The organism is Marinomonas sp. KMM3893 (assembly GCF_004352855.1).
In the GTDB taxonomy this organism is placed as follows: domain Bacteria; phylum Pseudomonadota; class Gammaproteobacteria; order Pseudomonadales; family Marinomonadaceae; genus Marinomonas; species Marinomonas arenicola.
Window position 1 is genome coordinate 173,014 of the sequence record NZ_SJSC01000002.1, and the last position, 115,343, is coordinate 288,356.

The following is a 115,343-nucleotide window of genomic DNA, read 5'->3' on the forward strand; positions in this document are numbered from 1 at the left end:
AAGGCGTTACCCGCGCATTTGTCGGACAATGCTCGAACTGTGGCCGCGCTATTAGAGACAGAGTCTCAAGCGATGGATTTTGATGCTCTAGTGCGGCATACGCAGTTAGCGGCTCCCAGCATGATGCAGGTTTTGATGGAGCTGGAGCTTTGTCAGTGCATCGAGAACCGCCACGGTGTGTATGTGCGCTGTTGAGGCGCTTTTATTCGGTGCCGCTAAAAATGTCTTTTTTAAGCTGCTTAATATCGCGACGTTCTTTTTTATTGGGTTTGTGGTCTGACATGATGCGGCCGCCAAACGACTTGTGTTCCAGTGCTCTTTTTTCTCGTTTCTCTACGGATTCAGGTGTTTCCTCGTAGAGCAATTGCGCTTCTGGTGCGCCACGGCGTTGCCCACTAATGGCTTTGATTTCGACGACCTTTTCATCCCAACCAAGGCGTAAACCAATCAGAGCTCCAACTTCGACATTGCGGCTGGCTTTGCCTTTGCTGCCATTGTAAGTGACCTTACCGCCATCAATCGCGTCCTTACAAAGAGAGCGCGTTTTAAAAAATCGTGCGGCCCAAAGCCATTTATCCAAACGTACTGCTTGTGGTGCTGGTTGTTTTTCTGCTTTACTCATAAGTTACGTATTGATCCAATTTTGTTTATTGTCATGTTCGAGGCTGTTATGCGGGATGTAAGTCATCACCCTATTTTCCAAGCGTTACAAAAAATAATACACGATGCCGCCGATGTGATCATGGAAATTTATCAGCGTGCCGATTTGGGTATTGAGCAAAAGTCAGACCATAGTCCCGTGACGGCAGCGGACATTGCAGCCCACAGAACGATTTTGGCGGGCTTGAACGCCATGGCACCGGATGTGCCTGTGTTATCAGAAGAAGGCGTGGTGCCTTTTGAAGAGCGATCTCAGTGGCCTTTATTATGGATTGTCGATCCATTAGATGGCACCAAAGAGTTTATTAAGCGCAATGGAGAGTTCAGTATCAACATTGCGTTGGTAGAGAATGGCGTGCCTATCGTTGGAATGGTGTATTTACCGACGACGTCTGAAGGGTATTTTGGGGTTACAAAAAGCTGGCGCGGATTGCCACTTGGTGCTGTGAAATGGCAAGGTCAAGAAGTGGAAACCATTACCGTACGCAAACCCAATACACCACTGATTGCCATGACCAGTCGCAGTCACGGCCCTTCTCTTCCTGCCGAGCTAAAAGCCGATCTGAAAGACAGTTATGAATCGGTACGAGAAATTCCAAAAGGCAGCTCTATCAAAGCGTGTCGTATTGCCGAAGGCGTGGCAGATTTACATCTACGTCGCGGTCCAACCAGCGAATGGGATACGGCGGCACAGCAAGCCATTATTGAAGCCGCTGGCGGTATGTTGGTCTCTCCGACAGGCGACCCTTTCCGTTATAACCAAAGAGAAACATTATTGAATGGGCATTTCTTTGTGTCTGGTCCAGAAATCGCGCCTAACGTGATGGCTTGGTATCAGCAGAAGGCAGACGAAGAAGAGTAGGTTTTCGCTACTCTTCTTGTTCTTATTGGTTATTGGACACTGTTTGTGGGTTTTTGATCGCGGCATGGATGCGGTTAAAAATACGCGTTTGTGCTCGTTTCAAAAAGTCTGCTTGGAGTGGGTGCGTAATAGAACGTGCAATGGCGACGGTACCAACAAGCGACACAACGGTTTCTTCCGCTAGGTCTTTGACATCCCCAGTCGTGCCTTGTTTTTGCAGAATGACCGTCAAACGCTCGATCAAACTGTCCAGACAAGCTTGGTAGGCTTTACGGACTTTCTCTTCTTTATGCGCCGCGTCTGTGACTAGGAACTCTAATGGTGAAGGCGCTTCATCATCGTTATGAGTCCAGCTAAGGTAGCGCGTGACCAAGGCTTTTATATGGGTTTCTTTGTCTTCTGATTGCTTTTCTCTGCGTGCCCAAAAGGAATTTGAGGCAGCAAATTGCAACGCCGCTTCATAGAGGCTGCTTTTGCCTGAGAAATGACCATAAAAAGCACCACGGGTCATGTTGGCTTTTTTCATGATTTGATCCAATGTGACGCTATCAAACCCATAGGTGCAAAATAGTTTAGCGGCCGTCTGCAGAATCCGCTGACGGGTTTGTTCTTTATGCTGTGGCGTGTAAGGCATATTTAGTCTCCTAAATATTATCTTGATCATATATAGATCTACTTTACCATGTCATGTTTCCTTGAGTCGAAAGTAAAAGAGGTTTTCTTATGTCAATCAAGCAAAGAATTGTTATCACGGGCATGGGCTTGGTATCTCCTTTAGGCTTGGGAGTGAATGCTGTTTGGGACCGTATTACCAAAGGCGAATCCGGCATTCGCCGTTTGGCTTTGGAAGGCTCTGAACCATTAGCAACCCAAATAGCAGGTCAAGTACCTAGTCACACAGAACAAGAAAATGGTCTGAATGAAGCAGACTATATGACGCCAAAAGAGCGTAAGCGCATTGATTTATTTACCTTGTTTGCTTTGGCTGCCGCCGATGAAGCGCTGACCCAAGCAAACTGGTTCCCAACGTCGGATGAAGATAAAGAAGCAACTGCGACTATTATCGGCACCGGAATCGGTGGCTTGCCGGCGTTAACGAATGCCCAAAAAATATTAGACGCACAAGGCCCAAGACGCTTGTCGCCATTCACAGTGCCCTCTTTCCTAGCCAACTTGGCGGCTGGGAATGTCTCAATCAAATACGGTTTTAAAGGCCCACTTGGTACGCCAGTGACTGCTTGTGCAGCCGGTGTGCAAGCGATTGGCGATGCGGTTCGTATGTTGCTCACGGGTGAGGCAAAAGTTGCGCTAGCAGGCGGTACCGAAGCTTGTATCGATCCATTGTCTCTCGCAGGTTTTGGTGCTTTGAAAGCCTTGTCGACTTTGAATGAAGCGCCAGAGCATGCCTCTCGCCCGTTTAGTAAGGACCGTGACGGCTTTGTTATCGGTGAAGGTTCTGGTCTATTGGTTATTGAAACGTTAGAGCACGCCTTAGAACGTGGCGCTACGCCACTTGTTGAGATTGTCGGTTACGGCACCAGTGGCGATGCTTATCATCTAACATCTGGTCCAGAAAGCGGTGAAGGCGCTGCTCGTGCGGTGAAACAAGCGCTGAAAATGGCAGACCTTGACCCTAGTAAAATTGGTTATGTTAATGCACACGCGACTTCAACCCCTGTGGGTGATCGTGGTGAAATTAATGCGCTACGCAGTATTTTTGGCGAAGGGGTTAAAGACGTGGCCATTTCATCGACTAAATCGGCAACAGGTCATTTGTTAGGCGCGGCTGGCGGTATTGAAAGTATCTTTAGCGCACAAGCGATTCTAACCTCAACGCTACCGCCAACCTTGAACTTACATGAACCAGATGAAGGCATGGAAGATTTAGATCTTGTGCCATTAGTCGCGCGTAAGAAAGATGTAGAATATGTGCTTTCAAACGGTTTTGGTTTTGGTGGTGTCAACGCGGCCTTGATCTTAAAGCGTTATACTGCATGAATAAATAAATAAGTGTGTACTCACTTATTTTATTGAAATGGTTAATCTAAGGCGACTCAGTGAGTCGCCTTTTTTATGTAAATATGCAAAAGTAAAACTTAGAAATGACAATTATGGATTAACAAGGGGCTAATCCATAAGCTGATTAGGCAACCAAGTTACTAACTCTGGGAACATCATTACGATGACAAGAACCAAAAGTTTCAGCAATACAAATGGCGTAATGGATTTATAGATATCCAACATGGTGATACCAGGAGGCGCGATGCCTTTTAGGTAAAACAAAGCAAAACCATAAGGTGGTGTTTGTACGGCGATCTCAATGTTTAGAATCATCAAGATACCAAACCAAATTGGATCGTAGCCAAGTGACACGGCAATCGGTGTGAATATAGGTGCACACATTAGGACGATGATAAATTCGTCGATAATGAAGCCTAGCAATAGCATGATCAATTGGAACAACATGATGACAACAATTGGCGGTAATCCCAAATCTTGAGTGAACCCCGCAACCATGTTTTGCACGCCCATCAGCAAATGAAAGTTACTGAATACCGACGCACCAACAATAATCCACATTGCCACACTTACCAGCAGCGCTGCTTGCATGCCAGCCTTTTGTACCATGCGTGGTTTGAAGCGTTTAAAGAAAATCGCAAGAACAATAGCACCGACAACACCTATCGCACCAGATTCTGTTGGTGTCGCGATTCCCATGATAATACTGCCAAGTACGGCCACAATCAGCAGTAGAGACAATAAGCCATCACGAGCCGTTAGGAACTTCTCTTTTGGCGTTGGTTGGACTTCTGGAACAACATCCATAGGAGCGCGTTTAGGATTCAACTTACACGAAATAATCACGTAACCGATCAGCAAAATGATAGTAATAAGTGCTGGAATCAAAGCACCAATAAACATACGGCCAACAGAGTTTTGTGTAGATGACGCAAACATGATCATTGGGATGCTTGGTGGAATCAAGATGCCTAAACCACCACCAGCCATAATAACGCCAAGTGCTAGGCGTTTATCGTAACCTCGTTCTAACATAGGACGCAGTGCGATACTTCCAGACGTCATGATGCCCGCGCCGATAATACCCACCATAGCGCCGATCATAGAGCACACCACAATAACGCTGATGGCTAATGATCCTCGGACACGACCAATCAACATTTGGCTGGCAGCGAACATAGCATCGCCAATACCAGAGCGAGTTAGCAACTGCCCCATGTATATATACAAAGGGATAGCAAGTAAAATAAAACTAAAGTGGGTTGATTCGAGCGTGGTCGGAATGACGTTAAATAAAGCGTCGCCCCACGTCATATAGCCGATGCCCATCGCGATGCCGCCAAGCGCTAAACCAACCGGTGCTCCCAAGGCAAACGCCGCTATGATGCAGGCAAATAAAATGCCCGTTAATAATTCAATACTAATCATTGTACGGATTCCTCTTGTTCGGTCGGTGCTTCTGGTAATAAGGGTTTACCAGTAATTGCTTGGTGTAATGAATCAATCCAGTCACTGGAAAGTTGCAAAATAAGTAGCACGCTAGCGATTGCCATCATTAACCAGTAATGATGCATGTGAGGAGCCCATTCACTTTGGCGTCGATAGTTAAATTCGAGCGCTTCTTCAAACTTACCTATGCTCATTTTGCAGACGATAACCATAAAGAACATGGCGAGAGCGAATGAAAATAGGTTAAATATGCTTTTCGTTCGAGTTGAAACTTTGTTGTAAAGGATATCGACATTGATGTGCGCACGTTGCTGTTGGGCATAAGCACCACCTAATGCGGCAATATAGCCAAAGATAAATAGCGAAGTGTCGTAAGCCCAGATGGTTGGGCTGTCTAAGATGTAACGAGAGAAAACCTCGAAAGCAACGACAAATGCTAATACCGGCATAAGATAGGAAACGGAATTCCCAATGAAAGCCACTAATGCGTGGACTCCAAGACAATAGCGCCTAATCGCAGTCATTATCATTGTTTTGTACCTGTTAGGATGGATCGAAAATTAAAACGGCCTTCTTAATGAAGGCCGTTTTAGTTATTACTGAGTAGATTATTTTTGTTCTAGACGAAGAATATCAATCAACTCTTTACTGTATTTGTCTGCTGAAGCGTACTCATCCCATAGTTTAGAGCCTGCTTCTTTCCATGCTGCTTTATCTGCTGCACTTGGTTCAGGGCTCCACTGTAAACCTTTTGCTTCCATATCGGCAACGGCTTCAGATTCCCATAGTCTAGACTTCGTCATTTGCTCTTGGGCGTGAACTGTAGTCGCTGCTTTAACAATGGCTTTTAAGTCTGTAGGAAGTTTGTTCCAAGCGCTTTGGTTGACAATAATAGGTAGCACTTGTGCACCAGCTAGAGGAAGTGGATACATATATTTTGCTACTTCAACATGGTTACCATCTCGGTGGTCAATCATATTAGAACCGATAGAACCGTCGATAACGCCAGTGGAAAGACTTGTGTAGATCTCAGACCAGGCAAGAGAAACAGGTGATGCGCCTAGGTTACGTAAGAACTTACCGTATGCGCCGGGAGCGCGAATTTTCAACCCTTGGAAGTCTTTAATAGAGTTGATAGGTTTTTTAGTAATAACGTAAACAGCTGGTTGAATGTAAGGGGTAAGCCACACTAGCCCTTGTTCACCGTATGCTTTTTTAAGAATTGGTGCCCAGCCTTTTTCTTGGAATAAGGTAGTCAGCTCGCCAACATCGCTCGTGCCGCCAGGTAGACCAATTTCAACCAAGCCTGCAGGAAGCTCACCTGCGTTCAAAGATTGGAAAGTCGCCCCCATTGTTATTAGGCCTGTTTTCACGGCGCCAAAAATACCAGAAGAACCAACACCTTCACCGTCATAAAGAACCTGCACCTTGATACGGCCATCAGACATAGTTTCAATGTTCTTTGCTAAATCTTCGTATACTGCGCCGAATGCAGAGCCGCGGCTGTATAGGTTAGCGAAGCGCCAGTTATAATCTGCAGCATGTGCAGAAGACGCGACCGCGCTTAATCCAAGAGCTACCGCTAGAGAACTTACAACCAATCGTTTTTTTACTTTTAGTATCGTCTTAATCATTGAGTTACCTCGAGAACAAAAGTGCATAAAAAAGTCACGTTTTTGATGTTGTGACACCTTGTAATTGATACTTTCAAAAAGCCCGAGCGTAATAAAGCTCGCAAAATCTATCTAAAGTTTTGTCGTCATCAAACAATCTAAAAAGCCAAAATCTGTTATAAATCATATAACTAACTGAAAAGTAATGCACAAAAAAGAGGCTTGGTGATCTTTTTTGATGCAAAAAATAGATTAGCTGAATGCATCAATAGCGTGAAGATTATTGATCTATGGTGTTGAAAACGTGCATTTTTTTTGCTTTTTTTAATATTCTTTCGAGTCTTTTATCTGCATTTTATTCTCGCACCAAATTAGGGCTTTATGGGTTTTCATAGAAGCCCTTCTGCAAGATTTTGATCGCTAAGTGATGTCAAAGCCTTGTATTTGGTTGTCTAATCTTTTGGTTTGATGGTGAACATTTTTATTGGCCGTTTGGATGGATTGAGTTGCGACATGGTTGTCTTTAATATCATGAGCAATGATGTCCATGTCTTGTGCCATTTGCGCCGTCGTCAACGCGACCTCTTTTATCGCTTGGGTAATTTCTTGCGTATTGTTCATCGCTTCTAGGGTGTTTTGCTCAACTAGGTGGATAATTTTCACTGCGTTTTCGCCTTGCTCTTTACTGCGCCCAACCTTACTTAGGCTCAGCGTCATGGCATCAATCACCGCTTGAGTTTCTTTCTGAATGTTTTCGACTTTCTCTGTAATACTTCCTGATGCCTTCACTGTTTGCTCAGACAGTGTTTTAACTTCGTCTGCCACGACGGCAAAACCTCGCCCAGCTTCCCCTGCTCGAGCCGCTTCTATTGCGGCATTAAGTGCTAACAAACTCGTTTGCTCTGCGACACCGACTATAAGCTCGATAACCACATCTATTTCTTTAGACAGAGTACCAAGGCGAGCGACTCGCTCATTGGTATCTTGAATTGTGTCTGCTACATCGCTGATGCTGGTCATGGCATCACGCATTGCATTCACACCACTGGTGGCGGACCCATAAGCCAGTTCCGCAGCACTTTGAACGTTCTGCGTCATCGATTGTACGGTATCTGCGGTGGCGGATATTTCTTCAGTCGAGGCGGCCAGTGTGTTACTCCGATCACGAATACGCTCGCTGCCGCTGACAATAATTTGAATACCACTGTCCAGCTCATCGGCCGTTAGTACCAGTTTTTCGTTACTGTTTATTAAATGACTAATCAACAAGCGTAAGCTATCAGACATTTGGTTTGAGGCAATGAACAGCTGCTGGAACTCATCGGGGTTATCTGAGTCTTGGCTTTGTTGACGGGAATGAAGTCTACCTTGCGCGACTTCTTTTAATATCGCTAACACGGCTTTTAGATTGCGGTTTAAAGAGCGGATCACCGTCGATAAAATAAGACCAATAACTAGAGCAAGTAAGACACAAGCGATCACTAAAGAGCTGCGCGCTTGTTTGGCTGTTTCTAATGAACGTATTTGCGCCTGAGCCAGCAGAGTATTTTGTAAATAGTTGGCACTCTTATCCATAGAGTGAGTGTATTGATTACTTAATGATGCGAGTTTGCTTTGTTGTTTCTTTAAGGTAGTAGACAGTCCAATAACAGGCGCCAATGCATCCTCATAGGTTTGAATCTTCGGGCCAAATACATCGCCAAAGCCTACATTATCGACATTATTTTTGAGAGCCTGAATAGCAGATTGTAAAGCGGCTTGGTGTTCAGGATCGCTGTAAGCTAGAAAATCTTTTTCTCTCGCTCTTACCTCTTTAAAGCTAGAAGCAAAACTGGCTAACGATTTGAGTTGCTCTGCCAAATCTTGTGCGGATTGATTTAATCGGCCCAGTGCGCCCGTTTCGCCGCTTAGCCCAAGGGTGATTAAACTTTGCAGGTGACTTTCAAGTGCTAATAAATAATTAGGCTGTAAGGTTTGGCTATTCTCTAATAGCGTCTTGCCTTCGGTATCCAGTAAATCTGCTCTGATGTTCAATCCAGCGGCGGTCTCATTTTTTATCTTTACTAATGTTTGGCTGATAGCATCAACATTATCAGGTGAGATCGTTGCCATTTCTCGTTCAAATTTTAGTAAAGCAATTTCAACGTCTTTAACTTCATTGGTTAACCTGCTCAGCTCGGTGGCCTCATCGGACGCATTCGACATTTGCGACAAGTTATAAATGGAGTAAGCGCCAAACCCCGCGTACCCAATACAGACTAAAACAACAATAGCAATGAGTTTCTGACGAACGGATAACGTAATGGACATATCAACCTCCTTTAGACCCTTTCTGAAAAGAAGGGAAGCAATCAAAATGACAAAAAAAGCCTGTTTATCAAGCAAGACAAACAGGCCAAAATAACGTGCTGGAAGAATGAAATGAAAGGCCAAAATTCGACGCTTTATTTCAGGGGTTAACCAAGCGGATACGAATCATCCTGAATGCATAAAACGTCATTATGAAGACAGTTTTGCTGTGGTAACCGACGCTTCTTACCTTAAAGAAGCAGAAAGAGGGATGAAAGTCGGATAAATCAATGTAAAGTTAGAGAATCAACGAACTAAATTGCGACGATCATTTATTATGTGCGATCTGTGCTCGTCGTATTATAGTCATACTGCATATCGACCAAACTATTGTTTGGTTTGCACAGGCCTAAAATAATAAAATGCATGTGAGTACACATAGGGGGAGGCGATGAGCGCAAAAAATTACTCACTGGGTCAAGTTGGTGATTATGAGATTAAGCAATTAAAAGTGTTTAAAAGCGTGGTGGATTGCGGTGGTTTTTCGGCGGCCGAAACGGCGTTAAACATCGGGCGTTCAACCATCAGTTTGCATATTTCAAACTTAGAATCTCGCTTAAACTTGGTGCTTTGTAAGCGTGGTCGTGGTGGCTTTTCTCTTACCGAAGAAGGCGTTGTCATTTATCAAATGACAGAAAATCTACTGGATTCTTTGGACGCCTTTCGAACCACGGTAAACAATCTAAATGCCAGCCTTACTGGTAAGTTAAGAATCGCCTTGTCTGATAAGGTGAGCTTAGACCCACGCAGTCATTTTCCTGAGCTGATTCAACGTTTTTCTAACGAAGCTCCAGAAGTTTCTATCACCACGAATGTCGCGTCTATGTCGAATATTGAGCGCATGATATTGAACGATGAGGCAGACATAGGTTTTATACCTTACCACCGTAAACTAGAAGGTTTGGAGTATATCCACCTCTATAGTGATGTGTGTTATTTGTATTGTGGCAGCGAGCACCTGTTGGCAGGCATGTCGGAACAAGAGCAAGACAGCACCGCTGACCTCTATCCAGCGACTCATGCTGGCTTGAAACCCCATGAAGCGATCAGCAATCAAATCGCAAGAATGAACATGACCGCGGTGTCTTATTTTTACGACAGCCGTTTGGCACTGATCTTATCTGGTAAATACATTGGATTTTTGCCTGAGTTGTACGGCCAACCTTATGTTGAGCAAGGCAAAATAGTGAAAGTGGCAGAAAAGCATCGCTCTTATACCTTAGGAGTGGCGGTGATTTGTAAGAAGTCTTCTCAACCTAATAAGCCGCAAGAACTGTTTCTTAACCTTCTCACACAAACCTTTCAAGAGCTGAGCGCTGCGCCTTATTAGCTAAGACGCAGCACGGTTTCTTATTAAGCCGCTGCTATTTGTAGAAGCGGCTTAGCTCGTTCATTGCTTCTGCCATATGGTCATAGTTCAATGTGGGCTTTTCAATTTTATTCATATGCATGTCATACACTTGCAGCTTACTGTTGTAGTCCGACAGAATAATTTGCTCGTTATCTATGATGGCGAAATTATGATAACTGCTGACTAAGCGCCACGGTTTGGGCTGCACGTCGATTAAGTCATTGCCCATTGAATAATCTTTCTCGTCATTGGTTACTCCCAGAGCGTGTTTAAGGAGTGTGGGCGCTAATTCAAAATGCGTCGTTGTTTTTTCGACGGTTTTGGCTGGTTTGTTTGGCCAATACATAATGAAAGGAACATGGGTTTGTGCCGCCGTAAAGTTACTAGAATGCCCCCAGAAATTGTGTTTATTGTCGTTAAATTCTTGGCCATGATCGCCAGTGAAAACCACAATGGTATTGTCTAATAGACCGCGCTTTTTAAGGTCGTCCATCACCTTGCCAACTAACATGTCATCCTGGTAAACGGCGTTACGGTAGCGATTGTGGTACGGCGTAGGATCGGTGTTATTGGTGAGTGTCAGGTAGTCCATGTCTTCGTCTGGTTGGAAAGGCATCGGCTGACTTTTATCGACTGAATAGCCATGAGGCGCATCGTAGAAGATAAAGCTGAAGAATGGCGTGTTGGGTTTATTCGTTTGATGCTGCTGCATCCACGCTAGGTAATCTTGGGTTGTTTTCGTGTCTCGAGAAATTGGCGAATTCCCTTCTGAATACAATCGCAAGTTATCTACGTTACGAAACACCGTCTCGTTGAAAGCCGGGCTGGTTAAGCCTGCACTGCCAAAAATACCAAATTCATAACCTTGCTGTTTCATGACTTCCATAAGAGCTGGTGCTTTTTTGTTGCCTAACATGGCATTCCAATACTTGCCTGGTAGTCCATAGAAAAGCGAGAAAATCCCAGTCTGAGTCGCATTCCCACCACTGAAATGATGTTCGTACACGGTAGATTGTTGCGCCATTGCCCACATATTTGGGGTGTTGCGCGCATTCATGTCATCACTGCGCCAACAATCTAAAGCGACGATAAGAATGTTCATCGGCTGTGTCGGCGGAATAATGGTCAAGGGTTTTAGCGGGTAGTTAATCGTAGATTGATTACTTTTTATCTTAATAGCCGCATTGGCTTTTTGAGCTTCACGGTCAATCCAGCCGTGTCGGCTCATAAAGCCATTGGCTGTGGCAGGGTAAAAAATAGGCAGCCCAGCGTCGTATCGAGTGACACCTTGTAGGTTTTGAGCGGCGGCCCAAATATGAATAAAGTTAGCGATCAAATACACAAAGATAATGCCCGCCATGGTTCTTTTGGCTGGCACAGGCTTGCTGTTATAGCGCCACAGGGTGCGATTGATCCAAAACATCACAATTAAAATAATCGCAATGGCGGCCACCGCAATACTTTGCATCATCACGGAGAAGGTAAAAATATCGTTTTTGCCGTTATTGACAACCAGTGCCCAAACGAATGAATTCAAATGGTAATGATATTGCTGGAAAACAAAGGTATCGAGCAAGACTAAAACCACAATGGAAATGGCTGCCAGTGTAATTAAGGCTCGCGCAAGCCATTGATTGGGAATGATTAAGCTAATGGGCAGTGCGATGAATAACCAAGCGAGAATGGCAAGAAAGCCGAAATGCCCAAGATAAGCAGAAATAAAATAACTGTACCCTAAGAAGTCACTTGGTAAGGGGACATTGGTGTAATAACGCGTTCCAATAGCATAAATAATCAGCAGCACCACGCTGCTCATTTTTAGACTCCAGCGTAATGTCTTTTTAGGTTGGTAATTGATAACTGTCATATAAAGATCATTCTTAGGTAAATTTTCGCAAAATCATAACATAGATAAAAGACTTAAACTTCTGAATAAGTGTGCATCTAGAAAGGCTGTCGCCGCGGTTTTTATGTGAAGAAGAAAAGGAATTTAGGCTCAGATTAAGCGTTTTATAGAAGACGTTGACAACATTTAGCCGCAGGATGTGTTTGTGTGTGATTGGTCTTTTAAGCTAAAAAAAACCGCAGTGCTATGGGGCACTGCGGCGAAAGGGAGGTAATCATATTGCTTGAAATACAGGTTGTTAAGGTACCCGTGATTAGGCTTGAGTAAGCTCTGTGAAACAACGTTTAAAGATGGCCATGCCTTCATCGATAATGTCAGTTTCAATGGTCAATGCTGGTAAAAAGCGGATAACGTTGCCGCGAATACCACAAGACAAAAGTACTAAGCCATTTTCAGCGGCTTTTGCAGACAATTTCTTAGCCAGCTCTGGGTAAGGTTTGTTGACGTCACCCTCGTGTACGAACTCGACCGCGATCATGGCACCAGCATTACGGACTTCGCCAATAATGTGTGGGTATTCAGCTTGAAGGCCTTTTAGGTGCTCGACAAAGTGGGCACCGACTTGTGTTGCACGGGCACACAACTGTTCTTCTTCGATCACATCAAACACCGCAAGACCTGCAGCACAACCGACAGGAGAACCGCCGTATGTTCCGCCTAAACCTCCTGGAATTGGCGCATCCATGATGTCTGCTTTACCGACTACAGCAGCAATAGGGAAACCGCCGGCGATGCCTTTGGCTGCGGTCATCAGATCCGCTTCAATGCCAGCTTGTTCGTGGCAAAACATGGTGCCAGTACGGGCAAAACCTGATTGAATTTCATCCATAATCAATAGAATGCCATGCTCGTCACACAGTTTACGAAGCGTTTGCAAGAAGTTGGCCGACGCTTGGTAGAAACCACCCTCGCCTTGTACTGGCTCAATGATGATAGCCGCAACGCGAGATGGCTCAATGTCACAAGTGAAGCGCATTTGGAGGTCAGCAAGTGCTTGCTCTTCAGTAATGCCAAGGTATTCGTTTGGATAAGGAATATGGTAAATATCACTTGGGAAAGGACCAAAGCCAATTTTGTATGGATTGACTTTGCCCGTTAATCCCATGGTCATATTAGTACGTCCGTGGAAACCACCGTTAAAGGCAATAACACCTGGGCGACCCGTGTAAGCGCGGGCGATTTTCACACAGTTTTCAACCGCTTCAGCACCGGTAGTGACAAAGATGGACTTTTTCGGAGTATTACCTGGTGCCGCCGCATTTAGCTTTTCCGCCAAAGCGACAGCAGATTCATATGGGCTGACCATCACGCAAGTGTGAGTGAAGCGCTCAAGCTGAGCCTGTACGGCCGCTTTGACTTTTGGGTGGTTATGACCGGTGTTGACGACGGCAATACCGGCGCCGAAATCAATGTGGCGTTTGCCTTCAACATCCCAGATTTCTGAGTTTAGAGCGCGGTCAACATAAACAGGAGCCATGTTGCCTTGGCCACGAGCGATTGCACTTTCTTTACGTTTTTGTAGGTCAGCGTTGTTCATTTTGTTTTTCACCTTTTAGAGCATGCTCAATGTTGGAAACGCGGTGCCTAAAGCACCGCTTTTGCTAATTTAATGGGTAAACCTGTTGTGCTAAGTCAGTAGTGCCAAGTCTACGACTTAAGCTAAACCGCCCATGCACAAGTATTTGATTTCAACATATTCATCGATGCCATACGACGAGCCTTCACGGCCACTTCCTGACTCTTTTACACCACCGAAAGGGGCGACTTCGCTAGAAATAATACCTTCGTTGATGCCTACCATGCCGTACTCTAAGGCTTCAGAAACACGCCAAATACGAGCAATATTTTGGGAATAGAAATAAGATGCCAAACCAAATGGGGTATTGTTAGCCATAGCAACCGCTTCTTCTTCCGTTTTAAATTTGAACAAGGGCGCGACTGGACCGAAGATTTCATTGGAGAAAATCTCCATGTCGTCGGTGACGCCTGTCAAAATAGTCGGTTCAAAGAAACGCTCGCCAGCGTGTGATTTTGTGCCGCCAATGATGGCTTTAGCGCCTTGTTTGATCGCGCCGCTCACTAGCTGCTCAACTTTGTCTACCGCGGCATTATTAATCAGTGGGCCAATGGTCACGCCGTCTAAGAAGCCATCACCGGTACTAAATTCGGCCACACGTTTTGCAAGTTTTTCCGCAAAGGCATCGTACACACCTTCTTGAATCAACAAACGGTTCGCACAAACACAGGTCTGTCCTGCATTGCGATATTTAGAGGCAATAGCGCCTTCCACTGCCGCGTCTAGATCAGCATCATCAAAGACGATGAAAGGTGCGTTGCCGCCTAACTCCATCGAGGTACGTTTTACGGTTTGCGCACATTGAGAAAGCAATAGCTTGCCCACAGGTGTGGAACCCGTGAAAGACAATTTACGAACCGTAGGATGGCCTGTTAACACACCGCCAATGGCTTTAGCATCACGCCCAACAACGACGTTTAATACGCCAGCAGGAATGCCTGCCTGATGCGCTAATTCAGCGAGTGCAAGAGCGCACAATGGCGTTTCATCAGACGGTTTGATCACAATCGCACAACCGGCCGCCAACGCAGGCCCTGCTTTACGAGTGATCATGGCAATGGGAAAGTTCCAAGGCGTAATAGCCGCAACAACACCAATTGGCTGTTTGATGGTTAACACGCGTTTGTCTTTTGCAAAGGTTGGTATGGTGTCGCCATTTAGACGGCGAGCTTCGTCTGCGAACCAATCAATAAAAGACGCACCGTAAAGTACTTCGCCTTTCGCTTCTGCAAGCGGTTTACCTTGTTCTAAAGTCATGAGAGCCGCAAGGTCATCTTGGTTTTCTAAGATCAGCTGATTCCAGCGACGCATTAATGTCGCTCGCTCTTTAGCAGTACGAGATTGCCACTCTTTTTGAGCAATGGCAGCGGCATCAACCGCTTGCGTTGTCTCTTGCGCACCTAAATCTTGCACATCGATTAGGTGTTCGCCATTCGATGGGTTGATAATCGCAAAGGTTTTTCCTGATGCGGAAGATACCCATTCACCACCAATATAAGAGTGGCTTTTAAGGAGGGCTGGCTGTGTTAACTGTACTGACATAAATAACTCCAAACTCACTTGGGAGAATCGTTGTAAAGTGCCGTTAAGGTAGAAATAACCGCGTTCTTCGATAGTAGATAAAGCATTGGGATAGAAAAATGAAAAGCTATCAATGCAATGTTTGAAGTTTCTCAAACATTCGCGCGAAAGCACAATTTGCTGTTGCCATCTTCTTTGTTCTTGATGGCTTTTTACTAAAAGGTAGCCCTTTTCTTTCAGTCTATCCCTGAATGAGATAAAGGCACGTAAAAGGTGAAGAATACGCTAAGGCCAGAAAAACTTTAGCCCTTCTTTGCACGAACTTTTGCGTATAATAGAGGCGATTGTGTGTGTTTAACGTGCTGCACAGAGATTTTAAAGAGGAAAGAATATTGGCTCAGAATCGAGCGGTTGTCCGTCAAAGCTTACCGGATGTTATTGTTGCAGATCTTCGACAGCGTATTTTATCAGGTGACCTTGCTGAGGGAGAACTGATTCGCCAAGAAGTGCTTGCTGAAGAATACGATGTATCGCGAATGCCTGTTCGTGAGGCGCTGCGCCGCTTGGACGCAGAAGGTCTAGTGGTGTTTATTAACAACCGTGGCGCCACAGTAACGACACATACGTTGGAAGAAATTCGTGAGATCTTTGATGTTCGAACGCTACTCGAAGTGGACCTTTTTAAGCGCGCTATCCCGCTAATGCAAGACGTACATTTTGCCGAATGCGAAGCCATCCTAGAAGAAATGGAAACCTCGTATCGAGACGGTCATGTGGCAGACTGGGGCCCGCTCAATGCTCGATACCACGCTGCATTGTATGAAGCGGCAGGCCGAGAATTAACCACCAATTTATTAGCACGGGTGAGCTTGCAGGCGAATCGCTACGTCAGTATGCACATCGATCAGTTGAAAAAATCAGACAGTGCCCAACAAGATCACCGAGCGTTATTGACGTTTGCGCGCCAGAGAGACATCGACTCTGCTGCGGAAAAACTGCGTTCTCATATAGAAGATACTAAGCGTCAGGTATTGGAGTTAATCGCCGAAACCCGCGCTTAGTCTTCTGTTTTATAAGAGATTATTTACGTAACGCCAATAGGTCGTTGTACAGAGTTTGAGGGATTTCTACGGCGTCACGAGCAAGGTTACGCTCACGAGCCTGATAACGACGCTGGGAAGGCAAGCGAGCACCTTGATCAATAATATCCGCAAATAAGCGCTCTGCTCTATCGTTGTTAGCGGCCGCCTTGCCACCGCTCAATAGGTTAGGATCAAAGGCAATAATAATTTCCCCATGGTAAGGCGCTTCAGGCTGTCCGTTGGCGGCTTCCATACTTTCTTTACTGGTTAAATCATCAATTAAAGGGCCGGCGAGCAACTCGATCATAATCGACAGTGCAGAGCCTTTATAATTTCCAAATGTCAGCATAGCGCCCCCCATAGCGGCTTCGGCATCGGTCGTTGGCTGACCTTCTTTATCAATGGCTACGCCCTCTGGGAGTGGTTTGCCGGCGCGGCGATAAAGCTCTATTTCACCCCGAGCGAATTGGCTAGTGGCAAAGTCAAACGTGAACGGATGTTGCCCTTGGCGTGGCCAGCTAAAGGCCAAAGGGTTGGTGCCAAGCGTGCCTCGTGAACCACCCGCTGGCGCAACCCAAGCGTGGCTCGGCACCATGGCTAAGCCTGCCAAACCTGCGGCAGAGAGCTTCTCAACCTCTGGCCACAACGCAGAAAAATGGAAACAGCGGTTAATGGCCAACGCGGCAATGCCATTCTTTTTGGTCTTCTCAATTAATAAAGGTAAGGCGGCATCCATTGCCAATAATGAGATGCCTCCGTTGGCGTCGGCTTTCACAACAGAAGGCGCCGCATCCACAATAGCGGGCTTGGCTGAGCCGTTAATACGACCAAATTTCATACTTTGCGTGCACATGAGAAGGCGGAACAAACCATGAGAATGGCAGTCGTCTTGCTGACAAGCCAGAATCACATCCGTGATGGACTTGGCGTGATCTTCGCTGAATCCGTTGTCCATTAGAATACTTTCGCTGAGCTCGCGCGCTTGCGCCAAACTCAGGATGATATTGTCACTCATGTTTTTTCCTTCTATTGTGGATTGTCCCGTTGAATCGACATTATAGAGAAGCTTAAAACCATGTTTTAAAGCGTTCTACTGAATAGGGCGCCATGGCAATACTGGGTGTCTCCCCTGAGAGTAATGTCGCCACCAGTTCGGCGGTGCCTGCGGATTGAGTTAGCCCTAAATGACCGTGTCCAAACGCATACACAACGCGCTTAGAATTACTTGAATAATCGATGACTGGCAAGCTGTCAGGCATCGAGGGACGAAAGCCCATCCATTGCTTACCTGCGCTAATGTCTAATGTGGGCAGGAACGCCGCGGCTTTCTTGAGTAGTACATCGGCGCGCTGAAAGTTCGGTTTTAACTGTAGCCCCGCGAGCTCTACAGCACCTCCAACGCGAATTCCCTTACCTATTTTTGTGACCACAAAGCCATGATTACTAAAGGTAAGATGGGTTTTTAGGTCAAATTCACTGCTTGAAAAGGTTGTGTTGTACCCTCGTTCTGTATCAAGCGGTAAATTGTCCCCTATTGATTGCGCTAATGTTTTTGACCAAGCACCGGTTGCGACCACAAGCTGATGACATTGATAGTCGGCCGTGTCGCCCTTTAGCAGCACATGATCCTCTTTGATCTCTATAGCGCGCACTGTGGAAACGGCTATTTTACCGCCCTTTTTATTGAACGCTGTCGCAAGGTGTTGAGTCCATAAGGCTGGGTCCACCACATTCTTCCATTCAGACGTGAAGCCTGCGTGAGTAAATCTAGGGTGAATGCCGGGTTGGATTTTTGCGATGGCTTCAGGGTTGTCTAAAAGCTCGAAGGCGACCCCATGTTCTTTGCGGGTTTGCCAGCTTGCAAGACTGGCGTTGAACTCGGCTTCACCTTCATACAGTTGCAGTTGGCCTTCATGGCGAATCAGCGCGTCGCCATGAGTTGCTTGTATCTGACGCTCAAGAGCGGCTTTTGACAATGTCATTAAGCTGGCTTGAGCGGTCAATGCTGAGTGGTATTTCGTTGCGGAACTGGCGCGCCAAAAACGCCACATCCATGGTAGGATTTTCAGTGCATAAGCAGGACGCAGAGACAGAGGCCCCAATGGGTCCAGTAGCCATTTTGGTGCCTTGCGGATAATACCAGGCGTTGCCAAAGGAATGACATCAGCAAAGGCAAAGGCGCCAGCATTTCCTGCTGAGGTTTCCGCTGCCACGCCGCTACGATCAAGTACCAGCACTTGCCGACCTTCTGATTGCAGTTTTAACGCAATACTGATGCCGATAATACCGGCACCGATCACGATAACATCTTGAACATGTGAATGGCTCAAGAGCACTCCTTAATAATGATGAGCTACTCAGCGAATCTCACCCCATGACGCAATGGGTCATTAGGGTTGCTGACGAGGGTCGCTTCGCGAGTGATAAACGCCTGTCCCGTAATAGAAGGAATCACGGCTCCCATAGGCGCATTGGGACCATGAGAGTGTTGATAGCTTAAGGTGTAAGCACTGCCGATAATGCTCTCCTGATAAATCTCCTCACCCGCTTGCAGCAAACCATCCGCCGCCAAACAGGCCAAACGCGCCGAACTGCCAGTACCGCAAGGTGAGCGGTCGTAGGCATTGTCGGGGCATAGGACGAAATTGCGAGAGTGGTGTGTCGCTGTTTGCGCCGGACCATAGAAAATAATGTGATCGATCACACCAGCATGCGCACCTTCTATTCCAGCCCCATAAATGGCGTCTCGGACACGAATGCCTGCTTCTGTTAACTCCCTGATATTACTAGGAATAACAGGGATTGGGCTGTCATTGATGATAAAAAACCAGTTGCCACCGTAGGCAATATCACCTGTTACCTTTCCAAGGTTAGTTACATCAACTGTTACTGCTTTCTGGGCACGATAGCTGTCGATATTCTTTACCGTGACGGTGTTTTTATCACTTAACGTCACGTTAACAATACCAACGGGGGTTTCAATTTTGTGGGAGCCGATACCGATTTTACCCATGTGCGCTAGGGTCGCGGCTACGCCAATGGTGCCGTGTCCACACATGCCAATGACCGCAGCAGCATCAAAGAAAATGACGCCCGCTACGCAATCTGGGTCAGTCGGTTCAACTAACAGAGCACCGACCATCGCCTCTTGACCATAAGGCTCGGTGACCACGGAGCGGTAGAAGTCGGTGAAGTCGTTTGCTAGTCGTGCAGCACGTTCAGATAAGGGGCCAGAACCAAGGTCTGGGCCGCCTTCTAAAATGACTCGGGTAGGTTCACCTTCTGTATGACTATCGATTACCAACATTCTGTAATGACTCCACCTTGTTTAAACCAATCCGCAAACCAGGCTTTAAACAAAGCATACTGCTGTTCACAATAAGTCCGTTGGGCGGCGTTTAGTTCATCTGTTTCGTTAAAATGTAAGTGATACTCTTGTTCTCCATTTAATACCAAGAGGTATTTGAAGAACAACACCAATTCAGGGCCTTCATCAAAACTGGCTAATACAGACATGCCTTCTTCTAATTCTTGAGCGCGTATTCGAGCTTCTGCGTTGCCAGCAGCGGCGCGTTTGGACAACTCAGCCAGCAACAGCACTTCTTTGGGCAAAGCGGTTCCTATTCCGGTAATGGCACCAACCGCACCGCATTTCACAAAACCATGATAAACAGCGGTATCGACTCCCACCATTAATAAAACGTCATCGTCTTTAGAGGTGATATTTTCGGCTGCATAACGCATGGCTTCTTTGCTGCCAAACTCTTTAAAGCCGATCAGATTCGTGTGTTCAGAGCGCAACTCAAAAAATAGGTCAGCGCGAGTTTCAAAGCCATACACAGGGCTGTTGTAAATGATCGCAGGAATAGAAGGTGCGGCGCTCAGAATGGCTTTAAAATGATGTTTTTGTGCGCTGATGACGGAACCGCGAGACAGCACACGAGGAATGACCATTAACCCGGCGGCGCCTACTTTTTCGGCATGAGCGGCCAGCGCCACAGCAGATTTTGTATTAATGGCCCCCGTCCCAACAACAACCGGAATACCTGCATTCACCAAGCGTTCAACGCCTTCCATGCGCTCAGCGTCTGTTAGCAAGGGCCAATCACCCATAGAGCCGCAATACACCACGGCAGACATCCCTGCCGCGATCATCTCTTTGCCCTTCTTCACCAAGTTGTCGAAGTCTGGTGTGCGATCGGCTTTACATGGTGTCATGAGTGCAGGCATTACGCCGTTAAAAACAGATTTGTTCATTGTCCGCGCCTCTTGTTGTTGGTTTGTGTTTCTTGTTATCTCACAATTGGATATTGGATACAAAATATATTTTGAGTAAAAAACAGTCAACGCTATAAAGTTATAATGAATGGAAAATTTTATAGCCGAATAGAGACAGATTGAATTAGGAGAGAAGGTATTGTCTTATTTAGAGCAGTTTATGCAGCAGTGGAAAATGTATTTAAAACAACATCTTTCCCACTGTGGGCTGAGCTATGTAGAAACAGGTAGTGGCGATAAATTTGATATTAAAGCGAATTCGTTGGCCTATTTTCGCAGCTTGCGGACGGCCTCTACATCCATCGTTGGCATGGATGATTCAAGGGATGAGTTGGCCTGGGCCATGTTAGTAAAGCAGTTATCAGCGCTGGCGAATAAAGCCGAAATAGGCACTTCTAATCTCGTTGCTAAGCTGCATATTGAAGAAACTCAAATTCAGATAACGCTCAATTTTAGCTACGATAACGAGCAACATATTGTTTATGTGAGCTAGTGGCTGAATCAGAGTTGAGGCTGGCGATAAGGCGAGAAGAAGCCCCTAACAGCCGTTGAACATGCAGACGCGATTTCGCCCTGTCTGTTTCGCTTTATAAAGCGCTGTGTCCGCTTCTCGCAGTAATTCATCTGTGTAGCAATGCAGCCCAAAGCTGAAGGTAACTCCGAGCGAAACGGTATAGTAAATCGTTTGTTTATCGTGGCTTGTTAGGCCTTCTGCAGACAGGGATTCACGCAGGGATTCTGCCACTTCTAAGGTGGAAACTCGGTCTGTGTCGGGCAGTAAAATAGCGAACTCTTCACCGCCGATACGGCCCATAATGGCGCCTTCAGGCAGGTTAGCGAGGCTGTTTTTAGCCAGATGTTTTAATACTAGGTCGCCGAGATCGTGGCCATGAATATCGTTAATTTTTTTGAAATGGTCGACGTCCATCATGAGCAGCGCGCAATTTTCCTTTAAGGCGCTTGCTTGTTTGAGCAGGTTACTACTGAGTTCAAAAAAGGAGCGGCGGTTGGCGAGCCCCGTTAGATAATCAAAATAAGCTCGGCGTTCCAGTTCTTGATGAGCGTTGTGGTTTTCAATGGCAATGCTGGCAAGGTTACTGGCGAATTGAATTTGCTCAATGTCTTTTTGTGTTGGTGTGGGCGACGGGCTGTTGTAAATGGCGAAGGTGCCGAGCAGCGTGCCGTCAGCGTCTCTGATGGGGTCTGACCAGCAAGAGGTGAGCCCTGCTTTTTGTGTTAATTCAGTAAACGCTTGCCAGTTAGTGTGAGTGTCTATGTCTTCTACTATGACGCGTTGGTTATGGTAGGCCGCAGCCCCACAAGAGCCGATGTTAGGTCCCACATGGATGCCGTGTATTGCTTGATTGTAAAAGCCTGGAAGGTTTGGTGCCGCTCCCAATAATAAGCGCTGTTCTTGTTTGTCGAACAATAAAACGCTGCACAGCGATGGGGGGCTTTCTCGTTGTACTTGTTGAACAATAACCGTCAGTACGTCTTTCAGAGAGGAGCTTTTGGCGACCATTTCCAGCATATCACTGCGTACTTGCAGGCGTTGCTCAATGATCAAATGATCGGTTATGTCGTTCACGTAAAAAAACTTTTTCCCTTCAAATAGGGTCAAAGATATACAAACTTGTCGAACGCTGCCGTCTTTGCTTCCTAGACTTGTTTCTATGCTGGAAGGCGGCAGATTTGGTGATGCGCCCTCTTCGATCCGTGTTAACCACGGCTCCACGTTTTGTTCATTGGCTTCAGAAAGCGGTAAGGATTTATCGTACCAGGTAGCGAGGTCAGGAATGTCCGTTAGAGTGTAACCAAATAACGTTTGGAAGGTGTTATTAAGCAATAGGGTTTGCGTTGATGCGGTGTCGAATACAGCGACCGCCATAGGCGCAAACTTCAGCAAGTTTTCTAGCTGCGCTACTTGATTCTTCTCTGCTAATGTCATTATGTCATGCTCGCTCGTAAAACCTTTCCAATTGCTGTATCTCGCCGCTTGTTCATTGGACGGAGGGGGGAATTGGAACAACAAATCGCTTAGTAAATATACAGTAAACGATTAGCGAAAGAATGCAGTATGGCGCTTTTTCCGGTATTTAATTGTCATAAATTTGTAAGTGGGTGTGAGGATTTGGAAGTAAAAACAGAGCGAAACTGTGAGAACGCAGCCTTTTGAGCATAGGTTATAAAACCATGATGGATGTTAGTCGTGCGAAATAAGAGAGTGAAAAAGGGTAAATAGTTTGTTTTCACGGGTTATTTTCTGATTTAAATCGTGTGGTTATTTTGAGGCTAATTCGCCTTGATGTACTATGTGGGCTTATTTCATTCAGGCAAGATATTGGTCAAGATGAGCACAACAGACAAACATTTACATAATCCTACGTTCAAGTGGCGCTTTCTTCTTCCTCAACACTGGTTGACTTGGCTCGGTCTTTTTTTTGCAGCCTTGATTGCGTTTGTTCCCTTTCGGATACGAGATAAGGTTGGCGCGAAGATCGCGCACCTCTTGGTGAAGCGGAACAACAGCGCGTTAAAGCGCGCGCGCCTAAACCTACAACACTGCTTTCCAGAAAAGTCACTAGAAGAGCGTGAAGACATTTTGACACGTTGCTTTGAAACCGCCGTGCAGTTTTTTCTTGGCTATGCTGGTTTGCTAGTACGCAGCAAAAAGCACAACCAAGCCAAAGGCGTCATGATAGGCGCAGAGAATTTGTTGCCATTATTAGACCGTGGCGAAAAGATCATTGCCTTGGTTCCTCACTGTTGGGCAATTGATTACGCCGCTGTGATGATTGCGGCTAAGGGCTATCAAGTCTCAACCATGATGAAGCCGCAGAAAAAAGAAATTGTCGATTGGTTGATTCACAAACAGCGCATGCAATTTGGTGGCAAAATTTACCCACGATCAGCCGGTATTAAGCCTTTTCTAAAATCCGTCAAAGAGGGTTATCTAGGCTATTATTTGCCGGATGAAGATCTAGGGCCGCAGCATTCTGTCTTTGTTCCCTTTTTCGGTGAAACCAAAGCCACCATGAAAGGTTTAGGCAAATTTGCCAAGCTGACAAAGGGGGTTGTGGTGCCTATGTTGCCGACCTATAACGCTAAAAACGGTAAGTATGAGTTGTTTATTTTACCGGCGTTAGAAAACTTCCCGACAGGGGATGAAGAGCAAGACGCCATTGCCATGAACCAAGCCATGGAAACGCTGATTGCAGAGCATCCTGAACAATACATGTGGATTTTAAATTTGCTGCGCAGTCGCCCAGACGGCAGCAAGCTTTATTAACGTCAAAGAGACGACACTCAAAAACGAAACGTAAAATATGATGTTGTTGTAGAAGCGGTTTTTCTTTGTTGAAACGCCGCTTCTCCGCTTCATATGCTTTCACTTTCAATGATGAACTGCGGCTCATCGATTGCCTGTTATTGCGTAGTAGGCCGAACCAAACGTGATGGAGTTCCTCATGTCAGACAGTAAACAAACTTCTCTAACCCGTCTTGATATAGACGCGGTTAAAACCTACCTGCTTTCTTTACAAGACCAGATTTGTCATGCCTTAGAAGGCGTTGAGCCAGAGCGTCGTTTTACGGAAGATGCTTGGGATCGTCCAAATGGCGGCGGTGGTCGAACCCGCGTGATTGCAGATGGAAAAGTGATTGAAAAAGGCGGAGTCAATTTTTCCCATGTAATGGGGGATAACCTCCCTCCTTCTGCTACGGCAGACCGTCCGGAATTAGCCGGTGGCAGTTTTGAAGCCATGGGAGTGTCCTTGGTGATTCATCCGAAAAACCCAATGGCGCCAACATCCCATGCTAATGTGCGTTTATTTATCGTGCATAAAGAAGGCATGGAGCCAGTTTGGTGGTTTGGCGGTGGCTTTGATCTGACGCCTTATTATGGTTTTGATGAAGATTGTATTGCTTGGCACCAAGCGGCTTTTGACGCGGTAGAGCCATTTGGCGAAGGCTATTACCAACGCTTCAAATTGTGGTGTGATGAGTACTTTTATCTTAAACACCGAGGCGAGCCGCGCGGCATAGGTGGGCTGTTTTATGACGACTTCAATGAAGGCAGCTTCGAGCACGGTTTTGGTATGATGCGCGCAGTGGGTGACGCTTATAGCAAGGCCTATATGCCAATTTTAGAGCGTCGTAAGGAGCTTCCTTTTACGGAGCAGCAACGCGATTTTCAGCTGCATCGTCGTGGTCGTTACGTGGAATTTAATTTGGTGTTTGACCGAGGTACGCATTTTGGTTTGCAAAGCGGCGCTGGACGCACAGAATCTATTTTAATGTCTTTGCCGCCAGAAGTTCGTTGGACCTATGACTATCAAGTTGAACATGGCAGCGAAGAAGCCAAATTGACCGATTACTATTTGACCTCCAAAGATTGGCTCAACGGCTAAGCGCGAAAAAGTAGCGTTACTAGATGATCTTCTAGTGACTAACAATATTGAGACAAAGAGGCTAGATCGTGGATTTATACGCAGTTGTTGGTAACCCTATAGCACACAGCAAATCGCCGAGTATTCATACCTATTTTGCGCAGAACACTCAGCAAGATTTACACTATTCGACGCTGTTAGGCGACGAAGAGCGCTTTGAAGAGCAAGTAACAGAATTCTTTAAAAATGGTGGCAAAGGGTTAAATGTCACCATGCCTTTTAAAGGTCGTGCTTATGATATGTGTGATGTGCTGAGTAAACGAGCCAAGCTAGCCGGTGCGGTTAATACCCTAATGATGGGAAGAAATGGCGACATCTTTGGTGATACCACAGACGGTGTTGGCATGGTCAACGACATCACCAAAAACCATGGGCAAACCTTACAGGGTAAACGCGTGTTGGTGATTGGAGCGGGCGGTGCAGTACGTGGTGTACTCGAACCTGTTTTGGCCGAAAACCCCGCCTCTGTCACCATAGTGAATCGAACCGTTTCTAAAGCCGAAGCGCTGGCTGAACAATACGGCTGTCTGGCTTCTTCCTTTGAGGCATTAGAGGGGACGTTTGATGTGATTATCAATGGCTCAGCCAGCAGTATTTCAGGCAGCTTACCGCCATTAAAAGACAGCATTATCGACGCCAACACCTGGTGTTACGACATGGCTTACAGTAAAGAGCGCACATTGTTTCTGACGTGGGCTGAGCAGCATGGCGCACAAGGCGTCGATGGTTTAGGAATGTTGGTTTGCCAAGCGGCAGAATCGTTTTATTTATGGCGCCAAGTTCGCCCTGAAACCAGCTCTTTGGTCACCAAAATGCGTCAGGAGATGGAAGCTTAAGGATGAAAGCGCAGTGGTTTAATCGCGTTGATCAGATTGGTGAAGCCAATTGGCAAGCTGCTATTGGAGAGACCCGTTACCCCTTTGCGCAGTATGCGTTCCATCAAGCATTAGAGCAAAGTAATAGCATTGGTGATGGCACTGGTTGGTATCCAGAATACTTACTGGTGTCAGACGACGATGACCAGCCTTTGGCCATCGCGCCCACCTACCTGAAAACCCATTCTCAAGGTGAGTTTGTGTTTGACTGGGCTTGGGCCGATGCGTACCAGCGCTATGGCATGGAATATTACCCTAAGCGCGTTTGGGCGGTTCCCTTTTCGCCGGTTACTGGGGTTCGTCTGTTCTCTCACTTGGACCCAAATGGCGAGGATGCGGAGTTTGCTAATCTGTATCCAGCGCTCGCCAAAGTAATGACAGAAGCCAATCAAGAGCGCCACTTTTCAAGTTGGCATTTGCTGTTTACCAAACCTGAACACGCTGACTTATTTCGTCACGATAAAACTCTATTACAGCGTATTTCCTGTCAATTTCATTGGTTTAATCGTGATTATCGCGACATGGACGACTATTTCTCACACTTCTCGAGTCGTAAACGTAAAGCGGCGCGCAAAGAGCGTAATAAGGTTGTTCAACAAGGTGTGACCTTGACGCGAACACTGGGCAATGAACTGACATCCGCTGAGATCGATTTCTTTTACCTGTGCTACCAATCGACCTATGCAAAGCGCGGTCAGCAAGGTTATCTAACGAGAGAGTTCTTTGACCTGTTGGCAGACACCATGGGTGAACAAATTCTATTAGTGCAGGCGTACCGAGAAGGCGAAGCGATTGCTGCTTCTTGGTGTTTCTTTGACAATCATTCGCTGTATGGTCGCTATTGGGGCTGTATGGAAGAGGTGGATTGTTTGCATTTTGAAGCCTGTTATTACCAAGGCATTGAGTTTTGTCTTGAAAAAGGGTTACAGCATTTCGATCCTGGCACACAAGGGGAACACAAGATTGCCCGTGGTTTTGAACCTGTTTTTAGCCATAGTGTGCATTACATTGCCCACCAAGGATTTCGTGACGCGATTGGCAATTTTTGTGAGGAAGAAGCGCAAGCGGTGCGCGAGTATCATCAAGATACCCACGCATTATTGCCTTTCAAACAAGCGCCTTGCTAATGGCTAAATAGCCATTGCACGGCTCAGGCTGAACCGCTTCTAATGGGCAGAAGCGGTTGCTACCACACTCTTAAACGTCTTGATGTGGGCCGAATAATTCGTAATGAATTCGATCCGCTTCAACGCCCAGTGTGAGCAATTGCTGTTTCACGAACATCATAAAGCCCACTGGACCACAAAGGTAAAAATCCCCTTCGCTTAATGGCAGTTCATCTTGGATGTCTGCAAGTTGCATATTGCCTTCGTACACACCCTCTTCTGTTTCTTTAGCACGCTCATACCAAGTATGAACAGACAGTTGAGGCAGCTGCGCTTTAACGCTGTTTACGTGCGCTTTAAACGAATGCTGACCTTCGTGAGCACAAGCGTGTAAGTAGCTAATTGGTTGGCGGTAACCTTGTTTCGCGAAGGTATCCAACATCGCTTGCATAGGGGTTAAGCCAACGCCTCCAGAAATCAATACCACAGGTTTGGCTTTATCTTCGAAGATAAAATCACCCGCTGGTGGCATGGCTTCGACAATGTCGCCGACATTGATGTGATCGTGTAAGTAGTTAGACATGACGCCTGCCATATCATCGCTGCCTTCACGTTTAACGCTAATGCGGTAGCTTTTGCCGTTGGCAGTAGTAGACAAAGAATACTGACGAATCTCTTCGTACTGGTTGCCTTTAGGGTGAACTTTAATGCCAAGGTACTGACCTGGTGTGTAATCGATCACTGCTTTACCATCGACAGGCTCTAACACAAAGCTAGTTACCAATTCAGACTCTGGGGTTTTAGATGCCACGCGGAACTGACGGAAATCTTTCCAGCCACCGGTTTCTGCGGCATTTTTCTCGTACAAATCGCCTTCCACTTTGATGAAGATTTCAGCCAATTGACCGTAGGCGGCGACCCAAGCTTCTTCTACGTCTTGAGTGAAGGCTTCAGGAGCAAGTTCACGCAAGGTCTCAATCAAGTGATGACCAACAATGTCGTATTGGTCTGGTTGGATGTTGAAACTTGTGTGTTTGTGAGCAATGCGCATAACGGCGCTTGTGAGCACTTCTAAGTTGTCGATATGTGTGGCGTAAGCGGCAATCGCATTGAACAAGGCAGCAGGTTGGCGGCCTGTTTTTTGGTTGGTCATGTTAAACACATCGTTTAGCTCTGGGTTGTGTTTAAACATACGTTTGTAAAAATGCTCAGTAATGGCTGGTCCGGCAGAGGCGAGTAATGGGATAGTCGCTTTTACTGTATCTATGTGTTTCTGCGATAGCATTGTGGTGCTCCTTTCTACTGAAATGTCGTCGTTAAATATCAATTACTCCTTCTATTGCGAAAGGCGTGCCAATAAAATAAATTCATATATTTCAATGCTTTACGATTTTGTATTTTAAAAGTGAGTCATTTAGACCTAAATAAAAATAGGTCATTTAGTTTCTTCTGTGTCAAAATGACTCAAGATTAATGGGTTGATAGGGAAAAAGAATGAATCAGGTGTCCAACAATGCCTTGCTGAGCTTTGCCCTCGATTTGGCGAGTGCAGTCACACAGACTAATCGATTTGAACAGCTAGTGTATGCGGTTCGAGCAACGATTAATTGTGATGCTGTGGTGCTATTGATACATCATCATGGTGTGTTGACACCGATAGCTCAACGGGGGTTGTCGGAAGACCTAATGGGGCGTCGTTTTACCATTGCAGAGCACCCACGCTTGCGTGAAATCTGTGCGGGTCATTATCCGGTTCGATTTCCTGCTGATTCCGCTTTGCCCGATCCTTACGATGGCATGGTGCTTGGTCACGATGAGCATCTGCGGGTGCATTCTTGCATGGGTGTGCCTTTGTACTTGGATGGCACTTTGATTGGCGTGGTGACGTTAGACAGCATTACTCCGAATGTGTTTGATGATATTGATTCGCGAGCGCTTGAAATCATTGGCACCATGGCGGCGATGACGTTGAATACTGCGATTTTAATGGAGCAGCTAGAAGCAAAGTCACAACGAGCAGAGCATGCTTTGCAAGCGATGAACGAGCAGTCAAGAGTCAACGATGGCCATGAAATGATCGGTCAAAGTGATGTTATGAAAACGCTTTATCAAGCGATTAAGTTGGTTGCTCCTTCTGATTTTGCCATTTTGATTGAAGGTGAAACCGGGGTTGGTAAAGAGCTGGTCGCGCGCGCTTTGCATCATGCTTCCAATCGCAGCAATTTGCCCATGGTGTATGTGAATTGTGCCGCTATCCCGCAGAATTTGATTGAAAGTGAGCTGTTCGGACACGTAAAAGGCGCGTTCACCGGCGCCGATCGTGATCGCGAAGGCAAGTTTGTCTTAGCGGATGGAGGCACCCTCTTTCTCGATGAGATTGGAGAGCTGCCACTAGAAGTTCAAGGCAGTTTGTTAAGAGCGATTCAAAACCAAGAGATACAAGCGGTAGGTAAGGACGATATTCGCAAAGTCGACGTTCGTATTATCGCGGCGACCAACCGACGACTAGAGCAAGAAGTGGCAGAGCATCGTTTTCGCTCAGACCTTTTTCATCGACTTAGTGTTTTTCCTATTCAAGTGCCTTCATTAAAAGAACGGCAAGGTGACATTCCTCTATTAGCGGGTTTTTTTGCCGAAAGTTTTCGCCGCAAACTCGGGCTTCAACAGCTGACGTTGTCGGCCGCCGCCATCTCCTTGTTAGAAGCGTACCATTGGCCTGGAAACGTTCGAGAGTTAGAGCATGTTATTTCTCGGGCTGCCCTATTTGCTAAAGCGGATGCGCCCACAGGCATCACTATTATTACGCCGCAGCATCTAACTGGGTTACAGGTTGATAACTCTTATCAAGAAAAGGTACAAAAAACAGAAACCGCGCTTGAATCACCTCAAGAAGCAGGCTTTGAACCTATCGACTTACGACTAGAAACCGAGCGATATCAAAAGGATAGAATTCGCCATGCACTGGAAGCAGCACATGGAAACTGGTCGCAAGCCGCGCGCTCTTTAGCGATGGATCGTGCCAATTTGACACGATTAGCCAAGCGTTTAGGCATCAGTGTAGGAAAGGAAATAAAAAGTTAGTCGCTATGACCATGGCGGGCAGCACTGACTTGACGGACCCGCTCTGCAGGAAACTCAAGCTTAGTAAGCAAATAAGCGCGTAGTTCGTCTTGGTAACCTAGCTCGATTAACGCCGCTTCCATGCAATTGAGCCACATGGCCTTTTCCTTCTCGGTGACGACCAAGTGAGCATGGGCTTGCGGTAGGCTAATGGGGCCAAATTTTTTCGAAAATAAACGTTCTCCTCCCATCCAACCGGATAAGAAAGCCACGAGTTTTTCAATAGTCAGCTCGATGTTATTGGGGTGCATGTCGAATAACGGCCGAAATTCTGGCGTATTTTCCATTAGTCGATAGAAGGTTTCGACCAATGTTTGCAACCCCGATAATCCACCGACGGCTTGCAATGTTCCATCGCCTTCGCCATAAGGTGGACGAAAAGAATCTGTCATTTACTCTGAATCCGATGTGCTGCTATCGGTTTTTTTGTCGTTTTTAGCACGATCCATCTTAATTGAATTGCGGTAACCGCCAAGTGCGGCCAAAGCACCAATAATAAAACTCATATACAGTGGAATTTGAAACAGCATGGTGATGCTGATAAACACACAACCTACGGCCAATCCTTCTAACCAAGGTCTAAGTTGCTTTTTCATAGTGTCTCCGGTGCATAAAAAATAAGCGCGAGTTTAACAAAATTTATCCGCGTTGTAGTCCTAGTTGTGGAAAAAAGCATCACTTATCCCATAAAAAACCGAATATGAGTAAACAAAACTTATTGGGGGGTAAAATAGGCTTATTCCCAAAAATAAGAGAAAAATGCCCCCAAAGACCCCGATCACGGTTAAAATACGGCATTATTTCCCTTATAAAGTGGCTATTTGTGTATAACTAGGCAAATTACCCACATTGAAAATAAAATTCGCTATGCAATGTGGGCAAACTTTTATCCACAATGTCAAAAATATCCACAAGGTTGTGATTCTGGTGCCGTTATTAAGTTTTCAACAGATTATCCACTCTTATAAAAGCGATGCCGCCTTACATCAGAAAATCTGGCGTATGGCTTGGCCTCCTATGATCTCCAATATCACAACGCCATTATTAGGACTTGTGGATACGGCGGTTGTTGGGCATTTAGGCACCGCGACTCACCTAGGGGCGGTGGCGATTGGCGCGAGTATTTTTAGCTTTTTGTTTTGGGCATTTGGCTTTTTGCGCATGGGGTCAACTGGGCTGACGGCGCAAGCGTTAGGCCAAGGCGATGAGCGGCGTGTACGAGAGCTCTTGTTGCAGTCTATTTTGATGGGGGTATTCATTGGCTTAATGCTGATTCTTTTCCGTCACCCTATTATTGACTTGGCCATCACCCTGATGGCACCGAGTGCCGACGTAGAACCTTGGGCTCGTTTATATTGTGAGGCGAGAATTTTTAGCGCCCCGGCGGTACTAGCAGGGTACGCCTTAATGGGGTGGTTCTTTGGGGTGCAGTATTCCAAAGGCCCACTGTGGATGTTATTGATCATTAATCTGGCCAATATGGTGTTGGATTATATTGCCGTCTATGGCTTAGGTATGGCCAGTGATGGCGTCGCTTGGGCAACTGTTTTTGCGCATTATATTGGCGTGACTGTGGCTGGGGTAATTGCGTGGCATAAGCTAAAAGGTTTCAGCGGTCATGTGCCACTTAAAGCGTTGGCAAAATGGCGTGAATACATGGCGTTGATTCGGGTAAACCGCTATCTGTTTGTGCGCACGATTCTGTTGTTGCTGGTGATGCTATTTTTTACCGCGCAAGGCGCTCGCCAAGGGGATTCTGTGTTGGCGGCCAATGCCGTATTACTGACATTTTTAATGATTATTTCCAATGGCTTAGATGGCTTTGCCTTCTCTGTTGAAGCGCTTTGCGGTGAGTACTATGGTCGCAAGGATAAAGTCTCATTTCAAAAAGTATTGCGTCTTTCCACCTATTGGGCGCTTCTTGCTGCGCTAATCCTTGTGGTTATTTTTTGGGTTTTTGGTAATGGAATCATAGGGTTATTAACCAGTGTTCAGTCAGTTAGAGACGATGCTGCTCTGTACCTACCTTGGCTTATTATTTTTCCTCTGTTGGGTATTTGGTCTTTTATGCTGGATGGTGTTTTTGTTGGCACTACCAGTGTAAAGCAGATGCAAAACACCATGATAGTGTGTGTTATCGGCGTCTTTTTCCCTTCTTGGTATTTGACTCAAGGATTGGGGAATCATGGCTTGTGGCTTAGCCAAGCGCTGTTATTTGTTGCCCGTGGACTCACCTTGTATTGGTGCTATCGGCAAAATATGAAAACCGGGGTTTGGTTTAGTAATCAGTCGAAGGCCGTCAGCGACTAGCTTATCTGGCCGTGGCTGGCCTTCGGGCTCAACCCTATTTCTGGATTGAAAGCCTGCTAAATTCAGCGGTTTAGCAGGCGTTGAGCCTAGTATTTGTTGAGCCTAATTTTATTGTGGGCTGAGGCTTTCGTTGCGTCTGAGTGAACGTTGAATACGGGTTTCTTCTTGGCGCATTTTGAGCAAATTTTCTTCCACAAAAACAAGATGTGCATGCGCGGCGTCGCGGGCGCTTTCGGCGTTTCCAGCGATGATGGCCTCATACATGGCTCGGTGTTGATCCATAATCAGCTTGCGCGCAGCCTTCTTTTCAAAGAGGTTTTTTAAGTTAGCCGAAATGCTGCTGGCTAGAATTGAAAACAGACTGCGCAAGGTGTGAAGTAATACGACGTTATGCGCAGATTCGGCGATAATCATATGAAATTCCGCGTCTAGTTTCGCTTCTAAGGCAAAATCTTGCTGCTGATTTGCTTTTTCTAATTGGTGAAAACATTGGCTTAATCGGGCTTTGTCCGCATCGGTACTACGGTGTGCTGCGTAATAGGCAGACAGACTTTCTAGAGCATCTCGAAACTCAAGTTGATCGTATAAAAACTCGTCATGAGCGCTGAGTAAGTCGTGCAGAGGGTCGGCAAACGAGCTGCCTATTTGATCTGATACGTAAGTGCCGCCACCGTGTCGGCTGTAGAGGATGCCGCGCGCAATCAATTTCTGAATCGCTTCTCTTAACGAGGGACGCGACACTTCAAACCGCGTCGCTAACTCTCGCTCTGGGGGCAGTTTTTGACCCGGTGTAAAGCTGCCTTCCAAAATCATGCTTTCTAGCTGCTGCATAATAATGTCTGAGATTTTAGGTTGTTTCACGCGGGCAAAGCGATTGGTTTCCATGAGCTGCCTTTCTTCCATTTAGTAAGTTAAGCCTTGTTTGACAATGCTGAGCGACCGAGAGAATGCGTATCTGTTGATAACATTAAAAGTGGTCAAACCAATATTAAATGACGCTAAAATCCGCTAACTCTCTACTATTGTATAGGTTGACAAATGCTAGCAGGGTTTTTATTGTAGCTCAGTTTTACAAGGTAAATTGGTATTACCAATTTATTATTTTGTACGATCTCTGTCTAGTTGTTTATTCGTTTAAATGACCAAAATAATAACAGTAAGTTGGCCTCATACGCCTTGGGATGCATTGTTATGACTTCTCCATTATTAACCTCACAAAATACCCACCCTCTCTATTTAGACTTGTATCGAGAGTTAACAAAGACCATTGATGACGACCGTTTGATCCGTGATCCGCTGCGTACCTTGGCGTACGGCACAGACGCCAGCTTCTATCGCTTGATTCCGCAATTAGTGGTCCGTGTTAATGACGAAGCAGAAGTTCGTTTGGTATTAAAAGAGGCGAAGCGGAGAAGTCTTCCTGTTACCTTTCGCGCGGCGGGCACTAGCCTGTCTGGTCAAGCGGTAACAGAATCCATCTTGATTCAACTCTCGGATAATTGGAAAGGTCATAGAATCCATCAACACGGGCAGATTATTTCGTTGCAACCAGGGGTTATCGGTGCTCGTGCGAATCAATTATTGGCGCCTTTTCAGCGTAAAATAGGCCCTGATCCAGCGTCTATTAATGCGTGTATGATTGGTGGGATAGCGGCGAATAATGCCAGTGGCATGTGTTGCGGTACCGCGCAAAACAGCTATAACACCATCCAAAGCGCTCGCATCTTATTGGCCGACGGCACGCTTCTCGACACCGCCGATGAGGCAAGTAAAGCAAGCTTTGCCCAAACCCATGCCCATTTACTCGAAACCTTAGCGGAATTGGGTGAGAAAACCCGCAGTAATACGGCGCTTGCGGATAAAATAAGACACAAATACCGTCTTAAGAATACAACGGGATACAGTCTAAACAGCTTGGTGGATTATCAAGATCCATTCGATATTTTGCTGCATCTAATGATTGGTTCTGAGGGCACATTAGGCTTCTTAAGTGAAGTGACCTATCAAACGGTCGTGGATCACCCCGTCAAAGCCGCCACCATGTTGTTTTTTGAAGACATGGGAGTCACATGCCGTGCAGTAACCGCATTAAAAAGTGCTCCAGTGGCCGCTGTTGAGCTGATTGACCGAGCGGGATTACGAGCGGTCGAAGGCAAACCCGGTATGCCAGACATGCTTTCTTCGCTGGGCGATAAAGCGGCAGGCTTATTGATTGATGTACGAGCCTCAGATCAACAGGAGTTGTTACGTCATCTTGAACAAGTTTCTGCGTCGCTTCGCCACTCTGAACCAATCAACCCAATTGAATTCACACAAGAAAAAGCGATTTACGATTCTTATTGGAAAATTCGCAAAGGGCTATTTCCCGCTGTAGGCGCGGTTCGTCCTGTTGGCACCACAGTGATCATTGAAGACGTGGCCTTCCCTGTTGAGCAATTAGCAGAAGGCGTTTTGGAACTGCAGGGCGTCTTCCATAAACATGGTTATGACGAGGCGATCTTGTTTGGTCATGCTTTAGAAGGCAACTTGCACTTTGTGTTTACGCAAGGCTTTGATGCACCAGCCGAAGTGATTCGTTATGAAAAACTCATGGATGAAGTTGCCCAGTTGGTGGCCGTAAAATATCAAGGTTCATTAAAAGCCGAACATGGGACTGGCCGAAACATGGCGCCTTATGTGTCCCTAGAGTGGGGTCAAGAAGCGTATGACATCATGTGGGAAATCAAGCGAGCTTTCGATCCCGATAGCCTGCTGAATCCAGATGTTATTTTGACCCACAATGCGAACTTGCACGTACAAAATCTTAAGCCGTTGCCCAAAGCCAATGACAAGGTGGATACTTGCATTGAGTGTGGTTTTTGTGAATCCTCTTGCCCTTCTAAATCCCTGACCTTGACCCCTCGTCAACGCATCGTGATATGGCGTGAAATTCAACGGCTCAGCGCGGCAGGCGACCAAGCGGAACGCTTAGCTCTATTGAAAAAAGACTATGATTATCAAGGTGTTGATACTTGTGCTGGCTGTGGGCTGTGTTCTATGCAGTGCCCAGTTGGTATTAATACCGGCGATTTAACGCGAGAATTACGACACGATCGTCATCCAGATAATAAAGTCGGCTATTGGATCGGTGATCATTTTGAAGGGGTGACTAAAACCGCGCGCTTTGGACTGGCTTCTGCTGCGACTATGAAACGAGTCGTTGGTGACGGTGGTATGAAAGCCATCACAGGGGTTGCGAATGCCGTCTCGGGCGGCGTGGTCCCAAAATGGCGGTCGACGATGCCGAAGGCGTCAATCCCACTGAAAACCTTGCTTGAAAACAATGATTGTAGCGTGACTCAGAGTGACCAACTTACGGTTGTGTATTTACCCAGCTGTGCGACTCGAGTAATGGGCAGTGGCCCTGAGTCTAAAGATCAGCGCCCTGTTATGGAAGTGATGTTGAGTGTGCTGAAAAAGTCAGGATATCGCGTGATTATTCCCGACGGCGTAGAAAGTAGCTGCTGTGGTTTGGCTTTTCAGAGCAAAGGGCAGTTCGCTGTCGCGGAGCAGAAAGCGAACGATCTCAATACATCGTTATTAGCCGCCAGTGAGAATGGTCGCTACCCAATTGTCTGCGATACCAGCCCTTGTTTGCTGCGTATGAAAGAAACCTTGGACGAGAAACTGAAGCTGTACGAGCAGGTGTCATTTATCAATGAGTTTGCTTTGCCACATTTGCAGATCAGCAAAAAGTCAGCGCGTATTGCGGTGCACGTTACCTGCAGTACTACTCGTATGGGCTTAGCGGATAGTTTTGTCGCGTTAGCGCATCAACTTGCGGACGAAGTGGTGATTCCTGCTGATATTACGTGTTGTGGTTTCGCTGGTGACAAGGGATTCTCAACCCCTGAACTGAATGCAAGTGCCTTAAAAACGTTATCTAAAGCGGTCGCAGGGTGTGACGCTGGTTACTCGAATAGCCGGACGTGTGAAATTGGTTTAAGTGAGCACAGCGGGTTGGATTATCAGTCGATTGTCTATCTAGTTGATGAGTTGAGTCAGCCTTGCCAGTAACGGATTGCTCGCGATATCGAGCGTAGCTGCCCATGGGTGTCTGCAGCGGATACTTTTTATAAAGATAAGTGGCTATATCAATAACCACTTATCTTTATGCGGGTTTATTTAGAATGCGTTCGGGTTCGTGGGCAGCGCAAATGACGCTTGTTGTATCGGGTCTTGCTCTGCTGGCCCCCATTGCTGATGCAGTGGAATAACGCCAGCCCAAACAGGCCAATCCTTGTCTTCGGGATCATCGACGGGCGGCTCCGCTCTCATCTTGATCGATGCTTCTTCTATTTTGATTCTTAATAAGCCTGTCGCTTTGATTTCAATGTCATTGATCGGTCTTAATGTCTCCCAACGACCAGGGCTGACTTTATCGACAAAGATCTTAAACTGACGGACCTTTTCATCCGTGTTTTCAATTAATTCAGGAACGCCAAACAAGGTTACTGAACGGTAATTGACGGAATGGTGCATGGCTGAGCGCGCCATCACTAAGCCATCTAGCTGGCAAATATTAATGCAGACTTTCTCTGCATCATCGATCGGCGCCTTGATGTTTCTTGCCTTGGCATGACCATGCCAATAAAAATACTCCCCTTCACGCCAATGGCAGGTTGGCGTGACAAAGACTTGTCCATTTTTACTCTGTCCCACATGGCACATTAGTGTGTCATCAATGATGCGAAAGGCGGTCTCTGGGTCGTACTGTGCTCTGTTCGGGCCGCGTTTTACTTTGCTAAGTGGCGTTTCTAAAGTCTGGGGCATGATTTCTCTTCTTGTGTCTTGTTAAGTGACTGGCTATAACAAGACTCTAGAGTGATCTGGTATTTATAAAAATAGCCAGAATATAGATAAATAAGCAGGCCAGATATGAAGCACGCCATTGCCAGTTTGCGCTTTTCTTTGGATGAAGGCGGCGCCGCCTATTATCAGCAACTGATGACCCAGATCCAGCAAGGCATTGTCTCGGGTGAGTTATCGGTTGGTGATAAATTGCCATCGTCACGGGCGCTCGCCATTACCTTAGGTGTTTCTCGAAGTACCACCTCCAAAGCGTACGAACATTTGGTCGCGGAAGGCATTTTGTTAAGCGAGGAAAAACGCGGTGTCTTTGTGGCTGCCCAGCCTATTGTCAGGCAGGCGAAGCGAGAAGAGGACAAGATTGTGGTACCGCCAGCAGAGCCTGCGCCGCAATGGACGTTTGATTCTGGGGTGGATGTGGATGTCTTCCCGAATAAAGAGTGGGCGGCCAGCATGCGTCGTAGTTGGTTGGCGCCAGACCCTGCGGTGCTGCAAGGACAGTATCATACTGGGTTACCCGAGCTGAAAGTCGCCATTGTTGATTACCTTTACCGCGTTCGCGGATTAAGCTGTGTACCCGAGCAAATTATCGTGACAGCAGGAAGCCGAGACAGCTTGATGTTGTTGCATCATGCCCTGTCTTGTTTGGCGCTCCCCCCCGACTCTCTTGACTCTTCCGTCGGTGAGTCTGCTCTAGGAAAGATAGCTTGGTGGGCCGAAGATCCTACTTATCCGCCGATACGAGAAGTTCTGTCGCAGCAAGGGCCGCTTTCTTTTATTCCAGTCGATGACGAAGGCGCCTTGTTGGTGCCGACAAAAGACGTGACGCAGCAGGTCACGAATGTGGCGCTGTTGACCCCGAATAGGCAGTATCCGCTAGGGATAAGCATGAGCTCCTTACGTCGCCAACAATGGTTACAGCGCCTGCAATCCAGAACGCAGAATTGGTGGTTGATTGAAGACGATTATGACAACGAGTTTGTCTACCAAGGTCGAGTCGATGTGCCTTTTATGCAAACGGCCTCTTTGCATAAAGACGCCATTGATCGCACCTTCTTTATTGGCAGTTTTTCTAAGGTGCTTTTCCGTGGCCTACGATTAGGCTTTATCGTGTCGCCACAGGTTCATATAGCACAGCTTAATGAAAGTCAGCGCACGATAGGCTTTTCTGCCTCTTTGCCGATCCAGCCAGCGGTTGCGGACTTCATGCACCGCGGAGGGTTTGATCGACATATTAATCGGATGCGTCGGCATTACCGACTAAAGCGCGACGCATTGCTGACAATATTAACTGAGCAACTGGCTTTGTGGTGTGAGTGGCAAAAGCCGCAAGGAGGGATGCACATTTTGTTGGAAATAAAACCAGACTGGTTACAGGCAAGAGAAGATATTAAATGGGACAGAGAAATTGCGCAGGATTTAGTAAAGGAAGGGGTTGTTTTATCACCACTAACGCGACATTTTTCAATTAGTTATCAACGCCAAGGCTTTGTTCTAGGTTTTAGTGGATCATCAATTGCAACAATGCGCCAGTCCATTAATGTGCTAAAAAAATGGTTTTTAGACCACAATGAATGACGCTTGGTCTTACAATCGTCAGGAATCTTCTTTATAACGTAAGTTGAATGGTCAGCATAAGCCTTCGTTATGATCAATAAGGTGCTTTTTTATAAAAAGGCCGTGAAGCGAATGCCGACAAAGGCTAAACTAGACTTTGTGCGATTGTATAATTTTTGATATATTCCGCGCACTAGAATGAGTGTAATACAGAAAACACGGTTATTACGCGGTTATTACTTGATAATTTTGGACGAGAAATTGAACTCACTACAAAATAGTTTGCATAAGAAAGCCCTACTTTCTCAGCAAATGTCACCTAAATGGTTGACAGTTTTGTTGTGCCTGTCGTTTTTCGTTAGCGCGCTGTCTGTTTTGACTTTTCTTATGCCTCCAACGCAAGCGCACCTTCTCAACTCCCCTATTCTTACGTCGGTGCTGTTAATCAGCACAAACGTTACCTATTTATTGGTTAGATATTGGCGCATAAACGCAAATATCAACCTAGCTCGCCAAAAATTGGCCTCCTTGATTAATCGTGATGACTCTTTAATAGAGCAGTTGGTTCGTGTTGAGGCACGGCCCACGACAGGATGAAATAGAGCACCCTTTTTCAGATTTAGGTGATCCAACAAGACACTTGCCTCGTTAATATACATTAATGAAGTAGGGGTCTTTGTAATACTGATTTCAGTGTGCGGAGCATCTTTGCTGAAATGCCCGGTCTAGGCCGGATTTTTCGTTCTGCATTTTTAATGGTAAAGATGCAGTGTTGTGAACCTCAGGGTTAGAGGATGATTCTTTTGTTAACTCGTATCCTAAGTAAAATCGCGTTGGCTATCACAGTAGGCTTGCTTGCTGGTTGTCAAGGTGGCGTGCTTGATCCAAAAGGGCAAGTTGGCGTTGACGAGAAACAGTTGATTATTTTATCAACCGTTTTAATGCTACTTGTTGTGGTCCCAGTGATCTTCATGACGCTTTATTTCGCTTGGAAATATCGCGAAGGTCGTGATGAGATCTACGAACCTAAATGGTCCCACTCCACTAAAATCGAAGTCGTATGTTGGACTGTTCCAATCATTATCGTCCTAATCTTGGGCGTAATTACTTGGAAATCTACACACGCACTAGATCCTTATAAGCCGTTAAAGTCTGATAAAGACCATATTACGGTAGAAGTCGTTTCTATGAACTGGAAGTGGTTATTCATCTATCCAGAACAGGGAATTGCGACAGTGAACCAGTTGGTTTTCCCAACCGATGTTCCAGTGTCGTTTAAGATTTCGTCTGAAGGAACTATGAACTCGTTCTTCATTCCTCAATTGGGTAGTCAAATTTACTCAATGGCAGGCATGGTGACTAAGCTGCACCTGATTGCAAATGAGCCTGGTACTTATAAAGGCATCTCTGCAAACTACAGTGGCCCGGGTTTCACTGGTATGAAGTTTAATGCGATCGCAACACCAACTGAAGCAGACTTTGATGCTTGGGTTGCAGGTGTGAAAGCGGGTACCCATGATGATGTGATTAATCACGCCATCTTGGATCAAGCATCTTATGACAAACTTGCTGAATATAACACCGACCCACATCATGTACATGTAGCGACTCCTGTTCAGTACTATAACTCAATCAAACCTGGCATCTTCCATGACAATGTAATGAAATTCATGAAAGATCACGGCAAAGTTGAGCTTTTAAAAGGCACATCTTTTGATTCTAAAATGATTAAAGGCAGCATGGATCATAGCGATATGGACCATAGCAGCATGAATCATAGTGAAATGAGCCATGAATCGCCTGAACACATGGAGGAAGACAAGTAATGTCTATTCTAGGTAAATTATCGTTAGACGCGATTCCATACCATGAGCCAATTCTAGTCGGAACATTCAGTGCCGTTGTTGTTGGTGCATTGGCTCTTGCTTACTTGCTGATCAAGTACAACTTGCTTGGTGTGCTATGGCGCGACTGGATCACGTCTATTGACCACAAACGTCTTGGTGTAATGTACATCGTACTTGCGCTTGTCATGCTGCTACGAGGTTTCTCGGACGCCATCATGATGCGTTTGCAGTTAGCATTGGCGACCAATGGTGACCCAGGTTACCTGCCGCCACATCACTACGACCAAGTCTTTACGGCGCATGGTGTTATCATGATCATCTTTATGGCAATGCCATTTATGATCGGTCTGATGAACATTGTTGTACCGCTACAGATTGGTGCTCGTGACGTAGCCTTCCCGTTCCTAAACAACCTTAGCTTCTGGCTAACGGCTGGTGGTGCGATTCTAATCAACATCTCTCTTTTCGTCGGTGAGTTTGCAAAAACAGGTTGGGTGGCGTATCCGCCATTGGCCGGGTTGCAGTTCAGTCCGGACGTCGGGGTTGATTATTATATATGGGCGCTGCAGATATCCGGGATAGGAACGACCTTAACGGCCGTTAACTTCTTGGCAACTGTGTTCAAAATGCGTGCTCCAGGCATGAAATTGATGGATATGCCGATCTTCACTTGGACCTGTACTTGGGCCAACATCTTGATCGCTGCTTCTTTCCCAATTTTGACTGCTGTATTGGCAATGCTAACGCTTGACCGTTACCTAGACTTCCACTTCTTCACGAATGATGGCGGCGGTAACTCAATGATGTATATCAACTTGTTCTGGGCATGGGGTCACCCTGAGGTGTACATCCTTGTACTTCCAGCATTTGGTATCTTCTCTGAAATCGTCTCTACCTTTACTGGTAAGCGTTTGTTCGGTTACAAATCTATGGTTTGGGCGACTGCATCGATTTCCATTCTTGGTTTTATCGTATGGTTGCACCACTTCTTTACCATGGGTTCCAGTGCCAACGTTAACGCCTTCTTCGGTGTAATGACTATGGTCATTGCGGTACCGACGGGTGTGAAACTGTTTAACTGGTTGTTCACTATGTACCGCGGTCGCCTTCGCGTTACCGTTCCGGTTCTTTGGACGCTTGGTTTCATGGTGACATTCACCATCGGTGGTATGACAGGTGTACTTCTTGCGGTACCTGGCGCTGACTATGTATTGCACAACAGCTTGTTCTTGATTGCCCATTTCCATAACACCATCATTGGTGGTGCGGTATTTGGTTATCTTGCAGGTTTTGCTTTCTGGTTCCCTAAAGCAATGGGCTTCCACCTTAACGTTAAGTTGGGTAAAGCGGCATTCTGGTGCTGGTTAGTCGGTTTCTTCATGGCCTTCATGCCTTTGTATGTTCTAGGTTTCTTAGGAATGACTCGTCGTTTGAATCATACTAATAACCCTGATTGGAACATCTGGTTGTACATTGCTTTGGTGGGTGCGTTTATCATCATGGCCGGCATTATTTGCCAATTGCTACAATTGTATGTTGGTTTCCGTGACCGTAAGGACAACTTGGACACGACTGGTGATCCATGGAATGGTCATACTCTTGAGTGGTCTACATCCTCTCCACCGCAGTACTACAACTTCGCTAAGATCCCAACGGTCTCTGATATCGATGCATTCACCGATATGAAAGAGAAAGGTGAAGCTTATGTTCGTCACGAAAGCTATGAAGCGATTCATATGCCGAAGAACACAGCAGCAGGTATCTTAATCTCTGGTTGTATTACAGTGATGGGCTTTGCCTTAATCTGGCACATTTGGTGGTTGGCTGCGCTTGGCTTGTTCAGTGCGTTTGTATCTCTTGTCGTTCGTGCTTACACCAAAGACGTTGATTACTACGTTCAACCAGATGAAGTAGCTCGTATTGAGAAAGCGCATCTAGATAGCGTGGCTAAGGGGTAATCATGAGCACTACACATTTGAATACGCATGACGCTCACGATGAGCATCACGATCACGATCCAGCACCACATAATGTGTTTGGTTTTTGGTTATACCTAATGACGGACTGTTTGTTATTCGCATCCGTCTTCGCTACCTACGCTGTGCTCTTCATGAACACAGCCGGTGGTGTATCAGGTAAAGATATTTTCGAATTAGACTTCGTTGCCTACGAAACTGCAGCGCTACTTGTTTCAAGTATCACTTACGGTTTCGCAATGATTTGCGCACACAATAAAAACAAATCAGGAACCCTTAGCTGGTTGTTGGTTACGTTTATTTTGGGTGGCATCTTCATCGCAATGGAAATCTATGAATTCCATCACTTAATCGTCAATGGCAATGGTCCTCAAACCAGCGCTTTCTTGTCAGCCTTCTTTGCCCTTGTTGGCACGCACGGCTTGCACGTAACAGCAGGTTTGATCTGGATGGCAATTCTAATGATTGAATTGGTGGTTTCTGGATTTGGTAGTCGCACAGTAACGCGCTTAAGCTGCTTAAGCTTGTTCTGGCACTTCCTAGACGTTGTCTGGATTTGTGTTTTCACCGTTGTTTATCTGATGGGAGCGATCTAATGAGCGGTCATTCTTCTGAAGCAAATACACACGGTAGCGTTAAGTCTTACCTAACAGGTTTTGTGCTGTCAGTTATTCTGACAGCCATTCCATTCTGGATGGTAATGACGGAAACGTTTGATAAAGGTCCTACTTACATAACAATTATATTGTTAGCCATTGTTCAAATTTTTGTTCACTTGAAGTACTTCCTTCACTTGAACTTCTCTGACCAAGGCAAGTTGGACACTTATTCTTTCATATTCGCTGCTGTAATTATTGTAATGGTTGTCGCGTTATCCGTATGGATTATCTACGCATCCAATGCAATGATGATGTAAGCAGAATAATTTGATGAATATGCGGAGTAAAAGCCGCGTCGATGGGAGTCTATAAAGATGTTTAAGCGTTACCTACAGGTGACTAAACCGGGCATCATTATGGGCAACCTCATCTCAGTTGCGGGAGGCTTCTTATTAGCCTCTCGCGGCGAGATCGACTGGATTCTTATGCTAGCGACAGTCATTGGCTTGTCGTTAGTTGTTGCTTCTGGCTGTGCCATTAACAACTATGTAGACAGAGACATAGATGCAAAAATGCAACGCACACGTAACCGAGTAACGGTCACGGGTGAAATGTCTGGTAAAGCCGCTTTTTTCCATGGTGTTGTGTTAGGTCTAGTGGGTATGGCCTTATTGGTTTACTTCACTAACTGGGTTGCTGTTTCCTTCGCAGGATTTGGCTACTTTGTATATGTTGGCCTATACACCATGTACTTTAAGCGCAAATCCGTATACGGAACGGCGATTGGTAGCTTATCTGGCGCGGTACCACCTGTTGTTGGGTACTGTGCTGCTGCAGGTCAATTTGATGCCGGCGCTGCGATTCTTCTTTTGATGTTTTGTATTTGGCAAATGCCGCATTCTTATGCCATTGCCATTTTTCGTTACAAAGATTACGCCGCTGCCAACATCCCAGTGCTTCCTGTTGCTGAAGGTATTACCAAAGCGAAACGCCATATCGTGTTACACATAGCCGCGTTTGCGATTGTGACTGCACTGCTGCCGTTAACCGGTTATGTGGGTGTTGGTTTTATGGTCGTAGCATTGGCAACCAGCCTTTGGTGGCTAGCGATGGCGCTACGAGGTTACCGTAAGGACATTGATGTGAACGGTTGGGCTCGCCAAGTGTTTTTCTTTTCTATCATCACAGTGACTGCGTTAAGCGTCACCATGGCGATAGACTTTAAAACGCCTGCGGATCTTTTGGTCTTCGCCTCAGCGCACTAATCTTTGTTCTTATTGCGGATGTTTCTATCAGCAATGTCTTTATAAAAACGGGCTTCTAGCCCGTTTTTTATTGCCTAGTGTTTTCATGCCCCACCTTGTCCAGAAGTAGGACTCTGCGCCCTGTTATGATAAACAATAGCGCTGTATCTCTGACCGCTTCAGTTTGCTACTTTGTGCTATCGGGACCAAGGACAATGTGATGAAACGACTTCTTCTGCTGCCACTGTGTTTTTCTTTATTGATGGGAAGTGCCCTTGCGCATGCGATCGCATGTGATCGACTCGCGACAATAGCGCCACAAGGCATCCAGATCAGTTCTCAGCGTTATTTGCCTGATGGTCAATCACTGACACCATTTTGTCTTGTGAAAGGGCAGATGAACGATCGTATCGGCGCAGATGGCAAACCGTATGCCTTGCAGTTTGAATTGCGGTTGCCGGACTATTGGCAAGGGCGTTTTGCCTATCAGTTTAATGAAGGCAACGATGGTTATGTAAAGCCTGCGGTAGGAAAAGTCGCGGGTCTAGCGCCCAATCAATATGCCATCAATCGGGGTTTTGCGGTCATTTCCAGCAACGGTGGACACGATGCAGAACCCATTTCCACCGCAGGGCTAGTGGGGTCAGCATTGTTCGCCCGTGATCCACAAGCGCGTCGTGATTATGGCTATGATGCGGTGCGCAAGCTGTACCCTGTGGCGCGAACACTCATCCAGCATTATTACAGCGCCCCGATTCGTTACAGCTATGGCATTGGTGAGGGCAACGGTGGACGACTTGCCATGGTGGTGGCGTCTCGTTTTCCGCAGATGTTCAATGGCTTACTGGTTGGCTCCCCTGGTATCAGGCTGCCTCAGGCGGCGCTGCAATACGCATGGGATGCACAAATACTTCATCGTCTCAGCCCGCAGACATTAACCACACGAGACATGGCGGTTTTTGCGCAAGGCGTGCTTAAACAGTGCGATGGCTTAGATGGTATTCAAGACGATTTGATCTTCGCCTCAGAAGCCTGTCAGCGGCATTTCCAACCGACATTATTGGCCTGCAAAGGCGAGTTTGATCGTTACTGTTTGGCGCCAGAAAAAGTGGCGGCGATTGTGCGCATGCAACAAGGCCCTAAAAATTCGTACGGGCAAGCCCTGTATTCCGACTGGGTGTATGACTCTGGCATTGGCTCAGCCAATTGGCGCCGCTGGAAAATTCAAAGTGGGGTCCGCGTTTGGCAAGATAAACCGGCTTCGAGTGTCTTGGGTGCGGCGGCATTAGCGAATATTTTCATGACGCCTCCGGTCCATACTGGTACGAGTCCCAGCGCGCTAGAGGCGTATTTACTCGGCTTTGATTTTGATAAAGACGCCCCTCAAATTTACGCCAATGACTCTCGTTTTCCAGACTCAGCAATGACCTTTATGGCCTCACCTGAGGTAAACAACCCTACCTTGTCTGCGTTTCAGCATAATGATGGGAAAATGATTGTTTTCCATGGCAATAGTGACCCAGTTTTTTCCATCAAAAGCACCCTTCGCTGGTACCAGGACCTGGATTTCAATCTGCACGGCAAAGCGAATCAGTTTGTTCGCTTATACCGTATTCCGGGCATGCCTCATGGTGAAGGTGGCCTCTCGTTGGGCCGCTTCGACACGCTGTTAGCGCTGATGAACTGGGTGGAAAAACAGCAAACAGCAAACCGTATCATAGCAACCGCGAGCACCGCTAACCCAGAAATAACCCCACGTATAGTCGACTTAGAACGCCCTCTTTGCCCGTACCCAACGACGGCCATTTATCGTCAAGGTGATGTACGTCTCGCCAGTTCGTTTGCCTGCCTGAAAAAGCCATAGCAGCAAATAAGGCGGTTAGCGTTAGCGGCCACCACCAACATCAATAAAACCGGCTGTGGTATAGCTGGATTTTTCACTCACTAGCCACATAATGGCTTCGGCGACTTCTTCTGGTTGGCCGCCACGCTTTAGCGGCAGAGTTGGACCAAGACGGTCGACACGTCCAGCTTCGCCACCTTCGGCGTGCATTTGGGTATAAATGAGCCCTGGGCGGACTGCATTGACACGAATTCCCTCATTAGCCACTTCAAGGGCAAAGCCTTTGGTAAAGGTGTCGATGGCGCCCTTGCTGGCGGCATAATCCACGTACTCATTGGGCGAACCATATACCGCAGCAATAGACGACAGATTCACAATGGCTCCGCCCTGACCGCCAGTACTCTTTGCCATATGGGCAAAGGCTTGCTGGCAGCAGCTCATGGTGCCAAAGACATTGGTCTGAAAAATTTGCTGCCAGCGCTCAGGCGCGGTGTCTACGAAACGAGCTTGAGTATCTAAAATACCAGCACTGTTCACCAAGGCACTAACGGCGCCCCAGTTCTGACGGATGTGCTCAAACATCGCGGCCACTTGATCTGGCTGACTGACATCTGCTTGCAGACAATGCGCAAGCCCGCCACCTTGTTTGATGTCGTTGGCAAGCGCTTCTGCGGCGTTAGCATCATTACGGTAATTGATAATGACTCTATAACCTTGTTTCGCCGCTAATTTAGCGGTGGCAGCACCAATCCCACGGCTGGCTCCAGTGATCAAAATAATGGCTTGTTGCATGGCAACCTCGACTCAAATTAAACAAAGTATTGCGCGTGAATAATCATGCGAAATAAACACAATGATGCAAACACCATACAGATAATAATCTACTTTTGTATAGTGGCTTTTAGCGACAGCCAGCGCTGTTATTGAGTTAAGAATAGGCTTGTTAAGTCGTGGCTTAGCATGGAAGATTTTCGTTCAAACCTAGCGATGTGATAGACCGCACGTTATGATGCTCTTCATAGTAACGTCTGCGCGTTAAAATCATGTATAGGAGGCTGAGATGAGTTCACAAGACCGACACTTTATTCTAGGTTACGGTAGTCTGATCAATGGTGAAAGCCGTGCTAAAACAGGCGAAACAGGTGACGTTTGGCCAGTCAAATTACATGGTTTTGAGCGTCATTGGTCGGTAATGTCTGCTGACTATGGCATGAGTTCAGTCGCTGTCGTTGAAGCCGCAGAGCGAGCTTGTAATGGTGTGTTGGTGGAGGTATTTCATGACCAACTTCCACTCTTCGATGAGCGAGAACAAGGCTATCAGCGTTCTCAGATTCGTCCTGATCAGCTAACCACCTACCTAGACCACAAACTGCCAGCGGGAACCTATTGGGTTTATCATGCCCATGATGTGGTTGAACCAAACCAAGATTGCCCGATCGCGCTAAGCTATGTCGATGTCATCTTATCTGGCTGCTTAGAGCACGGCGACGACTTTGCGCAAGATTTCTTGGCGCTAACCAAAGGTTGGCAAGCGCCGTTGTTAAATGACAGACAACAACCTCGCTATCCGCGAGTGCAACCTGACTTATCCACAGAGCGTTTAAACATCTTGCTTGCGCCTGTATCTACCCTTTCTATTAAAGAGCTATCCGTCACTTATGAATCTTAATACCACGAGCCAGTTACTGGCGCGCAATGAAGAGTCTCTAACCGGCAAAATATTGTTTGCTAACCCAGAAGACACTTACCCTCTGGATCTGAGCAGAAAGGCTGATGTGTACGCGTGGAGCCAATCCAAAACCTTATTCGATGCGCTAAAGCAGGTTGGGTTTGCAGAAGAAAAATTGGTATTTGCAGAGCAATGGCCTGAGTCGACGGCCACTGATTTTGACCATGTTGTTATCTATCAGCCAAAAGCCAAAGAACTGTTGGATTATCTTATTGCGGCTGTGTTGCCTCTGGTCAAAATGGGCGGCAAAGTCTGGCTAGTGGGCGATAATAAAAGTGGCGTAAAGTCTTCCATGAAACGCCTAGAAAATGGCTTAGAAGACGTAGGCAAGGTAGAAGGCGCTAAACATTGCCTACTTTATCAAGGCTACAAACGTGAAGCATCTAACCCCTTCGTGTTTGAAAAATGGATTACCACTTGGCAACAAGAAGTGGCTGGCCAAACGCTTAATCTATGCAGCATTCCAGGTGTTTTTGGTCATGGTAAATTGGACAAGGGCACAGAATTGCTGCTTAACCAATTAGAGCAACATCGCTTTATGAGTGATATAGCACACGCTCGTTTGCTCGACTTTGGCTGTGGCGATGGCATTATCGCTTTGTGGTTGTTTAACAAGACCGGCGTGAACATCACGGCGTTAGACGACAGTGCTTTTGCACTAAAAGCCACGGAACTGACCTTTGCGGCGAACCAAGCTTCCCATGCCCTCACCTTGATCGCCTCTAACGGCTTAAAAGAAGTGAAAGGCCGCTTTAATTACGTGGTGACTAACCCACCGTTTCACTCTGGAATTAACACTGATTACAGCATTGCTGAGCAGTTTTTTATGACGGTAAAACAACACCTTACTTTGAATGGTGAGTTGTTTGTTGTGGCCAACGACTTCTTGCGCTACCCACCGATATTGGATGCGGCACTCGGTTCTCATACCCGTTTACAAAGAGACAAGGGCTACGCCATATATCATGGGCGACAGCCGAAGAAACGATAATAAAAAGGCGACTTAGGTCGCCTTTTTATGCGGTTTTTTTTGCATTCTTTTTTGCATTCTTTTTTGCATTCTTTTTGAAAGGCAGTAGTCTACACTTTAGGTATTTACATCATGCATTCCAACATAATATGAATAAATAACGGGAGCAGATTATGACTAAACAATTAGTATTAAGCTTTATTGGCGAAGACAAACCCGGTTTAGTAGAGCGTCTTTCAGAAACCGTGCGCGAGCATCATGGTAACTGGCTAGAGAGCCGCATGGCGCATTTGGCGGATAAATTCGCAGGCATTTTAACCCTGTCTGTGCCCGCCGAGCACGAAACCGACTTGGTGAATGCGCTACAGGCGTTTGACCGGTTGGGTCTAAAAGTCATGATAGAAACCGCCAATGTGTTGGCCACTCAAGGCGAGAACATCCACCTGTCTGTGGTGGGCAACGACAAGCCCGGCATAGTCAAAGAAGTTTCTCAGGTGCTCCATTCTTTAATGATCAATGTGAAAGAGCTTGAAACCTCTTGCGAACCCGCTCCAATGAGCTCAGAAATGCTCTTCAAAGCCGAAATGGTCTTGCGCATTCCTGAAGGGTTAGCACTGTCTGATCTTGAAGGGGCGCTGGAAAGCATAGGCAGTGATTTAATGATCGAGCTAGAAAGCGGCAATTAGCCAAGTAGTAAGCGCGCGCTGGATGGCCTCGCTGAGCGAGCCATTCCCCGAGCAAGGACAAAGGCCGTTATGCCTTTATCCCATCGTTGTAAGGAAAGAGTTTGAATTTACCACTCTGACCCTTTAATTAAGAAGTTAAACTTGGTAGTTTACCTTCTTAATTTTTAGAGTCCTTGCCCCATGCCCCAAGAAACGCATTCTCCTCTCGCCATGGATTTACACCAAACCTTGGTGCTGATTCATCGCAAGCTCAAAGAAAAATCTCAAGACACCAATTTAAGTTGGTCACAAAAGCACGTGTTGCGTTATTTATACCGTCATTCGGTATCCACTATTTCTGAATTGGCGGCGCTGGAAGGCGTTCGCACTCAGTCCATGGGCGCCACCGTACAATCATTAAAAGACGCGGGTTATGTCGTGGGCCAACCAGATCCTAAAGATGGCCGCAGAACATTGTTGTCGTTAACGGACGACTTTTTAAAAAAAGTCGAAGCAACGCTGCTGATAAAAGAAGAATGGCTACAAGAACGCATAACCGAGCGTCTCACGGAAGAAGAGATTCAGGCATTACAACAGGCGCTCCCAGCCTTGAACAAATTAGCCGCAGACGCCTAGGAGGCAATGATTGAGTAACACTTTTCGTTCATTAGCGAACCCCAATTATCGCCTTTGGTTTAGTGGTGCCGTGCCGTCAAACATCGGGACTTGGTTACAGCGCACCGCCCAAGATTGGATCGTGATTTCTGAGCTTTCTGATAAGAATGCCTCGGCCGTTGGCTTAGTGGTGTTTTTGCAGTTTGCACCACAAATCCTCTTATTGCCGATCACCGGCTTGACTGTCGATCGAGTCGATCGCCGTAAACTCTTATTCGTCACCCAATTTTTGATGTCTATGTTGGCGTTAATTCTGGGCTTTCTGGTGCTTAGCAATAACGTGGCGCTGTGGCAGGTGTGTGTCTGTGCCTTTGGTTTAGGCTGTGTGGCGGCATTTGACGCGCCAGCTCGCCACGCTTTTGTGGCCGATGTGGTCAGCGAATCAGAGCTTACCAATGCGGTGTCCTTGAATTCCTTGTCCTTTAATACCGCGCGCTTGGTTGGCCCTGCCATTGCCGGTTTGTTGCTGGCTTGGGTGGGGGCTGGTTGGGTATTTTTAATCAATGCGGTGTCGTTTATTCCGCTACTGACCGCGCTGCATGTGTTAAAAACTCGGATGCCAGTGCGCGAAGTCGACAATTCAGTGGAAAATAAAAAATCCACCGCCAATTTCTTAGACGGCTTTCGCTATATTGCCGATCATCCCGCGATGCGAATTCAGATCATCATGACCTTTTTAGTGTGCAGTCTGGGGATGAACTTTGCGGTGTATTTGTCTTCTATGACGGTGCATGTTTTCGAAGGCCATGCGGCTCAATACGGCATGCTTATTTCAATCATGGCGATTGGTTCCATTATGGGCGCCATGGTAACCGCGAACCGAAGTAAGCCGACTATGCTGTTTCTGACCTTGGCCGCCAGTGGGTTTGCCATCAGTAGTATGGCGGCGGCGTTGAGCCCGAACTTTATCAGTTTTGCGGTTGCTCTGGTGGCGCTGGGTTTGTGCTTACAAATGTTTATGACCTCCAGCAATACCTTGATTCAGCTGTCGACGGATCGCCGCTATCGAGGTCGAGTAATGGCGGTTGTCTTGGCAACGGCCATGGGCAGTACCGCGCTAGGTGGCCCTGTCGTTGGGGCCGTATCTGATTTACTCGGTGCACGTTGGGGGGTTGGTATTGGCGGTGTGCTTGGTTTTGCGGCCGCGGCATTGGGCTTTTGGTTTATGCGTAAACAAGGTCGAGAAAAAGCGAATACCAGCGTTTAACGGGCCTAACGAATAAGCTAGGTGCCATAGCGAAAAACGAAAAGCCGAGTAAGTGACTGAATGTGATCTTACTCGGCTTTTTAATGGCGTTTTAACTATCAGAAAGTGCTAACTTCCAGAAAGTGTTAACTCCCAGACAAGCGCGGGGTTTTATAGCGCTGTCATGAAGGTCCCTTCTGGTGTTACCGGAAGGTATTTTTTGTAGAAGTCTTTATAAGCGGCTTCCGGATTTAAGTCGCTGAACAGTTCTGGATAAAGCGCTTTGGCGTAGAATTGCACCATGGCGCCATCTAAGATGGTTCGGCATGCGCCATGATAAGCGGCAAACATGCGGTTGTTTTGCACGGCCGACAAACTCGACCAACCAACACGTTGTTTGAAGCCTGCTAGGCGAGCTTGAGCGACGCTTTCTTCAACGCCTTGCCCCATCAACATAGCATCATCACCGTTGCCTGTTTCATACCCTGTGATTACGATAACTTGAGGGTCAGAGGCAAGAATTTGCTCAGGGTTGAGTTTTCCCCACCATTCAACATAAGGGGCTGAGATATTGTCTCCGCCTGCCATAGTGGCAATCGCGCCCCACATATTTTTACCAAAGGTGTAGCCGATTTCATTCACGCCCGCCGCGCCAAATTCGGTATAGATTCTTGGTTTAGGCAAGTTGGCTTTGGCCAAACGCTCAGTAATCATGGTCATGTTTTTGGTGTAGTCATCGGCGATTTTAGCGGCGCGCTCTTGCTGCCCAGTAATCACCCCAATGATGTGTGTGCTTTTGACGTGGCGAGCCAAAGTCTGTGCGTTGTAATCCACCACTATGACTGGAATTCCCGCTTGTTCAAGACGATTCACATCCGCGCCTAGCCCTTTGAATTGCCAGTCTGCCAGCATAATAAGGTCTGGGTTCAGGCTGATGACTTTTTCAACCGAAAAGGTTTTAGTGTCAACTCGTCCAATGCCTGGAATGTCTGCCAAAGAAGGGCGATGTTTGGTGTACATTTCCCAGTTGGCAGAGCGTGCTTGCCAAATGTACTTCGACATACCAACCACCTTGTCATACGCCGCTTCTGTGCCTATGGCCATGTAATCTTCAGGGTAGAAGCCCACAATGACGCGTTGTGCTGGAGCGTTAAAGGTGACTTCGCGATCAAGAATATCGGTCACAGTCGTGGTTTGCGCAAAGCTAAATGACGCAAACATCAGTGCGACCAAGCTAACAATTTTGTGGATCATAAGAAGAGTTCCTGGTTAATTCGCGCCTGTAGTCGACACGATGAGTAGAAATCGTAATGAAAAGCTTGTGTGAATTTTACGTTCAACTACAATGCGCATGCAAATCATTATCATTATTTTTTGATTTATTTTTATATTCATCTGACAAAAGGCTTCGTTATGAAAAAGAAACTGTTCGCTGCGCTTGTGGGTGCTCTGTGTTACGCCATGAATGCCGTGGCCGCACCACAGGTCATCGAAGATGTACTTGGCCGTCAGGTGACTGTGGATGTGCCTGCAAAGCGCGTGGTGTTGGGATTTTATGCCGAGGACTACATGGCCATTGGTTCTGAAAAAGCCTTCGACCAGGTAGTAGGCTTGTCTCTGGATACTTGGAAAGGTTGGCGTCCAGCAAGCTGGTCTTTGTACACCCAGCATCGCCCCTCGTTGAAACAGATTCCGGATGTTGGCGAAGTCGAAGCACAGACCTTCTCCATCGAAAAAGTGCTAAGCCTAAACCCAAGTGTGGTGGTGTTAGCGGATTGGCAGTTTAAAGGCCTAGGTGCCGATGTAGACGTGCTAGAGAGCGCAGGAATTCCGGTTGTGGTCGTCGATTACAACGCACAGACCCTTGCTCGACATGTCAATAGTACTCTGATTATAGGCACATTAACTGGCGAAGACGCGCGCGCCCAAAAGATGGCCAAAGACTATGAAAATAGCATTACTTATTTGCAAAACACCATTGCGAAGGCTGGTTTGCCTAAGCCTCGTACCTATGTCGAATTCGGTAACAAAGGTCCTAACGAATATTCCTTTACCTACGGTAAGAACATGTGGGGCGCAATGATTTCTGCTGCAGGGGGTGATAATATTGCCGCGCCTTTTGTCGAGTGGTGGGGGCCAATAAATCCTGAGCAAGTACTGGCCTCTCGTCCTGAAGTCATCTTTATTGCGGGCACCGAATCCAGTAAGCAGCCGGACGCCATGTTGATTGGCCAAGGCATTGATCGCAAAGAGTCAGTGGAGCGCCTAACGGGCTTTACAACGCGCTCAGGTTGGGACTCTTTACCGGCAGTAGAAAACAAACGTGTCTTTGGTATTTATCAGGGCGCTTCACGAACGATTATGGACGGCAGTATGATGCAATACCTCGCGAAAGCCTTGTATCCTCAACTGTTTGCCGATCTGAAGCCTGAGCAAAATTACCTGAACTTTTATAAACAATATTTGCCTGTGATTCCACAAGGCACATTCGCTGTACAGATGACCGATTAATGATTAATTCCACCCTTGTCACCGACGCTGTTAATGCCCAGCGTCGTTCTGAAAAACGCCGTTGGTTTGTGATTAGTTGCCTCATGCTGGTGCTTCTACTTTCCTTTGTATTCGACATTGCCACCGGCCCTTCTATGTTGGGCATTGCGGACGTTGCCAATGCGCTCGCCAATATGTTGGGGCTGCCAGTAGAAGTGTCGCGCACCACCCAAGTTATTGTGACCAACCTGCGTTTGCCGATTGCCTTAATGGCAGTGATTGTTGGCGGCTCTTTAGGGGTTGGCGGGGCAGAAATGCAGACCTTATTGAACAACCCCATGGCAAGCCCATACACATTAGGCATGGCGGCTGCCGCGGGCTTTGGTGCGGCTTTGATGCTGTACTTAGGTTCCCTTGGTATGAACGCGCAAATCGCAGTGCCAATTGGCGCTTTTGTGTGTTGTATGTTGTCGGCCAGCTTACTATTTGGCCTCGCTATGATGCGCCATATTACCTCAGGCCAGCTGATTCTCGCGGGCATCGCCCTGCTCTTTTTGTTTCAATCCTTGTTGTCTCTTGTGCAGTTTGTGTCGTCGCCGGAGTTGAGCCAACAGATTCTATTTTGGTTGTTTGGTAGCTTAACCAAGGCAACCTGGTCGAACGTGGCGATCACCGCCGGAGTCACTCTGGTGTGTGTGCTGGTGTTGATGAAAGACGCATGGAAACTCACCGCGTTACGTTTAGGTGAAGAGCGCGCGAAAAGCTTGGGTGTAAACGTCACTCGGCTGCGTCTGAAAACCTTGATTATTGTGGCGATTATGACGGCAACGGCGACCAGTTTTGTGGGCATTATTGGCTTTATCGGTATCGTTGCCCCCAATATTGCTCGAATGTTAGTGGGCGAAGATCAACGCTATTTTTTACCCTTGTCCTTTCTTGTGGGGGCGTTTTTATTGTCCAGTGCGTCTGTGTTATCTAAAGCGATTGTGCCCGGTTCTTTGTTTCCCATCGGCATTGTGACAGCGATCATTGGCGTGCCGTTTTTCTTTTGGTTAATTATCGGGAAGAAACGCTAATTATGTTAGAAGTGAATAACTTACGCCTAGCGTTTGATGATCTTGTGCTCGCGGACGACATCAGCTTTCGCCTCGATTCAGGGCAAACACACGTTATTATTGGCCCCAATGGCACGGGCAAAAGTACCCTATTAAAAACCTTGTTTGGTGATTTGCAGCCACAACAAGGAGAGGTTCGTTTTGAGGGGGAATTATTAAATCGTAAACACCTAGGGGAATGGCGTCAGCGCTTTGGTTACATGCCCCAAGACATTCGTTTAGACGTTGGCTTGAGTGTGTTGGAAGTGGTCTTGCTCGGGCAGCTCGATGCCTTGTCTCTCAAATTGGGTAATCGTTTATTAGAGGCTGCTCTGGAGGCGTTAGATCAAATCGGTTTGTTGCATTTAGCGAATCGAGACGTGAGAACGCTCAGTGGCGGCCAGTGCCAAATGGTGTTGTTTGCTCAAGCCTTGATGCGTCAGCCTAAAATCTTGATGCTGGATGAACCGGTCAGTGCGCTAGACCTGCACTTTCAGCAAGTGTTGTTGGATCATTTAGACAAAAACACCAAGCAGCATGGTTGGGTGTCGATTATGATTTTGCACGATTTGAACTTAGCCGCTCAATACGCCGATAACTTATTGGTATTAAAAGAGGGGAAATTAGTGGCTCAAGGTGCGCCCAAAGACATTCTCACGCCAGAACTTGTGCATGAGGTTTACGGTGTGACAGCCGAAGTCATGATGGACAGTGCCGGTGTGCCATTTGTTCGCACTCAACGCCGAGGGCCTCACGCGCCACTCACATGATGATTAACAGGCTCGAACCGTTAGACCCGCTATTATGAAGCTACATCACTTTCTGACCGATTGGCGTCAGTTATCCGCCGCAAGCCGTGTCTTAGTCATTAATGGCTTCAGCTTTAATCTTGGCTTTTATATGCTGCTGCCGTATCTCGCGGATCACCTGCAGCGCGTGTTGGGATTAACCCCATGGTACGTTGGCTTGGTGATTGGTCTGCGCGTCTTAAGTCAGCAAGGGTTGTTTCTGATCGGCGGTACGCTTGGGGATTACCTTGGTTATAAACGGTTGATTCTGCTCGGGTGCTTGGTGCGAGTCGTTGGCTTTGTGTTATTAGGGGTCGCGCAAAGCTTGCCTTTGCTCTTGCTCGGGGCTTTTTTTACTGGGTTTGCTGGGGCCTTATTTACGCCTTCTAGTAATGCTTATTTAGCGTACGAAGCACCGGATCAGGTGCGCCGTGATCGTATTTTTGCGATGCAAAACTGGACCAGTGAAGCTGGCATGTTGCTCGGTCCGTTAGTGGGTATTTCGCTGGTGGCGGTGAGCTTTATGTGGGTTGGCTTAACCGCCGCTTTGCTGTTCTTCGGCTTGTTTCTGATTCAATGGCGTTTCCTACCTGTGCTGGCCGATCAGTCTAGGCCTTCACCTGCTCAGCCAGGCGTTTGGCGACAATGGAAAAGCATGTTTCGGAACCGTCCTTTCATGCAATTTATTCTCTTTGCTTGTGCCTTTCATTTGTTTTTTCATCAGTTGTATTTGTCGTTGCCGAGCGAAGTCGAAGCACGCGGGCTTGGCTCCTATGTGATCACCTGGGTGTTTATGACCACGTCTATTCTTGGTATTACGCTGCAAATGCCGATTAGTCGGTGGGTAGCGCAATCGATCGGCAGTGCTAAGGCGATGGGCTTAGGGTTGGCCTTAATGGGCGCTTCTTTCTTATGTTTTCTGGTCTCGTTCGATGAACTCCCTTGGTTAAACTTCATCGTTTATGGCGTGATGTTTAGTTTGGGCTCCATGCTGGTGCTGCCATTGCTTGGCTCCTTTGTGCCGCGCTTTTGTGATAAATCCGAGTTAGGTCGTTATTACGGCTTATATTCCTGTATCGGTGGCATTGCCGCGTTCGGAGGCAACTTTGGCATTGGTTGGCTGCTGTCGATCGAGACTATAGAACGTCAGTGGATCTGGGCCTGTTTGGCGATGATTGGAGTGTGTGCTGGGCTGGGGTTGTATCGCCAAGTACATCGACTGATAACCTCCTCTTAGTGGCATTTTTAGCGTTCTAATCCCTTTCTTTTCTGCCTTATTTTGTCAAAAAATCGCTTCTCAGATGGAAACTTGATGGAAAATGTATTTCTTTGGCGCAAATGATTCTTCAATAGTGCATAAAAGTACAGTTTTGTATTTTTAAATAAATTTTCAATCATAAAAGTATCAGTTTTTATGTAAAAGTGTATTTTTTGTCAAAATAGTATCGTAATTTTCGGTTTATTGTATTTGTTTACCGAAAGACTAATTTTTAAACTCCCTACCCTCAGAACGGTTGGTTTAGAAATGGTTTTCTCTGATGGACGCTTGCGAACTCGTTGTAAGCGCAAAAGGACGGTAGCAATAAGCTTATTTGACTATAGATAGGCCGCAACTTTTATCTAAGTTGTTGTAAAACATAGTCATTTTTTATTTTTGTTTCCCTCAAAATAATTCAACCTACGTTTTTCGAACGCTTGTCTGACTGATACATAGATAAGTCTGCTTTGTTTTGCCATTCACAGCGTAAGTGCCAAATCAGATCGAGGGCGATGTAGCACTATTTATCAATGAAAGACATGAAGTGAAAGCTTGTTCATTCCGGCTGCTGACTTCATGTCTTTTGCTAATCCATATTAAAAAAATAATGAGATAAGAGATGAATTTTGAAAAATTAGACAATGTCAGTGAAGAGCAGCTGCCGATCGCTAAGCACAAACAGCATGGTTGGAAGCACTTCTTAGGTCTGTATGCCGGAGAGCATGTAGCGGCAACGGAATTTGTTATCGGCGCGACCTTTGTTGCGTTGGGTGCAAAGACCATGGACATCCTTCTAGGTCTCTTGATCGGTAATATTCTTGCCATTTTAAGCTGGACGTTAATCACAGCGCCGATCGCCACTCAAACCCGTTTAAGTCTTTATACCTACCTAGAAAAAGTCGCTGGTAAGTCCATGACCAAGCTCTATAACTGGGCAAACGTCATTATATTTACCGTCATATCCGCGGCGATGATTACCGTGTCGAGTACCGCCGTCAGGTATTTGTTTAACATTCCTGCTCAGCTGAACTGGTACCCAACCAACTCTTGGTTTGTGCTGGTGGTGTTGGCCGTGGGCGCTGTCGTGGTGTTTGTTGCCATGTACGGTTTTAAAGCGGTGTCAGAGTTTTCTGGTATCTGTGGGCCTTGGTTATTTGTGATGTTTGGTTCTGGCGCCTTGGTGATCATGCCTGCGTTATCTGAATCGGTATTAGGCACCACGACACTGCACAGCTTTAAAGACTTTATTACCATTGGCGATCAGTCTATCTGGACGGGTGTAAACGCGTACGGAAAACCGGGCATTGGTCTTCTTGAGGTGATTGGCTTTGCATGGGCTGCGAACACAATTACGCACTTTGGTTTGATCGATATGGCCTTGTTCCGCTATGCGAAAAAGCCAATTTACGGTCTAGCAACCAGCTCAGGTATGCTGTTTGGTCACTTTATCGCTTGGGTCTCTGCCGGCATCATGGGAGCGGGTACTGCGGTACTGGTTAAGAAAAGCATCATTGCTTTAGATCCAGGTGATGTGGCGTTTCAAGCGTTGGGCCTTTCTGGTTTTGTGATTGTTATCGTCGCAGGTTGGACCACAGCAAACGCCAACTTATACCGTGCCGGTCTTGCTGCTCAGGCGATCTTTACGCGTTATTCCAGACGTCAAACCACGCTTGCTGTTGGCTTGATCACCATGGTTGTGGCCTGTTTCCCATTTGTGTTCAGTAAAATGCTGCCGTTGCTTACCTACGCAGGTTTGTTGGTGGTGCCGGTCGGTGCAATCGTTTTCTCTGAGCACGTTTTGTTCCCGAAAATCGGCTTTAGCCGTTACTGGGTAAGCTACCAAAAATTAACCCATAGCACCCCAGCGGTTGCGTCATGGGGTATTGGTCTGGCGTTTGGTTTTGGCTTAAACGCGCTGAACATCATGTCTTTCTACTACTTATTCTTACCGACTTGGGTGGTGACCATCATTGTCTACACCCTACTCGCTCAGCGTTATGGCGCGAGTAAAGAGTACCCAGAAGAAATGGCAGAAATGGCGTCCCACGACAAGCTGGTTGAGGCGTATCACGAAGAACAAGCTCGTGTGGCAATGCCTATTGTTGAAGACACCTCTTTGCTTTCTAAAGCGCTGAAAAGCATCGCGTGGATTAGCTTGATTGTGACACTGGCCTTGGCCTCTATCACCATGTTCGCGAGTGAAAATATGGCGCACTACTTAGAGAATCGTGAGACGTTTTATACCTATGGTTTTGTCTGCACCATTCTTTATTTTACGGCTGCTTATTGGGCGCTAAAACGCCGAAAAGCGCTTCAAGCATAACTAATACTGCGAGATTCACTAATGAAAACAATACAATTGAACCAAGGCAACCTACAACATTTGCCTGAATCGTTTGCGTTACCTACCTACGACCGTAGCAAGGTAAAAGCGGGAATCGTGCATATTGGTATCGGTGGTTTCCACCGCTCGCATGAAGCCTTTTACACAGATGAATTATTAGCATCAACTGGCTCAACTGAATGGGGCATTTGCGGTGTTGGCTTGCGCGAAGCCGACCGTAAAATTGGCGATATTCTTAAGCAGCAAGACTATCTTTACACGCTGATCGTGAAGCACCCAGACGGCAAAGTAGAGAATCGTGTTATTGGTTCGATTGTGGATTTCATGCTGGGCTGTGATGATGCGGTCGCGGTAACAGATAAAATGGCCAGCGCAGAGACCAAAATTGTCTCTTTGACCATTACCGAAGGGGGTTATAACTTTAACCCAGCGACCAATGAGTTCGATTTTAGCAACCCAGATGTGCAGCACGATTTAGCCAACCCACAAAACCCTAAAATGGTGTTTGGCTTTCTGACTGAAGCCTTGAGAAAGCGCTGTGAAGCGGGCTTGCCTGCCTTCACTATTCAGTCTTGTGACAACATCCAGCACAACGGCAACATGACTCGTAAAATGCTATTGGCCTTTGCTGAACAGCAAGATGCTGAGTTAGCCGCTTGGATTGCAGAAGAAGTACGCTTCCCAAATGCGATGGTAGACCGTATCACGCCAGTGACAACGCCTGCCGATATTGCCAACCTACAAGCATCCGGTGTGGACGACGCCTGGCCTGTCGTCTGTGAGCCGTTCTCACAGTGGGTAATCGAAGACACTTTCTCTAATGGTCGCCCTGCATGGGAAAACGTCGGCGCTCAGTTTGTGCCAGATGTAACGCCTTACGAAACCATGAAGATTCGCCTGCTTAACGCTGGTCATTCTGTCTTGGGCTTGTTGGGCTCTATCCACGGTCATCAAACGATTGATGGTTGTGTGGCAGATCCATTGTTTGCGACTTACCTACGCCGTTTTATGGACGTAGAAGCGACGCCAGTATTAGCACCGGTTGAAGGCATTAATCTGGAAGATTACAAAAGTTCTTTGATTGAGCGTTTCGGTAACCCGAACGTGAAAGACAACTTGGCGCGTATCTGTCTAGAAAGCTCTTCTAAACTGCCTAAATTCTTGATCCCTACGATCACAGAAAACATGGCGAAAGGTGGCAGCATTCAATTCGCTGCGCTTGTGATCGCCGCGTGGTGTTACTACTCAGACAAAGGCGTTAACAAAGAAGGCGTTGCGCTGGACATTGTTGATGACATGAAAGCTGAGTTACACACTGCAGCAGCAGGCTCTCAGGACGATAAATTGTCCTTCCTTAAGCTGACCGCTGTGTTTGGTGATCTTGCTCAAAATGCCGTCTTTACGGATGTCTATGTGGCCATGTTAGACGCGCTTTACGCGAACCCTAATATTGCTGAGCAAATGCAAAACATGCTTGAAAAAGAAGCTCTAGTCGCTTAATAGCGCCATTCTTAGCGGGTGAATAACCTGCGATAAAACCGATCTCCGGCTTAGCCAGAGATCGGTTTTTTTGTTCTATTTGTTCATAAATATCAATGGATTAGGGTTTTTCTTCGATGAATTTAAAACAACGAGAAAAGTGGTGTAAACGGGAGCGCTAATAAATTTTTTCGTGAAGGTGAAAAACCACAGTGAAAATAAGGGTATAATGCGCGAAATTTTACAGCCAACGTCCGAGGTAGTGACAACAATGAGTCTTCCTAATTGCCCTAAATGTAACTCAACTTATGTGTACGAAGATCAAGCTATGCTGATCTGCCCTGAGTGTGCGCACGAGTGGAACCCGAACGAAGTGGAAGTAGACGAAGATGCATTGATCATCAAAGACATGAGTGGCAAATTGTTGCAAGAAGGCGACAAGGTGACCTTGGCGAAAGACCTAAAAGTAAAAGGTTCTTCACAAGTTCTTAAAATCGGCACCAAAGCGACCATCAAACGTCTAGTAGACGGCGACCACGACATCGACTGTAAAGTAGATGGCGCAGGCGACATGATGCTGAAATCTCAATTCGTCAAAAAAGTCTCAGCTTAAATTCGTACATCTGACTTGCTCAGATAACGAACCAAAAAAAGGGCGTTTGCCGCTGACCTCATCAGCGCAAATGCTCTTTTTTCTGCCCGCAGACAGCTCGAACGGTCCCTTCCTTTTCTTCAAGAGAAAAACTAGGATGGGGTTGTTGGTTTGGTCTGATGGATTCCATTCTAATGCTTTGTTTTCCCGACTTTTATTCCGCTCTGCTGAGCGTGTAACTTTTTTCAATTGATGCAAAACTTTACTTTAAAAGAAAAGCAAAAAATCTCTTTAAGACCTTTAGCGTATGATTTGCGTGGCATATTAAAACGCCTGTACGTCGATCATTTAAGGAAGGTGTTTAGAAGCTTAATTAGCTTGGAAGTAAAGCGTCAAACATTGCCTCGGAAACCTCATCAAGTCGCGCAACTTCGTTGCATCGAATGGCTTTAATATCTCATTGATTCGTAAGGCATTACGACAAAATGGATCTGACCCCTTTTAGGCTTTTTCTCACGATGAACCTTGCCTCAAGAACGACATACCCATGTAGCGTTTGATGTCACCCAACACATTATCCCCAGCACATTTGAATACGCGCTTTTTAACTATCTGCGATAGTTTTTCGTTTTGCCGTACTCCGCTGCTTTTTGTGCCTGTTTTTCTCGCATGCGTTCAGCGTCTTCTAGGCTCAATTCAGCGGGTTCGCGAGGAGTCTGGCCTTCAGGGATAACTCGGTATCTAGGAGAGATGGCAAACTGCTCAGATGACACACGAGGCAGGTTTTTAAACTGATACAGGTAGAAGTTTTCAACTTTCTCTCGCGCCCAGTCGCTCTTCTTGAGAAATTTCACACTGGATTCGATACTCGGGTTCGTTTTGAAGCAATTGATGTTCAGGTAGGCGTAGAGAAGATCAAAGCCATAATGATCGACTATTTGAGTCAACAAGTCTTGTAAACCCAGACCGTGTAGTGGGTTGCTTTCGTAATTTATCTCATCATTCATAGTCGCGTCCGGAAAAAGTATAAAAATCTAATGGGGGTTATTATGGCAGGAAGCACCCAAAACAGGCATCTATATAAGCTGATAAAGACAATATTTTCGTTTTTTGGGTGTTACACAGTTGGCTCCAATATCCCTACCTCTGCCGTTCGCTTCTTTTCTGTGACTGTCTCTTAATACGATGATGTCTTGATCACTATTCACTTATTATCTGTCTACAAGCGACATAAATCCGTATCGAAAATACATTTGAGCTGTAATTAAATTGGCGTTTAATAAAAAACTGTGTCATCTTCTCGCCACACATGTAACGGAGAAAGGATTTCATGAAAAAAGTAACAGCCTCTTTATTACTCGCTTTACCATTGATGAGCTCGGTAACCTTAGCCGCGCCTGATGATGGCTTCTGTCAGCCAAAAGAATACCAAATGGCGCTGCGTTACCAGCAACAGTCGGCTGAAGTAATGGCGTTGCAATTGCAAGCGTATCAGTTTGCGACACAGCGTATCGTTCAGATTCTTGCTAATCACCAATCTGATAAAAAACCTGCTGTGGTATTGGACCTTGATGAAACGGTAATAGATAACAGCCCATTATTGGTTCGTGATGTAAGTAATTGCCACGATTACACCTCGTGGGATACATGGAGTGATTGGGAGAAAAAAGGGCACCCAACTTTGATTCCTGGTGCGAAAGATTTTGTCGATTTTGTTGATCAGCGTGGCGTTAAAATCTTTTATATTTCCGACCGTTTCCAAGAGAATAAAGCGGCAACCCTTAAGACACTGAAGCAGTTAGATTTACCACAAGTCAGTGCGGATAACGTTTTGCTTTACACAGAAGCAAAAGAAGCGCGCCGTGAATCGGTTCGTCAACAAAACTACGATATTGTGATGTTGGTGGGCGACAGTTTGGCGGATTTTGCGTCTGAGTTTAAAAACAAAAAATCCACCGATTACCAGCGCGATCTTGTTAAACAGCAAGCGCCGCATTTTGGTAATGACTGGATTGTGTTGCCAAACGCATCGTATGGCTCTTGGTCTAAAGCCAAGCTAAAAACATGGAATGAAAAAGCGTCTAAATAACGCCGCGTCATATCTTGGTATTGCTGCTAAGGTGACACAAAAAAGCCGATCTTGTTTTCACAAGATCGGCTTTTTATGGGCTGGGGTTTGATTAGTTACGAATCAAGTAATCAAACGCGCCAAGCGCTGCGGTTGCACCGCCACCCATTGAGATGATGATTTGCTTGTACGGTGTCGTTGTTACGTCACCGGCAGCAAACACACCAGGGATGGACGTTTGACCGTGCTGATCGATGATGATCTCGCCGCGGTTGCTTAGCTCTAGCGTGTCTTTTAAGAACTCGCTGTTTGGTACTAGACCAATTTGAACGAAGATGCCCGCTACTTCGACAAGGTGTGACTCATCGGTGGTACGGTCTGTGTATTTCAGGCCGATAACGCGTTGTCCGTCGCCAAGTACTTCAGTGGTCATGGCATTTTTAATGATGGTGACGTTCGGTAATGAGTTGGCTTTTTTCACCAAAACATCGTCGGCACGAAGCGTGTCGCCAAACTCAAGAACAGTAACGTGTTCGACTAAGCCTGCAAGGTCAATCGCTGCTTCAATACCTGAGTTACCACCACCGATAACCGCTGTTTTCTTACCTTTGAACAATGGGCCGTCACAGTGTGGGCAGTAGGCGACGCCTTTACCACGGTACTCTTGTTCGCCCGGTACGTTCATTTCTCTCCAGCGTGCGCCGGTTGCCAAGATAAGGGTTTTACTTTTTAGCAATGCGCCGTTTTCGAGTTCGATTTCAACGAATTCTTTTTTCTCTAGACGAACCGCTTTTTGCGTTTTCATCAGGTCAACATCGTAATCAAGAACGTGTTGCTCAAGGCCTGCGACCAATTTAGGGCCGTCTGTGGCTTTTACAGAGATGAAGTTCTCAATCGCCATGGTGTCAGCAACTTGGCCACCAAAACGCTCTGCAACAACACCAGTACGTATGCCTTTACGTGCTGCGTAGATCGCTGCGGCTGCGCCTGCAGGACCACCACCAACAACAAGTACGTCGTATGGGTCTTTTTCAGATAACGCTGCCGCTTGTTTTTTCGCTGCGCCGGTGTCTACTTTGTTTAGAATCTCGTCCAATGTCATACGACCTTGTTCGAATAATTCACCGTTTAGGTAAACGGATGGTACAGCCATGATTTCGCGTTTTTCCACTTCGTCTTGGAATAACGCACCGTCGATCATGGTTGCGGTAATATTTGGGTTTAGAACCGCCATTAAGTTAACGGCTTGCACAACGTCTGGACAGTTGTGGCAAGAGAGGGAGATGTACACCTCAAAGTTCAATTCTGTGTCCAAGGACTTAATTTGTTCTAGGGTCGCTGGCGCCGCTTTAGATGGGTGGCCGCCGGCTTGCAATAGAGCCAATACCAATGAGGTAAATTCGTGGCCCATTGGGATACCTGCAAAACGCACGCGAGGTGCTTGCCCTTGAGGTGCAATCGCCATTTGAGGCGCACGACCTGTTGGGTTTTCGTCTACAGATAAAGTAATTTTGTCGCTTTTAAGCGCCGTGATTTCACGTGCTAAGCCTAGTAGTTCTTCTGCTTTTTCAGTTCCATTCGTAGACACAGTAATTTCAATCGGATTAACGATATTTTGTAGGTATGTGCCCAACTGTTGTTTGATGTTTGCTTCTAACATAATGTTTAACCCGTTAAGACTGAGGGATTACTGTAAATTTCGGGTGCAAGAATCCATACCAAGCCAATAAACGACTTGAAATCTGCATTCCGAAAATAATGTATATAAAAGAATAAAAGGGGTCAGATCCCTTAAGGAGATCTGGTGTATATAGATCCCTTAAGGTTCGTTTAAGGGATCTGACCCCTTTTAGGGTCTGACTAGCAAGTCTTAGATTTTGCCAACTAGGTCTAGAGAAGGAGCAAGAGTTGCTTCGCCTTCTTTCCATTTAGCTGGGCAAACTTCACCTGGGTGAGCGGCAACGTATTGTGCTGCTTTCACTTTGCGAAGTAGGTCTTCAGCGTCACGGCCGATACCTTCAGCAGTGATTTCCATTGCTTGGATAGTACCTTCTGGATCAACCAAGAAAGTCGCACGGTCTGCAAGGCCTTCGCCTTCACGCATTACGCCGAAGTTGTTTGTGATCTTGCCAGACTGGTCGCCTACCATGTAGTAGTTGATTTTGCCGATTGTTTCAGAGCTGTCGTGCCACGCTTTGTGAGTGAAGTGAGTGTCTGTAGAGACAGAGAATACTTCTACGCCGCGAGCTTGAAGCTCTTCGTAATGGTCAGCAACGTCGCCTAGCTCTGTAGGACAAACGAATGTGAAATCAGCTGGGTAGAAAAAGAAGATAGACCATTTGCCTAGTACGTCTTTTTCAGAAATTTCTACGAACTCGCCAGATTTAAAAGCTGAGGCGTTAAATGGTTTGATTTGTGTATTGATCATTATGTATCTCCTAAGTGATTTAGAGTAAGTGCGTTACCAACAGGAGCTATATTAGAAGATATTTAAAAATTATAAAAATTGTAATTTTATTAAATCATGATAAAGAAAAGCTATTGGTTGATTCAGCAGTGAAGACTGAGACGATGGCGCCCAAAAAAGACAGGAAGATAGGGTAAGAAATAGAGGGCAAAGCGGAGAAGAATACAGGCCAACCAGCGCGTACTGAAAACGCGATGATTGGCCTGTGTGTTAGCGTAATTGGCTAAGTAACGACATTTTTCTCTGGCGCTCTTGTTCCGCCTGGCCGATAGAAAGACATTGAAAATGAATGCTATCCCCAGGTTTTTTCTGGGCTAAGAGGCCGCCGCCGATGGACGTAACACAGCCCATTTTTGGATAACCGCCAATGGTTTGTCGGTCGCGCAGTAGTACAATCGGTTGTCCGTCATTGGGCATCTGGATTGAACCGTAGGCAATGCCTTCAGAAATAATGCCTTTTTTGTCGCCATTGATGGCCTCTCCTGAGAGGCGGTAACCCATGCGGTCGCTGGCGGCGGTTACCGAATACTCATTACGGAAGAGGCGCGCTCTATCAAGACCTGAGAGCGTGTTGAACTGGTAGCTCATCACCATAGGAATGTTTTGCTGCTCGTAATTGGGTATGGCAAGGCGCGGCGTAATGCGTTGCTGATGCTCAGTGGTAGAGAGAAAGGGAATGACATCGCCTTTTTGAATTTTCTCTCCTTTCCCTGTTAAGCCGCCTAACGCTTCACGCATCACGGTAGAAACACTGCCGAGCACAGGCGCAATTTGCAAACCGCCTTTAACGGCTAAATAGGCACGTAAACCAAGGTTAGGCTGATTGAATGTCAGCACGTCGCCTGTTTTAAGCGCGTAAGTTTGCCAAGGCAGAATGGCTTTGTTGTTCAGTGTTGCGGCAAGGTCTGCGCCTGTGATCGCGATGCTGGTTGGCGCTTGGGCTTCCAGCGTCAGCATACCAAAGGTGATTTCTAGCTGGGCGGCATTGGCGTGATTGTCGAGTAAGGCGTTGCCCCAGCGAAAGGCAAATTCATCCATTGGCCCACCCGTGGTGACGCCAAGATGTTGATAGCCATATCGGCCAAGGTCCTGCACCAGCGTCAATATGCCTGGTTTGATTACATTAAAAGCCATCTAGTTGACCTCCTTGAGCAAGAAATTCCGCCCGTGAGATAGGCTCGAAACGCACGCTGTCTCCGACTTCAATGAGAGCAAGGCTGTCGCTTTGCCAATCCACTAAAGGCGTTGGTGTGCGGCCAAGTATCTGCCAGCCACCGGGGGACACACTTGGGTAGACGGCCGTTTGTTGTTCGGCAATGGCAACGCTGCCAATGGGCACTTTTAGGCGAGGCGTATTCTTTCTAGGGATATGCAGCGCTTTAGGGGTGTTCCCGAGGAAGGCGAAGCCAGGTGTAAAGCCAATCGCATAGGCTCGATAAGTGGTTTGCGAATGCAGTTGAATGACTTCTTCTACCGTCATGTCGCAATGCTTTGCCACTTCTTGTAAATCTGGACCGACTTCTTCTGCATAATACACTGGAATGACGACTTCTCGACTGGCGCGGCTTGTCACCTCGGTCATGTCTAGGTTATCCAGCAGCGTTTGAATCTGTTGGCAAATGGCAAAGCGATCGTGATGCTCCACATCGAAAGTCACCAATAAGCTGGTGTAGGACGGTATGGTATCAATGATGCCCGCGAGATCACGCAATTGACGGGTCACCAAGCCAATGGCATCGGCAACCGTGTCATCAATGTGATCAGCAAAGCGCAGTAAACAGGCTTGCTCATTGACCATGTCCATCTTGATGTGACTCAATTCAAAAGGGATGTGATCTGAGTGGCTCATGAGGGCACTCCATCCACAACGGAGCGAATGCGTTTTACCGCTTCAACAGCGTGTGAGCCATCGCCATGAACGCAAATAGTATTGGCGTGGACAGCCAACGATTGCCCAGATTCTGTGGTCAGCGTGCCTTGTTGGCTAAGCTGTAATACTTGCTCTTCGATCAGCTCAAAAGTCTGATGGACGGCGTTGGCTTGTTTGCGCGGGGTAAGGCGACCTTGGTCGGAATACAGGCGATCAGAAAACGCTTCAAAATAGAGTGTAAGTTGGTACTTTTCAGCCAGTGCTTTTACCTGCTCCACTTCGGGAATCGCCATTACCATCAACGCCAAAGAAGGGTCCATTTCGCTGACCGCTTGCATTACGGTTTCGAGCTTGGTGAAGTCAGACATCATCTGGTTGTACATAGCACCGTGCGGTTTTACGTAATCAATGCGTGTGTTTTGACTCTCACAGATGCCTTTTAAGGCGCCTACTTGGTATTGGATAATCGCTTTCAGCTCAGCGGGCGCAATGTCCATATTTCGGCGTCCAAAACCAACCAAATCTGGGTAGCCTGGGTGCGCGCCAATGCTCACATTGTACTGTTTGGCCAACGCCACGGTTTTGGCCATGGTAAGCGGGTCTGAGGCATGAAAACCACACGCAATATTGGCTTGATCCACATACGGCATGATTTGATCGTCTAGCCCCATTTTCCATGCGCCAAACGCTTCGCCCATATCACAATTTAATTTCATCTTAGAATCCTTAAAGGGCGCTTAGCCCTTTGACATGGTGGTTGGTAAATAGGTCACAATTTCTGGGAACCAAGTAATCAGAATAATGGCCACGGCGATGAGCAAGAAGAAAGGCAGCGCCGCTTTAGCAACATACAGAATGTTTTTTCCAGTCAGCGACTGAATCACAAAGAGGTTGAACCCGACCGGTGGTGTGATTTGTGACATTTCAACCACCAATACGATAAAGATACCAAACCATAGAAGATCAATGCCGGCGGATTTGACCATAGGAAGCACGACCGCCACGGTCAGAACAACCACGGAAATACCGTCTAAAAAACAGCCCAATACGACAAAAAAGACAGTCAAATATAGAATCAATACTATTGGGGATAAGCCAAGAGAGGCGATCCATTGTGCGAGTGCGCTCGGAATGCCTAAGAAGCCCATTGCCAATGTAAGAAAGTGCGCGCCAATCAAGATAAAGCCAATCATACATGCGCTTTTCACCGCGCCTAACAGGCTGTCTATAAAGCTTTGACGGGTTAATGAGCCTGTGCAAGCTGCGAGAATCAACGAGCCGGTTACTCCGATGGCCGCCGCTTCTGTTGGTGTCGTAAGGCCGCCGTAAATGGAACCTAAAACAAAGCCAATTAAGCCTGTGACAGGCAAGAGCTTGCCCAAGCTTTTAAAGCGCGCTGACCAACTGGTGTCTTGGCTGGTAGTGCTTGGTAGTTCGTCTTTATGCAGATGCCCCCAGATCATGGTGAACCCCATGAAGAGGCAGATCAGTAAGAGCCCTGGGAGGGCGCCAGCAATAAACAAACGGGCAATGGAAACTTCCGCCGCCACGCCATAAACAATTAAAATAATGGAAGGGGGAATAAGCAAACCTAATGTTCCAGAACCGGCTAAGGTTCCGATCGCCATACGTTCGCTATAGCCTTGTTTGCGCAATTCAGGCAGCGTCATGCGGCCAATGGTAGCGGCGGTTGCCGCAGAAGACCCTGAGACCGCAGCAAAAATGCCACAACTTAAAATATTAACGTGTAATAACTTGCCAGGCACTTTACCTAACCAAGGTGCAAGCCCTTCAAATAGGTCTTCTGATAGTCTGGTTCTAAACAGTACTTCCCCCATCCAGATAAACAGAGGCAGGGCGGTGAGAGACCAAGACGTGGCCGCTCCCCAGCTACCAGTCGCGAATAACATACCGACTTGGTAGTTTTCCGACAAAATCAAACCAAGGCCACCGATGGCGATGAGAGTAAAAGACACCCACACACCGAACGTGAGCATGACCAGCATACCAACCGCTAATAAGATAGAAATCCAAGCCATATCCATTAGATTTCCTCCAAGGCTAATGCGTCTTCATGCTGGCTGTAAGTAGGAGCTTTGCCTCTTAACGCCATGATCCAAGCATCCAGCACGGCTAAGTTAAGCGCGATAATGCCGACGGCCATAGGCAATTGCGGTATCCATAGGGGCACAGGAATATAGCCGTAAGACACATTGTCATAAATATAAGACTCATACACCATGGAGCTGCAGGCATAGGATAGGAAGCAGAGTAGAGCGAGTGACAACGTTAGAATGACCGCTTCTTGGATTTTACGAGGAACGGGAGAGAAGCGTTGAATGACGAGCGTAACGCGAATGTGGCCACCTTCTCTGAAGGTATAAGCTAACCCTAAAAAGGTTGAAGCGGCCAAGGCGTAGCCAGCAAAATCCCCGGCCGATGGCACAATAAAGCCAAATAGGCGGCCAATAATTTGGGCTAATAACAACAAGGTGATGATCACAATGCCCAAGCCAGACAGCAGCCCAGAGCACTGATAGCACTTTTCTTTGAATGAGTTCATATGGTTTACTTCTTTGGCAGTAGAATGAATCGAACAAGACGCGTTACCACAGGTAAGCATCTTGCTCGGCACAAAGAGGGTAATAGTGTTTTATTGGCCTAGTTCTTGATGGTAACGCGTTAGGATACGGCCAATCTCTTTTGGTGCTTCTGCTGTCCATTCTGTTTCCATTGTTTTACCAATGGCTTCAAGCTGTGCTGTTAGCTCTGCGGATGGCTCAGAAATCGTCATGCCATTTTCTGCCAGCGTGGCTTTGTCTTTTGCTGCACGCTCGACGATGCGCTTCCAGCCTTCTGTTTCCGCATTTTTTGCTGCCGCTAATACGATGTCTTGAATGTTTTTATCTAGGCGTCGAAAGGCTCTTTTGTTAACAATAACAATGTCTTTCGGAATCCATGCTTTGATGTCTGTGTAGTTGTTGACGTAGTCCCATGCTTGAGAGTCCACCCCTGTTGACGGTGATGTCACCATCGCTTGGATAATGCCTGTGCTAAAAGCCTGTGGGATATCAGGTACTTGAATGGTGGTTGGAATGGTGCCCATTAAATCAGCAAGGCGGGAAGTCGAAGGGCTGTAAGCGCGCATTTTTTCGCCTTCCAGATCCGCCAATGAGTTGACTGGGTTTCTCGTGTAAAGGCTTTGCGCAGGCCATGGCACGGCGTAGAGCAGTTTCATCCCATCTTTATCGAGGGCTTTTTCGATTTCTGGCTTGGCGGCTGCCCAGAGTGCTTGTGCTTGGTCAAAAGAGGTTGCAAGGAACGGAATATTGTCATGTTTAAAGACAGGATTCTGATTGCCCAAAATGCCCATGAAAATATCGCCAATTTGTACTTGGCCGGTTTTGACTGAGCGAGGAATTTCAGTGTGTTTGACGAGAGAGCCACCAGAGTGAACCACGATTTCTAGTTCACCGTTGGTTTTGGCTTTGATTTCTTTTGCAAACGCATAATCAATTTGTGTGGTCAGATTACCGTCACCGTAAGGTGTTGGCATGTGCCATTTTTCGGCTAAACAAGCGGTAGAGACTAATCCACCAATGAGCAACGCGCTGGTTAATTTCAACATAGTTCCGTCCTGCAATTTTTTTAATTATGTTTTATCGTTAGGTTTTTTTATGATGAGGTTTGGCTTCATCATGGGGTTCTCGTCTCTTTTACCGCTACAACACCGCGAGATCTGTGTCGAGCACATCGGTTACTAACATTTTTCCTGGTGCATGAGTAATGCAAATCGGTGGTTTGGCATTACGAATAGCGACTTGAGGCGTAACACCACAAGCCCAGAATATGGGCACTTCTTTTTCTTTTACCTGCACGGCTTCGCCAAAATCCGGTTGTGAAAGGTCTTCGATACCAATGTCTTTAGGGTTGCCGAAATGCAAAGGGGCACCATGTGCTTTGGGGAAACGAGTGGTGATTTGGATCGCTCGAATAGCGTCTTTTGGCTGGTAAGGGCGCATCGTTACCACGGTATTGCCAAAGAATCGGCCTGCCGGTACGGTGGGAATACTGGTTTCGTACATAGAAACATTGACGTTTTGTTCTATGTTTCTAGGTGTTAATCCTGCTTGAGACAGGGCGTTTTCAAATGAGAAAGAACACCCTAAAATGAAAGTCACAAAATCGTCTTGCCATAAATCGGCAATATCAACACAGCTGCTGACTTTCTCACCATCTCGATAAACAAAGTATTCAGGGACGTCATAACGCATATCTATGTCATCACCGAGCTCAGGCAGTGTGAAATTGCCAACTTCAGAGACACCTATCAAAGGGCAGGAAACAGGGTTTTTTTGACAAAAAAGTAAAAACTCATTCGCCCATTCTGCCGGTAGTATCACCACATTACCCTGCATTGCACCAGTGGCTAAGCCGCTGGTTGGTCCAGTGTGCTGAGCACTGCGAATGGCGCTACGAAGCGCTTTTGTTTGTTGCTGTAAGCTGGACACATTTTGTTCTTGCTTCATTTTAGGTACTCCTCAAATCGTAATATACGATTTTTCTAGAGTAGATCCTTGATAACCAAAAAGTCTAATCGTGTTTTTTTGGCACATATGATCAATTTTTTTTATCAAGGGGTCGGTTTTTACGCTTCACCTTTTTTGTTTTGGTTCTTTTATCGTAGTTTTTTGCGACCTGAAGCGCCAATTGAGCCACCTGCTGAACAATGTGGTCCTTTGGGTCGTTCAGATATGAAGCGGTGAAGACAAGATCGTCAGGTACCCAGCCTGGATCAAAAGAAATAAGGCGTTGGGCTTCTATCAAGCGTTGTGCTAATTGAATGGGGAGTACACCAACGCCAATCCCAGAGGCAATCATTTCGAAGCTGGTTGAGAGAGAAGTTGAAGGAAAAACCTGCCCGATTTCTGGGTAGCGCAACATGAGTTCTGACATGAGTTCTTGATAAGGTCTTGATAGCCGAGAGAAAGAAATGATAGGGGTGCTACCAAGATTTTGAGTTTTTGCTTCTGGATGACAAAACCACCCAAGTTTAAAGGAAGGAAGGGTTATATTTTCGACATTTCCCTCTGACAAAGGGCCCATGAGAAACACTAAGTCCATGTTTCGACTTAGTAACTGGTCGCGTAAGTTCATTGTGATGTCCACAGAAAGCTCAATGACCAGTTTTGGATAATGGGTTCTCAAGGAGGATAGAAACTCTGATAACCAGGATTGCGCAATGGTCTCGGCCACACCTATTCGCAAGGTGCCTTTTACTTCTTCAGATGGCGTTAGCTCTGCTCTAATTTGTGATACATAGCTTTCGATACGCTCAGCATGAGAGCGTAAAAGTAGGCCTTCTTTTGTCAAGACAACGCCACTTTTCTGGCGATCAAAAAGTTTAATTCCGAGTTCTTCCTCTAGCATCGAAATCCTTGCCGAAACGGCGGGTTGAGATAAATTCATCTCATGCGCGGCTTTGCGAACCCCTCCTAATTTAGCAACCCAAAGAAAGGTTTTTAATTGATCTAAGTTCATAATATAGGCTCTATACTTTGTCTTATCTAAAATGTGATCGTTTTTTTTTATCACTTTAGAAAGAAAATAGCGAATTGACTTTATCACTTCCTCGTTCAACACTGATCTTAGCCTAAGCGAAAATCAGCGTTATGGTTTTTTCAAAGGCACATAAGAAAGTTTGTAAGAACAAATGCACAAAATATAGGAATGACCATGACTATGACTAAACAAAATATATTTAAGACCAGTATCCCATATGCCTTAGTGGGAGCGTTCTTTGCAGGGAATGCTATTGCTGATGAGTCGCTTTCTGTTGTCGGTAGTTGGAGCAGCTTGCCTCTTTATAAACAGTACGAGCAAACGTTTTGGACAAAAACATTACCGGCTGATAGTAAGAATGAGTTCAGTGTGTCTATGACGACGCATGATCAAATGGGCATCAGTGGCGGTGACGTATTTCGAATGTTGGGTGATGGAGTATTCGATGTAGGTATGACCGTCGGTGATTACGCCGTGGCGGATGCGCCTGCTTTGGAAGGGCTGGATGTCCCTCTATTGGCGAATAACGCTGAACAAGCTCATAAAATGGTAAATGCAGCTCGGCCAATGGTCGAAAAGATTTACGAGACGGCTTTTAATTCAAAAGTCTTAGCGATCGTACCTTACCCGCCTCAAGTGGTGTTTTGTAAAGCACCAGTATCATCATTAGCGGATTTAGCAGGCTTAAAAATCCGAGCTTCTGGCCGTATGACGGCGAAATTTCTGGATGCCCTAGGCGCGCAAAGTGTCAATATCGGCTTTGGTGAAGTTCCAGGTGCGTTACAGCGAGGCGTGATTGACTGTGCAGTGACTGGTGCGGGTTCTGGCTATAGCGCTGGCTGGTGGGAAGTGACTACGTCACTGATGACCATACCTCTAGGCGGTTGGGATCCTGTTATCACGGCTATCAATTTAGACAAATGGGATGACCTTTCTACTGAGCAGCAGAATTTTATTCAAGAAGAAGTGACTACCAAATTTGAAAAACCTGTATGGGCTGCGGCTCAAGGTGATCTGGATCAAGATGTGGCGTGCTTAACTGGTAATGGCGAATGCAGTAGAGGAGCCAGTCATAACATGACATTAGTTGAGCCAAGCGAAGCTGATCTTGCCTACGCTAAGACCATTTTGACAGAAAAAGTATTGCCTGATTGGGCTGATCGTGCCGGAAGTCATTGGGTGAAACGATGGAATGACAGTGTTGGGAAAGTTGTCGGCATACAAGTAGCTGTGAAAGGAGAATAGTGGTCATGTTGTGCATTATTGATTGGTTGAAACGTATCAATAATGGGGTGGCAATTGCTGCAGGTCTACTTCTATTGGCCTGCATTCTTCTCATTCTAATTGATATTCTGTTGCGAGAATTTGGTATTAGCTTTGGTGGCTCCGAAGAAATTTCTGGTTATGTCATGGCGTCTATTTCTAGTTGGGGGATCTGCTATGCCTTAACGGAAAAAGCGCATGTTCGTATTGATGTTATAAGGAATAAGTCCAAAGCAGCTGGTCGTTCTTTATCTGATCTTGTTGCTTTGTGTGCAACGTCATTTGTAGCTATTTATGCCGCTTATTATGTAATTCCTGTTGTTGAAAAAACGCTTAAGAGACAGTCCCTTGCAAATACATCTTTAGAGACCCCTTTAATCATTCCTCAATTCTTTTGGATGGCTGGTTGGATTTGGTTTGCGATTACTTCATGTGTTTTGCTGCTTTGTGCCGTGTATTTGGCTGTTCAGCATAAGCACGACCAGATAGATGACATTATTGGCACGGGGACAGAATAATGCTTCCTTTTACATTTTTTGGCCTTTTGGGGCTGCTTGCATTATCGATACCTGTCGGCATTGTGCTGTTTCTTTTGGCGTTTGGTATAGATACCTTTTTTAGCCCTTTCCCATTAATGAGAGGCTTGGGGCAAGTCTTATGGTCCTCTTCTAATCATGCCACTTTGATTGCGGTGCCTCTATTTGTCTTGATTGGTGAGATTTTATTGCGTAGCGGTGTCGCCCAAAGGACTTATGGTGCACTCAATGCGTGGGTTTCTTGGTTACCTGGCGGTTTGATTCACGCCAATATAGCGACTGCAACCATGTTTTCGGCGACGTCTGGATCGTCTGTAGCAACCGCCGCGACAGTAGCCACTGTTGCGACACCTCAAGCTGAAAAATTAGGCTACGACCAACGCCTGTTTACTGGGTCAATTGCTGCTGGTGGTACTTTGGGTATTTTAATTCCGCCATCAATCAATTTGATTGTGTACGGTTTTTTAACCGAGAGCTCGATTCCGAAGTTGTTTTTAGCTGGCATTGTTCCAGGTATCAGTATGGCGCTGATGTTTATGATAGTGACCGTGATTATCTGTTCTATCTGGCCACGTCTAGGAGGGCCAAAACAGCATAGTAGTTGGAAAGAAAAAATTGTTGCTCTGAAGTCTCTTTTACCAGTGTTGGTTTTGCTATTTAGTATCGTGGGTTCCATCTATTTAGGTTGGGCGACGCCGACTGAGGCTGCAGCCATAGGTGTGTTGATTTCGATTCTGTTGGCGGTGGCTTACAAAGCATTTTCAAAGAAAATGCTGCTCGATAGTTTATCGGGCACGATCCGAATTACTGCGATGATCATGTTGGTGGTATTAGGTGCCTATGTTCTCAATTTCGCTTTGACGGCAGCGGGCGTGGGACGCACCTTACAAGACCTATTAACTGGCCTTGGGCTCAGCGCCTTGATGACCTTGTTGATCATAGTGGTGATGTACATCGTATTAGGCTTTTTTATTGAAACACTTTCCTTGATGGTCGCGACTATTCCGATCGTTGTTCCCATTATTGTGGAGCTAGGCTATGACAAAATTTGGTTTGGTATTTTAATGATCATTTTGGTCGAGATGGCGCTTATTACACCACCTGTAGGTCTCAATTTATACGTTGTTAACTCCGCTCGGAAAAATGGCAAGATCACAGATGTGGTTATGGGGAGCTTGCCTTATGTTGGAGTAATGATTTTGATGATAATTCTGTTGATCATCTACCCAAGTATCTCTCTTTATTTACCTGATAATTTTTAAGGATCACCATGCTATTTACTGTGAATGAAAGCACAAAACAAATTGATATCAAGCATCTTGTTGTTGCAGGTTGGACCGCAAGAGATATGAAGTTTGTCCAAGAACATATCGATGAATTGGTGGAAATCGGTGTCGCGCCACCTTCGACCGTGCCGCTGTTTTACCGTGCATCTAACTTACTTGTAACACAAGACCCCGTTGTCGAGGTGTTGAGTGGCGACACTTCCGGCGAAGTTGAGCCATTAATTATCAAGGCAGAAGGAAAATTATGGTTAGGTGTTGGCTCGGATCACACTGATAGAAAGTTAGAGGCCTTTTCTGTCGCTCACTCAAAGCAAGTATCGGTTAAGCCTGTGTCGTCTACGTTATGGGATTTTGATGAAGTTGCTGATCACCTGGATGCGTTGCTCATTGAATCCTGGGTTGATGAAGGAGAAGGTTGGACACAATATCAAAAGGGATCTTTAGCCAATATTCGTCCTTTAATGGAATTGGTAGAGCAAAGTAATTTGTCAGAAGGTAGTGCTATGTTATGCGGAACTTGCCCAGCGATTGGCGGTGTTCGTCGTACGGAAAAATTTCGCATGAGTATTCATGATCCTATTTTGAATCGTACGATTGAATGCGAGTACACCACCAAAGAATTGCCAATAGTGAGTTAATTCATGACACAAATAAAATCATCTGGCTTTGCTTGGCAGGGCCGCAAGTTGAATGCCAAGTGGAAAAGCGCTTTAGATATTCTTGATACAAAAGGCCAAGCCGTTTTCACTGAGCTTTTTGATTATGTTGAGCCTCAGCAAGGGCCTTTGAACGGGGCGATTATCTCAATCAAAGACCTATTCCAAGTGCAAGGCTATAAAACCCAAGCGGGTTCAGTGTTTATTGATCCCCAACTTGCTGGGGAAGATGCTGCCGCCGTTGCTTTATTAAGAAAAGCAGGTGCGAGTTTCTTAGGCCACACAAATATGACGGAATTGGCCTATTCGGGGTTGGGGCTTAATCCCCATTATGGCACGCCAGATAACCCTATTAAGCCAGGACGCATTACGGGTGGTTCGACCAGCGGTGGCGCCGCGTCGGTAGCGTTGGGCGTTGTCGATGCTGCGTTAGGAACGGATACCGGTGGCTCCTTACGTATACCAGCAGCTTTCTGTGGCTTAACAGGTTTTAAACCCTCAGAACAGACCGTATCGAGACAAGGTTGCCTACCATTGTCTGATTCTCTGGATTCAGTTGGCCCATTAGCCAATACAGTGGAAGAATGTGAATTGTTGTGGTATCTGCTATCAGAAGCGTCTGAATCAACGGCAACCCCAACTCATACAGATCTCTCGCAGTTGACTCTTGTTATACCAAGTAATTTTGGTATGGATGGCTTGGATGTTGTGGTTGAACAAGGTTTCGAACATGCAATAGCGCGTCTTGAAGCCTCAGGGGTGAAGGTTGAGCGGCGTGCTGTTGAGGCTTTCGAAGACTATAAAAAATTGCCTGTATGGCAATTCTCAGCGTTTGAATGCCAAGCTTATTATGGTTCGCGTTATGCTTTGGCAGAAGCTGAAATTGATCCTCGTGTGGCGTCTCGTATTGCCCGCGCGGCAACGATTAGCGAGAAAGAGTTTCAACAAACTCAAATGGCTCGACAAGCGTTTATTCAGCGGATGGCAATTGAGGAGCCTAATACAGTATTTTTACTGCCTACTGTGGCCATTGTTGCGCCCAAGTTATCTGATTTTTCACAAGATGCAGAATACGACCGTTTAAACTTATTGTGCTTGCGTAACACATCGTTGGCGAATGTGCTGAATGGTTGCAGTATCTCTTTGCCATTATGCTATCAGAATGAACCTATGGGGTTTATGCTGACGGCAGGTAATGGAATGGATCAGCAGATTCTTGACTTAGCAAAAGCGTTGAAGCCCATTGTCACTATGTCGTAGTTGATTCTACGAGTGTCCCATTGACTCTAAAAAGCTTGGTATTCGCCAAGCTTTTTTATTTCTAGAAACCGCTATTTGTTGTAGTTCTGTGCGGAGATAACCGCAATATTAGTGACCACCTCTGCAATGGGATTAAATGGCGTATTGGAATAAGATGCCGTAAATGCTAAGTCGCTAGGCGTCCAAATGGCCCTCAATCTGCGCAGTTTTCCGTCGGCTAGTTCTTTTTCTATCATGACGTTGGGTATGGTAGAAATACCGACGGCGTTAACCGCCAAACTGAGGCAAGCGGCTAGCGAAGTGGACGCGAAAAAGTTGACGGGAGCCCCTTCTAATTCACGAAATTTCTGTGCGATTTCAATGTAAGGTTTGGTGGAGCGTGCATAAGTCACAATCGGCCATGGTGCAAGCTCTTCTAGGTAAAGCAAACGATCTGGCAGCTCAAGAGTGGGGCTGGCAACCCAGGATAAAGAGAAAGTACAGAGCGCTCGATTTACAATATAGGGTTCTGAAATAGGCCCCATCAAGAAGGCCAGATCGAGCGTTCGGTCTTTAATGCCCTCAGCCAAAGAGCTGGTCACATCAACGGTTAGTTCCACATTAAGTTTCGGCATTTCTTGGTGGAGTTGTGCCAAAAAATCTGGCAACCAAGTGTTCACTATGGTTTCTGATACCCCTAGTCGCAAGACCCCAGAATAGGTGCTAGAAACATCCGCCTGTTTTCTAAGTTGCTCAGATTGATAGAGAATTTTTTCCGCATAAGGGAGTAATTCTTTTCCTTTTGGTGTCAATATGATGGGACTTGAACCGCCTTCTCTTTCAAAGAGCTTCACCCCCAATTCTTGCTCAAGACCGGCAATGCGAGCTGAAATAGCGGGCTGGGTAGTATGAAGGCGCTCAGCGGCTTTACGGAAATTGCCTAAAGAGGCTACCCAAACAAAGGTTTCTAGTCGCTTATAATTCACGTTGTTATTCCAGTGAGTAATGAAGTGGAGATAATAAATAAGAAGGTATTGAGCAAAAGAGTATAAGCCCCATGATGTTTCGGCAATCTTTTCGTTAAGTATTGCGAGAGTCATAGGTCTGGCATAAAGCTTGCGTTATGCTGTTGTAAACTTAAGAGACGATGTAAAAATGAACAAACTAATTACCTTATTATTAAAGGGTTTGGTGGCGGTGTTACCGATCAGCCTGACCGTCTATTTGATTTATTGGTTATTGGCGACGGGCGAGAAAATAGCCAAGCCAGTGATCACTTGGATTCTTCCTGACGCCTTGTACTTTCCAGGTTTTGGCTTATTGGCTACGCTGGGCGCTTTGATTTTGATTGGCTTCTTGGTCAATCTGTATGGCATTCGCTATCTAGTGAAGTTAAGCCAGAATATTTTCGAGCGTATCCCGTTAGTAAAATCCATTTATGGGGCGTTTAAAGACATGATGACGGTCTTTAATTTGTCCGAAAAGAAAGAAATGAAAAGCGTTGTTTCGTTAGAGTGGAATGGCGCTCAGGTCATTGGCTTTATCACAGGTGAAAAAACCGGAGAGAGACTGTTCGGTGATCAAAACCTTGTGGGCGTGTATGTGCCATTGAGCTATCAAATTGGTGGTATCACCTTGTACATTTCTCGCGATCGCTTAACCGAACTGGAGATTGGCGTGGAAGAAGCCATGCGCCTAGCATTGACCGCTGGCATCCAATCGTCAAAAGAAGGCCCTAAGGCCTAACAACAAGGCAAGCGGCCCTCGTTTCTTACCGCTTGCCTTGTGTCCGCTTACCAGACTCCAGCGTGAAGGGCTGCGGCATCGTCTTCTAAGACGGGGCCGATTACTTCTGTGTCTCTTTGGCCAGATGCAAAGACGGTACGGCAAGGCAGTGCGAGTGTTGGGTTCTCTGGGTGATTGCCAGTAATCGCTTTTAAGCGCTCTTCACTTAAGCCATAAACCACGCGTCCGACGCCCGCCCAGTAAATTGCGCCAGCACACATAGCACAAGGTTCTGCTGAAACAAACAAGGTGCATTGGTTCAAGAAATCTGGACGGTACGCTTTGCTAGCACGAGTCATAATAATGCGCTCAGCGTGACCGGTCATGTCCAGATCGGGCAAATAACCATTTACCTGATCCATCAACACCTTTCCTGTGGCATCCACCAATACGGCGGAAAAAGGATGGATACCTTGTTGTTTCGCCTCATTGGCTAACTGAAAGCTGTATCGTAAATGTTGTTCATCTTGCGAGGTTAATAACATGTCTTCTCCTGGTTATTTTTTCTTCGGCAAACTCCACGGAAACAGCCAAAGCTGTAGCCATTGCACGGATTTAAACAGTAATAAACTGATGGCTGATAGAAAGATTAAGCCAGCGAATGCTTGAGGGATTTTAAAGAAGGAGGTAGAAAATTGAATGAAATACCCCAGACCTTGTTCTGCTGCAACAAACTCCGCCACGACGGCACCAATGATCGCCAGCGTAATCGATACCCGTAAGCCACTGAAAATATGAGGAATCGCATAGGGAATACGAATTTGCCAGGTTTCACGATAACGAGGTGCCCGCAGAGATTGGCTTAACTCGATTAATTCTGGTGGTGTTTCCAACATGCCAGTGGTGGTTGAGACCACCAAAGGAAAGAAGGTGATTAAACAGGTAATGAGCACCCGTGAAGGGTCATCGGTGCCCATCAATACAATGATCAAGGGCGCAACCGCGACCACGGGAGTGGATTGAATAACGATGAGGGCCGGATACAAGGTGCGGTTTAATAGCTCAGAGCGAATCATCCCTATCGACAGTGGCAAGCTAATGAGAATAGACAAGCCAAAGCCCATTAAAGCGACCCGTAAGGTTGCCCATAAGTGAGTCATCCAGCGGGAGAATTCGACGTTAAAAAAGGCTTCTACAATCGCAGACGGGGAAGGCAAAATATATTGTGGTACTTGCCCTAGGCGACAAATTAGCTCCCACAGGATAATTAAGCTAATGAAAAACAGAGCCGGTGCGAAACGGTAACCTTGTTTGCTTAGCCACTGGAGAGCCGTTCGTTTAGGCACGGGTGATTGGTTCATAAATATGCCCTCGAATGATGTTAGTAAGTTCAGAAAAGCGTGGGGAGTTAATGGTGTCAGAGCTTCGCGGTCTGGGCAGGTCGACGTCGATTAAATCCAGCACAGTACCAGGGCGCTTGCTCATGACCAGAATACGGTCAGCCAACAGCACGGCCTCGCTAATAGAGTGAGTGATAAACAGCACGGTTTTGGGGTGGTCGCGCCAAATATCTAACAGATCGAAACCTATTTGTTCTCGTGTGAGAGCATCGAGTGCGGAAAAAGGCTCGTCCATCAGCAGAATGTCAGGGTTTAACAACAAGGCGCGCACTATGCCAACCCGTTGCTGCATGCCCCCTGAAAGTTCTTCTGGCATTTTGTCGGCAAAGGCACCCAGCCCAGTCATTTGCAACAGCTCATCGGCGCGCTTTTTATCTTCTTCTCTGACTCGGCCATATTTGTGTTTTAAGGGAAACAGAACATTCTTTTTTACCGTTAGCCAAGGCAACAAATTCGGCTTTTGAAACACTATCCCTACGTCATCACGAGGCTCTGTTACTGGTCGATTAAACACAGAAACCTCCCCGTGGCTTGGTATTAACAGGCCCGATACCATGCGTAATAGGGTGGATTTGCCACAGCCAGAAGGCCCGACAACCGCCACAAATTCATGGCGATGGATATCCAGATCGATGGCTTGTACTGCCATGGGAGCTTGCGGGTCTGGGTCATAGCGATGGCCTACGTTTTTCATGCTAACGTAAGCTTGCAGGCTGTTTTTTTCGTTTGATTCAGTCATTTATTCTCTTCCCTTCAATTCGTCGTGGCTTAGTCGTGGCTTGGTATGAAAGCTCGGTTGACGACTGTCTCAGGATCGAGTGAATCCAGGCTGAGGTTATTTGCCTCAGCAACATACTTCCATGTGGCTGCGATGCGCTTTGGTGTCAGCATGCCAAAGCCATCGTGTTGACTGATCTTGTTAAACACTAAGTTGTGAATACTGGTGATTTGCGCTGCGACAATGTCGGCATCGACTTCGGGCACCATTTTGTGAAGGTCCTGTCCTGCCTTATCTGGATGTTGGTAGGTGAATTGGATCGATTTTGCATAGGCTTTTATGAAGCGTTTGGCCACGTCTGGGCGTGAGGCTAAGAATTTATCAGACGCTAATAACGCAGAGCTATAGAGGGATAACCCCCCTTCAGACCAAGGTAATACCTTGATTTCTTTACCTGTTTGCGCGGCTTGTTGTTCGAATAATGCGGTGTTTGTTACCCAAGCAATAATGGCTTGGGTATTGCCTACCATCAGCATAGGGCCAAGAGCGCCGGGGTCGACTTTGCTTAATTTAATGGAGTCGACTGGCACGTTATTTTGTTTGAGCACTAGTGGTAAAAAGGCATTTGAGGAAGTAAAAGGCGAGGTGGCAATTTTCTTGCCCTGTAAGTCTTTAATGCTGTTTATGCCGCTGTCAGCGAGTACATAAAATGCATGAGGCGCTTCAGTAAAATAAGACATTACGGCACTGACTGGAACATTATCTTGGGCTCTTGCGGCCATCAAGGCACCAATATCTGAGCTACCAACGTCTGACTGTCCTGTCGCGAGTTTGGTCACCGCGTCGGTGGAGCCACGGCCGCTGGCTATTTTTACCTCTAAATCGAGTGCGGCGAAGAAGCCTTCTTGAATACCAACATACACGGGCGCTTTGTCTCCGCCTGGTAACCAATCAAGCTGAAACGTCACCTTGTCAGCAGCGAAAGCACTGCCAGTCATGGCGAGGGCCATGATGATCATCGATAAGCGGTTCAATTTTTTCATGGGCTGTTCTCCTTAATATGACGAGTCATAAAGATATCGTTGCAACGTTTGTTTCAGTCTGCAAAAAATGAGCCTGTTCTTTTCGCTATTAATGTAAAGGCGCTAACGCAATGAAATATCTATCATTTTTTATAGGGAAGAAGGCCATGTCTGAGAGACAAAGTGATTTTCTGTGTTTGCGTATCGTCTTTGCACGTAAATAGCGCCACTTAAGACGTCGGTTGCTGGTTACTGGTGCATGAGGTTTGCGAAGCGCTTTTGTGAAAACTTTTCTTATGAAACATTGGTGCAGTGCGTGTTTTTCTTTATCATGCGCTCTTTTGGTTTAGGGTGATCTTGGTGCAACAACAGAAATCTGTCATGGTAATTGGCGCAGGCCCAGCTGGCTTGATGGCGGCAGAGCGTCTTTGTGCGGCGGGATTTAAAGTCGATGTTTACGATGCTAAGCCAAGTGCGTGCCGCAAATTCTTACTGGCGGGCGTGGGTGGCATGAACATTACACACTCAGAACCTTACGATGATTTTATCCAGCGCTATTACGACAAAGCCCAATGGCTCGATACCTCGATTCGTGACTTTGATGCGAATGCGTTACGCCAATGGATTCATGATTTGGGTATCGACACCTTTATCGGCACGTCTGGACGAGTATTTCCAAGTGATATGAAAGCCGCGCCGTTACTGCGTCATTGGCTCAAGCGGCTGCGAGATGCTGGCGTGCATTTTCATATGCGCCATAAAATGATCGAGCTTAAAGCCAATCACGCCACGTTCGATCATGATGGTGAACAGGTGTCTGTTAATGCCGCTGCGATTATCTTGGCAATGGGCGGCGCTAGCTGGCCTAAGCTTGGATCTGATGGTGCTTGGCACAAAGTGTTGGCCGAGCAAGGCGTGAACCTGGCGCCACTAGAAAGCGCGAACTGCGGCTTTTATAGTGATTGGAGTGACCATTTACAGAGCAAGTTTGCTGGCAGCCCATTGAAAGACATGGCGTTCACTTTTATCCCATTGGAAGGCCAGCCAATCGTTCGTAAAGGTGAGTGTATTGTGACTAAAGATGGGTTGGAAGGCAGCCTTGTGTACGCTTTTTCAAAACACCTTAGAGACACCATTAAGCAGGCAGGAGAAGCCAATTTGCTGATTGACCTGCTACCGGCTTTTAGCGAAGAGCAGCTCATCAGCAAACTGAAAAAGACAAAGCCGAAAGAATCCTTCAGTAAGTATTTAAAGCGTACTGTTGGCATTAGTGGTATCAAATCGGCGTTGCTTTATGAGACTCATGAAAAAACCACGTGGCAGACCCCTGAAGGATTGGCGCGTTGTTTAAAAGCCATTCCGGTGCGACTCAATCAGGTCAAACCAATAGAGGAAGCGATTTCCAGTGCGGGTGGCGTGTGCGAAAGCAGTGTGGATGAGTATTTGATGTTGAAGCATCTGCCTGGTGTATTTTGTGCTGGCGAAATGTTGGATTGGGAAGCGCCAACCGGAGGTTATTTGTTAACCGCGTGTTTTGCGACCGGCCATCGTGCAGCACAAGGTGTGCGTCGGTATTTAATCGGCTGATCGTTAGCCCATCTTTTTGCTTTTATTCTGCTCCAATAAAAAATGCCCAATGATATTCATTGGGCATTTTTGTTGGTGGGCTTGCCGCTAAGTTATAGGGCCGCTGGCTTGCCGAAATTGTATTGCACACCGACGGAAGTGATGTTGTCGAACTTAGTATTGGTCAAATCTTTGGTAAGGCGAAAATCTGCACGCAATGAAACGTCTTGATTGATTGCGTATTTTACGCCACCGCCAGCATTCAAAAAGGTGTTGTTGTCGGTCGCTGAAGCATTGTTGGTGTAGTAGTTGTTACCGATACCCGCCGCGACATAAGGTGTGAATTTAGCGTTGGTAAATTCAGGCAAGGAATAGAGCCCATCTAGGCGATATTGATCAAGATCGACACTGCTGCCGCGGTGTTTTAAGTCGGAATGCAAATACGTTAACTCTGCAGCCCACGGTGTTTTGGTTTGATAACCCACGCTGATGGCATACGTCGCATCATTAGAAAGATGGCGGTCCGAATCGGTATGAATGTAACCAAGGCTAGGCGTTATGGTAAAGCCTTCTTTTGGTTGTTCTGCATACGCCATGGTGGACAGGGAGGTTGCCAATATTACACCGCTAAAAAGAGTTCGTTTTTTCAATGAAATAGACATCTTTTGTATCTCCTAATGAATCCGTTGTTTGTTGTTCTGTCGTCCAGAATACGTGCTTTTCAGAGACTTAAAAGCCCCTAGAAAAGTGGTGAAAGAAGAGGGCTTTACGGCTATTTCGTAATCATTACATAGGATTGACTAACTAGACTGAAAACTAGGGTTGGATAGTTTTTGAACGGTGTTTTTTCATCGAAAGCGTGGAATAAAAGGGGGGAATATTACAGACTATTTTCACTTCATATTGATGTCTCGTGACCTTTTTCAGGCAATTAACGCTGGCAGGCAGGGCTAATGGAGAGCGGCGGCCTGAAGTGGCCATAAAAAAAGCCTCTGATGATATTCATCAGAGGCTTTAGAGACGAATCGTCTAAGGTTACCTTGGTAACAAGATACCCCTGTAAACGTTAGGCTTCGTTAGTAGAAACGACAGCAACAACGCGACGGTTAGCTTCTCGGTTTGCGGCCGTATCATTATCCATTAATGGTTTTTCTTCACCGTAACCAATGGAAGAAACACGATCGGCAGAGACGTTGAAGGTGTTGATCAATACATCTGAAATCGCAGCAGCACGTTTTTCAGAAAGTGCTTTGTTGTAACTAGCAGCACCACGGTCATCGGTATAACCTTCAATGACTACCGTTGCACTAGGCATTGCTTCTAGGTAATCCGCTAGTTTTTGGATTTCTGGGTAGTATTTTTGTTGAACGTCAGCAGAGTTAGTGGCGAACGGAACCACAAGATCTACTTTATGAACCGGTACAACAACAGGCTCTGGCTCAGCAACAGGTTCTGGTGCTACGACAGGCTCTGGTTGCGCAACGACTGGTGCAGGTTCTGCTTCAGCTTCTTGTGGTTGAGCATAAGCCTCTGAATCAGAGTCATCACTAGTAGAAGACTGATGAGACGTACCAAAGGTGTATGTCACACCAACAGTGGTCAGGTTATCTAGGTGATTGTCTTCTACGTCTTTAATTAGACGGAAGTCAGCACGCAATGCTAAGGCATCATTGATGGCGTATTTTAGACCACCACCGGCATTAACGAAGGCGTTAGTGCTGTCTGACGCGTCACTGAAATCTGCAATACCAGCACCGGCCGCTACATAAGGCGTAATGCGAGTGTTTGAGAACTCAGCGAAATGGTATAAACCATCAAGACGATACTCGTCGACACCAACGTCCTGGCCGTTTTTCTCGCTGTCTGCATTTAGGTAAGTAAATTCAACGGCCCATGGGTTATCGAATTGGTAACCTAAACCGAGTGAATAAGCGGCATCGTTATCCGTGTCACGGTCGCTATCAAAATTGTAGTAACCGATACTAGGAGATATTGTAAAACCTTCTGTTGGAGCAGCGAGTGCTACAGTAGAAATAGACGACGCGGCGATAATTCCGCTAACAATAGTTCGTTTAGTCAATGTTAAAGACATTTCCTTTCTCCTTAAATGAGCTTTTAAATATGTTTGTTTACGCATGTTTGTTGTGTGTTCTGCTTCATACCATAAGCCTGTTTTAACTATAGGAAAAGCCTCCCCCGATTGCCTATAAAATGCCTTTAAAAAATTCTATTTCACATTCATGACGAGGGGTTTACGTATATGGCAACTTTACCACAGAGCCACCTCGGTAATAGGTGGAGATATGTTTAGAAATGTCTGGAAATGTAGTTAATCATTACAGGACTTTTTCGAAATATATTTTTGTATCATTGAATTGTGGCGATATTAAGTAGGTGTCATGATGAAAAAGCACGATAGTATCCGATTTATTTTTAGCCATTATAGTGTTAATAGATAAATCGACACTTAGCGACTAGGCTTATCGACACTGTGAATGCGCTTTGTCTTATTAGGCTACTATTTTCCATTCACAGGACTTTTACAAAAATTTAACCCTAATTTTGCAGTAGCTGATATGAAAATCAGGTAGCGTAGATGCATCTGTTTTCAAGGAGAGAAGCATGGAACATCTATCACGACTGCTTTTGGAGTTAGAGCGCATTACCCTTCAAGACATTGCCCAAATCCCCAAACCTCAACAACATATCTTGGTTGAGCACATAGAAGAGCTGCAAGACGAATTGCGTGAGTTAATAGAAGAGGAAGTATGACCTTCCTCTTTATCATTTAAAAAGAATAAAGCATTGATACGGTTGTTTCTGTGTCTGTTTTTTCTGTATCAGCAGGCACATCTGAAGAATACTTCACCCGATAGGACACCTTCATCGCTAGGTTATCAACCACATTGGCTTGCAATGACGAAACCGATTCTGTGATAGAGCTGCCGTTTTCTGTGCCTATCTCTGTGTTTAACTCTTGTTTAAATAGCGAGGTCGTTGAGAGGTGCTTTTCATAGGTTCCGCTAAAACGAACGATGGGAGTGCGCTCAGAATCGTCTGTTGTATTGTCTTCATCAATTTTATTGTTCCGATAACCGCCACCGACAGAACCCTCTAAATAAGAGCCGTCTTCTTCTTGCCAAAACCGATTACCGTAACCTGTTGATGCCGAGCTTTGATAATCGTAACCAGAAAATAGGTTTTTATCGTAGGCGCCACGGATATACCAAAACTGATGGTCATTAAAAATGTAGTCCGATTGAATAGCACCACGGTATTGTTCTTCGGTCTTGGTGTCATCGGAGTTGGCATAAAGCGAAGTGAAGGTGTAGGTGTTACGCCATGTTTCCAGCTGTTGAACAACATTAAACTTACTGTTTATGTTGGTGGTATCGCTGTTGCCTGTGGTGAGTATCACGCCTAATTCCACAGACCCTTGCCAAGGCTTCTGAGTTTTATTTTGTGGGTTTGTCTTTTTGGCTGGTGTTGTTTCATTCTCCGCCGCGTGTACCGCTTGCGTGGCAAGCAGAGCGATAAAGGGTAAATGATATCTGGCTTTCATTGAGTCTTCTCCATGTCTAATAAGCTAGCTGGCAGTTAACAACCGCTTTTGCATTCACCGCTGTCACATAACAAAGGAGCAGAAGTAGCGCTTTGTTTTTGACCTAGTGTGGGGATGTTTTGTGGCTAGAAAATTAACATGTCTAATAATAATATTCGGTTAAATCACCAAGGTTACACCTTTGCTTCACGATATTTAGACACTGTAATCGCTTGTGACAAAATCTATATTAAAGCCGAGAGTAGATTAAAAAGAATAAAGTAAAGTGATTGATGTTTCGGTGTCTGTTTTCTCGGTATCGAGGGGAACTTTGGATGAATGCTGGACGCGATACGAGAGTTTCATGGCAAAATTTTCTACAATATTTGCCTGCAGAGATGAAACGGATTCTGTGACCGTGCCTAAATGTTCTAAATTAACTTGAGTGGTTAAAGACTGCCGAAAGGTGGAGGATGCGGAAAGCTTCTTCATATACTTTAATGCGAAGCGAGTGATAACACCACGATCAAAAATAGCCTCTTCGGTGCCTGTTTCAAGCTGATTTCTGCGATAACCGACACCGACCGACGTTTCTAGGAATGAGCCATCTTCTTGTTGCCAAATTCGATTCCCATAACCTGTGGACATATTCGTTTTGTATTTATAGCCAGAGAAACGGTCTTTTTCGGCTTCCTCACGGACATACCAAAACTCTTTACTGTTGTATTTATAATCGCTTTGCAAGGAGCCTCGATAAGTTTCGGTGGTCGCAACATGATCTGAATCCGAGTAAAAGGATTCAAAGGCATAATGGTTACGCCAGTTTTTTAAGTTCTGGTTAATATGTAGGCCACTACTAAGATTGTTGGTATTACTGTTGCCAGAGGTCATTTGCAGACCAAATTCAGCGGAGCCTGTGACGCCTAATTTGTCGATGGCCTTGCCTGCTGCAAACGCCGTTTGTGTAGCAAGCATCACCAATATCGCGAGGCTGTACTTTAAAATCATGAAAACCCTTTCCATTGGGGAAACGGTAAAAAAACCGGATCGTTCAAGGTGAAATGTGACGTTAAGTGTTCGTGTTAAGCGGTAAAGAGCATGAGAATAGAGAAAAATTTAACATAAACCTTGAGGTGCTTTTAGCGTTCTGAGCAGAAACTTTCTTCTACCTTCGTTATTTTCATATTCATGCTTTTATACATGGAAAAAACTGACATAGCGGGCGTGAGTACTCGAATAAAAGCCTGGTTTAGATTCCTTTTTACCAGCGACGCAGCGTGATATTTAGTAAACTGATGCCTTAAATTTAGCGGTCATACTGAAGAGAAATAGTGATGAGTCAGAGCCATCAAAAAACACCTAACTTACGTTACCTTAATGGCTATAGTCCGCAACTTCAGCAGCAAGCTCAGGCGCTGTTAGAGGCAGAAAAAACGGCGGGTTTTTTCTTAAAAAAATACCCTGAAGCACACAACTTGAATGGCACTCGTCCGTTGTATGACTATGCGATGGCGCTGAAAAATCAATTTATGCGCAGTTCTGCCCCCATTAGTAAAGTCATCTACGACGACAAAATCCATGTGATTAACAACGCATTGGGGCTGCACACTTATGTGTCTCGAGTGCAGGGCAATAAACTGAAATCAAAGAATGAAATTCGAATCGCGTCCTTGTTTCGACGTATTCCAGAGCCATTGCTAAAAATGATTGTGGTGCATGAATTGGCGCATTTGCGGGAGAAGGAACATGACAAGGCGTTTTATAAGCTGTGTTGCTATATGGAGCCAGATTACCATCAACTAGAGTTCGATTTGCGCCTCTATTTATGCCATCGAGATCGTTTTGGCGACCTTTGGTAAGTGCGGACCGGTGAGGTTTTACGAAACACGAGAAGTGGAGAATCTTAGGCGTGCGCTGGGAACCGACGGGTTCCCAGCGCGGATCAGGCTAGGCTTTGACGCTTTCCAATTTGAAATCGGGTTTCACGGCGGTGATTTTTTTCACGAGATACGCCAACAAAACACCGTACATTGGGATGAACAATCCAATGCTAATAAACAGTTTGAAGCTGTAGTCAGCCAAGGCAATTTCTTGCCAGTGCTGTGCCATAAAGGCATCAGGACTTTGGTAGAAAGCAATGCCGAAAAAAGCCAAGGTATCTAAACCATTGCCAAAAATAGTGGAAGCGGCTGGAGCGATCCACCACTGCTTCATTTGGCGTAAGCGGTTGAAAACCTGTACGTCCAGAATCTGTCCGAGCAAGTAGGCCATTAAACTGGCGATCGCGATACGCGCCACAAACCAATTCAATGATGTCAGTGCTTCAGCCCCTTGAAATTGTCCCTGCGCGAAGATAACAGACAACACGTAAGACACAATCAGCGAAGGAATCATGACTAGGAAAATAATTCGACGAGCCAGTCGAGCGCCTAGCACGCGTACGGTGAGATCCGTCGCGAGAAAGATAAAGGGGAAAGTAAATGCCCCCCATGTAGTATGGAAACCCAATACCGTAAAGGGAATTTGGACTAGGTAGTTGCTGGACGCAATAACCAATAAGTGGAACGCAGCAAGATACCAGAGCGCCTTGCGCTGCTGTTCTGGGGTAAAACTATTCATGGTGACACCTTTTTTTTAATTTCGGCTGTAATGCTGTTTGGGGTGAGGGAACCCAAATAAAAACATCAAGGATTTCAGTATTAACATTGGCTTTGTTTTCTTCGCCAAAGTTGGGGCGTGATTATACATTAACCGACTGTTTAGGAAAGCGTCTTGGTGAGTGTTTTTTATACAAAATACGCTTTCTCTCTTTGTAGTAATGACCTAATACCTGCTCACTTTTAACTGTTGTTACCATCGGTGCTCGATAAAAAAACAGTTTAGGAGCCAGTGATGACAACAAGAAAAATTCTACTGATTACCGGAGACTTCACCGAAGATTATGAAACCATGGTGCCATTCCAAACCTTAATGGCGGTCGGACATACGGTTCATGCGGTTTGTCCTGACAAAGTCAGCGGAGACACAGTTAAAACTGCGATCCATGATTTCGAAGGGGATCAAACTTACACCGAAAAGCCGGGTCATAATTTTGCGCTGAACGCCGATTTTGACAAGATTAATGTTGAAGACTACGACGCCTTGGTTATTCCTGGTGGTCGTGCTCCTGAGTATTTGCGTTTAAATCCTGCGGTATTGGAGATGGTTCGTCACTTCTTTACGACAAATAAGCCGGTTGCTGCTGTGTGCCATGGCGCGCAAATCTTATCCGCTGCGGGTGTGTTGAATGGTAAAAAATGCTCAGCTTACCCTGCGTGCCGTCCAGAAGTAGAGCAAGCTGGGGGAGAATACGCGGACATTCCTGTGGATCAAGCCGTGACCAGTGGCAATCTTGTGACTGCGCCTGCATGGCCTGCTCACCCCGCTTGGTTAGCGCAATTCATCGCCTTGCTATAACGCACAAAGAAAGAAGAAAACCGCGTATTTGGTTTTCTTCTTTCTCTTTTACTCTCTTCCTCTCTTTGTCTTTCCCTTTTAACTGTCTTAGTCATCGGCCGATTGTGTGTTTTTTTGTCTTATTGCCCTTTCGGATTTCTGTCGCTACACTTTTTGCTCAGCCCATAACGAGGTAAGCACCATGTGTAAGCTCTTTATTAATGCCGATGCAGATCTCTGGTCATCAACCACGCATTCCTTGCGGATCGATGGCATGGTAACCAGTGTGCGTCTTGAGAATGCGTATTGGGGACTATTAACAGAAATTGGTGCGCGAGATGGTTTAACGGTGACCCAGTTAATTACGCGGCTTTATCAAGAGTCGATTAACGTCGGCCACGATGTTGCCAACTTCACGTCTTTCTTGCGTGTTTGTGCCTTGCGTTATCAAGCATTGCAGTTAAATGGCGATATTCCGGCTCAAGCGGAAGTGTCGATCGCATCGCTAGATTCAGACCGCATTTTGCAAAATGAGTCCAAACTAGCGAATCGAGGAGTGCACTGACACCGATATGTGTATCCTGTGCCAGTGAGTGATTAGTTCTCTTCGTCGTCTGCGCTCATTCTGGCGAGACGGGCTTCTTCTTCGGCTTGCGCTTCTTGGATTTCAAGCAAGACTGCATCCACATCCGCTTCTTCGGTAGGCTCCTCAAATAAACCGGTCAGTTCGGTATCTGGTGTGAGTTTACCGGCTTCGTAAATAGACCAGATTTCTTTCGCGTATTGGGTTTCTAGAATCTCCGGTGCAAACATGCCGTAATAGTCACGCATGTTGTTTACATCACGTTCTAGCATCCACTCAGCATGGTTGTTGGCAACGGCGTCAACGGCTTGCGGCAAGTCGATGATCACAGGGCCATTCGAGTCAACCAACACGTTAAACTCTGATAGATCGCCATGCACCAAGCCTGCGCATAACATACGCACTATGTCATGGATGATGACATCGAAATCTTCGCGAGCTTGCTCAGCAGACATGGTAACGTCATTGAGACGAGGTGCGACATCGCCATCGTCATCTGTGATGAGTTCCATCAACAAGACGCCGTCAAAGCAACCGTATGGTTTTGGTACTCGTACACCGGCGTTGGCGAGTTTGTACAAGGCGTCTACTTCGGCGTTGTGCCATAAGTTCTCTTGTTCTTCGCGGCCAAATTTTGAGCCTTTTTCCATCGCCCGAGCGCGACGGCTGTTTTTTACTTTGCGGCCTTCACGGTATTGAACCGCTTGTTTAAAGCTACGTTTACTGGCTTCTTTATACACTTTGGCACAGCGAATATCTGAGCCACAGCGAACAACATACACAGTGGCTTCTTTGCCACTCATTAATTGTCGAAGTACTTCGTCGACCAAACCGTCTTCAAGAAGCGGTTGAATTCTCTTAGGGATTTTCATGCTGCTCCTTGTACAGGCATTAGATAACAGATGTCACTAACAGAAATAAAAAACAAAAACATATTCCTTATCTTGGTCAAATTAGACTTAATTAGGTCACTATATATAGTAGCTCAGAGCCGATCTGGCCGTTATCCCTTCTTTTCCTTTTTCAAGGCTAACGAATATCAGCTCGAAACGATAAATCGTTCCAGTTATTTGGTCAATTTATCACTTTTTAGAGTGAAAACGCTTATATCTTACAGCAATAACCTTGGATAGCCGACTTTCTCTACGTGGATTTTAACCGTATCGTAAATGAAAATGCGCAATAATGGCTCTCTTTCATGACGCTTCTTTTTTGAATGAATCGTTATCGTGGCGAATGTAAATAGAACCGCGGGATCGGGGTGGATAAAAAAACCAGAAGAGAAGGCATTGACCTTTCGCGAGTAAGCCTTTTTACTAGCCTGATTCTTTTCGTACTTCATTTTGTTTTAAGGCAAATATAACGTGGCTATTTCTTCTAAACTTCCTGCCGTGGGCACCAATATTTTCAGTAAAATGTCTGCTCTAGCGGCGGAAAAAGGCGCGATCAATTTATCTCAGGGTTTTCCCGACTTTAAGCCGGATGAGCGTCTTTTAACACGAGCATCCAATGCCTTGCTAGAGGGTAATAATCAATATTCTCCGATGACAGGATTGCCTGTATTGCGTGATGCGATCGCCAGTTTGATTGCTCGCCACTATGGTCGACAGGTCGATTCAGCAGAAGAAGTGACTGTGACCAGTGGTGCTTCAGAAGCCATTTTCGATGCCATTACCGCGCTTATCCAGCCAGGCGACGAAGTGGTGCTTTTTGATCCCGCTTATGACCTGTATGAGCCTGCGATCACCCTAGCCGGTGGTGTGTGCCAACGGATGACGCTCACCGCGCCAGATTTTCGCCCCGATTGGCAAGCGTTTGCGTCTTTGCTAACAGAGAAAACGCGCTTGGTGATCATTAATACGCCTCATAATCCTACTGGCAGTTGTTGGACCGAGGACGATTTGGCGTCTTTATGGCAAGCCATTAAAAGCCAGGATATTTATGTTTTATCGGATGAAGTGTATGAGTTTATTCATTTTGGCGAGCAAGCCGTCAGTGTGCACAAACACCCAGAATTAAGGGCTCGCAGTTTTGTTGTGTCGTCGTTTGGGAAAAGCTTCCACCTGACAGGCTGGAAAGTCGGTTACGTGGTGGCGCCAACAGAGCTGACGGCCGAGCTGCGCAAGCTTCATCAATATGTGACCTTCTGCACGGCGACGCCATTGCAACAAGCCTTGGCTGAGCACCTACAGGAAATACCGGAAAGCAGCGCCGAATTGGCGATGTTTTATCAGCGAAAGCGCGATGTGTTAAGAAACGCGCTAGCCAACAGCCGTTTTACTTTATTGCCTTGTGATGGCACCTATTTCCAATTGTTAGATTACAGTGCGATCAGTGATCTGGATGACGTGGCATTTTGTGAGTGGTTAATCGATGAAGTGGGTGTGGCAGCAATACCCGTTAGTGTTTTCTATCAGCAAGCACCACAAGATCAACGGCTGATTCGTTTGTGCTTTGCCAAAGAAGAGCACACCTTGCTGGAAGCGGCGCAGAAATTAAGCCGCTTATAGTAAGAAACTCAGGCGTTGACCGTGGCTAAGTCACGGACAACGCCGCGTTACGCGCATGCTATAACGTGCGCTTAACGTCTGTTTTGTCTTGGTTTCTTCATTGGTTTTTTATCGTTTCGCGGGCCTTTTCCTAACGCTTTGGCACGTAAGGTTTTTTTCGATGGCGGGCGTTTTGTGCTGCTTTCTTGCTTGTCTAAGTCTGGTTCAAAGCCTGGAAACCATTGTGGATTGAAGTGTTCACCAACCAGTTTTTCGATATCGGCCAATAAGTAGCTCTCTTTTGCAGACACGAGCGAAATGGCTAACCCTTCTAAACCGGCACGACCTGTGCGGCCAATACGGTGGATATAATCTTCAGCGTTGTAAGGCAATTCATGGTTTACCACGTATTGCAGTTGCTGGATATCCAAGCCCCGCGCCGCGACATCGGTTGCCACTAAGGCTCTCACATTGCCTGCTTTGAAGTCGGCCAGAACGCGATCTCGCGCTCCTTGAGATTTATCCCCATGGAAGGCTTGCGTGGCAATACCATCTTTCTGCATTTCTTTAGCAAGCTCGTCTGCGCCTTGTTTGGTGCGGGTGAAGATCAAGACTTGTTTCCAGTTCTTTGAGCCAATCAAGTAAGACAGCAAACCGCTTTTCTTGTCGTTATCGACTTGGTATACCAGCTGTTTAACCTTGCTCGCGGTGGCATTACGCTGATCTACCTCGATCAGTTTAGGGTCTTTTAATAGCGTTTTACTGAGTGCGAAAATTTCATTATTGAAGGTCGCAGAGAAAAACAGCGTCTGGCGATTGCTTGGGATTTTGGTCAGGATGCGTTGGATATCAACAATGAAGCCCATGTCTAGCATGCGGTCCGATTCGTCTAAGACCAGCGTTTTTAAGTCATGCAACTTGACCAAGTTTTTCATCAAGAGTTCGAGCAAACGGCCAGGGGTGGCGATCAACACATCACAGCCTTTGTCGAGTGCATTGATCTGAGTGTTGATACTCGCACCACCGTAAACCACCACAGATTGCACCGAAGAGTTCTGGCTATAGGTGACAAAACTATTGTAAACCTGCTGGGCTAATTCCCGTGTTGGGGTGAGCACCAGCACGCTGATTTTTTTGTACTTTTGATTGGTTAAGCCTGCTTCACTGGTTTGGTCGAGATCGAATTGTTCTAATAAACGATGCAGCAAAGGCAGAGCAAAGGCCGCTGTTTTGCCCGTCCCTGTTTGTGCGCCAGCCATGACATCTCTTTGTTTCAGTATCGCTGGTATGGCCGCTTTCTGAATAGGGGTAGGAATACTGTAACCACGCTCAGAAACCGTGTTGACCAGTGTTTTATGAAGGCCTAATGACGCAAAACTCATGAACTTGCTCGCTTAAATAGTAGACGGAGAACGAAAGTCGCTAGTGTAGCATTTTGAGAAAACCGACGGCTTTTTTTCTACTGCATTATACCGGCCATTGATCTGTGCTTTTGAGAACACTTTTAAGACGTTGTTTTACTTGCTCAAACTCATTAGGCAAATGACCCCGATGGGAAACAAGATATATGGGGTAGCTAAATTCAGGCGCATTTGGTACTCGCTCCAAGCGGCCTTCTTGTAGGTATTGATCAACGACGCGGGTGCGAAAATAGCCGTTTCCACCTTGTTTAAGCATGACTTTGAGCGCCATAGGGCCGAGTGAGAACTGCATGGCTGTCTGTCGATTAAAGGGCAAACAGCGATCAAATTGCTGGGTAAACTCTTCCCCCCAATCGATAAACAAATTCGGTTTAGGCGTGTGTGTGCAGGCGACATGTATGAGCTTCTCTTCGGCAATTTGCTCAATGTTTAAATCTGGGTAATAACGTGCGCTGTGCACCACCACCGCATCCAGCTGGAATTCACGGATGGCGCTATAAAGCGCATCCGTAGAATCTACTCGGCTATGCAGACGCAAATGATCAAACTCTGCCAGCTGCACAAGCCATTCCACCATAATCGGGTTCCATAAGCTGTTTTCCGCGCCTAGCGACAGTGTTATTTTTTCGTCGGGCAGTGGATTGCGACAGACTTCTTGCGCGGCATGCCACGAGGCGATCATTTCTTTGGCATATCGAACAAAACGCTCACCCTCTGGCGTGAGTCGCGCCCCGCCACGATTACGAATAAAAAGCGAGCAATTCATGCTGGCTTCTAAGGCGTGAATGCGAGCTGTGACGGTGGTTTGGGTGACATGGAGCCGCTCGGCCGCTTTGGCGAAGGTGCCTGATTGCATGATCTCGATAAAGGTTTTTGCTAGCTCAATGTCCATACGTACTCAATTTGAATGCAATTTAATTGAATTTATAATCACTTAATATTCATTATACTGATCTTAAGAGTTTCCGTACCATACCTGCTCTTTATTCTGCTGTGTCGTACTCGTTGTTCCTATTATGGTGATTTCTGCTTTTAAAACGTTTTGCCAATTTATTGGCATAGAAACCAATCGTACGTCACATATAGAGCGTTTGATTTCGGGGCTGACGACCTGCTTAGCGATAGCCGTTGTCGTATTGGTGACGAAATGGAGCTTATCTACTGACGTCCATATCCTATTTTTCGCATCCACGGCGGCGACCGCTTTTCTTGTGTTTACCTTGCCTCATGGCGCCTTATCACAGCCTTGGCCAGTGTTGGCTGGGCAAATCATTTCCATTGTAGTGGGCGTGAGCTTTGCGAGTGTGCTGGATTCTAGCTTGATGACAGCCGCATTGGCGGTAGGGCTAACGGTTATCTTGATGCATTATCTGGGGTGTCTGCACCCACCAGGCGGCGCGACGGCCTTTTACTTTGTGGTTAACTTTGAACACATTAACGTGTCTGAATCTGTGGTCGTTTTTATTGTGAATATTTTGATTATCTTAGCGTTGGCGATGATCATTAATAATTTGTTTCATTGGCGACGTTATCCACTTTTTTGGTTGAACAGAAAAGCCACCGCGCAGCACGCTCATAAAGACGCTTCTAGTGTTGAGCATTTCAATGTGGAAGACCTGCATCAAGTACTGCAACAGCAAGATGTGTTTGTGGACGTTAGCCTAGATGAATTGCAAAGTATTTATGATGCGGCGCACACCATTGCTAAGCAAAGGCGCACCGTCAGCGCGCCGATTAGAGCCAAGCGTAAGCGTCCTAAAGCGGCATAAGTCTCTTGCTATTTGACCGCTCGTTTCATGAGGGTAAGGCAAGAAAGCCCGTATAAAACAAGAATCAAAGCAGAGAAGAACGTAGGGTCTATGCCCCAGTGTAGACTGATAGGGCGAATCATGATCAGACTAAAAGCGACGGGTATCAAGAGTAAAAACATGCGCCCAATACTGATAGTGAGTGCGTAGCCTTCTTTGCAGCTTTGGCATGCTTGAGGGCGTAGTAGGCTTTTTCTTAGTATCGAGAATGGCAGTTTTTCTTGGCAGTGTGGGCACTTCATCTGGTCAATCTAACTCTTTTTTATTATGAATGCCTGCTAGTTTGCATCAGTCTTGAAGGTCATACAAGTTGTGCTGTTCTCCTGCTAAAGAGTGGCCGATTTTCGACCACTCTTTAGCCGCTGTGTGTGCTTGTTTTATTTGTTCATTTCACCTTTCCATGGCACCACTTTCACTGTGTCTCCGATTTCGAAAGACATCAGGTCTTCACCGACAACAAGCGGACCTTTATACGTTTCACGGGTCATGGCAATTAACTCATCGACGCTTAGTTTCGGAAAGTCCTTGGTGCCTAGCAGCGCAACATGGGTAAAAGCCGCCAACTTAGGTTTTGCTTCTGTGAATACTTCTCCGGCTTGTCTTGGATTAATATGGTGTTCGAAAATGGCGCGCAGATTGGGGTGTTTCTGTAGCAAACCATCTCTGACGGCTGCGACTTCATGCACCAGTAAGTCTGCGCCTTTTGCTTCATTTATGACGGTTTGCGACTTTCTAGTGTCTCCCGAAATAACCACGGTTTTACCCTTGTATTGTATTTTATAGCCAACAGATGGGTGAATAAATTTACCGTGGTCATTTTTGAATGATGTCACTCGGATGCCGTATTTCTGATAGACCAAGTGCTCTCCTTCTGTGAACTCGGTCACGACAAGTTTGATGCCTTCAGGCGGTAAATGCTCATCTTCAATATGAATCCTAGTGTTATCTTTGAAGGTTTCGGTTAGACCATTTGCGATGTTTTTAATGCCTGTTGGACCATACAGATGAAGAGGGGTTGTGCGGCTGGGAGAAACGGGAGGTAGTGGCATCCAGCCTGTCATCCAGAAGTCAGATAAGCCATTAATGTGGTCAGAATGATAGTGCGTTAGAAAGACATCGGTTATTTTGTTAATAGGGGCTTTAAGCTGCCAAAGACGAATAATACTGCCACGGCCTACATCGAATAAGAGATAGTGACCACCGGCTTCGACAAGCGTGCTTGGGCCGAATCGCTGGGCACTGGGAATTGGGTTCCCTGTGCCCAGTAAGGTCACCTTCATAACATAGGGCTTGGACGCTGTGCTAGCGGCGTATGAAGAGGGGCTGAGTAGCACACATAGCATAAGTGTAATGAGATATTTTCGCATGAAGGCTTCCTTATTAACGTTATTATTTGGCAGTCATCATTTGAATCTATCGAGTTTTACACGATTCTAGTAATTGCTTTTTCGCGGACAGAATAAGAAATTACGAACACCGCCTAACTTGGCATCCCTTCAAACGCAGGCAGATTTTCAAAACCGTCATCCCAATTACCTTTGCTACTAGTAAATACATGGGCTTGTGGACTGATATCAACATCTGTATCCAAACAGCCTGCAGGCACAATAACTAAGCCTCGAGCTTTTGCATCGGTGGGTACGTTAGAGCCGCAAACAGAGCAGAAAGTACGAGCAAAGTTAGTGTCTTCATGCTGATAAAAACGGAGTTTTTCTTCGCCACTGAGCCATGTGAGTTGAGCCCCAGGCGCAAAAAGGTTTGAGCAATGGGCGGAGCCAGAGCTTTTTCGGCAACGGCTACAGTGGCATAAAAAGAACTTTTTAAACTCACCTTGCAACTCGAATTTGGCAGTGCCACACAGGCATGATCCAGTGTGTTTTTGATCCATAACTGTATTCCTCATGGTCTTTTTTGGTGGGTAGCGACAGCGAAGTTAGCGCGGATATCGACCTTTTAGATTGTGCTAATCAGCAAACGAAGGTGGCAGATTAGTCCTTCTTTACAGTCAAAAGTGCCTAATTAGTGACCAGCTTCACGCTAAATTTCTCTTATCGCCGCTGTTTATGTTCAACATAGAGACGCTATTTTGCGTCTATTATATCCGCTCTAAGCTAGATATTACGGGGCTTTAAGGAGAAAAGGTATTGGCTTTTTAGATGGATATTGAAAATAGAGGTTTTGATACGCTTTGATGACATGTATCATGCCCCACTTTTATTTTCAGCCATATTTATTTGGCAATAATTATTGGGCATAGCAAATCAACGTAACATATAAAAACTAGAGAGAGTGTTATGAGTACTACAATGAAAGTATTGCTGGGGATGGCGCTGGGCATCTCCGTTGGGCTAGTCATCAATTTAACAGGACTAAATGCCTCTGGCACATGGGTGAATCAATATCTAACGAATGGCCTGTTCCATATTGTCGGCAGCATGTTCGTTAATGCACTAAAAATGTTAGTCGTGCCTTTGGTCTTTTTCTCATTGGTCTGTGGTGTGTGTGGCATTGGCGACATTAAGCTACTTGGCCGCATTGGCTCAAAAGCCTTTGTTTTGTATTTGATGACCACGGCGATTGCGATTGCTTCTGCCCTTTTCATCGCCTCAGGTTTAGGCATAGGCGAAGGCATGAACGCTGTTGCCAATAGTAATTTCTCCGGTAAAGCGGCGCCGCCACTGTCCTCTGTAATCATCAACATAGTGCCATCTAACCCGATTAGTGCGATGGCGAAAGGCGAAATGTTGCCGGTTATCTTTTTCTCAATTGTCTTTGGTATCAGCTTGCTAATGGTTGGCAAAAAAGCAGACTCAGTGAGCAGCTTTATTGAAGCATTGAACGAAATCATGATGAAAATGGTTAACGTGATTATGGCGGTCGCACCTTATGCGGTGTTCTGTCTTATCGCGAAAGCCATCGCCAACCTAGGGTTGGATCTATTAGAGCAGCTACTTGGTTATGTGTTGGTCTTGATTGGTGTCTTAATGTTCCACTTGTTTGTGACATTGCAGATTATCTTGAAACTGATGTCGGGTTTAAACCCACTGACGTTTATTAAGAAAATGCGCAGTACTCAAGTGTTTGCGTTTAGTACCTCTAGCTCAAATGCCACTATTCCTGTGACCTTGCGCACTGTGACTGACCGTTTGGGTGTTAATAACTCTGTCGCGTCTTTTACCGTCCCGTTTGGAGCGACCATTAATATGGATGGCACCGCCATCATGCAAGGGGTTGCTACCGTCTTTATTGCGAACATCTACAATGTTGACCTTGGCATGATGGGTTACTTAACCGTTATCTTGATGTCGGTATTGGCTTCCATCGGAACAGCCGGTGTACCAGGTGTTGGTCTGATCATGTTGTCTATGGTGTTTGCTCAAGTAGGTTTGCCGATCGAAGGCATTGGCTTGATTCTCGGTGTTGACCGTCTATTGGATATGATTCGTACCGCGGTTAATATTTCTGGTGATGCGGTAGTGACGGCGGTTGTCGCGAAAAGTGAAGGTCAGTTAGATGAAAGTATCTACAACGATCCTAACGCTGGCAATGACACAGCAGACATACACCTAGAAAGAGTCTAGTCGCGTCTGGATACCCAATTAGCCATCTGTAGGGTTAATTGAATATAAAGCGCCAGACTGACGTGAGCCTGTAATTAGAGGACACGTTAGTCTGGCGCTTTTTTATAGCGTTTTAAAGGGACATGACGATACGACCTGTGATATCGCCTTTTTCCATATCTTCGAAGATGTCGTTGATATCCTCTAACGACTTCTCAGTAATGATGGCTTTGACTTTACCGCGTGCGGCAAATTCCAGACACTCTTCTAAGTCTTTACGAGTGCCGACGATTGAGCCAATGACACTGATGCCATTGAGTACGGTATCGAAAATAGGCAATGGCATATCTTCTGGTGGCAGGCCAACCAGTACACATTTTCCACCGCGACGAATCACATCATAGCTTTGTCTGAAGCCCGCTTTGCTGACCGCAGTACAGACAGTGGCGTGCACGCCATTGGTTGTTGCTAGAATGTCTTTCACCACATCGTCTGTTTTGAAATCGAAGAAGTACTCAGCGCCGAGTGACATGGCCAATTCTCGTTTAGCGGCTCCTGTGTCTACCGCCACAACACGAAATCCCATCGCGACCGCGTACTGCACCGCCAGATGACCAAGCCCGCCAACACCGAACAGAGCCACCCAATCACCTGGCTTTGCGCCTGACACTTTGAGTGCTTTATAGGTGGTAACGCCCGCGCAGAACAATGGTGCTGCTTCGACATAGCCTAGACCTTCAGGCACTTTAACGACATATTCAGCGTGAGCAGCACAATATTCAGCGTAACCACCGTTTACAGAATAGCCTGAATTTTGTTGTGACAAACAAAGGTTTTCGTTGCCTGTTAAGCAGTATTCGCAATGGCCACAAGCACTGTACAGCCAAGGTATACCGACGCGATCGCCTAGGGCGATGTGCTGGACGGCGCTGCCCACTTCAACCACTTCGCCAACACCTTCATGCCCAGGAATAAAGGGTAATGTTGGTTTGACTGGCCAATCGCCGTGGCAGGCGTGTAAATCCGTATGACACACCCCACAGGCGTGTATTCTGACAAGAATTTGGTGTGCTTCGATGCTTGGTTTAACCACGTCTTTAATATTTAGAATCTCACCAAACTTATTAGCGACTGCTGCTTTCATAACGAACTCCATCTCAGATTTATTATTTTATTGAACGAGTGTTAAAGCGATGTGATTTTCACTATTCCACTTTAAGCACAATGCAGATAAAAGTTTTCCTCGCAGTCCAGCATATTTGCACCACAGTACAATTTACCTTTCAGGAAGGCCGCTTATGGTGTCATTGTCATGCTTTATTGCATGGCGTGTCGGGGTGTTGGATCTCACATAGGTTTGCGAATGATTACAAAAAGGAACGAATACATTTAGATATGTATGCTAGTTTCAAGAGATATAAACAAGGGCGATATTGGTTGCATACATGGCACAAAAGACTTTATCAGGAGAACGCTTAGTTTTTAGTTGAATATTGATGTATTAAAAATCAGGTGAATATTTCTTATTGTCTCGTGAGTATGCCGAGCAGGTATCTTTAGGTATAGAGAGCACAATGTTAAACACACTCAAAGGACGACTCTATTTTCTCTCTGTCTTGATCGTCACTCCCTTCTATTTCTTTATCTATTTTAGCTTCAACTACAGCAGTGAAATCATTGAAGATGAATTTCTAAAAACCGCTAAAATTGTCTCTAATCAGGTGGCTGAGAATCAGAATCAGCTGGTGGCCTCTACGCACCGATTCCTAGCTTCTCTAGCGGCTCTCCCGCAGATACAAAAGCCAAACTCCGAAAGTTGCCGCCGTTTTGTGAGCGATATTACGCCGTTATTTGAGCGTTATGTAAATATTGGTATTCCCAATACAGAGGGAGTGTTGACCTGTAATGGCACGCCTCTTATGTCTTCTATTGACGTGTACGATCGTCGCTACATCCAGCAAGCCTTGACGCAAAATAGATTTACGACCAGCGGCGTACAGCTCGACCGTGTTGTTGGTCGTCCGACGATTAATTTTGCGTACCCCATTCATGTCGAGGCCGAAAACAATGATGCCTTGGGTGTCGTAGTGGCCGTTATTTCACTGGACTGGTGGAATTTATTACTGAGTAATAGTCAGCTGCCAGAGAAGAGTGTGGCTTATGTGCTAGATGGCTATGGCAAAGTGGTGGCCAGTTACCCTAATGACATTTTGTTTGATCCACCAGAATACTTTGATGCCATCGTGGAGGGAAATGACGACATTCATCGAGTATTTGTTTACCACCCAGTACTGGGTGAAGATGGCCAAGTGCTGCTGACCTTTTTGACTGGCATTTCAGTCGATCAGCCATTATCCATTCTTAAAAACCGTTATACCCTGATCTTGGTGAGCTTTACCATCATGGTTGTGCTGATGTTTGTGCTATTGAGAGTGTTTTTTATAAACGCGATTTCTAAGCCTTTAAGTCGCCTTGGGGATCTTGCCATGAGACTGGGTCAAAATGAGAAAATAGAAGCGGTTTTGCCCACTGGCGTAAAGGAAATGGACGATTTACAAAGCCGCTTCATTGACATGGCTGAGCGTAAAGCGCGAGCCGAAAAGGTGATAATAAGCCAAGCACAAACAGACAGTCTGACCGGCATCTCTAACCGCGATGCGCTTAATAGAAGCCTATCCAACATGTTGTTGGCCAATCATAACAATCATCATATTGGGGTTATTCTGCTCGATCTAGATAACTTTAAAGAAGTGAATGACACTCGAGGGCATGAGACAGGGGACGGTGTGCTAAAAATGATTGCCTCTCGTCTTATTGCTTGTGCACCATCGGCTCAACTGATCAGTCGCCTAGGCGGTGATGAATTTATTCTTTTACTAGAAGGTTTTGACGAAGACCAAATAGCGACACTCAGTGAGAGAATCAGACTCTCCATTAAACAGCCTTTTACCGTTTCGCATTGCGAAATCGTCGTGACGGCGAGCATTGGCATAGCGCTTTACCCAGAGGATGGGGCGAGTGTCGGCGAGCTGATGGTGGCGGTTGATCAGGCGATGTATTTTGCTAAACAAAGTGGCCGAGATGCCTCTAGGCGTTTTAGCTGGGAGTTAAAAGAAGCGCTGACCAGAAAAATAGAGCTTATTCAGGACTTGCGCCAAGCGATTATTAATCAAGAGTTCTATTTGCTCTACCAACCCATCATTAACAAACAGGGCGATGTGGCCAAATTTGAAGCGCTTATTCGCTGGCATCACCCGCAAAAAGGTTTAATACCGCCGGATCATTTTATCCAATTTGCAGAAGAATCGGGGCAGATTATCGAAATCGGGCATTGGGTTATCCAAGAAGCGAAACGGGCCCTGGCGCCAATTCGTGATGTATACGGTAACGGTATTCAGGTCAGTGTGAACGTATCGCCAATGCAGCTTTCAAAGCAACAAGGTGAAGATGGCCGCTTACTTACCGAACTGCTTAGCAAGCCTGTGGGAGGCAACCCCACACACATTCAAAATGGCTTGGTAGTAGAGATTACCGAACACCTTCTAATGAACTCAGATGAAAGCACACGAAGGGCATTATTGGCGTTTAGAGAAGAAGGCATTCAGGTCGCGCTAGATGACTTCGGGACGGGCTATTCGTCGTTGGCTTACATCATGAACTACGACATCGATTATTTAAAAATAGACCGTGAGTTTGTGCAGAAGTTAGGGCAAGAGTCTGCTTCGGAAACCCTGTGTGAAGCCATTATCTCAATGGCGCACGCACTGGGTGTGTCGGTTATTGCAGAAGGGGTAGAAACACAAATACAAGCCGATTTATTGTTAGGTTACGGGTGTGATTACCTACAAGGTTACTTTTTCTCAAAACCCATTCCCTTGAAGCAAATACTGAAATACCAGCAAGATAAGGATTTATCGGTTTAACGCAGGCCTAGAGTGGCGTGTAAATGACCTCTCATCAGAGCCGAAAAACGCGTGTTTTTTGACTCTGATAATGTACTTACCGACGCATTATTTTACTTTGAAGTAATTGATGTCGTCTTTCAGGGTTTCAGAGAGCTGCTGTAAAGCCAGCGTTTCTTCTGAGCTGACTTGCAACGCTTGGCTGGTCTCTTTCGACATATTGGCCACTTCTTGGATCTCACTGTTAATCTCAGAAATGGTCACTACTTGCTGAGAGGTGGCCGCGACAACGTCCAATACATTGGCTAATGAATTCTTCGATTGCTGCTGAATCTCATTAAGCAGTGCATTGGCTTCATTGGTGAGCGTTAGGCTATTTTGGACTTGAGGTACCGTTGTCTCCATTGCTTCAACAGAGGCTTTGGTTTCTTCTTGTACTTGAAGAATCATCTTCTCAATGTCACCGGTCGCGTCACCGGTACGCTGCGCCAAATGTCTTACTTCATCGGCGACCACTGCGAATCCTCGGCCTGTTTCCCCAGCTCGCGCGGCTTCAATGGCCGCATTTAAGGCCAGCAGGTTCGTTTGCTCTGAGATACCGCGAATAACATTGATGATGTCGCCAATGCTGCGAGTACGCTCTTCTAGCACATTCACTTGCTCAACAGTGGCTTTGACAGTCTGCGACACTTTTTCAATTTCTGTTGCGACTTTTTGTACGGCAGTTTGCCCTTTCAAAGAAAGCTCAGCAGTAATGTTTGAGTTGTTTTCCGTTTCTCTAACTCGCTCTGAAATAGAGTGAATACTCTCGTTCATTTCGATCAGCTTATGCGCCGCTGAGTTTGTGTATTCTAATTGAGTGTCCGCCGCCACCAAGGATTGCTTGGTGCCCGAGGCGACTGTTGCTGAGCGCTGAGACAGCTCCGTCGACGAGGTAATAATGCTGTTTACAATGGTGACTAGCTGCTTCTGCATAACTTGCACCGACGACATCATACTGTCTGGGCAACAAGAGGAGATGGCGCCGGTTAGATCGCCTTTAGAAATCTCCGCAATCACATCGGCGGCTTCTTGAGGCTCGCCACCCACCGCGTTTTTAATGCGACGGGCAATCAAGTACGCCACACTGAGGCCAATAATAATGGCAATGCTGGTGAGGGAAATCATCCAACTTTGAAAGGAGCTAGAGACCTCTCGAGTTTCTATGGTGGCTTCTTGGTTCGCCATTTCTTCAAGATTAATAAACGCATTGATCGCCGCGAGCCATTCCACAAAAGACGGCTTGGCTTGGTTCAGTAACACCGCGTTGGCGGACTCTAAGTCATTGGCTTGTTTGGCGCTGATGACTTGCTGAATCAGTGGTAGGGTTTTTTTCTCAATGCTTTGTATGTTGTTGTAAATAGATTTTTCTTGCGCCGTCATTGGAATGTCGGCTGAGTTAAGCATTTTTGCAGACTGTTGATAAAAGAGATGAAGATCAGCGATGTCTTTTAGAATAATAGACAATTCGTTGTCGTTCCTCGCCAACACCACATCACGCACCGCAATAGCTCGGTCGTGTACACTGCCACGGAAGTCAATGGCATAGCGTTGTTTTACTGAGTTGATGTCCGTCATCTGGGTGATGGTGGTATCAATGAAATTCACTCGGTGGATCGCAATGACCGTTAATATAACCGTCAGAGCCAGCGTGATACCAAAGCCAAAAACGAGGCGGGCGTTAATCGTCATAAATTGAATCCGTTTAGTCTATTCAAGCGTTACAGAAAACAGGTGTTTGTTAGTCAACAAGACACCCACAGAAGTTCCTGCCGTATTGTCTTGTCTTACATGATAAAAATGAGAAGCGAGTGTAGCCTAATCTGTTCTGAGAGCCTGTTACAAAATGTGTTTCTTGCATAAGGTTCTGACTTATATCAGTGCTATTTATCGTTTCTTTTAGGCGATGTGACTAGCTGCGAGCAATCACATCGTTGACGGCTTTGGCAATTAGATCCTGTCGCATGGTGGTACGTGCCACCGGTCGTTTAAACCAGAAATCCATTGGCTGATCAAAGCCAATACCGTGCATGTAATTGTAGAGCGCTTTGCGCAACCCTTCGCCGAGCATTTCGTGCTCAGTGCCGGTTGGGTCGGTAAAGTCTACGTCGTTTTCTGCAAATAAAATCTCAGGGCGTTCAGCAAGTGTGATGCCATAGTCGTCAGGATTAATCCCGATTGGGCTGTGAATCGTCGCCGCGAATCTGTGCCAAAATGCGGATTGGAAGCAGCCTTGTGCCATCATTTGTCGAACCATTTCTAATGCATCAATGGTTTCTTGCTCTGTTTGTGTCGGGAAGCCATACATCAAATAGGCGTGAACCAGAATGTCCGCATCACTAAACGCTTTCGTGACGCGGGCGACTTGATCGACGCTAACGCCTTTTTTCATCAGTTTTAGCAATCGGTCTGACGCGACTTCAAGTCCGCCACTGACAGCGATACAACCTGAATCTGCCAATAATTGACAGCGCTCAGGCGTGAAGGTTTTCTCAAAACGAATATTACCCCACCAACTGATCACGACGCCGCGTTCGATCAAACGATTGGCGAGAGCGAATAAGGCTTTTGGTGGCGCGGCTTCATCCACAAAATGGAATCCAGTTTGTCCGGTTTCTTCGATCAGCTCTTCAATTCGGTCGACTAACAGGTCCGCACCGGCGGCATCGTAGCGGTCGATGTAATCCAAACTCACGTCGCAAAAGCTGCATTTGCGCCAATAGCAACCGTGGGCAATGGTCAGTTTATTCCAGCGTCCATCGCTCCAAATGCGGTGCATCGGGTTAAGCATTTCACAAAGAGACAGATAGTCGCCTAATGGCAAGCCGTCGTAGATTGGCGTGCCCACATCGGTTTGGGGGATATCGTGCAATGCTTTATTGTCATTCAAATGCACATAAGGCTCGCCGTTTTGATCTTCTGCGAGAAAGTAAGTACGTACTAACTCGTCAATTTCTCGTTGACCGTCGAAGAATTCCAGCAAGGTAATGAAAGGGCGCTCGCCGTCATCAAGACAAATGAAATCAACAAATTCAAACACGCGGGTATCTTTGAGAGCACGTAATTCTGTGTTTACAAAGCCGCCGCCCATGACGATGGGCAAATCAGGATTGATCGCTTTACAGGTTTGCGCGATGCGCAGTGCGCCGAGCATATTGCCCGGGAAAGGCACGGTTAAAGCGACCACACTGGGTTGAGTCTCTTCTAAATACTGCTCGACCAATTGTTCTAAAATCTCAGAACTAAAACTAGGTTCCCCCATGAGAGTATCGTAGAGATTGTCGAAGCTTGGGTTTGCCGCGGCAAGGCGCTCGCCGTAACGGCTTACTTCGAAATAAGGGTCAACACCTTGGGTGATCACCGCTGATAAATCATTGATAAACAAGGTAGCCAAATACTTGGCTTGATCTTGTACCCCTAGGTTACCAAACGCGGCTTTTAGAACATCCCCAGAGACCGCTTCCATTTGTTCTATGGTGTCGAAAGCTGGGCCTTCAGGCAGAAAACGTCGGGAAATAATACGCAACGCTAGGCTTGGATCTTTACCTTGTAAAAAACGAATGACAGGCTCAACCGCAAGGCGGTAACGATCGAATTCCGCTAAGAAGGTGAAAATCACATCGGGCAGTTCGTCGTCTTCAAATTGCTCGAAGTTTTCCTCTACATGCTGGCGGATAATATCCAATGCAGGCGCTGTCATCATCTCAAGAAAAAGCTCGATGGCAGGGTCTCGCTGCACCGCCTCATAGCCCCGAGAGCGTAAAAAACCAGTGAGATACGCCGTCGCCGGATACGGAGTATTTAACTGAGTCATAGGAGGGGTCATTAGAAGAACGGTCATAGCCTGCCTTTAAGCGTAACAACGGATAAAATAAGGGGGCATTCTAGCAGTAAAGAAGGGGTATATCCTGCTAATTATCGAGTATAGGATTTAGGTAGCCTGCGCCGAGTTGCTGCATTTGCCGCTCAATCCAATCCACTCTTTGACGAAGATTCGGGGTTAATCGGTTTGGGTCACGTTTGCGTGGGCTAGGTAATAGTACCGCCAATCGGGCGGCTTGGTTCGCTGTCAGGTGGCGGGCAGATTTGCCAAAATAATGCTGGCTAGCGGCTTCGACACCATAAATCCCTTTGCCGAATTCTGCGACGTTCAAATACACTTCTAAAATGCGTTTTTTACCCCAAATGGCCTCAAGGCTGATGGCTAGTCCGGCCTCTAACCCTTTGCGAATAAAACTGCGTCCTGGCCACAGAAACAGGTTTTTTGCTGTTTGCTGGGTAATCGTACTGGCGCCGCGAAGCCCTTCACCATCATCGTATTGGCTAAGCGCTTTGGTGATCGCCGTAAAATCGACACCGAAATGGTCGGGAAAGCGTTGATCCTCTGAGCCAATAACCGCTAATGGCACCTGTGGTGGCAGTTTATCGATACTGATCCAATGCTGAGTCACCGGATAATCACTTTGCAACATAAACGCCGTTGTCGGTGGCGGCACAAATCGAAAGAGCAGTAGAATCAAAGCAAACGCGATCAAAACACGCCATAAAACAGTCCATGCTTTGTTGAAAACACCCGGTTTACGCTTTGCCATTCATTACCTCAAGGGGGAAAGAGGCCATACCTCTCTGAAAGACTATAATAGCAATTTTTCACTGGTTGATGTTTAACCTATTTATTGCTTTAAGGCGTTCTCTTTACTGGAAAGGATCAGGTCTTTTACTTATTGGTGCGCAGACCCTATTGCTCGATTCCTGTAGCATACGCGCACCGAAATTCACAGTGGTCGCAATGTGCCCCTTCTTTTACACCATCGCAACAAGGACAACGCCTGATGGCCAATTTTAATACCCACGTTACCGTGGCTGCCGCGCTTAGTGCCCCCTTGGCAGCCTGCGCTTTTGTTATGGGTTTTGCCAATATGAACGACGCCATTCTTTATGCTTTAGCGGGGACGTTAGGTGGACTATTACCCGATATCGACGCCGACGAATCGATTGCCATTCGGTTGGTATTTCGCCTGTTCGGCGCACTGGTTGCAGGCTTGATCATCGCCGCTTGGGTGAATCAACTTCCCCACTGGCAAGTACTTGCACTGGCGGCGGCAGGCTACCTAATCGTACGCTTCCCAATACAATGGGTGTTTGAGCAACTCACCATACACAGAGGAACATTGCACAGTTTGCTGGCCAACGTCATGTTTGCTGCTCTTGCTGTGCCCATCTCATACCATGTGTTTGGCCTTAGCGCGAAAACCGCCTGGGGAATCGGCGCTTTTACCTTTTTAGGCGCCACCATACATCTGATACTCGACGAGCTATACAGCATCGAACTCTCAGGCATGCGCATCAAACGCTCCTTCGGCACCGCACTTAAACTCACCGACTGGGGCGAACCACTGGCATCGCTGGCGCTAGTACTTGGCTGCGCAGTGGGGTACTGGCTCAGCCCAACGCCAGATGCTTGGGTGTCTGCTTTTGCTTTATTGCATTGAGAAAATCAGTTTTCGGTTATTTTCGATGAACTGATGTTCATAACATGCCTAGCGACATGTGGATGAATCGGTGTGAGTCCAGATTTCATACCAAGTGGTTTAAACACTTTATCGATAATACTCTGAACCTGACTACCCTTGTCTTGTTCAATGTCTGTCAAAGTGCGACGGCTGACTCCGACTAACTCTGCATAGCGAGTTTGAGAAAAACCAAGCACTTCTTTGCGAAGGCGTTTTAACATCTGTCCTTGAGTGAGCTCACCTAATATATGTTGTTGTAGAAGCTCTACTAATAAAGCTTGGCGCTGTTCTGCTGTCATGCTCATAAAAGCCCCCAACGGGTGAGTTTTGTTTCTAACCATTTGACTTGGATAACCTCTAAAATTCGTTCAGGAACCCCTCTTGCCTCCAAGCGTTGCTGTAAGCCAATTAGTTGACGTGCTGTTTTTTTTAATGCTGATAATGAGGTTTCACTCGGGCATAAGTCGCTAAGTTCTTCAGTAATAGATTGCCAGCGGAACTCTCCACCTTCTTCAAATGGAGGCCCCCATTTTGTTGTTCTAGTGACACCTTCCGGATCTACTTTCATTGGTGCAAAATCATAAATAGGGGATAGCCAAATTCCGCTAGGCTTTTTAAGAAGTGCGGTATTACGACCATGATTATCAGAGTTTCCGAAAGCAATGTTTAGTAGATCGCGTGTTAACCATTCGCAAACAAACCGAGCAGTATCAAACTCTACTGACTGTCTTTTCAGCAAAGCGCACACAGAGCGGATGACATCAAAATGATTAAGGTAGCTTCCCGCCGGTTTGTTTAATACAGAAAAAATAGACTCCAAACCGTAACGATCCCAGTGGCGTTTATTCCAATGAATATCAAACCTAGGCAGCCAAAGAGAAGGATAGCGGCTACCTTCAAGCAGCTTCATTTTCTCCGTACTGATCGTGTTAAATCCCATATCCGTTAATTCATGATAGAAGTGATATTCCGCTCGTAAAATATCGCAATCGTCTTGCGTCTTTCGACCTCGTGGAAATTTCACTAAGTAATGCATATCAGTAATATCGTGTTGCTCTTGGAAGGTGTCAATCCAGACTTCATCTAGCTCAGAACAGCGCAGTAATAGCTTTGGTGCTTCACCACCTGCGCCAGTCGCGCCCCCACTAATGGCCCCCATTTCTTGAGCGTATTCTAGAAAGCTTGAATCGCGTTCGGCTACATCATTTAAATTAAACTTGCGAAGGTGAAGGGTAGAATCAGCAGGTAAGCTGGGAAGCGATTCTTTAATTCTCAAATTGCCAACGGGCGCGATAGTGCCTTTTTCCAATAAGGCAGTATCCTGCTCACCGGCAGAGAGACTTTTCAGCCCCCAAAAATCCACTAGATAGCGGCGAGCTGCACCAGCGGGAACAATGTCTTCTAAAAAACCAAACCAACGATCAGCTTCATGTTCAACCATAATTTGCACTGGTAGTACTAAGCTGCAAGCGTGTTCATTATTACAGTCTAACCACTTGATAGAATATTCAAACTCATAACCAAGGCGGCTTGGGCTGGCGATCCCTTTTTCAGGACTGAGTAGCTGCAATGTCGCGATATCGCGCCATTGTTGTTGAATCAGAGCTTGAATAGTGAGAGTTTTCATTGAACAGCCTGTGTGAGCATAGTTTTGCTCATTATAGTCTTTTAAAATTACTTATGAGAAGAGTATTGCGCAAAAATATTTTGAGACACCAATGATGAGCAAAGTTTTGCTCGTCATTGGGTCGGTCGTGATACTCAAACTCCCAAAAAGGATCTGACTCCTTTTAGTCTATTGGGATTGTAAGTTTAGAAAGAAACCCTAATGCGCCTCGTCCCAGTTGTCCCCAATCCCAGCTTCCACAAGCAAAGGCACATCAATCTGACTGCTATTCTGCATGATGTCGACGATTTTTTCTTTGGCGGCGTCTAGGTCTTTTTCGGCCACTTCGAAGATCAATTCATCGTGTACTTGCATGATCATTTTCACGTCTAGGTCGGTGTCGGCAAGCCAGTCGTGCATCTTGATCATGGCGCGTTTGATGATGTCAGCGGCGGAGCCTTGCATCGGTGCGTTGATCGCGGTGCGTTCGGCGGCTTGGCGCATCATGGCGTTTTTCGCTCTGATGTCAGGCAGATACAAACGACGACCGTAGATGGTTTCGACAAAGCCTTTTTCTTTCGCGCCTTCGCGGGTGTTTTCCATGTATTGCTGTACGCCTGGGTAGCGCTCGAAATAACGCTGAATGTATTTCGCGGCTTCTGGGCGGCTAATGCCAAGTTGTTTCGCCAGACCAAACGCAGACATACCGTAGATCAAGCCGAAGTTGATGGCTTTGGCGCGGCGGCGTTGTTCGGTGGTGACTTCGTCTAGGCTCACTTCAAACACTTCTGCTGCTGTGGCTTTATGCACATCGGCGTCTCTAGTGAAGGCATCAAGTAAGCCTTTGTCTTGTGACAGGTGCGCCATAATGCGAAGTTCGACTTGCGAGTAATCGGCTGCGAGCAGCTTGTAGCCGGTTGGCGCAACGAAAGCTTGGCGAATACGACGGCCTTCTGCCGAGCGAATCGGGATGTTCTGCAAGTTCGGATCTGTGGACGACAAGCGACCGGTGGCGGTGATGGCCTGATGGTAAGAGGTATGGATACGGCCGGTTTTCTGGATCATTTCTGGCAGCTTGTCGGTGTAAGTGGATTTCAACTTAGACAAGGTGCGGTGTTCCATGATCAAGCGTGGCAGTTCGTGGTCTTGTGCCAGTTCTTGCAAGATAGGCTCGGCGGTAGATGGCTGACCCTTCGGCGTTTTCTTGATGACAGGCAAACCTTGTTTTTCGAACAAGATCACTTGCAGCTGTTTTGGTGAGCTTAGGTTGAAGCTTTCGCCAGCGTGTTCGTGAGCTTTGATCTCCAGTTCCTGTAACTTCCCTGCGATTTCAGCGCTTTGCGCATGCAATAAATCTGGGTCGATCAAGGCGCCGGTTTGTTCCATTTTCGCCAATACGGGTACAAGAGGGCATTCGATATCTTTAAAGATGCTCACCAGTTCAGGTGTTTTTTCAACTTGTGGCCAAATCGCTTGGTGAAGTCGCAAGGTAATATCGGCGTCTTCTGCGGCATAAAAAGCGGCTTGTTCTAGGTCGATTTCATTAAAGGTTTTCTGTTTTTTACCTTTGCCAGCCAAGTCTTCAAAACTTACGCAGGTGTGATCGAGGAACTTTTTCGCCAGCGTGTCCATGTCGTGGCGCGAGCTGACAGAGTTGTACACGTACGATTCCAGCATGGTGTCGTAGGCGATGCCGCGCAGCGTAATCTTGTAGTTATTCAATACGTTAGCGTCGTACTTAAGGTGTTGGCCGACTTTTGCTTTGCTGTCATCTTCTAGCCAAGGTTTAAGTTGTTCTAATACCCAATCACGATCGAGCTGTTCTGGTGCCCCTTCGTAGTCGTGGGCAAAGGGCACATACGCTGCAACGCCGGCTTCTACTGAGAAAGACACGCCAACTAATTCGGCGGCCATGTAGTTTAGGCTGGTGGTTTCGGTGTCGAAGGCGGTGAGTTCGGCGTTTTGAATTTTCTCAAACCAAACGGCGAAGGTCTCCTTATCCAAGACGGTGGTGTAGTCTGCGACAAGGTTAGACGCAACGGGCACGGCGACTTGCCCGTCTGTATTCAGAGTATCGCTGGCAGTTTCAACGCTCGGAGCTTGGTCAAGTTCGGCCACCCAGCGTTTGAATTCTAGTTTGGTGAACCATTCTTTTAGCGTGTCTTTATCGGCTTCTTTGTTTTTCAATTCAAGCGCATTAAATGGCAATTCCACATCACACTTGATGGTCGCTAGCGTGTAAGACAACTCGGCCATTTCTTTGTTGTCTTCCATTTTTTTCGCTAAGGTTTTTGAGCCGCGAAAGCCTAAACCGGCGATCTCATCTAATCGCGTGTAGATTTCTTTGATGCTGCCCAAA

104 protein-coding genes (2 of these 104 only partly in view) are annotated in these 115,343 nt (G+C 46.3%); 49 read left to right on the forward strand and 55 right to left on the reverse strand.

Annotated features, from left to right (window positions below; translation table 11 throughout):
* Positions 1–195 carry the final stretch of a DNA-processing protein DprA gene (gene dprA / locus E0D71_RS05255; protein ID WP_133002273.1) on the forward strand. It extends 1,173 nt beyond the left edge of the window, so the window shows 195 of its 1,368 coding nt (coding positions 1,174–1,368); its start codon lies off the left edge, out of view; it ends in the stop codon at positions 193–195.
* A gap of 7 nt (positions 196–202) precedes the next feature.
* On the opposite strand, the gene E0D71_RS05260 is transcribed toward dprA, so the two are convergent.
* The gene (locus E0D71_RS05260) at positions 203–622 is read right to left on the reverse strand and encodes a S4 domain-containing protein (RefSeq protein WP_133002274.1); all 420 of its coding nucleotides are present in this window, start codon (positions 620–622) and stop codon (positions 203–205) included.
* A 48-nt stretch (positions 623–670) separates the two neighbouring features.
* Between E0D71_RS05260 and cysQ the strand changes: the two genes are divergently transcribed.
* Positions 671–1,522 (forward strand): 3'(2'),5'-bisphosphate nucleotidase CysQ, encoded by an 852-nt coding sequence (gene cysQ / locus E0D71_RS05265; protein ID WP_133002275.1) that lies wholly within the window; start codon positions 671–673, stop codon positions 1,520–1,522.
* 22 nt (positions 1,523–1,544) lie between these two features.
* Here the strand turns inward: cysQ and E0D71_RS05270 are convergent, their stop codons facing one another.
* Positions 1,545–2,156 (reverse strand): TetR/AcrR family transcriptional regulator, encoded by a 612-nt coding sequence (locus E0D71_RS05270; RefSeq protein ID WP_133002276.1) that lies wholly within the window; start codon positions 2,154–2,156, stop codon positions 1,545–1,547.
* Positions 2,157–2,245: 89 nt separating this feature from the next.
* On the opposite strand from E0D71_RS05270, the gene fabF reads away from it, so the two are divergent.
* Positions 2,246–3,520: a beta-ketoacyl-ACP synthase II gene (gene fabF / locus E0D71_RS05275; protein WP_133002277.1), complete on the forward strand. Its 1,275-nt coding sequence runs from the start codon at positions 2,246–2,248 to the stop codon at positions 3,518–3,520.
* A 129-nt stretch (positions 3,521–3,649) separates the two neighbouring features.
* On the opposite strand, the gene E0D71_RS05280 is transcribed toward fabF, so the two are convergent.
* The 4 genes from E0D71_RS05280 to E0D71_RS05295 form a co-directional block, all read right to left on the reverse strand.
* Positions 3,650–4,969, reverse strand: a complete 1,320-nt coding sequence (locus E0D71_RS05280; RefSeq protein ID WP_207923332.1) for a TRAP transporter large permease subunit — start codon at positions 4,967–4,969, stop codon at positions 3,650–3,652.
* On the reverse strand, positions 4,966–5,472 hold the full coding sequence (locus tag E0D71_RS05285) for a TRAP transporter small permease (protein WP_243711940.1): 507 nt from the start codon (positions 5,470–5,472) through the stop codon (positions 4,966–4,968). The genes E0D71_RS05280 and E0D71_RS05285 overlap by 4 nt, the downstream gene beginning before the upstream one ends.
* A gap of 126 nt (positions 5,473–5,598) precedes the next feature.
* Positions 5,599–6,624, reverse strand: a complete 1,026-nt coding sequence (locus tag E0D71_RS05290) for a TRAP transporter substrate-binding protein (RefSeq protein WP_207923333.1) — start codon at positions 6,622–6,624, stop codon at positions 5,599–5,601.
* A 399-nt stretch (positions 6,625–7,023) separates the two neighbouring features.
* Positions 7,024–8,913, reverse strand: a complete 1,890-nt coding sequence (locus tag E0D71_RS05295; RefSeq protein ID WP_133002279.1) for a methyl-accepting chemotaxis protein — start codon at positions 8,911–8,913, stop codon at positions 7,024–7,026.
* A 430-nt stretch (positions 8,914–9,343) separates the two neighbouring features.
* Here E0D71_RS05295 and E0D71_RS05300 point away from each other — a divergent pair, with 430 nt between their 5' ends.
* A complete protein-coding gene (locus E0D71_RS05300; protein ID WP_133002280.1) occupies positions 9,344–10,282 on the forward strand; it encodes a LysR family transcriptional regulator in 939 nt (312 codons plus the stop codon).
* Between the two features lie 34 nt (positions 10,283–10,316).
* Here E0D71_RS05300 and E0D71_RS05305 read toward each other — a convergent pair whose 3' ends face one another.
* The 3 genes from E0D71_RS05305 to E0D71_RS05315 form a co-directional block, all read right to left on the reverse strand.
* On the reverse strand, positions 10,317–12,170 hold the full coding sequence (locus E0D71_RS05305; protein WP_133002281.1) for a DUF3413 domain-containing protein: 1,854 nt from the start codon (positions 12,168–12,170) through the stop codon (positions 10,317–10,319).
* Between the two features lie 292 nt (positions 12,171–12,462).
* Entirely contained in the window at positions 12,463–13,746 is a 1,284-nt protein-coding gene (gabT, locus tag E0D71_RS05310; RefSeq protein ID WP_133002282.1) for a 4-aminobutyrate--2-oxoglutarate transaminase, read from the reverse strand.
* Positions 13,747–13,863: 117 nt separating this feature from the next.
* Positions 13,864–15,327 carry an NAD-dependent succinate-semialdehyde dehydrogenase gene (locus tag E0D71_RS05315; RefSeq protein ID WP_133002283.1) on the reverse strand — a complete coding sequence of 488 codons (1,464 nt, stop codon included), beginning with the start codon at positions 15,325–15,327 and terminating at the stop codon, positions 13,864–13,866.
* Between the two features lie 371 nt (positions 15,328–15,698).
* Between E0D71_RS05315 and E0D71_RS05320 the strand changes: the two genes are divergently transcribed.
* Positions 15,699–16,367, forward strand: coding sequence for a GntR family transcriptional regulator (locus E0D71_RS05320; RefSeq protein ID WP_133002284.1), 669 nt, complete (start codon positions 15,699–15,701; stop codon positions 16,365–16,367).
* A gap of 19 nt (positions 16,368–16,386) precedes the next feature.
* Here the strand turns inward: E0D71_RS05320 and E0D71_RS05325 are convergent, their stop codons facing one another.
* From E0D71_RS05325 to E0D71_RS05340, 4 genes are read right to left on the reverse strand one after another with little or no spacing between them, the layout of a single operon-like run.
* Positions 16,387–17,403, reverse strand: coding sequence for an Ldh family oxidoreductase (locus E0D71_RS05325; protein WP_133002285.1), 1,017 nt, complete (start codon positions 17,401–17,403; stop codon positions 16,387–16,389).
* A gap of 52 nt (positions 17,404–17,455) precedes the next feature.
* Positions 17,456–18,718 carry an FAD-dependent oxidoreductase gene (locus tag E0D71_RS05330; protein ID WP_133002286.1) on the reverse strand — a complete coding sequence of 421 codons (1,263 nt, stop codon included), beginning with the start codon at positions 18,716–18,718 and terminating at the stop codon, positions 17,456–17,458.
* A 23-nt stretch (positions 18,719–18,741) separates the two neighbouring features.
* The gene (locus E0D71_RS05335) at positions 18,742–19,695 is read right to left on the reverse strand and encodes a proline racemase family protein (protein WP_133002287.1); all 954 of its coding nucleotides are present in this window, start codon (positions 19,693–19,695) and stop codon (positions 18,742–18,744) included.
* Positions 19,686–20,645: a dihydrodipicolinate synthase family protein gene (locus E0D71_RS05340; protein WP_133002288.1), complete on the reverse strand. Its 960-nt coding sequence runs from the start codon at positions 20,643–20,645 to the stop codon at positions 19,686–19,688. Before E0D71_RS05340 ends, E0D71_RS05335 begins: the two co-directional genes overlap by 10 nt.
* Before the next feature lie 160 nt (positions 20,646–20,805).
* Here E0D71_RS05340 and E0D71_RS05345 point away from each other — a divergent pair, with 160 nt between their 5' ends.
* Positions 20,806–21,159: a hypothetical protein gene (locus E0D71_RS05345; protein ID WP_243711941.1), complete on the forward strand. Its 354-nt coding sequence runs from the start codon at positions 20,806–20,808 to the stop codon at positions 21,157–21,159.
* 45 nt (positions 21,160–21,204) lie between these two features.
* Here E0D71_RS05345 and E0D71_RS05350 read toward each other — a convergent pair whose 3' ends face one another.
* Complete coding sequence (locus E0D71_RS05350; RefSeq protein ID WP_133002289.1) at positions 21,205–22,614, reverse strand: diguanylate cyclase; 1,410 nt, start codon at positions 22,612–22,614, stop codon at positions 21,205–21,207.
* A gap of 402 nt (positions 22,615–23,016) precedes the next feature.
* On the opposite strand from E0D71_RS05350, the gene lpxM reads away from it, so the two are divergent.
* The 4 genes from lpxM to E0D71_RS05370 all read left to right on the forward strand — a co-directional run bounded on the left by lpxM (position 23,017) and on the right by E0D71_RS05370 (position 27,116).
* Positions 23,017–23,955: a lauroyl-Kdo(2)-lipid IV(A) myristoyltransferase gene (gene lpxM, locus E0D71_RS05355; protein WP_133002290.1), complete on the forward strand. Its 939-nt coding sequence runs from the start codon at positions 23,017–23,019 to the stop codon at positions 23,953–23,955.
* 178 nt (positions 23,956–24,133) lie between these two features.
* Positions 24,134–25,075 carry an oxygen-dependent coproporphyrinogen oxidase gene (gene hemF / locus E0D71_RS05360; RefSeq protein WP_133002291.1) on the forward strand — a complete coding sequence of 314 codons (942 nt, stop codon included), beginning with the start codon at positions 24,134–24,136 and terminating at the stop codon, positions 25,073–25,075.
* 68 nt (positions 25,076–25,143) lie between these two features.
* Positions 25,144–25,950 carry a shikimate dehydrogenase gene (gene aroE, locus E0D71_RS05365; protein WP_133002292.1) on the forward strand — a complete coding sequence of 269 codons (807 nt, stop codon included), beginning with the start codon at positions 25,144–25,146 and terminating at the stop codon, positions 25,948–25,950.
* A 2-nt stretch (positions 25,951–25,952) separates the two neighbouring features.
* Complete coding sequence (locus tag E0D71_RS05370) at positions 25,953–27,116, forward strand: GNAT family N-acetyltransferase (protein ID WP_133002293.1); 1,164 nt, start codon at positions 25,953–25,955, stop codon at positions 27,114–27,116.
* 70 nt (positions 27,117–27,186) lie between these two features.
* On the opposite strand, the gene hmpA is transcribed toward E0D71_RS05370, so the two are convergent.
* The gene (gene hmpA / locus E0D71_RS05375) at positions 27,187–28,380 is read right to left on the reverse strand and encodes an NO-inducible flavohemoprotein (protein WP_133002294.1); all 1,194 of its coding nucleotides are present in this window, start codon (positions 28,378–28,380) and stop codon (positions 27,187–27,189) included.
* A gap of 209 nt (positions 28,381–28,589) precedes the next feature.
* Between hmpA and norR the strand changes: the two genes are divergently transcribed.
* Positions 28,590–30,176 carry a nitric oxide reductase transcriptional regulator NorR gene (gene norR, locus E0D71_RS05380; protein WP_133002295.1) on the forward strand — a complete coding sequence of 529 codons (1,587 nt, stop codon included), beginning with the start codon at positions 28,590–28,592 and terminating at the stop codon, positions 30,174–30,176.
* Here norR and E0D71_RS05385 read toward each other — a convergent pair.
* Both E0D71_RS05385 and E0D71_RS05390 read right to left on the reverse strand, forming a co-directional pair.
* Positions 30,173–30,607 (reverse strand): group II truncated hemoglobin, encoded by a 435-nt coding sequence (locus E0D71_RS05385; RefSeq protein ID WP_133002296.1) that lies wholly within the window; start codon positions 30,605–30,607, stop codon positions 30,173–30,175. The genes norR and E0D71_RS05385 overlap by 4 nt on opposite strands.
* Positions 30,608–30,811: a hypothetical protein gene (locus E0D71_RS05390; protein ID WP_133002297.1), complete on the reverse strand. Its 204-nt coding sequence runs from the start codon at positions 30,809–30,811 to the stop codon at positions 30,608–30,610. It abuts the gene before it with no gap.
* A 253-nt stretch (positions 30,812–31,064) separates the two neighbouring features.
* On the opposite strand from E0D71_RS05390, the gene E0D71_RS05395 reads away from it, so the two are divergent.
* On the forward strand, positions 31,065–32,525 hold the full coding sequence (locus E0D71_RS05395) for an MATE family efflux transporter (RefSeq protein ID WP_347876366.1): 1,461 nt from the start codon (positions 31,065–31,067) through the stop codon (positions 32,523–32,525).
* A gap of 108 nt (positions 32,526–32,633) precedes the next feature.
* Here the strand turns inward: E0D71_RS05395 and E0D71_RS05400 are convergent, their stop codons facing one another.
* A complete protein-coding gene (locus E0D71_RS05400) occupies positions 32,634–33,410 on the reverse strand; it encodes an FCD domain-containing protein (protein WP_133002298.1) in 777 nt (258 codons plus the stop codon).
* A 306-nt stretch (positions 33,411–33,716) separates the two neighbouring features.
* Between E0D71_RS05400 and E0D71_RS05405 the strand changes: the two genes are divergently transcribed.
* Entirely contained in the window at positions 33,717–36,581 is a 2,865-nt protein-coding gene (locus tag E0D71_RS05405; RefSeq protein WP_133002299.1) for an FAD-binding and (Fe-S)-binding domain-containing protein, read from the forward strand.
* Between the two features lie 108 nt (positions 36,582–36,689).
* Here E0D71_RS05405 and E0D71_RS05410 read toward each other — a convergent pair whose 3' ends face one another.
* Positions 36,690–37,337 carry a pyridoxamine 5'-phosphate oxidase family protein gene (locus E0D71_RS05410; protein WP_133002300.1) on the reverse strand — a complete coding sequence of 216 codons (648 nt, stop codon included), beginning with the start codon at positions 37,335–37,337 and terminating at the stop codon, positions 36,690–36,692.
* Positions 37,338–37,442: 105 nt separating this feature from the next.
* On the opposite strand from E0D71_RS05410, the gene E0D71_RS05415 reads away from it, so the two are divergent.
* The 7 genes from E0D71_RS05415 (at position 37,443) to E0D71_RS05445 (ending at position 46,460) form a co-directional block, all read left to right on the forward strand.
* Complete coding sequence (locus tag E0D71_RS05415; protein WP_133002301.1) at positions 37,443–38,951, forward strand: PLP-dependent aminotransferase family protein; 1,509 nt, start codon at positions 37,443–37,445, stop codon at positions 38,949–38,951.
* 773 nt (positions 38,952–39,724) lie between these two features.
* On the forward strand, positions 39,725–40,756 hold the full coding sequence (cyoA, locus tag E0D71_RS05420; RefSeq protein WP_133002302.1) for a ubiquinol oxidase subunit II: 1,032 nt from the start codon (positions 39,725–39,727) through the stop codon (positions 40,754–40,756).
* The gene (gene cyoB, locus E0D71_RS05425) at positions 40,756–42,735 is read left to right on the forward strand and encodes a cytochrome o ubiquinol oxidase subunit I (RefSeq protein ID WP_133002303.1); all 1,980 of its coding nucleotides are present in this window, start codon (positions 40,756–40,758) and stop codon (positions 42,733–42,735) included. Before cyoA ends, cyoB begins: the two co-directional genes overlap by 1 nt.
* A gap of 2 nt (positions 42,736–42,737) precedes the next feature.
* Positions 42,738–43,349 (forward strand): cytochrome o ubiquinol oxidase subunit III, encoded by a 612-nt coding sequence (gene cyoC / locus E0D71_RS05430; protein ID WP_133002304.1) that lies wholly within the window; start codon positions 42,738–42,740, stop codon positions 43,347–43,349.
* Positions 43,349–43,669, forward strand: a complete 321-nt coding sequence (gene cyoD / locus E0D71_RS05435; protein ID WP_133002305.1) for a cytochrome o ubiquinol oxidase subunit IV — start codon at positions 43,349–43,351, stop codon at positions 43,667–43,669. The genes cyoC and cyoD overlap by 1 nt, the downstream gene beginning before the upstream one ends.
* Before the next feature lie 57 nt (positions 43,670–43,726).
* Complete coding sequence (cyoE, locus tag E0D71_RS05440) at positions 43,727–44,617, forward strand: heme o synthase (RefSeq protein ID WP_133002306.1); 891 nt, start codon at positions 43,727–43,729, stop codon at positions 44,615–44,617.
* A gap of 199 nt (positions 44,618–44,816) precedes the next feature.
* Positions 44,817–46,460: a tannase/feruloyl esterase family alpha/beta hydrolase gene (locus tag E0D71_RS05445; RefSeq protein WP_133002307.1), complete on the forward strand. Its 1,644-nt coding sequence runs from the start codon at positions 44,817–44,819 to the stop codon at positions 46,458–46,460.
* Between the two features lie 21 nt (positions 46,461–46,481).
* On the opposite strand, the gene E0D71_RS05450 is transcribed toward E0D71_RS05445, so the two are convergent.
* Positions 46,482–47,231: an SDR family oxidoreductase gene (locus E0D71_RS05450; RefSeq protein WP_133002308.1), complete on the reverse strand. Its 750-nt coding sequence runs from the start codon at positions 47,229–47,231 to the stop codon at positions 46,482–46,484.
* A gap of 268 nt (positions 47,232–47,499) precedes the next feature.
* Here E0D71_RS05450 and E0D71_RS05455 point away from each other — a divergent pair, with 268 nt between their 5' ends.
* The 5 genes from E0D71_RS05455 (at position 47,500) to E0D71_RS05475 (ending at position 51,685) form a co-directional block, all read left to right on the forward strand.
* Positions 47,500–48,108 (forward strand): gamma-glutamylcyclotransferase family protein, encoded by a 609-nt coding sequence (locus E0D71_RS05455; protein WP_133002309.1) that lies wholly within the window; start codon positions 47,500–47,502, stop codon positions 48,106–48,108.
* Positions 48,098–49,159, forward strand: coding sequence for a class I SAM-dependent methyltransferase (locus E0D71_RS05460; protein WP_133002310.1), 1,062 nt, complete (start codon positions 48,098–48,100; stop codon positions 49,157–49,159). The genes E0D71_RS05455 and E0D71_RS05460 overlap by 11 nt, the downstream gene beginning before the upstream one ends.
* 152 nt (positions 49,160–49,311) lie before the next feature.
* Positions 49,312–49,824: an ACT domain-containing protein gene (locus tag E0D71_RS05465; RefSeq protein WP_133002311.1), complete on the forward strand. Its 513-nt coding sequence runs from the start codon at positions 49,312–49,314 to the stop codon at positions 49,822–49,824.
* A 180-nt stretch (positions 49,825–50,004) separates the two neighbouring features.
* On the forward strand, positions 50,005–50,439 hold the full coding sequence (locus tag E0D71_RS05470) for a MarR family transcriptional regulator (protein ID WP_133002312.1): 435 nt from the start codon (positions 50,005–50,007) through the stop codon (positions 50,437–50,439).
* Between the two features lie 10 nt (positions 50,440–50,449).
* Positions 50,450–51,685, forward strand: coding sequence for an MFS transporter (locus tag E0D71_RS05475; RefSeq protein WP_133002313.1), 1,236 nt, complete (start codon positions 50,450–50,452; stop codon positions 51,683–51,685).
* A gap of 150 nt (positions 51,686–51,835) precedes the next feature.
* Here the strand turns inward: E0D71_RS05475 and E0D71_RS05480 are convergent, their stop codons facing one another.
* Positions 51,836–52,918 (reverse strand): ABC transporter substrate-binding protein, encoded by a 1,083-nt coding sequence (locus tag E0D71_RS05480; RefSeq protein WP_133002314.1) that lies wholly within the window; start codon positions 52,916–52,918, stop codon positions 51,836–51,838.
* A 159-nt stretch (positions 52,919–53,077) separates the two neighbouring features.
* Here E0D71_RS05480 and E0D71_RS05485 point away from each other — a divergent pair, with 159 nt between their 5' ends.
* The 7 genes from E0D71_RS05485 (at position 53,078) to E0D71_RS05515 (ending at position 61,730) form a co-directional block, all read left to right on the forward strand.
* The gene (locus E0D71_RS05485) at positions 53,078–54,175 is read left to right on the forward strand and encodes an ABC transporter substrate-binding protein (protein WP_133002315.1); all 1,098 of its coding nucleotides are present in this window, start codon (positions 53,078–53,080) and stop codon (positions 54,173–54,175) included.
* Positions 54,175–55,230 carry an iron ABC transporter permease gene (locus tag E0D71_RS05490; RefSeq protein ID WP_207923334.1) on the forward strand — a complete coding sequence of 352 codons (1,056 nt, stop codon included), beginning with the start codon at positions 54,175–54,177 and terminating at the stop codon, positions 55,228–55,230. The genes E0D71_RS05485 and E0D71_RS05490 overlap by 1 nt, the downstream gene beginning before the upstream one ends.
* A gap of 2 nt (positions 55,231–55,232) precedes the next feature.
* Positions 55,233–56,018 (forward strand): ABC transporter ATP-binding protein, encoded by a 786-nt coding sequence (locus E0D71_RS05495; protein WP_133002316.1) that lies wholly within the window; start codon positions 55,233–55,235, stop codon positions 56,016–56,018.
* Positions 56,019–56,052: 34 nt separating this feature from the next.
* Positions 56,053–57,273 carry an MFS transporter gene (locus tag E0D71_RS05500; RefSeq protein ID WP_133002317.1) on the forward strand — a complete coding sequence of 407 codons (1,221 nt, stop codon included), beginning with the start codon at positions 56,053–56,055 and terminating at the stop codon, positions 57,271–57,273.
* Positions 57,274–57,913: 640 nt separating this feature from the next.
* Positions 57,914–59,617, forward strand: coding sequence for a hypothetical protein (locus E0D71_RS05505; RefSeq protein WP_133002318.1), 1,704 nt, complete (start codon positions 57,914–57,916; stop codon positions 59,615–59,617).
* Between the two features lie 21 nt (positions 59,618–59,638).
* The gene (locus E0D71_RS05510) at positions 59,639–61,138 is read left to right on the forward strand and encodes a mannitol dehydrogenase family protein (protein ID WP_133002319.1); all 1,500 of its coding nucleotides are present in this window, start codon (positions 59,639–59,641) and stop codon (positions 61,136–61,138) included.
* A 250-nt stretch (positions 61,139–61,388) separates the two neighbouring features.
* Positions 61,389–61,730 (forward strand): zinc ribbon domain-containing protein YjdM, encoded by a 342-nt coding sequence (locus E0D71_RS05515; protein WP_133002320.1) that lies wholly within the window; start codon positions 61,389–61,391, stop codon positions 61,728–61,730.
* A 587-nt stretch (positions 61,731–62,317) separates the two neighbouring features.
* On the opposite strand, the gene E0D71_RS05520 is transcribed toward E0D71_RS05515, so the two are convergent.
* A complete protein-coding gene (locus E0D71_RS05520) occupies positions 62,318–62,716 on the reverse strand; it encodes a VF530 family DNA-binding protein (protein ID WP_133002321.1) in 399 nt (132 codons plus the stop codon).
* Between the two features lie 323 nt (positions 62,717–63,039).
* Here E0D71_RS05520 and E0D71_RS05525 point away from each other — a divergent pair, with 323 nt between their 5' ends.
* Complete coding sequence (locus E0D71_RS05525; protein WP_133002322.1) at positions 63,040–63,798, forward strand: 5'-nucleotidase, lipoprotein e(P4) family; 759 nt, start codon at positions 63,040–63,042, stop codon at positions 63,796–63,798.
* A 91-nt stretch (positions 63,799–63,889) separates the two neighbouring features.
* Here E0D71_RS05525 and ahpF read toward each other — a convergent pair whose 3' ends face one another.
* The 10 genes from ahpF to E0D71_RS05575 all read right to left on the reverse strand — a co-directional run bounded on the left by ahpF (position 63,890) and on the right by E0D71_RS05575 (position 73,757).
* Positions 63,890–65,437 (reverse strand): alkyl hydroperoxide reductase subunit F, encoded by a 1,548-nt coding sequence (ahpF, locus tag E0D71_RS05530; RefSeq protein WP_133002323.1) that lies wholly within the window; start codon positions 65,435–65,437, stop codon positions 63,890–63,892.
* 210 nt (positions 65,438–65,647) lie between these two features.
* Complete coding sequence (gene ahpC, locus E0D71_RS05535) at positions 65,648–66,205, reverse strand: alkyl hydroperoxide reductase subunit C (protein ID WP_133002324.1); 558 nt, start codon at positions 66,203–66,205, stop codon at positions 65,648–65,650.
* Between the two features lie 249 nt (positions 66,206–66,454).
* The gene (locus tag E0D71_RS05540) at positions 66,455–67,378 is read right to left on the reverse strand and encodes a biotin-dependent carboxyltransferase family protein (RefSeq protein ID WP_133002325.1); all 924 of its coding nucleotides are present in this window, start codon (positions 67,376–67,378) and stop codon (positions 66,455–66,457) included.
* Entirely contained in the window at positions 67,368–68,093 is a 726-nt protein-coding gene (gene pxpB, locus E0D71_RS05545) for a 5-oxoprolinase subunit PxpB (protein ID WP_133002326.1), read from the reverse strand. Before pxpB ends, E0D71_RS05540 begins: the two co-directional genes overlap by 11 nt.
* The gene (locus tag E0D71_RS05550) at positions 68,090–68,830 is read right to left on the reverse strand and encodes a 5-oxoprolinase subunit PxpA (RefSeq protein ID WP_133002327.1); all 741 of its coding nucleotides are present in this window, start codon (positions 68,828–68,830) and stop codon (positions 68,090–68,092) included. Before E0D71_RS05550 ends, pxpB begins: the two co-directional genes overlap by 4 nt.
* 21 nt (positions 68,831–68,851) lie before the next feature.
* Positions 68,852–70,159 carry a TRAP transporter large permease subunit gene (locus E0D71_RS05555; protein WP_133002328.1) on the reverse strand — a complete coding sequence of 436 codons (1,308 nt, stop codon included), beginning with the start codon at positions 70,157–70,159 and terminating at the stop codon, positions 68,852–68,854.
* Positions 70,159–70,677, reverse strand: a complete 519-nt coding sequence (locus E0D71_RS05560) for a TRAP transporter small permease (protein WP_133002329.1) — start codon at positions 70,675–70,677, stop codon at positions 70,159–70,161. The genes E0D71_RS05555 and E0D71_RS05560 overlap by 1 nt, the downstream gene beginning before the upstream one ends.
* Positions 70,678–70,767: 90 nt before the next feature.
* Positions 70,768–71,742, reverse strand: coding sequence for a TRAP transporter substrate-binding protein (locus tag E0D71_RS05565; RefSeq protein WP_133002330.1), 975 nt, complete (start codon positions 71,740–71,742; stop codon positions 70,768–70,770).
* A 94-nt stretch (positions 71,743–71,836) separates the two neighbouring features.
* Complete coding sequence (locus tag E0D71_RS05570; protein ID WP_133002331.1) at positions 71,837–72,643, reverse strand: putative hydro-lyase; 807 nt, start codon at positions 72,641–72,643, stop codon at positions 71,837–71,839.
* A 91-nt stretch (positions 72,644–72,734) separates the two neighbouring features.
* On the reverse strand, positions 72,735–73,757 hold the full coding sequence (locus E0D71_RS05575) for a LysR family transcriptional regulator (RefSeq protein ID WP_207923335.1): 1,023 nt from the start codon (positions 73,755–73,757) through the stop codon (positions 72,735–72,737).
* Between the two features lie 93 nt (positions 73,758–73,850).
* Here E0D71_RS05575 and E0D71_RS05580 point away from each other — a divergent pair, with 93 nt between their 5' ends.
* From E0D71_RS05580 to E0D71_RS05600, 5 genes are read left to right on the forward strand one after another with little or no spacing between them, the layout of a single operon-like run.
* Entirely contained in the window at positions 73,851–74,921 is a 1,071-nt protein-coding gene (locus E0D71_RS05580) for a TRAP transporter substrate-binding protein (protein ID WP_207923336.1), read from the forward strand.
* Positions 74,922–74,926: 5 nt separating this feature from the next.
* Positions 74,927–75,457, forward strand: coding sequence for a TRAP transporter small permease (locus E0D71_RS05585; RefSeq protein WP_133002332.1), 531 nt, complete (start codon positions 74,927–74,929; stop codon positions 75,455–75,457).
* Positions 75,457–76,737 carry a TRAP transporter large permease gene (locus E0D71_RS05590; RefSeq protein ID WP_133002333.1) on the forward strand — a complete coding sequence of 427 codons (1,281 nt, stop codon included), beginning with the start codon at positions 75,457–75,459 and terminating at the stop codon, positions 76,735–76,737. Before E0D71_RS05585 ends, E0D71_RS05590 begins: the two co-directional genes overlap by 1 nt.
* A gap of 8 nt (positions 76,738–76,745) precedes the next feature.
* The gene (locus E0D71_RS05595) at positions 76,746–77,399 is read left to right on the forward strand and encodes a DUF2848 domain-containing protein (protein WP_133002334.1); all 654 of its coding nucleotides are present in this window, start codon (positions 76,746–76,748) and stop codon (positions 77,397–77,399) included.
* A gap of 3 nt (positions 77,400–77,402) precedes the next feature.
* Positions 77,403–78,677 carry an amidase family protein gene (locus E0D71_RS05600; RefSeq protein WP_133002335.1) on the forward strand — a complete coding sequence of 425 codons (1,275 nt, stop codon included), beginning with the start codon at positions 77,403–77,405 and terminating at the stop codon, positions 78,675–78,677.
* Between the two features lie 71 nt (positions 78,678–78,748).
* Here the strand turns inward: E0D71_RS05600 and E0D71_RS05605 are convergent, their stop codons facing one another.
* Entirely contained in the window at positions 78,749–79,642 is an 894-nt protein-coding gene (locus E0D71_RS05605; protein WP_133002336.1) for a LysR family transcriptional regulator, read from the reverse strand.
* Positions 79,643–79,811: 169 nt separating this feature from the next.
* On the opposite strand from E0D71_RS05605, the gene E0D71_RS05610 reads away from it, so the two are divergent.
* Complete coding sequence (locus tag E0D71_RS05610; RefSeq protein WP_133002337.1) at positions 79,812–80,402, forward strand: DUF502 domain-containing protein; 591 nt, start codon at positions 79,812–79,814, stop codon at positions 80,400–80,402.
* A 47-nt stretch (positions 80,403–80,449) separates the two neighbouring features.
* On the opposite strand, the gene E0D71_RS05615 is transcribed toward E0D71_RS05610, so the two are convergent.
* From E0D71_RS05615 to E0D71_RS05630, 4 genes are read right to left on the reverse strand one after another with little or no spacing between them, the layout of a single operon-like run.
* On the reverse strand, positions 80,450–80,926 hold the full coding sequence (locus E0D71_RS05615; protein WP_133002338.1) for a nucleoside deaminase: 477 nt from the start codon (positions 80,924–80,926) through the stop codon (positions 80,450–80,452).
* Between the two features lie 12 nt (positions 80,927–80,938).
* Complete coding sequence (locus E0D71_RS05620) at positions 80,939–81,742, reverse strand: ABC transporter permease (RefSeq protein ID WP_133002339.1); 804 nt, start codon at positions 81,740–81,742, stop codon at positions 80,939–80,941.
* Complete coding sequence (locus E0D71_RS05625) at positions 81,720–82,520, reverse strand: ABC transporter ATP-binding protein (protein ID WP_207923337.1); 801 nt, start codon at positions 82,518–82,520, stop codon at positions 81,720–81,722. The genes E0D71_RS05620 and E0D71_RS05625 overlap by 23 nt, the downstream gene beginning before the upstream one ends.
* Positions 82,521–82,549: 29 nt before the next feature.
* Positions 82,550–83,542 carry an ABC transporter substrate-binding protein gene (locus E0D71_RS05630; protein WP_133002340.1) on the reverse strand — a complete coding sequence of 331 codons (993 nt, stop codon included), beginning with the start codon at positions 83,540–83,542 and terminating at the stop codon, positions 82,550–82,552.
* A gap of 339 nt (positions 83,543–83,881) precedes the next feature.
* On the opposite strand from E0D71_RS05630, the gene E0D71_RS05635 reads away from it, so the two are divergent.
* Positions 83,882–85,108 carry a TIGR03862 family flavoprotein gene (locus E0D71_RS05635; RefSeq protein ID WP_243711942.1) on the forward strand — a complete coding sequence of 409 codons (1,227 nt, stop codon included), beginning with the start codon at positions 83,882–83,884 and terminating at the stop codon, positions 85,106–85,108.
* A gap of 92 nt (positions 85,109–85,200) precedes the next feature.
* Here E0D71_RS05635 and E0D71_RS05640 read toward each other — a convergent pair whose 3' ends face one another.
* Complete coding sequence (locus tag E0D71_RS05640; protein ID WP_133002341.1) at positions 85,201–85,749, reverse strand: porin family protein; 549 nt, start codon at positions 85,747–85,749, stop codon at positions 85,201–85,203.
* A gap of 404 nt (positions 85,750–86,153) precedes the next feature.
* Positions 86,154–87,179 (reverse strand): OmpA family protein, encoded by a 1,026-nt coding sequence (locus E0D71_RS05645; protein ID WP_133002342.1) that lies wholly within the window; start codon positions 87,177–87,179, stop codon positions 86,154–86,156.
* Positions 87,180–87,709: 530 nt separating this feature from the next.
* Here E0D71_RS05645 and E0D71_RS17375 point away from each other — a divergent pair.
* Positions 87,710–87,859: a hypothetical protein gene (locus E0D71_RS17375; protein ID WP_165942956.1), complete on the forward strand. Its 150-nt coding sequence runs from the start codon at positions 87,710–87,712 to the stop codon at positions 87,857–87,859.
* A gap of 16 nt (positions 87,860–87,875) precedes the next feature.
* On the opposite strand, the gene E0D71_RS05650 is transcribed toward E0D71_RS17375, so the two are convergent.
* The gene (locus E0D71_RS05650; RefSeq protein WP_133002343.1) at positions 87,876–88,649 is read right to left on the reverse strand and encodes a DUF481 domain-containing protein; all 774 of its coding nucleotides are present in this window, start codon (positions 88,647–88,649) and stop codon (positions 87,876–87,878) included.
* A gap of 246 nt (positions 88,650–88,895) precedes the next feature.
* A complete protein-coding gene (locus E0D71_RS05655; protein WP_207923338.1) occupies positions 88,896–89,636 on the reverse strand; it encodes a DUF481 domain-containing protein in 741 nt (246 codons plus the stop codon).
* A gap of 326 nt (positions 89,637–89,962) precedes the next feature.
* On the opposite strand from E0D71_RS05655, the gene E0D71_RS05660 reads away from it, so the two are divergent.
* Positions 89,963–90,487, forward strand: a complete 525-nt coding sequence (locus E0D71_RS05660) for a YgjP-like metallopeptidase domain-containing protein (RefSeq protein WP_133002344.1) — start codon at positions 89,963–89,965, stop codon at positions 90,485–90,487.
* An 88-nt stretch (positions 90,488–90,575) separates the two neighbouring features.
* Here the strand turns inward: E0D71_RS05660 and E0D71_RS05665 are convergent, their stop codons facing one another.
* The gene (locus E0D71_RS05665) at positions 90,576–91,247 is read right to left on the reverse strand and encodes a 7-cyano-7-deazaguanine/7-aminomethyl-7-deazaguanine transporter (protein WP_133002345.1); all 672 of its coding nucleotides are present in this window, start codon (positions 91,245–91,247) and stop codon (positions 90,576–90,578) included.
* Positions 91,248–91,520: 273 nt separating this feature from the next.
* Here E0D71_RS05665 and E0D71_RS05670 point away from each other — a divergent pair, with 273 nt between their 5' ends.
* Both E0D71_RS05670 and E0D71_RS05675 read left to right on the forward strand, forming a co-directional pair.
* Positions 91,521–92,084: a DJ-1/PfpI family protein gene (locus E0D71_RS05670; RefSeq protein WP_133002346.1), complete on the forward strand. Its 564-nt coding sequence runs from the start codon at positions 91,521–91,523 to the stop codon at positions 92,082–92,084.
* 181 nt (positions 92,085–92,265) lie between these two features.
* Positions 92,266–92,628, forward strand: a complete 363-nt coding sequence (locus tag E0D71_RS05675) for a ribbon-helix-helix domain-containing protein (protein WP_133002347.1) — start codon at positions 92,266–92,268, stop codon at positions 92,626–92,628.
* Between the two features lie 32 nt (positions 92,629–92,660).
* On the opposite strand, the gene E0D71_RS05680 is transcribed toward E0D71_RS05675, so the two are convergent.
* On the reverse strand, positions 92,661–93,518 hold the full coding sequence (locus E0D71_RS05680) for a PA4780 family RIO1-like protein kinase (RefSeq protein ID WP_133002348.1): 858 nt from the start codon (positions 93,516–93,518) through the stop codon (positions 92,661–92,663).
* A 492-nt stretch (positions 93,519–94,010) separates the two neighbouring features.
* Here E0D71_RS05680 and E0D71_RS05685 point away from each other — a divergent pair, with 492 nt between their 5' ends.
* The gene (locus tag E0D71_RS05685; protein ID WP_133002349.1) at positions 94,011–95,156 is read left to right on the forward strand and encodes a methionine aminotransferase; all 1,146 of its coding nucleotides are present in this window, start codon (positions 94,011–94,013) and stop codon (positions 95,154–95,156) included.
* A 71-nt stretch (positions 95,157–95,227) separates the two neighbouring features.
* Here E0D71_RS05685 and E0D71_RS05690 read toward each other — a convergent pair whose 3' ends face one another.
* Positions 95,228–96,517, reverse strand: coding sequence for a DEAD/DEAH box helicase (locus E0D71_RS05690; RefSeq protein ID WP_133002350.1), 1,290 nt, complete (start codon positions 96,515–96,517; stop codon positions 95,228–95,230).
* 85 nt (positions 96,518–96,602) lie between these two features.
* Positions 96,603–97,448: a LysR family transcriptional regulator gene (locus E0D71_RS05695; RefSeq protein WP_133002351.1), complete on the reverse strand. Its 846-nt coding sequence runs from the start codon at positions 97,446–97,448 to the stop codon at positions 96,603–96,605.
* Positions 97,449–97,572: 124 nt separating this feature from the next.
* Here E0D71_RS05695 and E0D71_RS05700 point away from each other — a divergent pair, with 124 nt between their 5' ends.
* Positions 97,573–98,325 (forward strand): HPP family protein, encoded by a 753-nt coding sequence (locus E0D71_RS05700; protein ID WP_133002352.1) that lies wholly within the window; start codon positions 97,573–97,575, stop codon positions 98,323–98,325.
* An 8-nt stretch (positions 98,326–98,333) separates the two neighbouring features.
* Here the strand turns inward: E0D71_RS05700 and E0D71_RS05705 are convergent, their stop codons facing one another.
* The 3 genes from E0D71_RS05705 to E0D71_RS05715 form a co-directional block, all read right to left on the reverse strand.
* On the reverse strand, positions 98,334–98,606 hold the full coding sequence (locus tag E0D71_RS05705; RefSeq protein ID WP_133002353.1) for a hypothetical protein: 273 nt from the start codon (positions 98,604–98,606) through the stop codon (positions 98,334–98,336).
* 135 nt (positions 98,607–98,741) lie between these two features.
* On the reverse strand, positions 98,742–99,731 hold the full coding sequence (locus E0D71_RS05710; protein ID WP_133002354.1) for an MBL fold metallo-hydrolase: 990 nt from the start codon (positions 99,729–99,731) through the stop codon (positions 98,742–98,744).
* Positions 99,732–99,844: 113 nt separating this feature from the next.
* Complete coding sequence (locus tag E0D71_RS05715) at positions 99,845–100,252, reverse strand: GFA family protein (RefSeq protein WP_133002355.1); 408 nt, start codon at positions 100,250–100,252, stop codon at positions 99,845–99,847.
* 406 nt (positions 100,253–100,658) lie between these two features.
* Between E0D71_RS05715 and E0D71_RS05720 the strand changes: the two genes are divergently transcribed.
* Positions 100,659–101,945: a dicarboxylate/amino acid:cation symporter gene (locus tag E0D71_RS05720; RefSeq protein WP_133002356.1), complete on the forward strand. Its 1,287-nt coding sequence runs from the start codon at positions 100,659–100,661 to the stop codon at positions 101,943–101,945.
* Positions 101,946–102,057: 112 nt separating this feature from the next.
* Here E0D71_RS05720 and adhP read toward each other — a convergent pair whose 3' ends face one another.
* Complete coding sequence (gene adhP, locus E0D71_RS05725; protein ID WP_133002357.1) at positions 102,058–103,068, reverse strand: alcohol dehydrogenase AdhP; 1,011 nt, start codon at positions 103,066–103,068, stop codon at positions 102,058–102,060.
* 430 nt (positions 103,069–103,498) lie between these two features.
* Between adhP and E0D71_RS05730 the strand changes: the two genes are divergently transcribed.
* The gene (locus E0D71_RS05730; RefSeq protein WP_133002358.1) at positions 103,499–105,847 is read left to right on the forward strand and encodes an EAL domain-containing protein; all 2,349 of its coding nucleotides are present in this window, start codon (positions 103,499–103,501) and stop codon (positions 105,845–105,847) included.
* A gap of 87 nt (positions 105,848–105,934) precedes the next feature.
* Here the strand turns inward: E0D71_RS05730 and E0D71_RS05735 are convergent, their stop codons facing one another.
* From E0D71_RS05735 to mtgA, 3 genes are all read right to left on the reverse strand, one after another.
* Entirely contained in the window at positions 105,935–107,557 is a 1,623-nt protein-coding gene (locus tag E0D71_RS05735) for a methyl-accepting chemotaxis protein (RefSeq protein WP_133002359.1), read from the reverse strand.
* A gap of 220 nt (positions 107,558–107,777) precedes the next feature.
* A complete protein-coding gene (locus E0D71_RS05740) occupies positions 107,778–109,679 on the reverse strand; it encodes a B12-binding domain-containing radical SAM protein (protein ID WP_243711943.1) in 1,902 nt (633 codons plus the stop codon).
* 97 nt (positions 109,680–109,776) lie between these two features.
* On the reverse strand, positions 109,777–110,457 hold the full coding sequence (gene mtgA, locus E0D71_RS05745) for a monofunctional biosynthetic peptidoglycan transglycosylase (RefSeq protein ID WP_133002361.1): 681 nt from the start codon (positions 110,455–110,457) through the stop codon (positions 109,777–109,779).
* A gap of 240 nt (positions 110,458–110,697) precedes the next feature.
* On the opposite strand from mtgA, the gene E0D71_RS05750 reads away from it, so the two are divergent.
* Complete coding sequence (locus E0D71_RS05750) at positions 110,698–111,357, forward strand: metal-dependent hydrolase (protein ID WP_133002362.1); 660 nt, start codon at positions 110,698–110,700, stop codon at positions 111,355–111,357.
* Positions 111,358–111,362: 5 nt separating this feature from the next.
* Here the strand turns inward: E0D71_RS05750 and E0D71_RS05755 are convergent, their stop codons facing one another.
* The 3 genes from E0D71_RS05755 to polA all read right to left on the reverse strand — a co-directional run.
* Entirely contained in the window at positions 111,363–111,683 is a 321-nt protein-coding gene (locus E0D71_RS05755) for a helix-turn-helix transcriptional regulator (RefSeq protein WP_133002363.1), read from the reverse strand.
* Complete coding sequence (locus tag E0D71_RS05760) at positions 111,680–113,005, reverse strand: HipA domain-containing protein (protein ID WP_133002364.1); 1,326 nt, start codon at positions 113,003–113,005, stop codon at positions 111,680–111,682. The genes E0D71_RS05755 and E0D71_RS05760 overlap by 4 nt, the downstream gene beginning before the upstream one ends.
* Before the next feature lie 198 nt (positions 113,006–113,203).
* Positions 113,204–115,343, reverse strand: the 3' portion of a protein-coding gene (polA, locus tag E0D71_RS05765) for a DNA polymerase I (protein ID WP_133002760.1). 596 nt of this gene lie beyond the right edge of the window; 2,140 of the gene's 2,736 nt are visible here — the last part of the coding sequence; its start codon lies beyond the right edge, outside the window; it ends in the stop codon at positions 113,204–113,206.

Coding starts and splice junctions, on each gene's coding strand:
- E0D71_RS05260 (WP_133002274.1), bottom strand. CDS start 622: ATGAGTAAAGCAGAAAAACAACCAGCACCACAAGCAGTACGTTTGGAT.
- cysQ (WP_133002275.1), top strand. CDS start 671: ATGCGGGATGTAAGTCATCACCCTATTTTCCAAGCGTTACAAAAAATA.
- E0D71_RS05270 (WP_133002276.1), bottom strand. CDS start 2,156: ATGCCTTACACGCCACAGCATAAAGAACAAACCCGTCAGCGGATTCTG.
- fabF (WP_133002277.1), top strand. CDS start 2,246: ATGTCAATCAAGCAAAGAATTGTTATCACGGGCATGGGCTTGGTATCT.
- E0D71_RS05280 (WP_207923332.1), bottom strand. CDS start 4,969: ATGATTAGTATTGAATTATTAACGGGCATTTTATTTGCCTGCATCATA.
- E0D71_RS05290 (WP_207923333.1), bottom strand. CDS start 6,624: ATGATTAAGACGATACTAAAAGTAAAAAAACGATTGGTTGTAAGTTCT.
- E0D71_RS05295 (WP_133002279.1), bottom strand. CDS start 8,913: ATGTCCATTACGTTATCCGTTCGTCAGAAACTCATTGCTATTGTTGTT.
- E0D71_RS05300 (WP_133002280.1), top strand. CDS start 9,344: ATGAGCGCAAAAAATTACTCACTGGGTCAAGTTGGTGATTATGAGATT.
- E0D71_RS05305 (WP_133002281.1), bottom strand. CDS start 12,170: ATGACAGTTATCAATTACCAACCTAAAAAGACATTACGCTGGAGTCTA.
- gabT (WP_133002282.1), bottom strand. CDS start 13,746: ATGAACAACGCTGACCTACAAAAACGTAAAGAAAGTGCAATCGCTCGT.
- E0D71_RS05315 (WP_133002283.1), bottom strand. CDS start 15,327: ATGTCAGTACAGTTAACACAGCCAGCCCTCCTTAAAAGCCACTCTTAT.
- E0D71_RS05325 (WP_133002285.1), bottom strand. CDS start 17,403: ATGAGTGACAATATCATCCTGAGTTTGGCGCAAGCGCGCGAGCTCAGC.
- E0D71_RS05335 (WP_133002287.1), bottom strand. CDS start 19,695: ATGTTGGTAATCGATAGTCATACAGAAGGTGAACCTACCCGAGTCATT.
- E0D71_RS05340 (WP_133002288.1), bottom strand. CDS start 20,645: ATGAACAAATCTGTTTTTAACGGCGTAATGCCTGCACTCATGACACCA.
- E0D71_RS05350 (WP_133002289.1), bottom strand. CDS start 22,614: ATGACATTAGCAGAGAAGAATCAAGTAGCGCAGCTAGAAAACTTGCTG.
- lpxM (WP_133002290.1), top strand. CDS start 23,017: ATGAGCACAACAGACAAACATTTACATAATCCTACGTTCAAGTGGCGC.
- hemF (WP_133002291.1), top strand. CDS start 24,134: ATGTCAGACAGTAAACAAACTTCTCTAACCCGTCTTGATATAGACGCG.
- E0D71_RS05370 (WP_133002293.1), top strand. CDS start 25,953: ATGAAAGCGCAGTGGTTTAATCGCGTTGATCAGATTGGTGAAGCCAAT.
- hmpA (WP_133002294.1), bottom strand. CDS start 28,380: ATGCTATCGCAGAAACACATAGATACAGTAAAAGCGACTATCCCATTA.
- norR (WP_133002295.1), top strand. CDS start 28,590: ATGAATCAGGTGTCCAACAATGCCTTGCTGAGCTTTGCCCTCGATTTG.
- E0D71_RS05385 (WP_133002296.1), bottom strand. CDS start 30,607: ATGACAGATTCTTTTCGTCCACCTTATGGCGAAGGCGATGGAACATTG.
- E0D71_RS05390 (WP_133002297.1), bottom strand. CDS start 30,811: ATGAAAAAGCAACTTAGACCTTGGTTAGAAGGATTGGCCGTAGGTTGT.
- E0D71_RS05400 (WP_133002298.1), bottom strand. CDS start 33,410: ATGGAAACCAATCGCTTTGCCCGCGTGAAACAACCTAAAATCTCAGAC.
- E0D71_RS05405 (WP_133002299.1), top strand. CDS start 33,717: ATGACTTCTCCATTATTAACCTCACAAAATACCCACCCTCTCTATTTA.
- E0D71_RS05410 (WP_133002300.1), bottom strand. CDS start 37,337: ATGCCCCAGACTTTAGAAACGCCACTTAGCAAAGTAAAACGCGGCCCG.
- E0D71_RS05415 (WP_133002301.1), top strand. CDS start 37,443: ATGAAGCACGCCATTGCCAGTTTGCGCTTTTCTTTGGATGAAGGCGGC.
- cyoA (WP_133002302.1), top strand. CDS start 39,725: ATGATTCTTTTGTTAACTCGTATCCTAAGTAAAATCGCGTTGGCTATC.
- cyoB (WP_133002303.1), top strand. CDS start 40,756: ATGTCTATTCTAGGTAAATTATCGTTAGACGCGATTCCATACCATGAG.
- cyoC (WP_133002304.1), top strand. CDS start 42,738: ATGAGCACTACACATTTGAATACGCATGACGCTCACGATGAGCATCAC.
- cyoD (WP_133002305.1), top strand. CDS start 43,349: ATGAGCGGTCATTCTTCTGAAGCAAATACACACGGTAGCGTTAAGTCT.
- cyoE (WP_133002306.1), top strand. CDS start 43,727: ATGTTTAAGCGTTACCTACAGGTGACTAAACCGGGCATCATTATGGGC.
- E0D71_RS05445 (WP_133002307.1), top strand. CDS start 44,817: ATGAAACGACTTCTTCTGCTGCCACTGTGTTTTTCTTTATTGATGGGA.
- E0D71_RS05450 (WP_133002308.1), bottom strand. CDS start 47,231: ATGCAACAAGCCATTATTTTGATCACTGGAGCCAGCCGTGGGATTGGT.
- E0D71_RS05455 (WP_133002309.1), top strand. CDS start 47,500: ATGAGTTCACAAGACCGACACTTTATTCTAGGTTACGGTAGTCTGATC.
- E0D71_RS05460 (WP_133002310.1), top strand. CDS start 48,098: ATGAATCTTAATACCACGAGCCAGTTACTGGCGCGCAATGAAGAGTCT.
- E0D71_RS05465 (WP_133002311.1), top strand. CDS start 49,312: ATGACTAAACAATTAGTATTAAGCTTTATTGGCGAAGACAAACCCGGT.
- E0D71_RS05470 (WP_133002312.1), top strand. CDS start 50,005: ATGCCCCAAGAAACGCATTCTCCTCTCGCCATGGATTTACACCAAACC.
- E0D71_RS05480 (WP_133002314.1), bottom strand. CDS start 52,918: ATGATCCACAAAATTGTTAGCTTGGTCGCACTGATGTTTGCGTCATTT.
- E0D71_RS05485 (WP_133002315.1), top strand. CDS start 53,078: ATGAAAAAGAAACTGTTCGCTGCGCTTGTGGGTGCTCTGTGTTACGCC.
- E0D71_RS05490 (WP_207923334.1), top strand. CDS start 54,175: ATGATTAATTCCACCCTTGTCACCGACGCTGTTAATGCCCAGCGTCGT.
- E0D71_RS05495 (WP_133002316.1), top strand. CDS start 55,233: ATGTTAGAAGTGAATAACTTACGCCTAGCGTTTGATGATCTTGTGCTC.
- E0D71_RS05500 (WP_133002317.1), top strand. CDS start 56,053: ATGAAGCTACATCACTTTCTGACCGATTGGCGTCAGTTATCCGCCGCA.
- E0D71_RS05505 (WP_133002318.1), top strand. CDS start 57,914: ATGAATTTTGAAAAATTAGACAATGTCAGTGAAGAGCAGCTGCCGATC.
- E0D71_RS05510 (WP_133002319.1), top strand. CDS start 59,639: ATGAAAACAATACAATTGAACCAAGGCAACCTACAACATTTGCCTGAA.
- E0D71_RS05515 (WP_133002320.1), top strand. CDS start 61,389: ATGAGTCTTCCTAATTGCCCTAAATGTAACTCAACTTATGTGTACGAA.
- E0D71_RS05520 (WP_133002321.1), bottom strand. CDS start 62,716: ATGAATGATGAGATAAATTACGAAAGCAACCCACTACACGGTCTGGGT.
- E0D71_RS05525 (WP_133002322.1), top strand. CDS start 63,040: ATGAAAAAAGTAACAGCCTCTTTATTACTCGCTTTACCATTGATGAGC.
- ahpF (WP_133002323.1), bottom strand. CDS start 65,437: ATGTTAGAAGCAAACATCAAACAACAGTTGGGCACATACCTACAAAAT.
- ahpC (WP_133002324.1), bottom strand. CDS start 66,205: ATGATCAATACACAAATCAAACCATTTAACGCCTCAGCTTTTAAATCT.
- E0D71_RS05540 (WP_133002325.1), bottom strand. CDS start 67,378: ATGGCTTTTAATGTAATCAAACCAGGCATATTGACGCTGGTGCAGGAC.
- pxpB (WP_133002326.1), bottom strand. CDS start 68,093: ATGAGCCACTCAGATCACATCCCTTTTGAATTGAGTCACATCAAGATG.
- E0D71_RS05550 (WP_133002327.1), bottom strand. CDS start 68,830: ATGAAATTAAATTGTGATATGGGCGAAGCGTTTGGCGCATGGAAAATG.
- E0D71_RS05555 (WP_133002328.1), bottom strand. CDS start 70,159: ATGGATATGGCTTGGATTTCTATCTTATTAGCGGTTGGTATGCTGGTC.
- E0D71_RS05560 (WP_133002329.1), bottom strand. CDS start 70,677: ATGAACTCATTCAAAGAAAAGTGCTATCAGTGCTCTGGGCTGCTGTCT.
- E0D71_RS05565 (WP_133002330.1), bottom strand. CDS start 71,742: ATGTTGAAATTAACCAGCGCGTTGCTCATTGGTGGATTAGTCTCTACC.
- E0D71_RS05570 (WP_133002331.1), bottom strand. CDS start 72,643: ATGAAGCAAGAACAAAATGTGTCCAGCTTACAGCAACAAACAAAAGCG.
- E0D71_RS05580 (WP_207923336.1), top strand. CDS start 73,851: ATGACTATGACTAAACAAAATATATTTAAGACCAGTATCCCATATGCC.
- E0D71_RS05585 (WP_133002332.1), top strand. CDS start 74,927: ATGTTGTGCATTATTGATTGGTTGAAACGTATCAATAATGGGGTGGCA.
- E0D71_RS05590 (WP_133002333.1), top strand. CDS start 75,457: ATGCTTCCTTTTACATTTTTTGGCCTTTTGGGGCTGCTTGCATTATCG.
- E0D71_RS05595 (WP_133002334.1), top strand. CDS start 76,746: ATGCTATTTACTGTGAATGAAAGCACAAAACAAATTGATATCAAGCAT.
- E0D71_RS05600 (WP_133002335.1), top strand. CDS start 77,403: ATGACACAAATAAAATCATCTGGCTTTGCTTGGCAGGGCCGCAAGTTG.
- E0D71_RS05610 (WP_133002337.1), top strand. CDS start 79,812: ATGAACAAACTAATTACCTTATTATTAAAGGGTTTGGTGGCGGTGTTA.
- E0D71_RS05615 (WP_133002338.1), bottom strand. CDS start 80,926: ATGTTATTAACCTCGCAAGATGAACAACATTTACGATACAGCTTTCAG.
- E0D71_RS05620 (WP_133002339.1), bottom strand. CDS start 81,742: ATGAACCAATCACCCGTGCCTAAACGAACGGCTCTCCAGTGGCTAAGC.
- E0D71_RS05625 (WP_207923337.1), bottom strand. CDS start 82,520: ATGACTGAATCAAACGAAAAAAACAGCCTGCAAGCTTACGTTAGCATG.
- E0D71_RS05630 (WP_133002340.1), bottom strand. CDS start 83,542: ATGAAAAAATTGAACCGCTTATCGATGATCATCATGGCCCTCGCCATG.
- E0D71_RS05640 (WP_133002341.1), bottom strand. CDS start 85,749: ATGTCTATTTCATTGAAAAAACGAACTCTTTTTAGCGGTGTAATATTG.
- E0D71_RS05645 (WP_133002342.1), bottom strand. CDS start 87,179: ATGTCTTTAACATTGACTAAACGAACTATTGTTAGCGGAATTATCGCC.
- E0D71_RS17375 (WP_165942956.1), top strand. CDS start 87,710: ATGGAACATCTATCACGACTGCTTTTGGAGTTAGAGCGCATTACCCTT.
- E0D71_RS05650 (WP_133002343.1), bottom strand. CDS start 88,649: ATGAAAGCCAGATATCATTTACCCTTTATCGCTCTGCTTGCCACGCAA.
- E0D71_RS05655 (WP_207923338.1), bottom strand. CDS start 89,636: ATGATTTTAAAGTACAGCCTCGCGATATTGGTGATGCTTGCTACACAA.
- E0D71_RS05660 (WP_133002344.1), top strand. CDS start 89,963: ATGAGTCAGAGCCATCAAAAAACACCTAACTTACGTTACCTTAATGGC.
- E0D71_RS05665 (WP_133002345.1), bottom strand. CDS start 91,247: ATGAATAGTTTTACCCCAGAACAGCAGCGCAAGGCGCTCTGGTATCTT.
- E0D71_RS05670 (WP_133002346.1), top strand. CDS start 91,521: ATGACAACAAGAAAAATTCTACTGATTACCGGAGACTTCACCGAAGAT.
- E0D71_RS05675 (WP_133002347.1), top strand. CDS start 92,266: ATGTGTAAGCTCTTTATTAATGCCGATGCAGATCTCTGGTCATCAACC.
- E0D71_RS05680 (WP_133002348.1), bottom strand. CDS start 93,518: ATGAAAATCCCTAAGAGAATTCAACCGCTTCTTGAAGACGGTTTGGTC.
- E0D71_RS05690 (WP_133002350.1), bottom strand. CDS start 96,517: ATGAGTTTTGCGTCATTAGGCCTTCATAAAACACTGGTCAACACGGTT.
- E0D71_RS05695 (WP_133002351.1), bottom strand. CDS start 97,448: ATGGACATTGAGCTAGCAAAAACCTTTATCGAGATCATGCAATCAGGC.
- E0D71_RS05700 (WP_133002352.1), top strand. CDS start 97,573: ATGGTGATTTCTGCTTTTAAAACGTTTTGCCAATTTATTGGCATAGAA.
- E0D71_RS05705 (WP_133002353.1), bottom strand. CDS start 98,606: ATGAAGTGCCCACACTGCCAAGAAAAACTGCCATTCTCGATACTAAGA.
- E0D71_RS05710 (WP_133002354.1), bottom strand. CDS start 99,731: ATGCGAAAATATCTCATTACACTTATGCTATGTGTGCTACTCAGCCCC.
- E0D71_RS05715 (WP_133002355.1), bottom strand. CDS start 100,252: ATGGATCAAAAACACACTGGATCATGCCTGTGTGGCACTGCCAAATTC.
- E0D71_RS05720 (WP_133002356.1), top strand. CDS start 100,659: ATGAGTACTACAATGAAAGTATTGCTGGGGATGGCGCTGGGCATCTCC.
- adhP (WP_133002357.1), bottom strand. CDS start 103,068: ATGAAAGCAGCAGTCGCTAATAAGTTTGGTGAGATTCTAAATATTAAA.
- E0D71_RS05730 (WP_133002358.1), top strand. CDS start 103,499: ATGTTAAACACACTCAAAGGACGACTCTATTTTCTCTCTGTCTTGATC.
- E0D71_RS05735 (WP_133002359.1), bottom strand. CDS start 107,557: ATGACGATTAACGCCCGCCTCGTTTTTGGCTTTGGTATCACGCTGGCT.
- E0D71_RS05740 (WP_243711943.1), bottom strand. CDS start 109,679: ATGACTCAGTTAAATACTCCGTATCCGGCGACGGCGTATCTCACTGGT.
- mtgA (WP_133002361.1), bottom strand. CDS start 110,457: ATGGCAAAGCGTAAACCGGGTGTTTTCAACAAAGCATGGACTGTTTTA.
- E0D71_RS05750 (WP_133002362.1), top strand. CDS start 110,698: ATGGCCAATTTTAATACCCACGTTACCGTGGCTGCCGCGCTTAGTGCC.
- E0D71_RS05755 (WP_133002363.1), bottom strand. CDS start 111,683: ATGAGCATGACAGCAGAACAGCGCCAAGCTTTATTAGTAGAGCTTCTA.
- E0D71_RS05760 (WP_133002364.1), bottom strand. CDS start 113,005: ATGAAAACTCTCACTATTCAAGCTCTGATTCAACAACAATGGCGCGAT.